Annotated in this window: 110 protein-coding genes, 2 tRNA genes, 1 other RNA gene and 1 pseudogene (2 of these 114 cut by a window edge); 38 read left to right on the top strand and 76 right to left on the bottom strand. The window is 55.6% G+C overall.

Annotated features, from left to right (window positions below; translation table 11 throughout):
- The 8 genes from HX778_RS07155 to xerD all read right to left on the bottom strand — a co-directional run.
- Nucleotides 1-213 carry the beginning of a tyrosine-type recombinase/integrase gene (locus HX778_RS07155; protein ID WP_176981603.1) on the bottom strand. 1,002 nt of this gene lie to the left of the window's left edge, so 213 of the gene's 1,215 nt are visible here — the first part of the coding sequence; it begins with the start codon at nt 211-213; the stop codon falls past the left edge of the window.
- A gap of 164 nt (nt 214-377) precedes the next feature.
- Nucleotides 378-451, bottom strand: a tRNA-Gly gene (locus HX778_RS07150).
- A gap of 88 nt (nt 452-539) precedes the next feature.
- On the bottom strand, nt 540-1,292 hold the full coding sequence (gene actS, locus HX778_RS07145; RefSeq protein WP_081948194.1) for an amidase activator ActS: 753 nt from the start codon (nt 1,290-1,292) through the stop codon (nt 540-542).
- A gap of 66 nt (nt 1,293-1,358) precedes the next feature.
- Nucleotides 1,359-2,876, bottom strand: a complete 1,518-nt coding sequence (gene lysS / locus HX778_RS07140; RefSeq protein ID WP_038479176.1) for a lysine--tRNA ligase — start codon at nt 2,874-2,876, stop codon at nt 1,359-1,361.
- 9 nt (nt 2,877-2,885) lie between these two features.
- Nucleotides 2,886-3,984, bottom strand: a protein-coding gene (gene prfB / locus HX778_RS07135) for a peptide chain release factor 2 (RefSeq protein WP_144244051.1) whose coding sequence is annotated in 2 segments (ribosomal slippage) — nt 2,886-3,908 and nt 3,910-3,984 — 1,098 coding nt in all. Because the reading frame shifts where the segments join, the coding sequence is not laid out codon by codon here.
- Between the two features lie 139 nt (nt 3,985-4,123).
- Nucleotides 4,124-5,857, bottom strand: coding sequence for a single-stranded-DNA-specific exonuclease RecJ (gene recJ / locus HX778_RS07130; RefSeq protein ID WP_176981602.1), 1,734 nt, complete (start codon nt 5,855-5,857; stop codon nt 4,124-4,126).
- Between the two features lie 6 nt (nt 5,858-5,863).
- Entirely contained in the window at nt 5,864-6,580 is a 717-nt protein-coding gene (gene dsbC, locus HX778_RS07125; RefSeq protein WP_176981601.1) for a bifunctional protein-disulfide isomerase/oxidoreductase DsbC, read from the bottom strand.
- 26 nt (nt 6,581-6,606) lie between these two features.
- Nucleotides 6,607-7,503, bottom strand: coding sequence for a site-specific tyrosine recombinase XerD (xerD, locus tag HX778_RS07120; RefSeq protein ID WP_038479160.1), 897 nt, complete (start codon nt 7,501-7,503; stop codon nt 6,607-6,609).
- 102 nt (nt 7,504-7,605) lie between these two features.
- Here xerD and fldB point away from each other — a divergent pair, with 102 nt between their 5' ends.
- The gene (gene fldB / locus HX778_RS07115) at nt 7,606-8,127 is read left to right on the top strand and encodes a flavodoxin FldB (RefSeq protein WP_038479157.1); all 522 of its coding nucleotides are present in this window, start codon (nt 7,606-7,608) and stop codon (nt 8,125-8,127) included.
- Here fldB and HX778_RS07110 read toward each other — a convergent pair.
- Both HX778_RS07110 and sdhE read right to left on the bottom strand, forming a co-directional pair.
- Nucleotides 8,124-8,546, bottom strand: coding sequence for a protein YgfX (locus HX778_RS07110; protein ID WP_038479154.1), 423 nt, complete (start codon nt 8,544-8,546; stop codon nt 8,124-8,126). The genes fldB and HX778_RS07110 overlap by 4 nt on opposite strands.
- Entirely contained in the window at nt 8,527-8,793 is a 267-nt protein-coding gene (gene sdhE, locus HX778_RS07105; protein WP_176981600.1) for an FAD assembly factor SdhE, read from the bottom strand. Before sdhE ends, HX778_RS07110 begins: the two co-directional genes overlap by 20 nt.
- Before the next feature lie 246 nt (nt 8,794-9,039).
- Here sdhE and ygfZ point away from each other — a divergent pair, with 246 nt between their 5' ends.
- Complete coding sequence (gene ygfZ, locus HX778_RS07100; RefSeq protein ID WP_176981599.1) at nt 9,040-10,026, top strand: tRNA-modifying protein YgfZ; 987 nt, start codon at nt 9,040-9,042, stop codon at nt 10,024-10,026.
- Between the two features lie 54 nt (nt 10,027-10,080).
- On the opposite strand, the gene HX778_RS07095 is transcribed toward ygfZ, so the two are convergent.
- Nucleotides 10,081-10,734 (bottom strand): hemolysin III family protein, encoded by a 654-nt coding sequence (locus HX778_RS07095; RefSeq protein ID WP_038479145.1) that lies wholly within the window; start codon nt 10,732-10,734, stop codon nt 10,081-10,083.
- A 178-nt stretch (nt 10,735-10,912) separates the two neighbouring features.
- On the opposite strand from HX778_RS07095, the gene HX778_RS07090 reads away from it, so the two are divergent.
- The 3 genes from HX778_RS07090 (at nt 10,913) to HX778_RS07080 (ending at nt 13,875) form a co-directional block, all read left to right on the top strand.
- Complete coding sequence (locus tag HX778_RS07090) at nt 10,913-11,506, top strand: HD family hydrolase (RefSeq protein ID WP_038479142.1); 594 nt, start codon at nt 10,913-10,915, stop codon at nt 11,504-11,506.
- A 42-nt stretch (nt 11,507-11,548) separates the two neighbouring features.
- Entirely contained in the window at nt 11,549-12,277 is a 729-nt protein-coding gene (locus tag HX778_RS07085; protein ID WP_038479136.1) for a MurR/RpiR family transcriptional regulator, read from the top strand.
- A gap of 164 nt (nt 12,278-12,441) precedes the next feature.
- The gene (locus HX778_RS07080; protein WP_176981598.1) at nt 12,442-13,875 is read left to right on the top strand and encodes a 6-phospho-beta-glucosidase; all 1,434 of its coding nucleotides are present in this window, start codon (nt 12,442-12,444) and stop codon (nt 13,873-13,875) included.
- 31 nt (nt 13,876-13,906) lie between these two features.
- Here HX778_RS07080 and HX778_RS07075 read toward each other — a convergent pair whose 3' ends face one another.
- Both HX778_RS07075 and HX778_RS07070 read right to left on the bottom strand, forming a co-directional pair.
- Complete coding sequence (locus tag HX778_RS07075; protein WP_038479130.1) at nt 13,907-15,373, bottom strand: ATP-binding protein; 1,467 nt, start codon at nt 15,371-15,373, stop codon at nt 13,907-13,909.
- Nucleotides 15,374-15,377: 4 nt separating this feature from the next.
- A complete protein-coding gene (locus tag HX778_RS07070) occupies nt 15,378-16,091 on the bottom strand; it encodes a response regulator transcription factor (RefSeq protein ID WP_038483201.1) in 714 nt (237 codons plus the stop codon).
- 147 nt (nt 16,092-16,238) lie between these two features.
- On the opposite strand from HX778_RS07070, the gene HX778_RS07065 reads away from it, so the two are divergent.
- From HX778_RS07065 to HX778_RS07055, 3 genes are read left to right on the top strand one after another with little or no spacing between them, the layout of a single operon-like run.
- Entirely contained in the window at nt 16,239-16,850 is a 612-nt protein-coding gene (locus HX778_RS07065; RefSeq protein ID WP_176981597.1) for a cytochrome b/b6 domain-containing protein, read from the top strand.
- 9 nt (nt 16,851-16,859) lie between these two features.
- Nucleotides 16,860-17,621, top strand: coding sequence for a molybdopterin-dependent oxidoreductase (locus tag HX778_RS07060; protein ID WP_038479124.1), 762 nt, complete (start codon nt 16,860-16,862; stop codon nt 17,619-17,621).
- Nucleotides 17,622-17,658: 37 nt separating this feature from the next.
- A complete protein-coding gene (locus HX778_RS07055; RefSeq protein WP_176981596.1) occupies nt 17,659-17,931 on the top strand; it encodes a pentapeptide MXKDX repeat protein in 273 nt (90 codons plus the stop codon).
- A gap of 43 nt (nt 17,932-17,974) precedes the next feature.
- Here the strand turns inward: HX778_RS07055 and HX778_RS07050 are convergent, their stop codons facing one another.
- From HX778_RS07050 to HX778_RS07015, 8 genes are all read right to left on the bottom strand, one after another.
- The gene (locus tag HX778_RS07050; RefSeq protein WP_176981595.1) at nt 17,975-18,718 is read right to left on the bottom strand and encodes an SDR family oxidoreductase; all 744 of its coding nucleotides are present in this window, start codon (nt 18,716-18,718) and stop codon (nt 17,975-17,977) included.
- A gap of 56 nt (nt 18,719-18,774) precedes the next feature.
- Nucleotides 18,775-21,648, bottom strand: a complete 2,874-nt coding sequence (gene gcvP / locus HX778_RS07045; RefSeq protein ID WP_038479114.1) for an aminomethyl-transferring glycine dehydrogenase — start codon at nt 21,646-21,648, stop codon at nt 18,775-18,777.
- A 54-nt stretch (nt 21,649-21,702) separates the two neighbouring features.
- Nucleotides 21,703-22,092 carry a glycine cleavage system protein GcvH gene (gene gcvH / locus HX778_RS07040; protein ID WP_008461608.1) on the bottom strand — a complete coding sequence of 130 codons (390 nt, stop codon included), beginning with the start codon at nt 22,090-22,092 and terminating at the stop codon, nt 21,703-21,705.
- Nucleotides 22,093-22,121: 29 nt separating this feature from the next.
- Nucleotides 22,122-23,219, bottom strand: a complete 1,098-nt coding sequence (gene gcvT, locus HX778_RS07035; RefSeq protein WP_038479111.1) for a glycine cleavage system aminomethyltransferase GcvT — start codon at nt 23,217-23,219, stop codon at nt 22,122-22,124.
- A 437-nt stretch (nt 23,220-23,656) separates the two neighbouring features.
- Nucleotides 23,657-24,856, bottom strand: coding sequence for an FAD-dependent 2-octaprenylphenol hydroxylase (gene ubiI / locus HX778_RS07030; RefSeq protein WP_038479108.1), 1,200 nt, complete (start codon nt 24,854-24,856; stop codon nt 23,657-23,659).
- Nucleotides 24,857-24,868: 12 nt separating this feature from the next.
- On the bottom strand, nt 24,869-26,047 hold the full coding sequence (gene ubiH, locus HX778_RS07025) for a 2-octaprenyl-6-methoxyphenyl hydroxylase (RefSeq protein ID WP_176981594.1): 1,179 nt from the start codon (nt 26,045-26,047) through the stop codon (nt 24,869-24,871).
- A complete protein-coding gene (gene pepP / locus HX778_RS07020; protein ID WP_176981593.1) occupies nt 26,044-27,360 on the bottom strand; it encodes a Xaa-Pro aminopeptidase in 1,317 nt (438 codons plus the stop codon). The genes ubiH and pepP overlap by 4 nt, the downstream gene beginning before the upstream one ends.
- Before the next feature lie 23 nt (nt 27,361-27,383).
- A complete protein-coding gene (locus HX778_RS07015) occupies nt 27,384-27,962 on the bottom strand; it encodes a YecA family protein (protein ID WP_144244050.1) in 579 nt (192 codons plus the stop codon).
- A gap of 168 nt (nt 27,963-28,130) precedes the next feature.
- Here HX778_RS07015 and zapA point away from each other — a divergent pair, with 168 nt between their 5' ends.
- The 3 genes from zapA to HX778_RS07000 all read left to right on the top strand — a co-directional run bounded on the left by zapA (nt 28,131) and on the right by HX778_RS07000 (nt 29,302).
- Complete coding sequence (zapA, locus tag HX778_RS07010) at nt 28,131-28,460, top strand: cell division protein ZapA (RefSeq protein WP_038483197.1); 330 nt, start codon at nt 28,131-28,133, stop codon at nt 28,458-28,460.
- 41 nt (nt 28,461-28,501) lie between these two features.
- Nucleotides 28,502-28,685: non-coding RNA, 6S RNA (ssrS, locus tag HX778_RS07005), on the top strand.
- 20 nt (nt 28,686-28,705) lie between these two features.
- The gene (locus HX778_RS07000) at nt 28,706-29,302 is read left to right on the top strand and encodes a 5-formyltetrahydrofolate cyclo-ligase (protein WP_176981592.1); all 597 of its coding nucleotides are present in this window, start codon (nt 28,706-28,708) and stop codon (nt 29,300-29,302) included.
- A gap of 38 nt (nt 29,303-29,340) precedes the next feature.
- Here HX778_RS07000 and serA read toward each other — a convergent pair whose 3' ends face one another.
- Together serA and rpiA are read right to left on the bottom strand one after the other, a co-directional pair.
- A complete protein-coding gene (gene serA, locus HX778_RS06995; RefSeq protein ID WP_038479096.1) occupies nt 29,341-30,579 on the bottom strand; it encodes a phosphoglycerate dehydrogenase in 1,239 nt (412 codons plus the stop codon).
- 303 nt (nt 30,580-30,882) lie between these two features.
- Nucleotides 30,883-31,542 (bottom strand): ribose-5-phosphate isomerase RpiA, encoded by a 660-nt coding sequence (gene rpiA / locus HX778_RS06990; protein ID WP_038479093.1) that lies wholly within the window; start codon nt 31,540-31,542, stop codon nt 30,883-30,885.
- A 188-nt stretch (nt 31,543-31,730) separates the two neighbouring features.
- On the opposite strand from rpiA, the gene argP reads away from it, so the two are divergent.
- Complete coding sequence (argP, locus tag HX778_RS06985; protein ID WP_008461592.1) at nt 31,731-32,630, top strand: DNA-binding transcriptional regulator ArgP; 900 nt, start codon at nt 31,731-31,733, stop codon at nt 32,628-32,630.
- A gap of 53 nt (nt 32,631-32,683) precedes the next feature.
- Here argP and HX778_RS06980 read toward each other — a convergent pair whose 3' ends face one another.
- The 12 genes from HX778_RS06980 to tkt all read right to left on the bottom strand — a co-directional run bounded on the left by HX778_RS06980 (nt 32,684) and on the right by tkt (nt 48,424).
- Nucleotides 32,684-33,421 carry an oxidative stress defense protein gene (locus HX778_RS06980; protein ID WP_038479089.1) on the bottom strand — a complete coding sequence of 246 codons (738 nt, stop codon included), beginning with the start codon at nt 33,419-33,421 and terminating at the stop codon, nt 32,684-32,686.
- 110 nt (nt 33,422-33,531) lie between these two features.
- Nucleotides 33,532-34,167, bottom strand: a complete 636-nt coding sequence (argO, locus tag HX778_RS06975) for an arginine exporter ArgO (RefSeq protein WP_176981591.1) — start codon at nt 34,165-34,167, stop codon at nt 33,532-33,534.
- A gap of 142 nt (nt 34,168-34,309) precedes the next feature.
- A complete protein-coding gene (gene mscS, locus HX778_RS06970) occupies nt 34,310-35,170 on the bottom strand; it encodes a small-conductance mechanosensitive channel MscS (RefSeq protein ID WP_038479082.1) in 861 nt (286 codons plus the stop codon).
- 171 nt (nt 35,171-35,341) lie between these two features.
- Entirely contained in the window at nt 35,342-37,636 is a 2,295-nt protein-coding gene (pflB, locus tag HX778_RS06965) for a formate C-acetyltransferase (RefSeq protein ID WP_176981590.1), read from the bottom strand.
- Between the two features lie 29 nt (nt 37,637-37,665).
- Nucleotides 37,666-38,874 (bottom strand): propionate kinase, encoded by a 1,209-nt coding sequence (tdcD, locus tag HX778_RS06960; protein WP_176981625.1) that lies wholly within the window; start codon nt 38,872-38,874, stop codon nt 37,666-37,668.
- Nucleotides 38,875-38,910: 36 nt separating this feature from the next.
- Complete coding sequence (tdcC, locus tag HX778_RS06955) at nt 38,911-40,242, bottom strand: threonine/serine transporter TdcC (protein ID WP_038479072.1); 1,332 nt, start codon at nt 40,240-40,242, stop codon at nt 38,911-38,913.
- Nucleotides 40,243-40,257: 15 nt separating this feature from the next.
- Nucleotides 40,258-41,256, bottom strand: coding sequence for a bifunctional threonine ammonia-lyase/L-serine ammonia-lyase TdcB (tdcB, locus tag HX778_RS06950; protein ID WP_038479069.1), 999 nt, complete (start codon nt 41,254-41,256; stop codon nt 40,258-40,260).
- Nucleotides 41,257-41,355: 99 nt separating this feature from the next.
- Nucleotides 41,356-42,294: a transcriptional regulator TdcA gene (gene tdcA / locus HX778_RS06945; protein WP_176981589.1), complete on the bottom strand. Its 939-nt coding sequence runs from the start codon at nt 42,292-42,294 to the stop codon at nt 41,356-41,358.
- Between the two features lie 402 nt (nt 42,295-42,696).
- Nucleotides 42,697-43,776, bottom strand: a complete 1,080-nt coding sequence (gene fbaA / locus HX778_RS06940) for a class II fructose-bisphosphate aldolase (RefSeq protein WP_038479063.1) — start codon at nt 43,774-43,776, stop codon at nt 42,697-42,699.
- 97 nt (nt 43,777-43,873) lie between these two features.
- Nucleotides 43,874-45,037, bottom strand: coding sequence for a phosphoglycerate kinase (gene pgk, locus HX778_RS06935; protein ID WP_038479059.1), 1,164 nt, complete (start codon nt 45,035-45,037; stop codon nt 43,874-43,876).
- A gap of 21 nt (nt 45,038-45,058) precedes the next feature.
- Entirely contained in the window at nt 45,059-46,105 is a 1,047-nt protein-coding gene (gene epd, locus HX778_RS06930; protein ID WP_038479056.1) for an erythrose-4-phosphate dehydrogenase, read from the bottom strand.
- Nucleotides 46,106-46,432: 327 nt separating this feature from the next.
- Entirely contained in the window at nt 46,433-48,424 is a 1,992-nt protein-coding gene (tkt, locus tag HX778_RS06925) for a transketolase (protein WP_176981588.1), read from the bottom strand.
- A 269-nt stretch (nt 48,425-48,693) separates the two neighbouring features.
- Here tkt and HX778_RS06920 point away from each other — a divergent pair, with 269 nt between their 5' ends.
- A complete protein-coding gene (locus HX778_RS06920) occupies nt 48,694-49,452 on the top strand; it encodes a M48 family metallopeptidase (RefSeq protein ID WP_176981587.1) in 759 nt (252 codons plus the stop codon).
- A gap of 124 nt (nt 49,453-49,576) precedes the next feature.
- Here the strand turns inward: HX778_RS06920 and HX778_RS06915 are convergent, their stop codons facing one another.
- The 14 genes from HX778_RS06915 to HX778_RS06850 all read right to left on the bottom strand — a co-directional run bounded on the left by HX778_RS06915 (nt 49,577) and on the right by HX778_RS06850 (nt 62,274).
- Nucleotides 49,577-51,217 (bottom strand): thiamine pyrophosphate-binding protein, encoded by a 1,641-nt coding sequence (locus HX778_RS06915; protein ID WP_176981586.1) that lies wholly within the window; start codon nt 51,215-51,217, stop codon nt 49,577-49,579.
- A 14-nt stretch (nt 51,218-51,231) separates the two neighbouring features.
- On the bottom strand, nt 51,232-52,701 hold the full coding sequence (locus HX778_RS06910) for an aldehyde dehydrogenase (protein ID WP_176981624.1): 1,470 nt from the start codon (nt 52,699-52,701) through the stop codon (nt 51,232-51,234).
- A gap of 9 nt (nt 52,702-52,710) precedes the next feature.
- Nucleotides 52,711-53,481, bottom strand: coding sequence for an aspartate dehydrogenase (locus HX778_RS06905; protein ID WP_176981585.1), 771 nt, complete (start codon nt 53,479-53,481; stop codon nt 52,711-52,713).
- A gap of 9 nt (nt 53,482-53,490) precedes the next feature.
- Nucleotides 53,491-54,285 (bottom strand): SDR family oxidoreductase, encoded by a 795-nt coding sequence (locus HX778_RS06900; RefSeq protein ID WP_038479038.1) that lies wholly within the window; start codon nt 54,283-54,285, stop codon nt 53,491-53,493.
- A complete protein-coding gene (locus HX778_RS06895) occupies nt 54,269-55,039 on the bottom strand; it encodes an alpha/beta fold hydrolase (protein ID WP_176981584.1) in 771 nt (256 codons plus the stop codon). Before HX778_RS06895 ends, HX778_RS06900 begins: the two co-directional genes overlap by 17 nt.
- 9 nt (nt 55,040-55,048) lie before the next feature.
- Nucleotides 55,049-55,579, bottom strand: coding sequence for a cupin domain-containing protein (locus tag HX778_RS06890; RefSeq protein WP_038479032.1), 531 nt, complete (start codon nt 55,577-55,579; stop codon nt 55,049-55,051).
- A 10-nt stretch (nt 55,580-55,589) separates the two neighbouring features.
- Nucleotides 55,590-56,846: an MFS transporter gene (locus tag HX778_RS06885; protein ID WP_038479029.1), complete on the bottom strand. Its 1,257-nt coding sequence runs from the start codon at nt 56,844-56,846 to the stop codon at nt 55,590-55,592.
- A 25-nt stretch (nt 56,847-56,871) separates the two neighbouring features.
- Nucleotides 56,872-58,059: an NAD(P)/FAD-dependent oxidoreductase gene (locus HX778_RS06880; RefSeq protein ID WP_176981583.1), complete on the bottom strand. Its 1,188-nt coding sequence runs from the start codon at nt 58,057-58,059 to the stop codon at nt 56,872-56,874.
- Nucleotides 58,056-58,982, bottom strand: coding sequence for a VOC family protein (locus tag HX778_RS06875; protein WP_038479023.1), 927 nt, complete (start codon nt 58,980-58,982; stop codon nt 58,056-58,058). The genes HX778_RS06880 and HX778_RS06875 overlap by 4 nt, the downstream gene beginning before the upstream one ends.
- Before the next feature lie 78 nt (nt 58,983-59,060).
- Entirely contained in the window at nt 59,061-59,849 is a 789-nt protein-coding gene (locus tag HX778_RS06870; RefSeq protein WP_038479020.1) for an IclR family transcriptional regulator, read from the bottom strand.
- Nucleotides 59,850-59,863: 14 nt separating this feature from the next.
- A complete protein-coding gene (locus HX778_RS06865) occupies nt 59,864-60,613 on the bottom strand; it encodes an SDR family oxidoreductase (protein WP_176981582.1) in 750 nt (249 codons plus the stop codon).
- Nucleotides 60,613-61,635, bottom strand: coding sequence for an aromatic ring-hydroxylating dioxygenase subunit alpha (locus tag HX778_RS06860; protein WP_176981581.1), 1,023 nt, complete (start codon nt 61,633-61,635; stop codon nt 60,613-60,615). The genes HX778_RS06865 and HX778_RS06860 overlap by 1 nt, the downstream gene beginning before the upstream one ends.
- A 10-nt stretch (nt 61,636-61,645) precedes the next feature.
- Nucleotides 61,646-61,954: a recombinase-like helix-turn-helix domain-containing protein gene (locus HX778_RS06855; protein ID WP_176981580.1), complete on the bottom strand. Its 309-nt coding sequence runs from the start codon at nt 61,952-61,954 to the stop codon at nt 61,646-61,648.
- The gene (locus HX778_RS06850) at nt 61,951-62,274 is read right to left on the bottom strand and encodes a non-heme iron oxygenase ferredoxin subunit (protein WP_038479008.1); all 324 of its coding nucleotides are present in this window, start codon (nt 62,272-62,274) and stop codon (nt 61,951-61,953) included. Before HX778_RS06850 ends, HX778_RS06855 begins: the two co-directional genes overlap by 4 nt.
- A 414-nt stretch (nt 62,275-62,688) precedes the next feature.
- Between HX778_RS06850 and HX778_RS06845 the strand changes: the two genes are divergently transcribed.
- Entirely contained in the window at nt 62,689-63,900 is a 1,212-nt protein-coding gene (locus HX778_RS06845; RefSeq protein WP_038479005.1) for an MFS transporter, read from the top strand.
- Between the two features lie 3 nt (nt 63,901-63,903).
- On the opposite strand, the gene speB is transcribed toward HX778_RS06845, so the two are convergent.
- The 3 genes from speB to yqgB form a co-directional block, all read right to left on the bottom strand.
- Nucleotides 63,904-64,824: an agmatinase gene (gene speB / locus HX778_RS06840; RefSeq protein ID WP_038479002.1), complete on the bottom strand. Its 921-nt coding sequence runs from the start codon at nt 64,822-64,824 to the stop codon at nt 63,904-63,906.
- Nucleotides 64,825-65,030: 206 nt separating this feature from the next.
- Nucleotides 65,031-67,007: a biosynthetic arginine decarboxylase gene (gene speA / locus HX778_RS06835; protein ID WP_176981579.1), complete on the bottom strand. Its 1,977-nt coding sequence runs from the start codon at nt 67,005-67,007 to the stop codon at nt 65,031-65,033.
- Entirely contained in the window at nt 67,000-67,140 is a 141-nt protein-coding gene (yqgB, locus tag HX778_RS06830) for an acid stress response protein YqgB (RefSeq protein ID WP_370527354.1), read from the bottom strand. Before yqgB ends, speA begins: the two co-directional genes overlap by 8 nt.
- Before the next feature lie 691 nt (nt 67,141-67,831).
- On the opposite strand from yqgB, the gene metK reads away from it, so the two are divergent.
- From metK to ruvX, 8 genes are all read left to right on the top strand, one after another.
- Nucleotides 67,832-68,986: a methionine adenosyltransferase gene (gene metK / locus HX778_RS06825; protein ID WP_038478995.1), complete on the top strand. Its 1,155-nt coding sequence runs from the start codon at nt 67,832-67,834 to the stop codon at nt 68,984-68,986.
- A 391-nt stretch (nt 68,987-69,377) separates the two neighbouring features.
- Nucleotides 69,378-70,772: a sugar porter family MFS transporter gene (locus HX778_RS06820; RefSeq protein ID WP_038478992.1), complete on the top strand. Its 1,395-nt coding sequence runs from the start codon at nt 69,378-69,380 to the stop codon at nt 70,770-70,772.
- Nucleotides 70,773-70,842: 70 nt separating this feature from the next.
- A complete protein-coding gene (locus tag HX778_RS06815; protein ID WP_061275600.1) occupies nt 70,843-71,358 on the top strand; it encodes a SprT family zinc-dependent metalloprotease in 516 nt (171 codons plus the stop codon).
- Between the two features lie 92 nt (nt 71,359-71,450).
- Nucleotides 71,451-72,158: a deoxyribonuclease I gene (endA, locus tag HX778_RS06810; protein WP_176981578.1), complete on the top strand. Its 708-nt coding sequence runs from the start codon at nt 71,451-71,453 to the stop codon at nt 72,156-72,158.
- Nucleotides 72,159-72,305: 147 nt separating this feature from the next.
- Nucleotides 72,306-73,037, top strand: a complete 732-nt coding sequence (gene rsmE / locus HX778_RS06805; RefSeq protein ID WP_038478983.1) for a 16S rRNA (uracil(1498)-N(3))-methyltransferase — start codon at nt 72,306-72,308, stop codon at nt 73,035-73,037.
- Nucleotides 73,038-73,049: 12 nt separating this feature from the next.
- The gene (gshB, locus tag HX778_RS06800; protein ID WP_045783932.1) at nt 73,050-73,997 is read left to right on the top strand and encodes a glutathione synthase; all 948 of its coding nucleotides are present in this window, start codon (nt 73,050-73,052) and stop codon (nt 73,995-73,997) included.
- Between the two features lie 147 nt (nt 73,998-74,144).
- A complete protein-coding gene (locus HX778_RS06795) occupies nt 74,145-74,708 on the top strand; it encodes a YqgE/AlgH family protein (protein WP_038478977.1) in 564 nt (187 codons plus the stop codon).
- On the top strand, nt 74,708-75,127 hold the full coding sequence (gene ruvX / locus HX778_RS06790) for a Holliday junction resolvase RuvX (RefSeq protein ID WP_008461550.1): 420 nt from the start codon (nt 74,708-74,710) through the stop codon (nt 75,125-75,127). Before HX778_RS06795 ends, ruvX begins: the two co-directional genes overlap by 1 nt.
- A gap of 5 nt (nt 75,128-75,132) precedes the next feature.
- Here the strand turns inward: ruvX and HX778_RS06785 are convergent, their stop codons facing one another.
- The 3 genes from HX778_RS06785 to HX778_RS06775 all read right to left on the bottom strand — a co-directional run bounded on the left by HX778_RS06785 (nt 75,133) and on the right by HX778_RS06775 (nt 76,880).
- Entirely contained in the window at nt 75,133-75,588 is a 456-nt protein-coding gene (locus HX778_RS06785) for a type II toxin-antitoxin system HicB family antitoxin (RefSeq protein ID WP_176981577.1), read from the bottom strand.
- Nucleotides 75,589-75,610: 22 nt separating this feature from the next.
- The gene (locus HX778_RS06780) at nt 75,611-75,793 is read right to left on the bottom strand and encodes a type II toxin-antitoxin system HicA family toxin (RefSeq protein WP_071843019.1); all 183 of its coding nucleotides are present in this window, start codon (nt 75,791-75,793) and stop codon (nt 75,611-75,613) included.
- A 61-nt stretch (nt 75,794-75,854) separates the two neighbouring features.
- Nucleotides 75,855-76,880 (bottom strand): type IV pilus twitching motility protein PilT, encoded by a 1,026-nt coding sequence (locus HX778_RS06775; protein WP_176981576.1) that lies wholly within the window; start codon nt 76,878-76,880, stop codon nt 75,855-75,857.
- A gap of 16 nt (nt 76,881-76,896) precedes the next feature.
- On the opposite strand from HX778_RS06775, the gene HX778_RS06770 reads away from it, so the two are divergent.
- The 5 genes from HX778_RS06770 to hemW are packed head-to-tail and all read left to right on the top strand — an operon-like array spanning nt 76,897 to nt 80,213.
- Nucleotides 76,897-77,601 carry a YggS family pyridoxal phosphate-dependent enzyme gene (locus tag HX778_RS06770; protein WP_038478969.1) on the top strand — a complete coding sequence of 235 codons (705 nt, stop codon included), beginning with the start codon at nt 76,897-76,899 and terminating at the stop codon, nt 77,599-77,601.
- 24 nt (nt 77,602-77,625) lie between these two features.
- Nucleotides 77,626-78,180: a YggT family protein gene (locus HX778_RS06765; protein WP_038478964.1), complete on the top strand. Its 555-nt coding sequence runs from the start codon at nt 77,626-77,628 to the stop codon at nt 78,178-78,180.
- Nucleotides 78,177-78,476: a DUF167 family protein YggU gene (gene yggU / locus HX778_RS06760; protein ID WP_038478961.1), complete on the top strand. Its 300-nt coding sequence runs from the start codon at nt 78,177-78,179 to the stop codon at nt 78,474-78,476. The genes HX778_RS06765 and yggU overlap by 4 nt, the downstream gene beginning before the upstream one ends.
- A gap of 14 nt (nt 78,477-78,490) precedes the next feature.
- Entirely contained in the window at nt 78,491-79,084 is a 594-nt protein-coding gene (locus HX778_RS06755) for an XTP/dITP diphosphatase (protein ID WP_038478959.1), read from the top strand.
- On the top strand, nt 79,077-80,213 hold the full coding sequence (gene hemW / locus HX778_RS06750) for a radical SAM family heme chaperone HemW (RefSeq protein WP_176981575.1): 1,137 nt from the start codon (nt 79,077-79,079) through the stop codon (nt 80,211-80,213). Before HX778_RS06755 ends, hemW begins: the two co-directional genes overlap by 8 nt.
- Nucleotides 80,214-80,260: 47 nt before the next feature.
- On the opposite strand, the gene ansB is transcribed toward hemW, so the two are convergent.
- From ansB to trmB, 4 genes are all read right to left on the bottom strand, one after another.
- Nucleotides 80,261-81,307 (bottom strand): L-asparaginase 2, encoded by a 1,047-nt coding sequence (gene ansB / locus HX778_RS06745; protein ID WP_176981574.1) that lies wholly within the window; start codon nt 81,305-81,307, stop codon nt 80,261-80,263.
- Nucleotides 81,308-81,487: 180 nt separating this feature from the next.
- Entirely contained in the window at nt 81,488-82,204 is a 717-nt protein-coding gene (locus HX778_RS06740) for a DUF2884 domain-containing protein (RefSeq protein ID WP_038478950.1), read from the bottom strand.
- A gap of 69 nt (nt 82,205-82,273) precedes the next feature.
- Entirely contained in the window at nt 82,274-82,600 is a 327-nt protein-coding gene (locus tag HX778_RS06735; RefSeq protein ID WP_008461534.1) for a YggL family protein, read from the bottom strand.
- Nucleotides 82,600-83,319 (bottom strand): tRNA (guanosine(46)-N7)-methyltransferase TrmB, encoded by a 720-nt coding sequence (gene trmB, locus HX778_RS06730; RefSeq protein WP_038478947.1) that lies wholly within the window; start codon nt 83,317-83,319, stop codon nt 82,600-82,602. Before trmB ends, HX778_RS06735 begins: the two co-directional genes overlap by 1 nt.
- Nucleotides 83,320-83,474: 155 nt before the next feature.
- On the opposite strand from trmB, the gene mutY reads away from it, so the two are divergent.
- Genes mutY through mltC form a run of 3 tightly spaced genes read left to right on the top strand, consistent with a single transcriptional unit; the run spans nt 83,475 to nt 85,958 of the window.
- A complete protein-coding gene (gene mutY / locus HX778_RS06725) occupies nt 83,475-84,557 on the top strand; it encodes an A/G-specific adenine glycosylase (protein ID WP_176981623.1) in 1,083 nt (360 codons plus the stop codon).
- Nucleotides 84,558-84,559: 2 nt separating this feature from the next.
- The gene (locus HX778_RS06720; protein WP_008461529.1) at nt 84,560-84,835 is read left to right on the top strand and encodes an oxidative damage protection protein; all 276 of its coding nucleotides are present in this window, start codon (nt 84,560-84,562) and stop codon (nt 84,833-84,835) included.
- A gap of 43 nt (nt 84,836-84,878) precedes the next feature.
- Nucleotides 84,879-85,958, top strand: a complete 1,080-nt coding sequence (mltC, locus tag HX778_RS06715) for a membrane-bound lytic murein transglycosylase MltC (protein ID WP_176981622.1) — start codon at nt 84,879-84,881, stop codon at nt 85,956-85,958.
- Between the two features lie 76 nt (nt 85,959-86,034).
- Here mltC and HX778_RS06710 read toward each other — a convergent pair whose 3' ends face one another.
- A complete protein-coding gene (locus HX778_RS06710) occupies nt 86,035-88,170 on the bottom strand; it encodes an ornithine decarboxylase (RefSeq protein WP_176981573.1) in 2,136 nt (711 codons plus the stop codon).
- Nucleotides 88,171-88,602: 432 nt separating this feature from the next.
- Between HX778_RS06710 and HX778_RS06705 the strand changes: the two genes are divergently transcribed.
- Nucleotides 88,603-88,678, top strand: a tRNA-Phe gene (locus HX778_RS06705).
- A gap of 300 nt (nt 88,679-88,978) precedes the next feature.
- Here the strand turns inward: HX778_RS06705 and HX778_RS06700 are convergent.
- From HX778_RS06700 to HX778_RS06645, 12 genes are all read right to left on the bottom strand, one after another.
- Nucleotides 88,979-89,377 (bottom strand): hypothetical protein, encoded by a 399-nt coding sequence (locus HX778_RS06700; RefSeq protein WP_176981572.1) that lies wholly within the window; start codon nt 89,375-89,377, stop codon nt 88,979-88,981.
- 97 nt (nt 89,378-89,474) lie between these two features.
- Entirely contained in the window at nt 89,475-91,337 is a 1,863-nt protein-coding gene (gss, locus tag HX778_RS06695; RefSeq protein WP_176981571.1) for a bifunctional glutathionylspermidine amidase/synthase, read from the bottom strand.
- A 205-nt stretch (nt 91,338-91,542) separates the two neighbouring features.
- Nucleotides 91,543-92,367 carry a 5-deoxy-glucuronate isomerase gene (gene iolB, locus HX778_RS06690; RefSeq protein ID WP_038478931.1) on the bottom strand — a complete coding sequence of 275 codons (825 nt, stop codon included), beginning with the start codon at nt 92,365-92,367 and terminating at the stop codon, nt 91,543-91,545.
- 9 nt (nt 92,368-92,376) lie between these two features.
- Nucleotides 92,377-93,267, bottom strand: coding sequence for a myo-inosose-2 dehydratase (iolE, locus tag HX778_RS06685; RefSeq protein ID WP_176981570.1), 891 nt, complete (start codon nt 93,265-93,267; stop codon nt 92,377-92,379).
- A gap of 22 nt (nt 93,268-93,289) precedes the next feature.
- On the bottom strand, nt 93,290-95,191 hold the full coding sequence (gene iolC / locus HX778_RS06680) for a 5-dehydro-2-deoxygluconokinase (protein ID WP_176981569.1): 1,902 nt from the start codon (nt 95,189-95,191) through the stop codon (nt 93,290-93,292).
- 9 nt (nt 95,192-95,200) lie between these two features.
- Complete coding sequence (locus HX778_RS06675; RefSeq protein WP_038478922.1) at nt 95,201-96,334, bottom strand: Gfo/Idh/MocA family protein; 1,134 nt, start codon at nt 96,332-96,334, stop codon at nt 95,201-95,203.
- A 194-nt stretch (nt 96,335-96,528) separates the two neighbouring features.
- Entirely contained in the window at nt 96,529-97,557 is a 1,029-nt protein-coding gene (locus HX778_RS06670) for an ABC transporter permease (protein ID WP_038478919.1), read from the bottom strand.
- 11 nt (nt 97,558-97,568) lie between these two features.
- Entirely contained in the window at nt 97,569-99,116 is a 1,548-nt protein-coding gene (locus HX778_RS06665) for a sugar ABC transporter ATP-binding protein (RefSeq protein WP_038478916.1), read from the bottom strand.
- A 51-nt stretch (nt 99,117-99,167) separates the two neighbouring features.
- Nucleotides 99,168-100,097 (bottom strand): sugar ABC transporter substrate-binding protein, encoded by a 930-nt coding sequence (locus tag HX778_RS06660; protein WP_038478913.1) that lies wholly within the window; start codon nt 100,095-100,097, stop codon nt 99,168-99,170.
- 35 nt (nt 100,098-100,132) lie between these two features.
- Nucleotides 100,133-101,119, bottom strand: coding sequence for an inositol 2-dehydrogenase (iolG, locus tag HX778_RS06655; RefSeq protein ID WP_038478910.1), 987 nt, complete (start codon nt 101,117-101,119; stop codon nt 100,133-100,135).
- Between the two features lie 318 nt (nt 101,120-101,437).
- Nucleotides 101,438-103,366: a 3D-(3,5/4)-trihydroxycyclohexane-1,2-dione acylhydrolase (decyclizing) gene (gene iolD, locus HX778_RS06650; protein ID WP_176981568.1), complete on the bottom strand. Its 1,929-nt coding sequence runs from the start codon at nt 103,364-103,366 to the stop codon at nt 101,438-101,440.
- 11 nt (nt 103,367-103,377) lie between these two features.
- Nucleotides 103,378-104,883, bottom strand: coding sequence for a CoA-acylating methylmalonate-semialdehyde dehydrogenase (locus tag HX778_RS06645; RefSeq protein ID WP_038478903.1), 1,506 nt, complete (start codon nt 104,881-104,883; stop codon nt 103,378-103,380).
- Nucleotides 104,884-105,132: 249 nt separating this feature from the next.
- On the opposite strand from HX778_RS06645, the gene HX778_RS06640 reads away from it, so the two are divergent.
- Together HX778_RS06640 and HX778_RS25290 are read left to right on the top strand one after the other, a co-directional pair.
- Nucleotides 105,133-105,984 carry a MurR/RpiR family transcriptional regulator gene (locus HX778_RS06640; RefSeq protein WP_038478900.1) on the top strand — a complete coding sequence of 284 codons (852 nt, stop codon included), beginning with the start codon at nt 105,133-105,135 and terminating at the stop codon, nt 105,982-105,984.
- A gap of 133 nt (nt 105,985-106,117) precedes the next feature.
- A pseudogene (locus HX778_RS25290) lies at nt 106,118-106,249 on the top strand (L-glyceraldehyde 3-phosphate reductase); the annotation flags it as partial.
- A gap of 102 nt (nt 106,250-106,351) precedes the next feature.
- Here HX778_RS25290 and HX778_RS06630 read toward each other — a convergent pair.
- Entirely contained in the window at nt 106,352-106,843 is a 492-nt protein-coding gene (locus HX778_RS06630) for an ESA_00282 family adhesion-associated protein (RefSeq protein ID WP_038478895.1), read from the bottom strand.
- Between the two features lie 93 nt (nt 106,844-106,936).
- On the opposite strand from HX778_RS06630, the gene HX778_RS06625 reads away from it, so the two are divergent.
- Both HX778_RS06625 and HX778_RS06620 read left to right on the top strand, forming a co-directional pair.
- Nucleotides 106,937-107,338 carry a hypothetical protein gene (locus HX778_RS06625; RefSeq protein ID WP_038478892.1) on the top strand — a complete coding sequence of 134 codons (402 nt, stop codon included), beginning with the start codon at nt 106,937-106,939 and terminating at the stop codon, nt 107,336-107,338.
- Nucleotides 107,339-107,342: 4 nt separating this feature from the next.
- Complete coding sequence (locus HX778_RS06620) at nt 107,343-107,726, top strand: hypothetical protein (RefSeq protein WP_052049006.1); 384 nt, start codon at nt 107,343-107,345, stop codon at nt 107,724-107,726.
- Between the two features lie 357 nt (nt 107,727-108,083).
- On the opposite strand, the gene exbD is transcribed toward HX778_RS06620, so the two are convergent.
- Together exbD and exbB are read right to left on the bottom strand one after the other, a co-directional pair.
- A complete protein-coding gene (gene exbD / locus HX778_RS06615) occupies nt 108,084-108,509 on the bottom strand; it encodes a TonB system transport protein ExbD (protein ID WP_038478889.1) in 426 nt (141 codons plus the stop codon).
- A gap of 6 nt (nt 108,510-108,515) precedes the next feature.
- Nucleotides 108,516-109,250: a tol-pal system-associated acyl-CoA thioesterase gene (gene exbB, locus HX778_RS06610; protein ID WP_071842970.1), complete on the bottom strand. Its 735-nt coding sequence runs from the start codon at nt 109,248-109,250 to the stop codon at nt 108,516-108,518.
- Nucleotides 109,251-109,506: 256 nt separating this feature from the next.
- Here exbB and metC point away from each other — a divergent pair, with 256 nt between their 5' ends.
- Nucleotides 109,507-110,694, top strand: coding sequence for a cystathionine beta-lyase (gene metC / locus HX778_RS06605; RefSeq protein ID WP_176981567.1), 1,188 nt, complete (start codon nt 109,507-109,509; stop codon nt 110,692-110,694).
- A 175-nt stretch (nt 110,695-110,869) separates the two neighbouring features.
- Complete coding sequence (gene yghB, locus HX778_RS06600; RefSeq protein WP_038478881.1) at nt 110,870-111,529, top strand: DedA family general envelope maintenance protein YghB; 660 nt, start codon at nt 110,870-110,872, stop codon at nt 111,527-111,529.
- Between the two features lie 60 nt (nt 111,530-111,589).
- Here yghB and HX778_RS06595 read toward each other — a convergent pair whose 3' ends face one another.
- Nucleotides 111,590-112,477 (bottom strand): AraC family transcriptional regulator, encoded by an 888-nt coding sequence (locus tag HX778_RS06595; protein ID WP_176981566.1) that lies wholly within the window; start codon nt 112,475-112,477, stop codon nt 111,590-111,592.
- Nucleotides 112,478-112,662: 185 nt separating this feature from the next.
- Here HX778_RS06595 and yqhD point away from each other — a divergent pair, with 185 nt between their 5' ends.
- Nucleotides 112,663-113,675, top strand: the 5' portion of a protein-coding gene (yqhD, locus tag HX778_RS06590; RefSeq protein WP_176981565.1) for an alcohol dehydrogenase. The gene runs 151 nt beyond the window's last position; the window shows 1,013 of its 1,164 coding nt (coding positions 1-1,013); the start codon lies at nt 112,663-112,665; its stop codon lies beyond the right edge, outside the window.

Here is a 113,675-nt window from a genome sequence, read left to right as displayed (position 1 = left end):
AGCCTCATCGCGTTTCAACCTAGCTTCGGTCAAAGGAATGTCAGGATATGTACCAAGTGACAGCATTTTTGGCTTTCCGTCAAAACGATACCGGAAACGCCACCCCTTTGATCCGTTCGGCTCAATGAGTAGAGACAGGCCGCTACCATCATTAAGTGTATAGGACTTCTCGCGTGGCTTAGAGCGCCTGATTTCAAGGTCTGTAAGTGGCATTGTGTATAGTTCCAGAGTGTAGAGCGCGGGCTATACGCATTACTATACACATAGATGTATAGATTTCGGTAGATAAAAGTAGACGTAGAAATAACGAGAATTAGCGCTAAGTCTTGTAGTTGGTGGGTTTTGTGGACTTGGGTAGACGTTGAGAAATGTTTGTTTGGAGCGGGCGAAGGGAATCGAACCCTCGTATAGAGCTTGGGAAGCTCTCGTTCTACCATTGAACTACGCCCGCTTTGAGGTGCGTGAGGCATTATAGACTTTCAGCTCTCGCTGGCAAGTGCCTTTGTGTCCAGGTGATGGTTTTTCAAGCACTTTTTAGACTAACAAGAGGGTTTAAGGTAGCGCTGCGGGTCGATCGCCGTAGCGCGATAGCGAATCTGGAAGTGCAAACGCACAGAATCTGCCCCCGTGTTGCCCATCGTGGCAATTTTCTGCCCGGCCTTCACTTTCTCACCCGTATTCACCAGCATCGTGTCGTTATGGGCATAAGCGGTGATGTACTCTTCGCTGTGTTTGATCATCACCAGATTGCCATAGCCGCGCAGCTGGTTACCGACGTAAACCACCGTACCTGCGCCGGAAGCATAAATGGGCTGCCCGCGAGAACCGGAGATATCAATGCCTTTATTGCCGCCGTCGCTGCTGGAGAACGGCTCAACGATGTTGCCCTTCGTCGGCCAAAGCCAACAGCGTGCTCCCACCGGCGGCGGTGCTACTTTGGCAATGGACGAGTTTTGTGTGCGAGAAGGCGCAGGGGTGTTTTTTGCCGTGGCGGTATTTTTCGGCCGGCTTGCAGAGCCTGAGCCTTTGATCCGAATACGCTGGCCCACCTGGATGGTGTAAGGCGCAGGTATCCCGTTCAGCCGGGCGAGATCGCCCACGCTGCTGCCGGTCATTCTGGAGATTTTAGAGAGCGTGTCGCCGCGTTTAACGGTGTAAACCGCGCCGCTGAAGGTGCCTTCGTTTCGGGTGCTTTTGGCTGATTTCGAGGAGGAGCAGGCCGTCAGCATCAGGCTCGTCATGATAATGAAAGCGGTGATGTGCCAGCGTTTAAAAATGCTTTCCTTGCGCAAACCAGTCCCCGGTAACGTTGATGAACTTGAGGGAAATCCCTCCCCTTACGGAGAGGGAGAAAGATGTTACTTAGTCGGACGCAGAGCCGGGAACAGGATAACGTCGCGGATGGTGTGGCTGTTGGTGAACAGCATAACCATACGGTCGATACCAATGCCCAGACCCGCCGTTGGCGGCAGACCGTGCTCCAGGGCGGTGACGTAGTCTTCGTCGAAGAACATTGCTTCGTCGTCGCCTGCCGCTTTCGCATCAACCTGATCCTGGAAGCGCTGCGCCTGGTCTTCCGCATCGTTCAGCTCGGAGAAGCCGTTCCCGATTTCACGGCCGCCGATGAAGAACTCAAAGCGGTCGGTGATTTCAGGGTTTTCGTCGTTACGGCGCGCCAGCGGAGAAACTTCAGCCGGGTATTCGGTGATGAAGGTCGGCTGAATCAGGTGGCTTTCCGCAACCTCTTCGAAGATCTCGGTCACGATACGGCCCAGACCCCAGCTCTTCTCGATTTTGATGCCGATGCTTTCCGCGATAGCTTTCGCAGAGTCGAAATTATCCAGATCGGCCAGGTTGGTTTCAGGCCGGTGCTTTTTGATAGCTTCACGCATGGTGAGCTTTTCAAACGGCTTACCGAAGTCGAAGGTTTCTTCACCGTACTGCACTTCGGTGGTGCCCAGAACATCCTGCGCCAGGGTGCGGAACAGGGATTCGGTAAGCTCAATCAGGTCTTTGTAGTCCGCGTAGGCCATATAGAGTTCCATCATGGTGAACTCTGGGTTATGACGCGGAGAAATGCCTTCGTTACGGAAGTTACGGTTGATCTCGAAGACGCGGTCGAAACCACCCACCACCAGGCGCTTCAGGTACAGCTCAGGCGCGATACGCAGGTACATGTCGATGTCCAGTGCGTTGTGGTGCGTGATGAACGGCCGGGCAGACGCGCCGCCAGGAATCACCTGCATCATCGGGGTTTCAACTTCCATAAAGTCGCGACCCACCATGAACTGGCGAATACCGGCCATGATCTGCGAACGCACTTTGAAAGTGTTACGAGAGTCATCGTTAGCGATGAGATCCAGGTAACGCTGACGGTAGCGGGTTTCCTGATCGGCCAGGCCGTGGAATTTGTCCGGCAGCGGACGCAGCGCCTTGGTCAGCAGACGCAGTTCGCTACAGTGAATGGACAGCTCGCCGGTTTTGGTTTTGAACAGCTTGCCGCGCGCGCCCAGGATATCGCCCAGGTCCCATTTCTTGAACTGCTCGTTGTAGATGCCTTCCGCCAGGTCGTCGCGGGACACATACAGCTGAATACGGCCACCAACGTCCTGCAGCGTCACGAAGGAGGCTTTCCCCATGATACGGCGGGTCATCATACGGCCAGCCACGCTTACCTCAACGCCCAGGTCTTCCAGCTCTTCGTTCTCTTTCGCATCGAAGTCAGCGTGCAGTTGGTCTGAGGTGTGGTCACGACGGAAATCGTTCGGGAATGGGATACCCTGCTCACGCAGAGCCACCAGCTTCTCACGGCGCGCTTTCAGTTCATTGTTAAGATCGGCTGCTGCGTCAACGCCCTGTGCTTGTTGTTCAGACATGTTGGTTCCTCATAACCCTGCTTTCAAACTTGCTTCGATAAATTTGTCCAGATCGCCGTCCAGCACCGCCTGCGTATTACGGGTTTCAACCCCGGTACGCAGATCTTTAATGCGGGAGTCGTCGAGGACGTAAGAACGAATCTGGCTGCCCCAGCCGATATCCGATTTGTTGTCTTCCAGCGCCTGCTTCTCAGCATTCTTTTTCTGCATTTCCAGCTCGTACAGCTTCGCCTTCATCTGCTTCATCGCCTGGTCTTTGTTCTTATGCTGAGAACGGTCATTCTGACACTGGGTCACGGTACCGGTTGGAATGTGGGTAATACGTACCGCGGATTCCGTACGGTTAACGTGCTGACCACCCGCACCGGATGCGCGATATACGTCAATGCGCAGGTCCGCCGGGTTGATGTCGATATCAATGTCGTCGTCCACTTCCGGGTAAACAAACGCGGAGCTGAACGAGGTATGGCGGCGGCCACCGGAGTCAAACGGACTCTTACGCACCAGGCGGTGAACGCCGGTTTCGGTACGCAGCCAGCCAAAGGCATAGTCGCCCTGAATGCGGATGGTCACGGACTTGATGCCCGCCACTTCGCCTTCGGACTCTTCAATAATTTCGGTTTTGAAACCGCGAGCTTCTGCCCAGCGCAGGTACATACGCTCCAGCATGCTTGCCCAGTCCTGCGCTTCCGTACCGCCGGAGCCTGCCTGGATGTCGATATAGCAGTCGGCGCTGTCGTACTCGCCAGAGAACATGCGGCGGAATTCAAGCTGCGCCAGCTTGGCGTCCAGCCCGTCCAGCTCGGCAACGGCCTCGTTAAAGGTCTCTTCGTCGTCGGCTTCTACCGCCAGTTCGAGCAGGCCGGAAACGTCTTCCAGGCCCTGGGCCATCTGGTCTAAAGTCTCGACAATCGCTTCCAGCGAGGAACGTTCTTTCCCCAGCGCCTGTGCGCGTTCAGGTTCGTTCCAGACATCGGGCTGTTCCAGCTCGGCGTTTACTTCTTCGAGGCGCTCTTTCTTGGCATCGTAGTCAAAGATACCCCCTAAGAACGTCGCTGCGCTCTGTGAGGTCCTGGATGCGGCTTTTTACCGGGTTAATTTCAAACATGCGTAATTTCTTATGTTGATTTCAGAAGACGAAATGCAGTCGTAAACCGGAAAGTTTACCGGATTTACGCCGCATTTTGTAGCTTTGTCCTTGACATATAGCCAAGTAATTAACGCTGCGGCAGCGTTAAGAACGCGGGCTATATCGGCCAGAGATGATCGATCAAAAGCTGCACGCTTCGGTTGCCGCGAAACTCGTTCACGTCCAGCTTGTAGGCCAGCTCAACTTCGCGCACGCCGTTGTCCGGCCAGCGGGTGGTATCCACGTTGAAGGCGATACCGTCCAGCAGCGGGCCGCCACCGACAGGCTCCACCATCACCTTCAGGTGGCGCTCGCCTACCAGACGTTGCTGGAGGATGCGGAATTTGCCGTCAAACAGCGGCTCCGGAAACATTTGCCCCCACGGCCCGGCATCGCGCAGCATCTCCGCCACTTCCAGCGTCATCTCCTGAGCAGACAGCGGGCCATCTGACCAGATTTCACCCTGTAGCAGCGCCGGATCCAGCCATTCACCGATCAGGTCACCAAAGCGCTGGCGGAACTCCTCAAAGCGAACTTCTTCCAACGACAGGCCGGCGGCCATTGCGTGACCGCCAAATTTCAGCATCATGCCAGGGTAAAGCGTATCCAGACGCTCTAAGGCATCGCGCATATGCAGCCCCTGAACCGAGCGACCAGAGCCTTTCAGCGTGCCGTCTCCCGCAGGTGCAAACGCGATTACCGGGCGGTGGAACCGCTCTTTGATGCGCGAGGCCAGAATGCCGACCACGCCCTGATGCCACTCCGGGTGATACATCGCCAGGCCATAAGGCAGTTCTTCGCTGCTGCGCTCCAGCTGTTCGCACAGCGTCAGCGCTTCAACCTGCATGCCCTGTTCAATCTCTTTACGCGTTTGGTTCAGCGCGTCCAGTTCGTTGGCCAGCATCCGTGCTTCGCCAATGTTCTCACTGAGCAGCAGCGCCACGCCAACCGACATATCATCCAGTCGTCCAGCGGCGTTCAGGCGCGGCCCCAGCGCAAAACCTAAATCGCTGGCGGCGATTTTGTGCGGCTCACGGTTAGCCACTTCAAGCAGTGCGCGAATACCGGGACGGCATTTACCTGCCCGAATACGGCTCAGGCCTTGCCAGGTCAGAATGCGGTTGTTGGTATCCAGCGGAACCACGTCCGCCACGGTGCCCAGCGCCACTAAATCGAGCAGTTCCGCAAGGTTTGGAATGGCCAGCCCACGCTGTTCAAACCAGCCGTTATCACGCAGATGCGTGCGCAGCGCCAGCATCAGATAAAACGCGACGCCGACACCGGCCAAAGATTTAGACGGAAACGCGCAGTCTGCAAGATTAGGGTTAATGATAGCTTCAGCGGCGGGAAGCGTTTCCCCCGGCAGGTGGTGATCGGTCACCAGCACAGGGATCCCCAGCGCATGGGCTCGATCAACGCCCGAATGGGAAGAGATCCCATTGTCGACGGTCACTATCATCTGCGCGCCGCGGGCGTGAGCCTGATCGACTACTTCCGGGCTAAGCCCGTAGCCATCTTCAAAGCGATTGGGCACCAGGTAGCCAACATTTTCAGCGCCCATACTGCGTAGTGCCAGAACGCTCAGTGCGGTGCTGGTCGCGCCATCGGCATCAAAATCGCCCACCACGATGATGCGCAGGCCTTCGCGAAAGGCGTTGTGAAGCATCACGACGGCCTGATCGACTCCGCTGAGCTGCTGCCACGGCAGCATTGCTTTTACGCCCCGTTCCAGATCCTGCTCACCACGCACGCCCCGGCTGGCATACAGCCGCTGGAGCAAAGAAGGCAGCGTAGCCGGAAGCGCCACCGAGCTGTCAACGGCCCGGCGGCGGAGTTGCGTTTGCTGTTTCACCCGAAATTAACCACCCGCTTTCATCAGTTGCTTGTGGGCGTCCAGCATTTGCTTCATCTCTTTTGGCCCCTGATAACCCGGGATCATGCTGCCGTTGCTCAGGACAATCGCCGGCGTCCCCTGCACGCCAAACTGCACGCCCAGGTTGTAGTGGTTAGCCAGGTTGATGTCGCAGCTTGCCGGAGCCACATCGCCGCCCTTCATTGCGGCATCGAACGCTTTGTTACGGTCTTTGGCGCACCAGATGGACTTCATATCGCTTTCAGCCTGGCTCTGCAGTCCCTGACGCGGGAACGCCAGGTAACGCACGGTGATCCCCAGCGCGTTGTAGTCGCTGATCTCTTCGTGCAGCTTGTGGCAGTAGCCGCAAGTGATGTCGGTGAAGACCGTAATCACGTGCTGCTCCTTCGGCGCTTTGTAGACGATCATCTCTTTTTCAAGCGCGTTCAGCTTGCCGATCAGCAGTTGGTTAGTCACGTTCACCGGCTGGGCGCCGCTCACGTCGTAAAGCGGCCCCTGAATCACATGTTTGCCGTCTTCGGTGACGTAGAGCACGCCGCTGTCGGTCAGCACGGTTTTCATTCCGGCAACCGGAGCAGATTGAATGTCTGCGCCCTGCACGCCGAGCTTCGCCAGGGATTGTTTAATGGCGGCGTCATCCGCGTGGGCAAAACCGGAAACAGAAGCGGCCAGCAGCGAAAGCAGCCAAAAACCTTTTTTCATGAGGATTCCTTTTTCTCTTGTGGCACTCACGCTCGAGGGTGGTGCTGTTGATGCAGCTGACGTAAACGCGCAGTCGCTACATGTGTATAAATTTGTGTGGTGGACAAATCGCTATGGCCCAGCAGCATCTGTACGACACGGAGATCCGCACCATGGTTCAGCAAGTGTGTGGCAAAAGCGTGGCGCAGCACGTGCGGAGACAGTTTTTCGCTGTCGATGCCCGCCAAAACAGCATAGTGCTTAATGCGGTGCCAGAAGGTTTGCCGCGTCATCTGCTGTGCGCGATTACTGGGGAACAGCACGTCCAGCGACTGCCCGTTCAACAAGTCCGGGCGGCCATACTTCAGGTACTCTTCAATCCAGTACACGGCTTCTTCGCCAAGCGGCACCAGACGTTCTTTATTGCCTTTACCGATGACTCGCACCACGCCCTGCCGCAGGCTGATATCGCTCATGGTGAGCCCGACCAGCTCCGACACGCGAAGCCCGGTCGCGTACAAAACTTCAAGCATCGCTTTATCGCGTAGCTCAATAGGCTGGTCGGTACAGGGCGACTGTAACAGCCGTTCAACCTGCGCCTCGCTTAAATCTTTCGGCAAACGCTGCGGCAGTTTGGGCGATGAAAGCAACGCGCTAGGGTCGTCTTCGCGCATTTTTTCACGATACAGATACTGAAATAACCGCCGCATGGCGCTAAGCAACCGCGCAGAACTGGTGGCTTTATAACCGCCCTCAATACGCTCCGCAAGCAATCCCTGTAGGTCCGAAGCCTGAACGGTCAAAAAACTGAGCTGATGACGCTCCAGCCACTCTGCCACCATCGTGAGATCGCGGCGATAAGAACTGAGCGTATTTTCAGCCAGGTTTCTCTCCAGCCACAGCGCATCCAGAAATTGTTCTATACGGGCCTTATCCTGTTCCACGCGTCACTCCCGGTTTGGCGAATTGTGTCCATTATGCATGATGGCGAGTGGGATCTGGTACACTTGGCCCTCTGCACGCTATTAAAATGAGTTTTTATTGTTATGAACATTGGTCTTTTTTACGGCTCCAGCACCTGCTACACCGAAATGGCGGCCGAAAAAATTCGCGACATTATTGGCCCAGAATTGGTGACGCTGCATAACCTGAAAGACGATGCCCCGGCCTTGATGGAACAGTATGACGTTCTGATCCTCGGCATCCCGACCTGGGATTTTGGCGAGCTGCAGGAAGACTGGGAAACCGTCTGGCCGCAGTTAGATGAGCTGAATCTGGAAGGCAAACTCGTGGCGCTGTACGGCATGGGCGACCAGTTGGGCTACGGTGAGTGGTTCCTGGATGCGCTAGGTATGCTGCACGACAAGTTAGGCCCGCGTGGGGCGCAGTTCATTGGCTACTGGCCAACCGAAGGCTATGAATTTACCAGCCCAAAACCAGTGATTGCCGACGGGCAGCTGTTTGTCGGCCTCGCGCTGGATGAAACCAATCAGTACGACCTGAGCGACGAACGGATTGAAACCTGGTGCGAGCAAATCCTTGGCGAAATGGCCGAGCGTTTCGCCTAAATCTGCCCGCTTCCGCTCGCCTGTTGTTGCATCAGCAGGCGACGTAAATCACGCCATTCGCCGATGTCCATGCTGTCAGCGGCCAGCCAAAGATGCTGGCAACGCTGTTTACCGGGCCGACGCAGTCTTAGCATCGCACCGCTGTCAATCATCCACGGATTCCCGACGATGTCCCAGTCACGCCCCTGCCAGCGCAGGCGAAAGTCCGTCAGCAGCTTGATTTCGCCCTGACGTGCGTGAATGCGGCGCTGGCTACGCACGCTGTCGAAAACCACCAGGGAAAGCAGCAGCATCCAGACGAGCGTATAGCTCATCGGCCACGGCGTCAGCAGCACAAGCAGTGCCACCAGACCGTGGAGAAGCAATGAAAGCCACTGCGCGCGCCAGGAAACCCGGAGATCAGATTGCCACAGGACCACGTTCTTTATTCCGTGTCTGAATCAGGCTAACCATACGCTGAAGTTCCGTATCCGCAGGTTTACCGTGGTTCATCAACCAGTTAAACAGGTCAGGATCGTCAGACTCCAGCAGGCGGACAAACAGCAGCTTGTCGCTGTCGCTAAGCGTTTCATATTCATGTTCGAAGAACGGCATAATCGAAATATCGAGCTCGCGCATTCCACGGCGGCATGCCCAGTGAATTCGGGCTTTATTATTGATATCCATGTGCTCTTTCCTGCTTAACCATCAAGTTGGGTACCGAGTTAGTGTAACGTGTTTTCGTCAGCGGGATTACCGGAATGTTTTATTGTGCGCACTTTCCCGGCACAAAGCGCTGTAACAGCATCGATTGCACCAGATTCTCCGAGGCTGCTCGTAAACGCACGAATGGCGTTATCAAACTGCTTGCATTGCCCTCAGGCTCTTTTACCATTGAGAAATTAAACCGTTGGATAACCCGGGATCTTTGTTATGGCTTTTAATCCGTTTCCTCCTCGCCAGCCCAGTGCCGCCGCCCGTCTGCCGCTGACGCTGATGACGCTTGATGACTGGGCTCTTATCACCGCCGTGGGCGCAGACGCTGAGAAATATCTTCAGGGTCAGGTCACCGCTGACGTGGCTAAGCTTGATGCAGGCCAGCATCTGCTGTGCGCTCATTGCGATGCCAAAGGCAAGATGTGGAGCAACCTGCGCCTGTTCCATCGCGGTGAAGGCTTTGCCTTTATTGAGCGCCGCAACCTGCGTGACGCACAGCTAACGGAGCTAAAGAAATATTCCGTCTTTTCCAAAGTCACCTTCAATGCGGATGATGCCAGCGTCCTGCTTGGCCTGGCTGGCTTCCAGGCACGTTCTGCGCTTGCTGCCGTCTTCGAAACGCTGCCGGATGAACAAACCCAGGTTGTACAGCAGGGTGCAACAACATTGCTGTGGCTGAACCTGCCTGCGGAACGCTTCCTGATTGTTACCGATGAAGAAACGGCGCAGCGCCTGACGGAGAAACTGCGCGGAGAAGCACAGCTCAACGACAGCCAGCAGTGGCTGACGCTGGATATCGAAGGCGGTTTGCCGGTTATAGATAGCGTGAACAGCGCGCAATTTATTCCTCAGGCGACCAACCTTCAGGCACTGGACGGGATCAGCTTTAAAAAAGGCTGCTACACCGGGCAGGAAATGGTCGCCCGAGCCAAGTTCCGCGGGGCGAACAAACGAGCCCTCTGGCTGCTGGCCGGTACCGCAAGCCGCGTGCCTGAAGCAGGCGAAGATCTCGAGCTGCAGATGGGTGAGAACTGGCGTCGTACCGGCACCATATTAGCCGCCGGGCTGCTAGAAAATGGCCGTCTTGTGGTGCAGGCCGTAATGAATAACGATCTTGAGCCGGACAGCGTTTTACGCGTGCGTGACGATGCCAGCAGCAGGCTGGCGCTTGAGCCACTGCCTTATTCTCTGGAAGAAAAATAATCAAACGCTGAGCCCCCTATATAGGGGGCTTTGTTTTATCGCGGGTTAAGCGTTTTAGCGGATATAGAGATAAATCGCGAGGAAGTGGCAAACGCTGCCGCCCAGCACAAACCCGTGCCAGATAGCATGGTTGTAAGGAATGCGTTTGCAGACGTAGAAAATAACCCCAAGCGAATAAACGATGCCGCCAATCGCCAGTAGCGTCACGCTGCCCGGCGCCAGTTTGACCACCATCTGGTAGATAACCACCAGCGACAGCCAGCCCATCAGCAGATAGGTCACCAGCGACAGCACCTTAAACCGGTGGGCGATAGTGAGCTTGAACAGGATCCCGGCCAGCGCCAGGCTCCAGATAACAATCATCAGCCCTTTTGACAGCGGCGAGTTGAGCCCCACCAGTAAAAAAGGCGTATAGGTACCGGCAATAAGCAGGTAGATGGCGCAATGGTCGAACTTTTTCAGCCATCGTTTAGCCCGCTCGTGCGGGATGGCGTGGTAGAGCGTTGAGGCAAGAAACAGCAGGATCATGCTGCCGCCGTAAAGGCTGTAGCTGGTAATCGCCGTCACGCTGGCGTTGGCGTCAACCGCCTGCACCAGCAGCAATACCAGGCCAACGATGCCGAACACCAGCCCAATACCGTGGCTGATGCTGTTGGCTACTTCCTCAGCCAGAGAATATCCATGCGCGATAAGTGGTTTGCGAGCCATCTGGCTCCTCCCGGAGATATAGAAGAATAAAGCAGCACCACTAGCCTAACTGAGAATGATTCCAGTGAACACATGTAAGCTAAAATAAATGTGTGAGCGCCTGTGACGACCTCGGTTCGTCAGTCTGGATGATTTCTTTTACAATCAAACGACAGCGTAAAAAACAGGAAAAAACACGATGCAACAGGCATTTGGCGAGATGAGTGAGGTCATCCATTTTTTGATGGAGATCGATAAGCTCAAGCTGGTTCAGCGCCGTACCAAAATCATCGGCCATGAACGCCATGAGAATTCCGCGGAGCACAGCTGGCATTTTGCCCTGGCGGCGATGAGCCTTGCGCCCTGGGCCAGGGAAGACGTGAATATTCAGCGAGTGATTCAGATGGCGCTGCTGCATGACATCGTGGAGATCGACGTTGGCGATGTGCTGGTTTACGACATTGCCGCCCGTGAAGCCATAGCCGACAAAGAAGCCGCGGCCGCTAGCCGCCTGTTTGGTTTATTACCCGCGCCACAGGGGCCACAATTCCTTGCGCTGTGGGAAGAATATGAGTCGGGCACCAGCCCTGATGCTCGTTTTGCCGGAGCGCTGGATCGTATTTTGCCTATCCTGCTGAATCTGCATAACGAAGGGCAAAGCTGGCGGGAGAATAATATTTCCCTGCAGCAGGTATTAACCCGTAACGCACAGGTGGGAGAAAGCTGGCCGGAATTATGGCAACATGTCGAGCGCCAATTATATCTGGCACACGAGAAAGGCTGGCTGCGTTAGCCCTGGCCGTTAGCAAAAGTCGACTCAGCAGGAAGAGAGAGTATGTTTACCCACGCGGCAATCGCCAACCTGAACGGTCTGGAAATGATGGTCTACAACTTTGTCATTAAAAACAAAGACAAAGTGATGTACATGACCATCCGTGAGCTGGCAGATGCCGCAGGCGTCTCCACCACCACCGTGCTGCGTTTTTGCCGCAAGCTCAACTGTGAGGGGTATTCCGAGTTTCGCGTTCGCTTTAAATTATATCTGGAGCAAACGGAATCTCAGCCAGCTAATTTCGGCAGCAGCGAAATCATCAGCTTTTTTAAAAGCACCAATAACGAAGAATTTGATACTCTCATCGACCACGCGGTAGATATTATATGTTCATCTGAGCGTATTATTTTTGTCGGTGCGGGAACTTCAGGTGCATTAGCAAAATACGGCGCACGCTTCTTTTCTAACGTCGGTAAATTCAGTAACCATATCGACGATCCTTATTTTCCGGTTACCAACGATATGGCACGTAACGCGCTGGCTATTGTACTTTCGGTTTCCGGCGAGACGGAAGAGATCTTACGCTTTGCCAGCCAGTTCAGCCTTCACCACTGTAAAGTGATGTCTATCACCAGCCATGAGAACTCGTCGCTGGCTAAGTTAGCCGACTTTAATATTTCCTGGCATATTCCACCGGTACGTATTGCCGGGGTTTATGACATCACTACACAAATTCCCGTTATTTATATTCTTGAAACCATTGGCCGCCGTCTGGCAAAAAGAATGCTATAAAAAACACCCTGTTTTTTATTTGTGACAAATCACAATTCACGCTATTTGTTATATCGTGACAATCCCATTTCATTTGTTAGACTCGAAAACAGAAATAATACATTCAGCGCCACAGTGTGATTCAACGCACATTATTTCCTGCGCTAACGATGAGATGAAATAATATGAAACAACTGAAGTTACCGAAGGACTTTTTATGGGGCGGCGCGGTTGCCGCTCACCAGGTAGAAGGCGGCTGGAACAAAGACGGTAAAGGCCCAAGCATTTGTGACGTACTGACGGGAGGCGCCCACGGCGTGCCTCGTGAGATTACTCAGCAGGTTGTACCCGGTAAATATTATCCGAACCATGAAGCAATTGATTTTCATGGCCGCTACAAAGAAGACATCAAGCTTTTCGCCGAAATGGGCTTCAAGTGCTTCCGCACCTCGATTGCCTGGACCCGTATTTTCCCTAATGGCGACGAACTGCAGCCTAATGAAGCCGGCCTGAAGTTCTACGATGACATGTTCGATGAGCTGCTGAAGTACAACATCGAGCCGGTTATCACCCTCTCCCACTTCGAAATGCCGCACCATCTGGTCACCGAATACGGCGGCTGGACCAGCCGTAAAGTGGTCGATTTCTTTGTTCGTTTCGCCGAGGTCGTGTTCGAGCGCTACAAGAGCAAAGTGAAGTACTGGATGACGTTTAACGAAATCAACAACCAGCGTAACTGGCGCGCGCCGCTGTTCGGCTACTGCTGCTCTGGCGTGGTTTACACCGAGCACGACAACCCGGAAGAGGTGATGTACCAGGTGCTGCACCACCAGTTTGTGGCGAGCGCAATGGCGGTGAAAATCGGCCACCGCATCAACCCGGAAATGAAGATTGGCTGCATGCTGGCGATGGTGCCGCTTTATGCCTTCTCCTGTAAGCCAGAAGATCAGATGTACGCCCAGGAGTCGATGCGCGAGCGTTACGTGTTTACCGACGTGCAGCTGCGTGGCTATTACCCTTCTTACGTGCTGAACGAGTGGGAACGCCGCGAATTCAACATCAAAATGGAAGCAGGCGACGAGCAAATCCTGCGCGAGGGTGTTTGCGATTACCTCGGGTTTAGCTACTACATGACTAATGCCGTTCAGGCCGAGGGCGGCAGCGGCGATGCACTTTCCGGCTTCCAGGGTAGCGTGCCGAACCCGCATGTCAAAGCCTCCGACTGGGGCTGGCAGATTGACCCGGTTGGCCTGCGCTATGCGCTGTGCGAACTGTATGAGCGTTATCAGAAGCCGCTGTTCATCGTAGAAAACGGCTTTGGCGCTTACGACAAGGTCGAGGCCGACGGCTCCATCAACGATGACTACCGTATTGATTACCTGCGTGCTCACGTTGAAGAATTGAAAAAAGCCGTGACCTACGATGGAGTGGACCTGATGGGCTATACGCCATGGGGCTGCATCGACTGTGTGTCATTTACCACCGGCCAGTACAGCAAGCGCTACGGCTTTATCTACGTGAACAAACACGACGACGGCACCGGCGATATGTCTCGCTCCCGTAAAAAGAGCTTCAACTGGTACAAAGAAGTGATAGCCAGCAACGGCGAGAATCTTTAAGTAAAAGGCGCCGTTATGGCGCCTTTGTTGTTTAAACGGGCAGGCCAAACCGGAAGCAGGCTCCGCGCTGCGGCAGGTCGACCAGGGAAATATCGCTGCCGTGAAGCTGCAGCATCTGTCGGACGATCATCAGGCCAAGCCCGCCAACCCTGAGCCGGGACTGATGCACAATCGAAGGCCTTACAAAAAGTCCTTCTTTGAGCTCCTGCGGAATACCCGGCCCGCTGTCGCTGACCTGCACCATCACTTTATCCAGCTCCTTCCATAGCCGGACCGAAATCACGCCTTTGTCCGGCGTATGGCGGATCGCGTTGTCCAACAGATTGGTCAACACTCGCTCAATCATGCTGACGTCGGCTTCAATCAGCGGCAATCCAGGCTGAATGTCAGCCAAAAGCTCAAGCTGGCGAGTCTGCGCCGGCAGCTCAAATTTCTGGAAAACATCCTGCAGCAGTTCGCTGATAGAGAAGCTCTCCTTATGCGGCTTCACCACGCCATATTCCAGGCGGGCCAGCTCAAACAGCGACTGCGCCAGCGCGCCCACCTTCTGACTTTGCGCGAGGGCGATATCCAGATAACGTTTTTTATCGGCCTCGCTCAGGGTGGCAGACATCACCGACAGGCTTTCAAGATAGCCATGCAGCGACGTCAGCGGAGTGCGCAGGTCATGAGATATATTGGCGATAAACTCGCGCCGCAGCTGATCCTGCTGCGTCAGGCTGTGCCACTGCTCGGAGATTCTCCCCGCCATAGCAATCACCCCGTGACGGAGTTGGGCAAGCTCATCCCCGTCCTGCTGTGGATTTTGCGGGAGCGCCGCCATCGCCTGCATTTCTGCCATACCACCCGATTCCAGGGCCTTAACGTGCTGCGAAAGTTCGCGTAGCGGGCGCGTGATCCAACGGAACGCCAGGCCGCCAACCACCAGCCCCAGCACGCAGATCAGGCTCAACAACAGCAGGCTGAGCTTCAGGACAGCATCAAACTGGGCGCTGTTGGCGAGCTGATTATAGGTTTCCCCCAGCAATACCACGTACAAATAGCCTTCCAGCTTGCCGTCGCGCAGCATCGGCGCCACGCTAAATACCTTTTGCCCATCAAGGCTGCGTGGGTCATCGCCGTAAAGCGGGAACTTATCGCCTTTCAGCGCGGCCTGAAGCGGCGCGAGATCGACCTGATGACGCTTTATATGCCCATCCGGAGCCGCATCACCAATAATGTTGCCTTGCTTATCCAGCAGGTAAACCTCCACGCTGGGATTCACCGCCATCAGGTGATCGAACAGCGTTCGCACCGAGTCTTTGTTCAGCCCATCCTGCCCAAGCAGCGGGTAGCTTTGGTTGATGTGCTGAGCCAGGTCACCGGAAAGTTGCTGGATAACGGCCTGGCTGTACTGCGTACTGGTACGGACCTGCAGCCAGCCCAAAAAGGCGCAGGCGGTCAGCAGCAGCACGGCAAAAACCAGCGTCAGGCGCCGGGAAAGCGTAAGAATTCGCATAGGGTTACTCACGTATCAGGGCGGTAAATTTGTAGCCTTTACCCCACACGGTGCGGATGAAATTCGGCTCCGCCGGGTTGTCTTCAATCTTAATGCGCAGCCGGTTGATATGGGTGTTAACGGTGTGCTCGTAGCCTTCGTGCTGATAGCCCCAGACCTGGTTGAGCAGATTCAGCCGCGAAAACACTTTGTCTGGATTGCGGGCGAAGAAATAGAGCAGGTCGAACTCACGCGGAGTTAGCTCTACCGGCAGTTGGTTAAGGCGAACGTCTCTGGCCAGAGGGTCAATAGAAAGCGGGCCAAAGGTCAAAGTCCCGGCATCTATCTTAAGGTTCTGGCTCATGGCCTCCTGGCGGCGGAACAGCGCCTTCACGCGGGCCACCAGCTCAAGCATTGAAAACGGTTTTGCCAGATAATCGTCCGCGCCCAGCTCAAGCCCAAGCACGCGGTGCGTTTCGCTGGAGCGGGCGCTGATCATGATAATCGGCGTGTAGCGCGTCATGCTTCTGGCAAAACGGCAAATCTCGAGGCCATCGACGCCGGGCAGCATCAAATCGAGGATTAGTGCATCCCAGCCGCCCTGTCTCAGCTTTTCCAGCCCGACATTGCCGTCGGCGGCATGAACGATTTCAAAGCCTTCTTCCCGCAGATGCAGTTGCAAAAGCTCGGCGATATTCTCGTCGTCTTCCACTATTAAGATTTTTTTTGCCTGATTCACTTTTTGTACGTCCCCACACGCCTGGCATAGCCAAAGTTTACACAACTCGCGTCGGTTAAGTTGTCACATTTAATTTAACTTTGCGTGAGGCAATCGGGAACAAATCCGGCCAATACTCGCTGCATCAAATCACGAGGAAGCCGGACGATGGAAAGCTCAACGCTGCATACCGCCCCACCGCTCATTCACCCTCTATGGCTGAGGCTCTGCCACTGGCTGAATGCGCTGGCGATGCTGATTATGGTCACCAGCGGCTGGCGCATTTATAACGCCTCTCCGCTGTTTAATTTTCAGTTTGCCAATGAACTTACCCTCGGCGGCTGGCTGGGCGGCGCGCTGCAGTGGCACTTCGCCGGGATGTGGCTGTTTGCGGTCAACGGCATGATTTACCTGCTGTGCAATCTCTTCAGCGGCCGCTTCAGGCAGAAATACTGGCCTCTTTCACCTCGTGAATTCTTCCAGGATGCCTTTGCGGCGCTGCGGGGGAAATTAGCCCACGCCGACCTCAGCCATTACAACATGGTGCAAAAGGCGGCCTATCTGTTCGTTATCGCCGACAGCCTGCTGCTGGTTGTTTCCGGCCTTGTCGTGTGGAAATCCGTGCAGTTTGCCCTGCTGCGAGAATTGCTTGGCGGCTACGACACGGCGAGGTTTATCCACTTTTATGCCATGTCCGCGATGGTCGGTTTCGTGGTGGTTCATCTACTGATGGTGGCGCTGGTACCCCGCACGTTGCTCGCCATGCTCCGTGGCCGTTGAGGAAGCAACATGAGCGATAAAAACGAGATCATTAAAGAAGCGACACAGCTGATTAATAAGCAGCTCACCCAGGAAGGCCGCCGTCGTTTTTTAAAGCAGGGCTTAACGCTCGGCGGCATCGCGATGCTAACCGGCTGCGATATCAGCGATAACGCCACGATTGAAAGCTCGCTCGGCAAGATTTCACGTTTTAACGACCGCATTCAGGCCTGGCTGTTTAACGGCAGCCAGCTGGCACCGGTTTACCCGGAAAGCATGATCGACCTTAACTTCCCGTTTAACGCTTTCTACGGCGAGGATGAAGCGCCGGATATCAACGGCGACAGCTATCGCCTTGAGCTTGCCGGACTGATTACCGACAAGCGCCCCTGGACCCTGGCGCAGCTTCACCAGATGGCGCAGGTGAGCCAAGTGACTCGCCACATCTGCGTTGAAGGCTGGAGCGCCATCGGCAAGTGGGGCGGCGTGCCCTTTGCCCTGTTCCTGAAAGGTATTGGCGCGGATCTGCGGGCTAAATACGTCAGCTTTAAATGTGCGGATGATTACTACACCAGCATCGATATGGCCACTGCGCTGCACCCGCAAACGCTGATTGCTTTAACCTGGGATGGCAAAGTCCTGCCGCGCAAATACGGCTACCCGATGAAACTGCGCATCCCAACCAAACTCGGCTACAAGAACCCGAAACATATTCAGGTTATTGAAGTCACTAATCGCTACCCCGGCGGCTACTGGGAAGACCAGGGCTATAACTGGTTCGGCGGTAGTTAATTCTCTGTATCTCACTGTGAACGTAAGGAATCAAAAAATGAAAAAGATCTACGCTGCCCTGCTGTGCTCCACCATGCTGTTCGGGATTGCCGGTGCCAACGCGGCCGACTCGATGAGCAAAGATTCTATGGCCAAAGACGGCATGGGCAAAATGACCCACACCTGTAAAGATGGCATGAACAAGGACGGCATGAAGAAAGACTGCATGTCCAAAGATGGGATGAAGAAAGACGGCATGAGCAAAGACCATATGGGCAAAGGCAGCATGGCCAAAGACGGTATGGCTAAAGACAGCATGAGCAAGCAATAAGCCTTACGCTACGCCAGTCTCACCCTCTTCTGGCGTAGCGATCTTATTTCCCACCTGCCGCATCAATAAACGTACCGGTCACGTAAGAAGCCTTCTCGCTCAGCAGCCAAACAATGGTTTCTGCTATTTCTTCCGGCTGGCCGCCGCGCTGCATCGGCAATGCCGTTTTCACCCGATCGACTCGCCCCGCTTCTCCGCCGGAGGCATGCATTTCGGTATAAATAAAGCCAGGCCGCACGCCGTTCACGCGGATGCCCTGCGCGGCAACTTCAACCGCCAGCCCGGTGGTCAACGTATCAACCGCCCCTTTAGACGCTGCATAATCAACATATTCCCCAGCAGCCCCTAAACGGGCCGCGGCAGAAGAAACGTTAACAATCGCCCCGCCTTCCCCGCCGTGTCGATATGCCATGCGTTTCACCGCTTCCCGGCAGCAGAGAAAATATCCGGTAACGTTAGTCGCCAGCACGCGGTTAATACGCTCCGCCGTCAGATTTTCAATCGTCGATTGTTGAAACAGGATCCCGGCATTGTTCACCAGCGCGGTCACCGGCCCAAACGCGTTATCGATTTCAGCAAACATCGCCATCACCTGAAGCTCATCGGCGATATCCGCCCGCAGCGCCAGCGCTTCGCCGCCGCTGGCGACAATCGTACTCACCACTTCGTCCGCAGCCTGCTTATTGCGAAGGTAGTTAACCACAACTTTATAGCCATGCCGGGCCAGTAAAAGCGAGGTGGCTTTGCCGATTCCCCGGCTGCCGCCGGTGACCAGAGCTATCTTCATGTGTCTTCTCCAGAAACAAGAAAGGGCACCGAAGTGCCCTCATCAAGTTGTTAAAACTATTCGTACTCGCTCATCGGCACGCAGGAGCAGAACAGGTTACGGTCGCCGTAAACGTCATCGAGGCGCTTCACGGTTGGCCAGTATTTGTTGCCGTGGCCTGCCGGGAACACAGCCAGCTCGCGGGTGTACGGATGCGCCCACTCGGCAACGATTTCGTCCTGAGTGTGCGGCGCGTTCACCAGCGGGTTGTCTTCCAGCGTCCATTCGCCGGCTACCACGCGGTCAATTTCGCTGCGGATAGAGAGCATGGCTTCGATGAAGCGGTCCAGCTCCACTTTACCTTCGGATTCGGTCGGCTCAACCATCAGCGTGCCCGCCACCGGGAACGACATGGTTGGCGCATGGAAGCCGAAGTCGATCAGGCGCTTGGCGATGTCCAGCTCGCTGATACCGGTTTCTTCTTTCAGCGGACGAATATCCAGAATACATTCGTGAGCCACGCGGCCGTTCGCGCCGGTGTACAGCACCGGGTAAGCGGACTTGAGGCGAGTCGCGATGTAGTTGGCGTTCAGAATCGCCACGGAGCTGGCTTTCTTCAGGCCATCCGCGCCCATCATGCGGATGTACATCCAGCTGATTGGCAGGATAGAGGCGCTGCCGAACGGAGCCGCGGAAACCGCGCCCTGCTGGGTCAGCATCTCTTCAATCTGCACCACGCTGTGGCCCGGTACAAACGGAGCCAGATGTGCTTTCACGCCGATTGGGCCCATGCCCGGGCCGCCACCGCCGTGTGGAATACAGAAGGTTTTGTGCAGGTTGAGGTGCGAAACATCTGCGCCAATGTAGCCCGGCGTGGTGATCCCGACCTGGGCATTCATGTTCGCCCCGTCCAGGTACACCTGGCCGCCGAACTGGTGAACAATCTGGCAAACTTCGCGGATGGTTTCTTCATACACGCCGTGGGTCGACGGGTAGGTCACCATGATGCAGGAGAGCGCTTCGCCAGCCTGTTCGGCTTTAGCACGCAGATCCTGCAGATCGATGTTGCCTTGTTTATCACAGGCCACAACGATCACTTCCATGCCCGCCATCTGCGCGGAGGCCGGGTTGGTACCGTGCGCGGAGCTTGGGATCAGGCAGATATTACGACTGCCTTCGTTGCGGCTTTCGTGGTAGCGGCGGATAGCCAGCAGGCCTGCATATTCGCCCTGCGCGCCGGAGTTCGGCTGCATGCAAAGCGCGTCATAACCGGTCAGCTTCACCAGCCAGTCGGACAGCTGGGCAATCATCTGATGATAACCTTCAGCCTGGTTTGCCGGGCAGAACGGATGCAGTTCAGCAAATTCCGGCCAGGTGATCGGGATCATTTCGGCGGCGGCGTTCAGCTTCATGGTGCAGGAACCGAGCGGGATCATCGCCTGGTTGAGCGCCAGGTCTTTGCGTTCCAGAGAGTGCATGTAGCGCATCATCTCGGTTTCGCTGTGATAACGGTTAAAGACCGGGTGAGTCAGAATTTCGTCGTCGCGCAGCATCGGCGCTGGAATGGATTTGCTGTCGTTGGCAACGTCGCGATCCAGCTTGTCGATGTCCAGGCCGTGAGCATCGCCCAGCAGCACGTCGAACAGGGCCACAACGTCTTCACGGGTGGTGGCTTCATCAAGGGTGATGCCCACCGCGTTCAGGATGTCGCTGCGCAGGTTGATTTCACGCGCTTCGGCACGCGCCAGCACGGCGGCTTTATCGGCAACTTCAACACAAAGGGTGTCGAACCAGTGCTTGTGGCGCAGGACCAGGCCTTTCTGCTGCAGGCCAGCGGCCAGAATGTCGGTCAGGCGGTGAATGCGGCCTGCAATGCGCTTCAGCCCGGCCGGGCCGTGGAAGACCGCATACAGGCTGGCAATGTTCGCCAGCAGAACCTGAGAAGTACAGATGTTGGAGTTCGCTTTCTCGCGGCGGATATGCTGCTCACGGGTTTGCATCGCCATGCGCAGTGCGGTGCGGCCAGCGGCATCGCGGGAGACGCCGATAATACGGCCAGGCATGGAACGCTTAAATTCGTCACGTGCGCCGAAGAACGCCGCGTGCGGGCCGCCGTAACCCATCGGTACGCCAAAGCGCTGTGCGGAACCGAACACGATGTCCGCGCTTTGTTTGCCCGGTGCGGTCAGCATGACCAGCGACATAAAGTCTGCGGCAACGCTCACGACCACTTTGCGCTGTTTCAGCTCGGCAATCAGCGCGGTGTAATCATGCACTTCACCGGTAGTGCCAACCTGCTGCAGGAGCACGCCAAACACATCCTGGTGATCCAGCACTTTCGCTGCGTCATCAACAATGACGTCAAAACCGAAGGTTTCCGCACGGGTGCGCACAACGTCCAGCGTTTGCGGGTGAACGTCAGATGCCACGAAGAAGCGGTTAGCGTTTTTCAGCTTGCTGACGCGTTTGGCCATCGCCATAGCTTCTGCCGCCGCGGTGGCTTCATCAAGCAGCGAAGCAGAAGCGATGTCCATGCCGGTCAGGTCAAGCGTGACCTGCTGGAAGTTCAGCAACGCTTCAAGACGGCCCTGGGAAACTTCCGGCTGATAAGGCGTGTAGGCGGTGTACCAGCCCGGGTTTTCCAGCATGTTACGCAGAATCACCGGCGGCGTTTGTACCGCGGTGTAACCCATGCCAATGTAAGTTTTGAAGCGTTTATTGCGGCTGGCGATGGCTTTTAATTCAGCCAGCGCGGCAAATTCGGTCGCAGCGGCGCCAATCTGAGGCGGCTCGGCAAGCTGAATGTCCTGCGGAACGATGCTGGTGATCAGGTCGTTGAGCGTCTTCGCCCCGACGGTGTCCAGCATTTCTTGCTGCTGCTGCGCGTTCGGGCCAATGTGACGGTCGATAAACGCTTCGTGATTCTCTAACTGACGTAAAGACTGGGTCATGAGCGGTGATTCCTGAAATGTTTTCCCCTCTCGCCGGGGAGAGGGGTTTAAAAATTACTCGTCTTCTAACAGCGCTTCATAGGCAGAAGCATCCAGCAGCGCGGCAACCTGTGCTTCGTCGCTGGCTTTAATTTTGAAGATCCAGCCTTCTCCGTAAGGCTCGCTGTTGACCAGCTCCGGGCTGTCGCTCAGCGCGTCGTTAACCGCAACGATTTCACCGCTGATTGGGGCGTAGATGTCAGAAGCCGCTTTCACGGATTCGGCAACGGCACAATCATCGCCGGCAGAAACGGTGGCACCCACTTCAGGCAGATCCACAAACACCATGTCGCCCAGCAGTTCCTGCGCGTGTTCGGTGATGCCCACGGTGTAGCTGCCGTCAGCTTCTTTACGCAGCCATTCGTGCTCTTTGCTGTATTTCAGTTCGTTCGGCACATTGCTCATTGTTTTCTCCTGATACCTGATTTCAAAATTTAAAGCGCAACCGGCTTACCGGCGCGAACAAAAATAGGTTTGGTGACTTTGACCGGCATTTCGCGGTTGCGGATCTGCACAATCGCCGTTTCACCGATGCCGGCCGGTACGCGGGCCAGCGCAATGCTATAACCGAGCGTAGGCGAGAAGGTGCCGCTGGTGATCGCCCCTTCATGGATATTGCCCTGCGCGTCGGTAAACCGTACCGGCAGCTCATTACGTAATACGCCTTTTTCGGTCATGATCAAGCCAACCAGCTGCTCAGTGCCGCTGGCGCGCTGCGCTTCCAGCGCTTCACGGCCGATGAAATCACGATCTTCCGGCTGCCAGGCGATAGTCCAGCCCATATTGGCAGCCAGCGGAGAAACACCTTCATCCATATCCTGGCCGTAGAGGTTCATACCCGCCTCAAGCCGCAGCGTGTCGCGAGCGCCCAGCCCGCAAGGCTTAACGCCGGCTTCAACCAGCTGCGCCCAGAACTCTGCGGCCTTTTCGTTAGGCATCGCAATTTCATAGCCCGCTTCGCCGGTGTAGCCGGTCGTGGCGATGAACAAATCGCCGGACTGCACGCCAAAGAACGGCTTCATGCCTTCAACGGCTTTACGTTGTTCTTCGCTAAACAGCGTGGCGGCTTTAGCCTTCGCGTTCGGGCCCTGAACGGCAATCAGCGACAGGTCATCGCGCACGGTAACGGACACGCCATACGTCTCGGCATGCTGGTTAATCCAGGCAAGGTCTTTTTCACGAGTGGCGGAGTTAACAACGAGGCGGAAGCTGTCTTCGGTGAAGAAGTAGATAATCAGGTCATCAATTACGCCGCCGGAAGCATTAAGCATGGCGGTGTAAAGCGCTTTGCCTGGCTGAGTCAGTTTGGCGACGTCATTGGCGACCAAATAACGCAGGAATTCGCGGGTACGGCTGCCCTGCAGGTCGACGATGGTCATGTGGGAAACGTCGAACATACCGGCGTCGGTGCGTACCGCGTGGTGTTCATCAATTTGTGAGCCGTAGTGCAGCGGCATCATCCAGCCGTGGAAATCAACCATGCGGGCGCCACAAAGCGTGTGCTGTTCAAATAAGGGGGTCTGTTGAGTCATCTTTTCCTCTTTAACCATCTGGTTGCAAAGCGGATTTGGCTTTGCCAACCGTCAGACGAAACCCGGCACCGCCACCGTTCCCCGATAGCGACGCAAACGTTACCTTTGACCTGAACTTACCACCGAACGGGGGCGTAAACCATAAGCGAAAAACGGTCATTGCATTAGCTTATGACCAAAATGGGAGAGGAAGTGTGCAGAGTAATTCACTGAAAAAATGCGATACACCCCACATTAACAGCAGGTATTTAATGTCGAATTTAGCACTAGCTAACATTTACGACCATTTCAGAAACAAATTAACTACATCGCTAAAATTGTAAGATTAGAAAATGTAATCCGAGATTTGTCCTGAGATTAGAATATTTCAAACGAGGGCGAAGGTGCCCTTCCCGGTCATCGGGAAGGGAAATGTGACGGGGTTATCACTTAGAGATTCAACGTAGCCAGGACGGCAGATCTTGCAGCCCCATCGCCTGACGGATCAGTTGGGGCTTCACGCCCGGCAGCGTGTCGGCAAGCTTCAGGCCGATATCCCGCAGCAGCTTTTTCGCCGGGTTGCTGCCGGCAAACAGGTCGCGGAACCCCTGCATGCTGGCAAGCATGACCGCCGCACTGTGCTTGCGGCTGCGCTCATAGCGACGCAGGTAGAGATGCTGCCCGAAGTCTTTGCCCTCAAGATTCAGGCGACGGATTTCGGCAATCAATTCTGCGGCATCCATAAAGCCCAGGTTGACGCCCTGCCCGGCCAGCGGATGAATGGTATGGGCGGCATCGCCCACCAGCGCCAGGCGATGACCGGCAAAGCTGCGGGCATAACGCCCCGTCAGCGGGAAGACGCGGCGCTCGCTTTCCACGGTGCACAGCCCGAGGCGCATATTAAAGGCTACGGAAAGCGCCTGATTAAAGGCTTCATCGTCCACCTGCTGCATACGCGCCGCTTCTTCCGGCGGCAGCGACCAGACAATCGAGCACAGATGCGGGTCAGAGAGCGGCAGAAACGCCAGAATACCTTCTCCGTGAAACGCCTGCCTGGCGACAGCCTGATGCGGTTCGGCGGTGCGAATCGTTGCCACCAGCGCGTGGTGATTGTAGTCCCAGAACGTCAGCGGAATGTCTGCTTTATCGCGCAGCCAGGAGTTGGCACCATCAGCGCCGACGACCAGCCGTGCGGTCAGCATCGCGCCGTCTTTGAGGGTCAGAAACGCTTCGTTTTCGCCCCAGGCAACCTGGTTAATTTCCGCCGGTGCCATCAGGGTGATGTCGCTGCATTGCTCCGCCCGCTGCCAAAGCGCCTGGTGGATCACCGAGTTTTCAATGATGTGCCCAAGATGGCTAAAACCAAAGCTCTTGTCGTCAAAGGCGATTTGCCCGAAGCTGTCTCGCTCCCAGACTTCCATCCCGTGATAGCAGCTGGCCCGCTCGCTAATTTTTGGCCACACGCCAAGGTGCGTCAGCAGTTTTTCACTGGCCGCATTGATCGCCGAAACACGCAGTTCAGGCGCGGCATCAGGCGCAAGCGGCTGAGGAAGGTGGCTTTCAATGACCGCAACGCGCAGGCCGCTGCCCTGGAGCCCACAGGCTACCGCCAGCCCCACCATGCCGCCGCCGACAATCGCCACATCTACGCTTTGCAAATTGACTCTCCTTTAACGCGCCACCCAACCCAGGGTGCGCTGAGCCAGCACGTCTCGTGCCGGGGTAAAATGTTCCATCGCCATCAGGCCAAGATTACGGCCCGCCACCAGCGGTGCCCAGCGGTTAGCAAACAGCTGAACCAGCCCGTCGGTAACGCCAATGGTCGCGGCTTTATCTGCGGCACGACGCTGCTGCCAGGCCGCAAGCACCGGGAAGCTGCCGACATCGGTGCCTGTGGCGTGCGCCTGTGCTAATCCTTCGGCCAAAGACATGACGTCACGCAGGCCGAGGTTAAAGCCCTGACCGGCTATTGGATGCAGCGTTTGCGCGGCATTACCGACCAGCGCCAGGCGATGAGAAACTGTCTGCGAGGCCGTCGTCAGCGCCAGCGGATAGTGATGGCGCACGCCCGCATGGGTAATTTTCCCGAGCCGCCAGCCAAAGGCACGCTGCAGCTGCTGGCAAAACTCGGCTTCGCTCCAGCGTTCAACTTCTGCACGAGCCTCCAGCGCGTGGCACCACACCAGCGAACAGCGCCCGTCAGACATCGGCAGCATGGCAATCGGCCCGTGCTCGGTAAAGCGCTCAAACGCCCGCCCGTTATGGGGCTCGGAGGTGGTGACGTTGGCGATGACTGCAACCTGATGATAGCTTTGCGGCTGCCAGGTCACGCCGCACTGCGCGGCAAGCTTAGAGCGAGTGCCATCCGCCGCGACCAGCACGTTACCCTGCAGCTCGACGCCATTATCCAGCACAACGTTTACGCGATGTTCATTCCGGGAGAAAGACGCCACACGTTGTGGACAATGCAGCGTTACGCCCGGCGCCTTACGCAGCAGGCCAAACAGGCGCAGCCCGATGTCATGCAGCTCCACCACATGCCCGAGCGCATCAATCTGATAATCTTCCGCTTCAAGCGTGACAAACCCGGCGTGGCCCCGATCGCTAACGTGCACGGTTTTAATCGCCGTTGCACAGTCGGCAATAGCAGGCCAGATACCAATGCGGTCAAGCTGTTGGCAGGTGCCTTTTGCTAACGCAATCGCGCGAGCATCAAACCCCGGATGCGCGGTGGAATCCGGCGCTACGGCTTCAATCAGGCTAACCGGTAGCTTGCCGCGAGTGAGCGTTGAGATAGCCAGCGCAAGCGTCGCCCCGGCCATCCCGCCGCCAACAATGATTACGCTCATTGCTGACGCGCCGCAGCCATCAGCGCTTCGATATCGTCTGCCGATTTCACCACGCTGGCGGTCAGATTTTCATTGCCGTCTTTGGTGATAACGATGTCGTCCTCAATGCGGATGCCAATGCCACGGTACTGCGCAGGCACGTCCGCATCCGGCGCGATATAAAGCCCCGGCTCAACGGTAATAACCATGCCCGGCTCGAGCACGCGCGACTTGTCCTGGCCGTAAGAGCCAACGTCATGAACGTCGAGCCCCAGCCAGTGGCTCAGGCCATGCATAAAGAAGGCGCGGTGAGCATTGCTGGCAATAAGCTGATCGACATCGCCTTTGAGAATGCCCAGTTTCACCAGCCCTTTAACCATGATGCGTACGACTTCCGCCGTCACTTCCTGCATGGAGGTGCCTGGACGGTAGAGTTTTAGCGAAGTTTCGAGGGATTCCAGGACAATGTCGTAAATCTCACGCTGTGCCGTGCTGAACTTCCCATTGACCGGGAAGGTACGCGTGATGTCTCCGGCATAGCTTTGGTATTCACATCCGGCGTCAATCAGCACCAGATCGCCGTCGCGCAGCTCACTTTCGTTTTCGGTGTAATGCAGAATACAGCCGTTTTCACCGCCGCCGACGATGGTGGTGTACGAAGGATAACGCGCGCCATGGCGAGTAAATTCGTGATGAATTTCCCCTTCGAGCTGATATTCAAACATTCCCGGACGGCAGGCCTGCATGGCACGAGTATGCGCCAGCGCGGTGATTTCCCCGGCGCGGCGCATAACTGCAATTTCCTCTTCTGATTTGAAGAGGCGCAGTTCGTGCACCGTCGGGCGCCAGTCCGTCAGCGTTGCTGGCGCGGCCAGGTTTTGACGCGAACCGCGACGTAGCTTATCCAGCGCGGCAAACACGATGCTGTCTGCGTATTCGTACTCGCCCTGTGCGTGGTAAACCACGTCCAGACCGTTTAACAGGAGGTGTAGCTGTTCGTCGATTTCCGTAAAGGCCAGCGCGCGATCCACACCCAGCTTCTGCGGTGCAGCTTCCTGGCCAAGTCGACGACCAGACCAGATCTCAGCGCTTTTATCCCGCACGCGGTTAAACAGCACGCTGTGGTTATGTGATGTGTCACTTTTAATGAGCACCAGCACCGCTTCCGGCTCGTTAAAACCGGTGAAGTACCAAAAATCGCTGCTCTGCCGATAGGCATACTCGCTATCCGCATTACGGATAACTTCGGGCGCGGTAAAGATAAGCGCAGCGCTGCCGGGGGCCATTTTAGCCAGTAACGCCTGACGGCGACGGAGAAATTCCTGCTGATTCATCACACCTCCTGACATTTTTATCGTTAGTGGAGCGTTGGCTTGCGTACCTCTGGTGCGGTCGGTGCCGCATGAGTAAAGGTGTCGTGGCACAGCAGTGCAGCAACACGTACATACTCAATAATCTCTTCGAGGGACATTTCCAGCTCTTCCTGATCTTCGTCCTCGTCATAGCCCAACTGGGCAATATTACGCAGATCGTCAATCGCTTCGCCGGTTTCGCCGGTGACTTTATCCAGCTTGCTCTGCATCACGCCGAGGCCCAACAGGAAGTGGTTTACCCAGCCGGAAAGCGCATCGGCACGATCGAAGACGGAGACATCATCCCCATCCGGCAGGTAAAGCTGGAACAGGAAGCCTTCGTCTTCCAGCGCGTCGCCAATGGCACCGTGCATATTACGCAACGGGTCCGCCAGATTCTGGCTAAAGGCGAGGCCTTCGTTAGTCAGGTCATGCAGCAGCGTTTGCCAGCTGGTATCGTTGTTACCGCCGCACAGCATGCCGCTGATTAAGCCGTGCATTTCTGCAGGCGTCAGGCCCACACCCTGTTGGTTCAAAAGTTGACCGACTAAGTCGTAGTCAGGCATTGCGTTCTGTATTGACATGCGCATTCGTCATCGTTGGCAGGAATAGTGTGTGTTATGCTACCACCAGGACCCCCGCAGATACCAGAAAAGGGCTTGTATCTTGATATCGGGATAGCTATAGTGGCGCCCCTTCCGCTACCGGGGCCGGTAGCGTTAAGGCAGGCGAGTAAACAGCAGGAAGGTAGCATGTCTGCACAACCAGTCGATATTCAAATTTTCGGTCGTTCATTGCGCGTGAATTGTCCGCCTGAACAACAGGATGCGCTGAATCAGGCTGCGGAAGAGCTGAATCAGCGGTTGCAAGATTTAAAAGTTCGCACTAGAGTCACAAATACCGAGCAGCTGGTCTTTATCGCAGCACTGAACATTTGCTACGAGCTGACTCAGGAAAAGTCGAAAACCCGTGACTACGCCGCCAACATGGAAGAGCGTATTCGGATGCTACAGCAGACCATCGAACAAGCATTGCTTGAGCAAGGTCGCATCGCAGACCGACAGGGTCCAAAGTTTGAATAACACTTCGCAGTTGACTATGGTAGAGTAACTTCGAAGACAAAATTTCTCTGAGATGTTTGCAAGCGGGCCAGTCCCCTGAGCCGATATTTCATACCACAAGAGTGTGGCGCTCCGCGGTTGGTGAGCATGCTCGGTCCGTCCGAGAAGCCTGAAAACCATGACGACACACTCACCTTGAACCAAGGGTTCAAGGGTTACAGCCTGCGGCGGCATCTCGGAGATTCCCTCTTTACTACCCAGCCATCATGACGCATATCCCGTTAACCTCAACGCTTCGTCAGAACATTCGCCAGACAATCCGGCAGCGACGTCGGTCACTCACTCCCGCTGAACAACAAACTTTTGCCCTACAGGCCGCTGAACGCATGCTGGCGTTTGAGCCGGTTCTTGACGCGAAAACCGTGGCACTGTTTCTTTCCTTCGACGGCGAGCTTGATACCACGCCGCTGATTGAAGCACTGTGGCAGGCGGGAAAAGAGGTTTACCTTCCGGTTCTTCACCCTTTTAGCGCCGGTAACCTGCTTTTTTTGCGCTATACGCCGCAAAGCAATCTGGTCACTAATCGCCTGAAAATTCTAGAACCTAAGCTGGACGTTCGCGACGTGTTGCCGCTGAATAGGCTGGACGTGCTGGTTACGCCTCTGGTTGCCTTTGATGAAACCGGACAGCGTTTGGGGATGGGCGGCGGGTTTTACGACAGAACGCTACAGAATTGGCAGCAGTACGGCCTTTACCCGGTTGGCCTGGCTCACGATTGCCAGCAGGTGGATGCATTGCCAGTCGAGCAGTGGGATATCCCTTTACCAGCCGTAATCACACCGTCGCGCCTCTGGCAGTGGTAATGCCCCTTCCCCATCAGAGGAAGAGGCAGCCTCGTCTATCAGTACAGCAGGCGGGCGCGGATGGTGCCCGGAATTGCTTTCATTGATTTCAGCGCTTTCTCCGCAACATCTTCCGGCGCATCAATATCAATCACGACGTAGCCCATGTGCGGCGTAGTCTGCAGGAACTGAGCGGCAATGTTGATGCCCTGCTCGGCAAAGATCTGGTTAAGCGCGGTCAGGATCCCCGGACGGTTCTCATGAATATGCAGCAGACGGCTGGTTGTACCCCCGTGCAGCGGCAGAGAAACTTCAGGGAAGTTAACCGCAGACAGCGTAGAGCCGTTATCAGAGTATTTCGCCAGCTTGCCCGCCACTTCCAGGCCAATGTTTTCCTGCGCTTCCTGAGTCGAGCCGCCGATGTGTGGCGTCAGGATAACGTTGTCGAACTCGCACAGAGGTGAGTTAAACGGATCGCTGTTAGTCGCAGGTTCGGTCGGGAAGACGTCGATGGCCGCACCGGACAGGTGTTTGCTGGACAGCGCGCCGCACAGAGCAGGAATATCCACCACCGTGCCGCGAGAAGCGTTGATCAGCAGCGAACCCGGCTTCATCAGCGCCAGTTCGTTAGTGCCAATCATGTTTTTGGTCGAGGCGTTTTCAGGCACGTGGAGACTCACCACATCGCTCATATTCAGCAGGTCGGAAAGATGCTGAACCTGAGTGGCGTTACCCAGCGGCAGCTTGTTCTCGATGTCGTAGAAGTAAACGTGCATTCCCAAAGATTCAGCCAGGATCCCCAGCTGCGTGCCGATGTGGCCGTAACCGATAATGCCCAGCTTTTTACCACGAGCCTCGTAAGAACCCACGGCCAGCTTGTTCCACACGCCACGGTGCGCTTTGGCGTTAGCCTCTGGAATACCGCGCAGCAGCAGCAGCAGTTCGCCAATGACCAGCTCAGCAACGGAACGGGTGTTAGAGAACGGGGCGTTGAACACCGGAACCCCACGCTTCGCGGCGGCGTCCAGGTCAACCTGGTTTGTCCCAATGCAGAAACAGCCCACCGCCACCAGCTTCTCGGCTGCGGCAAAGATCTCTTCGGTCAAATGGGTGCGGGAACGCAGGCCAATGAAGTGAGCATCACGGATCGACTCTTTCAGCGCTTCGGAATCCAGCGCGCCTTTATGAAACTCAATGTTGGTGTATCCCGCCGCGCGAAGATTATCCACCGCTTTTTGGTGCACGCCTTCGACAAGCAGGAATTTAATTCTGTCTTTATCCAGTGATACTTTTGCCATTTCCCCGACCCTATTTCTGTGCTGTTGTGTTCGTTTCTGGGCGGTGATGCGCCACCGCCTATAAGTTACCCTTCTGTCAAAATATCAAAATCTACGTTTGGGGCAATATGAACGATTGCGTCGCCGTCTCGTCAGGAGGGAATAAGGCGGCAGGTGTCAGAATAAAATGCTGGGAGGGAGGAAGAACCAGGAATGAATCACAGGACTGTTACCAAAATGTGATATATGTCACCAAATATGCCGTTAAAATAATTTGTCATTTTTTATACGGATTTTTGGGGCGCGGGATGCGCCCCGGTCAGATCATTTCACGATGGTTTTCACGCCGTCTGCGGTGCCGATCAGCGCCACATCCGCGCCGCGGTTCGCAAACAGACCCACGGTCACCACGCCAGGCATACCGTTGATGGTATTTTCCAGCTTCATCGGCTCCATGATGCTTAGACCATGCACATCCAGAATGATGTTACCGTTGTCCGTTACCACGCCCTGGCGATATTCCGGGCGGCCGCCCAGCTTCACCAGCTCACGCGCTACGGCGCTGCGCGCCATCGGGATAACCTCAACCGGCAGCGGGAAGTTACCAAGAATATCGACCTGCTTGGACGAGTCCGCGATGCAGACAAACTTCTCTGCTACCGAAGCGATGATTTTCTCGCGGGTCAGGGCCGCACCGCCGCCTTTGATCATCTGCATCTGGTTGTTAATCTCATCGGCACCGTCAACATAAACGCCTAATGAGTCCACCTCATTGAGATCGAAAACGGTAATCCCAAGGCTTTTCAGTTTCGCGGTGGAAGCGTCGGAGCTGGAAACAGCGCCTTCAATCTGGTGTTTGATGGTGCCCAAAGCATCAATAAAGTGTGCGGCAGTTGAGCCCGTGCCCACGCCCACAATGGTGCCCGGCTGCACGTACTGGAGTGCTGCCCATCCGACTGCTTTTTTCAGTTCATCCTGCGTCATAATTTTATGCCTGTGATGTGGAAACTGACGCGCATTATAGAGCATGCATCGGAAAAATGTCCCCGGCTTTGCCGCAATGCCAACGTCATCACGTTCGAACGAAATCACCGCTCGCCGATTTGGTCTGAATCAACGGCAAATTTATGTCATAGTGATTGCCCGACAAAATCAGGAGCAAAAGAACAACAATGAAACGCCCGGACTACAGAACGCTGCAGGCGCTGGATGCGGTAATTCGTGAACGAGGATTTGAGCGTGCGGCGCAGAAGCTGTGCATTACTCAGTCGGCCGTCTCACAACGTATTAAGCAACTGGAAACGATGTTCGGCCAGCCATTGTTGGTGCGCACCGTGCCGCCTCGTCCTACCGAGCAGGGCCAAAAACTGCTGGCGCTTTTACGCCAGGTTGAGCTGCTGGAAGAAGAGTGGCTGGGCGACGAGCAAACCGGCTCCACGCCGCTGCTGCTTTCCCTGGCGGTCAACGCCGACAGCCTGGCAACCTGGCTGCTGCCGGCTCTGGCGCCGGTATTAGCCGACTCGCCTATTCGCCTGAATCTTCAGGTTGAAGATGAAACCCGGACTCAGGAACGCCTGCGCCGTGGTGAAGTGGTCGGGGCGGTTTCCATTCAGCCTCAGCCGCTGCCGAGCTGCCTGGTGGATCGCCTGGGCGCGCTGGACTACCTGTTTGTTGGGTCGAAAGATTTTGCCGAACGCTATTTCCCTAACGGCGTCACGCGTTCAGCCCTGCTTAAAGCCCCCGCCGTTGCGTTCGATCATCTCGACGACATGCATCAGGCGTTTTTACAGCAGAACTTTGACCTGTCGCCGGGCAGCGTGCCATGTCATATCGTTAACTCTTCGGAAGCCTTTGTGCAGCTGGCTCGCCAGGGCACAACCTGCTGTATGATCCCGCATCTGCAAATTGAGCGCGAGTTGAATAGCGGCGAATTAATCGACCTGACGCCGGGCCTGCTGCAGCGACGCATGCTTTACTGGCACCGCTTTGCGCCTGAAAGCCGCATGATGCGTAACGTGACGGATGCTTTGCTGGAGTACGGGCATAAGGTATTGAGGCAGGATACGGAATAACGCTTTGATTAACCCTCGCCTGGAACGGCGAGGGTTAAGGTGAAGATCAAATCTTACTGAGCAGGAGCAGCCGGAGTCTGTGCGCCCTGCAGTTCAAACACCACATCAACCTGGTCGTCAAACTGAATAGTCTGCTGATCGTAGGTATCCTGAGCGGAAGCCGGCGCTGCTGCGTTCGCTTTCATCATGCGAACCATCGGCGCTGGCTGGTAGTTAGAAACGTGGTAACGCACGCTGTATACCGGCCCCAGCTTGCTGTTAAAGCCTTCTGCCAACAGCTTCGCCTGACGGGTCGCATCGGTAATCGCTTCTTTACGTGCTTTATCCTTGTATTCTTCCGGATGTGCAACGCCCAGGGACACGGAACGGATTTCGTTCAGGCCGGACTTCAGCGCACCATCAAGCAGTTCGTTCATTTTATCCAGCTGACGCAGAGTGACTTCCACCTGGCGTACCGCACGGTAGCCCTTCAACTGGGTTTTACCGTCTTTCAGGTAATCATATTCTGGCTGTGTGCGCAGGTTGGCGGCATTGATGTCCTTCTTCTCTACGCCATTTTTCTGCAGGAAGGTCAGATATTGCGCCACGCGATCGTCAGCCTGTTTTTTGGCGGAAGCTGCGTCCTTAGCGGTCACATTGACTTCGATGGCGAGCGTGGCGATATCAGGTACTGCATCGACGCTGGCTGTCCCGGAGGTGACCACGTGCGGCCCGTTTGGCAACTCGCCTGCCTGTACAGAAACAGAACCTAATCCCATTAACGCGGCTAATGCTAAAATTTTAAACTTCACTGTAACTCCTCCGTGCTACGTTCCACTGTGATTACGCCGATCGAGAAACTCCCGGCGTCTGCCAGCAAGCTTAGCCTGTAATAGTAACTTGTCTATCAGATTATGGCGAATTAGCCCACGAGCGCCGCGATATGCTGCACGCCATCTCTGGCCAGCTGAGCCGCGATAACCCACATCACAACGCCAACGACGCCATTAATAATACGCTGGGCTTTCGCCGTGCGCAGACGTGGCGCAAGCCAGGCGGCAAGCATTGCCAGACCGTAAAACCAGAGAATAGAGGCGCTGATGGTGCCCAAAGCAAACCAGCGTTTCGCTTCATCAGCAAGCTGGCCACCCAGGCTACCAAGCACCACAAATGTATCCAGATAAACGTGCGGGTTGAGCCAGGTGACAGCCAGCATAGTGACGACGATTTTCCAGCGCCCCTGCTTGAGTACCTCTGCCGAGGCTAGTTCCACATTGCTGCTCATCGCCGTGCGCAGCGCGCCCCAACCGTACCACAGCAGAAACGCCACTCCGCCCCACGTGACCAGCGCCAGCAGCCAGGGAGACTGCATCAGGATGGCACTGCCGCCAAAAATCCCGCCGCATATGAGAATGATGTCGCTCAGCGCGCACAGCGAGGCGATCATCAAATGATACTGACGACGAATGCCCTGATTCATCACGAAAGCATTTTGCGGCCCCAGCGGAAGAATCAGCGCCGCCCCCAATGCAATACCTTGAAAATAATAAGCTAACACGCTGCACACCCTTCAAATATTCATCATTTGGCGTGAGTGTAATGCGCAAAAATTATTAGAGGAAATGGATATTATTAATCACTAATAAGAATTACTAATCACCAGAGGCAAAAATAAGGCCAGCGGAAGCTGGCCTTGAGGATTATGCGTTTTCAGCGTCGTTCGTTTTACGAACGTGAACGTCCATTTGCGGGTAAGGAATGCCGATGCCGTTGGCATCCAGCCCCTTCTTAATTTGCTCCAGCACGTCCCAGTAAACGTTTTGCAGGTCGCCGCTCTTACTCCAGGCACGCACCACAAAGTTTACCGAAGAAGGCCCAAGTTCATTAACACGCACCGTGATATCTCTATCTTTTAGCACGCGCTCGTCGCGGCTCACGATATCGGTGAGGATCTGCTTAACCTGGTCGATATCAGCCTCGTAAGAGACGCCAATGATAAATTCATTACGGCGCACCGGCTCGCGGGAGAAGTTGATGATATTGCCGGCGATGATTTTACCGTTTGGCACCACCACGATTTTGCCGTCAACCGTGCGCATCGTGGTGGAGAAGATCTGCACGTTAAGCACGGTGCCTGCAATGCCGCCGAGGTCAACATACTCGCCGGTACGGAACGGACGGAAGGTCACCAGCAGCACGCCTGCGGCGAGGTTGGACAACGAGCCCTGTAGCGCCAGACCAACGGCCAAACCGGCGGCACCGAGAACGGCAATCACGGAAGCGGTTTGCACCCCAACCCGGCTCAGGGCCGCAATCAGCGTGAAGGCAATAATGCCGTAGCGTACCAGCGCGGAGAGGAAATCAGCCACGGTGCTGTCTATGCCACGAGCCAGCATCAGGCGATTCACCGTGCTGGAAATCAGGCGGGCAACGATCATCCCGACAATCAGGATGGCAACTGCGGCAACGATGTTCACCACATAACTGAGCAGGAGCTCCTGATTTCTCGCCAGCCAGCCTCCTGCATTGTGAATACTGTCTACTACGTTGAGATCTTCCATTTACTGTTCCTTGTCCGAAAAGTTTCTACGCCTGGAGAGGCAGCTCAGACCGTAAAGGGTAAACAAAAACGCATGAATGTGCCAAGCAGGTCACAAAATTGTTCACGAATTGCGTGTTAATACGGCAAAAGAAGGGAAAAACCCGGACATCTGTCCGGGCTTATTAGCGGCTTACAGCGCCTGGGTGAAGGTTCTGGAAATCACGTCCTGCTGCTGCTCGCGGGTAAGCGCGTTAAAACGCACCGCGTAGCCGGAAACTCGAATGGTTAGCGTCGGGTAATTTTCCGGATGTTCAATGGCATCCATCAGCATCTCACGATTCATTACGTTGACGTTCAGGTGCTGGCCGCCTTCCGTTTTAACATCGTGATGGAAATAACCGTCAAGCAGCCCCACCAGGTTATGGCGACGAACGGAGTCATCTTTACCCAGCGCGGCCGGAACGATGGAAAACGTATAGGAAATGCCGTCTTTCGCGTAGCTAAACGGCAGCTTCGCCACGGAAGTCAGCGAGGCCACGGCCCCCTTAGTGTCACGCCCGTGCATCGGGTTAGCACCGGGAGCGAACGGCGTTCCGCCCCTGCGCCCATCGGGCGTATTGCCCGTTTTCTGCCCGTAAACCACATTGGAGGTAATCGTCAGGATCGATTGCGTCGGCACCGCGTCGCGGTAGGTGGGCAGCGCCTGAATTTTCTTCATAAAACGCTCAACCAGGTCACAGGCAATGGCGTCCACGCGGTCGTCATTATTGCCGTACTGCGGATAGTCGCCCTCAATCACAAAATCTACCGCCAATCCGGTGTGGTCACGCACTGGCTTAACCACCGCGTGTTTGATAGCCGAAAGCGAGTCCACCGCCACCGAAAGCCCGGCAATTCCGCACGCCATCGTGCGGTAAACATCCCTGTCATGCAGCGCCATCAGCGACGCTTCGTAGCTGTATTTATCGTGCATATAGTGGATGAGATTAAGCGCCGTCACGTACTGCACCGCCAGCCAGTCCATAAAGCTATCAAGGCTGGCCATCACCTTGTCATAGTCCAGCACGTCGTCGAGCAACATCGGGGTTTTAGGCCCGACCTGAATCTTCAGCTTTTCATCCACCCCACCGTTAATGCAGTACAGCAGGGTTTTCGCCAGGTTGGCGCGAGCACCAAAGAACTGCATCTGTTTGCCAATGATCATCGGGCTTACGCAGCAGGCAATAGCGTAATCGTCACTGTCGAAATCGCTGCGCATCAGATCATCATTTTCATACTGCAATGACGAGGTTTCGATAGACACTCTGGCAGCATAGACTTTGAACGCGCCCGGCAGCGCTTCTGACCATAGAATGGTCAGGTTAGGCTCTGGCGCAGGCCCCATGGTGTGCAGCGTATTCAGGTAGCGGAAGGTACTTTTCGTCACCAGCGTACGACCGTCCAGCCCCATTCCGCCCAACACTTCGGTGGCCCAAATAGGATCTCCGGAGAACAGCGAATCAAACTCCGGCGTGCGCAGGAAGCGCACCATGCGGATTTTCATAATGAAATGGTCAATTAATTCCTGCGCCTGCTGCTCGTTGAGCAGGCCAGATTTAATATCGCGCTCAATGTAAATATCGATAAAGGTCGCGGTACGCCCAAGCGACATCGCCCCGCCGTTTTGCGACTTCACCGCCGCCAGATAGGCAAAATACAGCCACTGAATCGCCTCCTGAGCGTTGCCTGCAGGTCGCGAGATATCAAAGCCGTAGCCTGCGGCCATTTCCTGAATTTGCAGTAACGCGTGGCGATGTTCCGCCAGCTCTTCACGCAGGCGAATCGTCGCTTCAAGATCCTCCCCACGCTCCAGCTTCTGCTGCAGATCGGCAAACTGTAGCTCGCGCTCGCGGACCAGATAGCCGATACCATACAGCGCCACGCGGCGATAATCCCCGATGATTCGGCCACGCCCGTAGCCGTCCGGTAATCCCGTTAAAACGCCGGACTTGCGGCAGCGCAGAATATCCGGCGAATAAACGTCGAACACGCCCTGATTATGGGTTTTGCGTAATTCGGTAAACTGGTATTCGAACTCGCGATCCATTTTTCGACCATAAGCTTCAAACGAGCTTTTGATCATATTGATGCCGCCAAAAGGATGCAGCGCGCGCTTCAATGGTTTATCCGTCTGCAGGCCAACGATCTTTTCACGTTCCTGAATAATGTAGCCGGGGGCGTGAGCGGTAATTGAAGTAGCGACGTTGCTGTCAAAGTCTACCGGCGCATGGGTGGCGTTTTCGACACGAATGCCTTCCATCACCTTTTCCCACAGCGCCGTAGTAGCCGCCGTCGCTCCCGTCAGAAATGCATCATCCCCTTCATACGGCGTATAGTTTTGCTGGATAAAATCCCGAACGTTAATTTCATGCTGCCAGCTTTCTCCACGGAACTGCTGCCAGGCATGAGCATAATTATCATGGGAGATATCAATATCCATTTTCATTAATTCAATCCTCTGTACAACAAATGAGATTAAGCGAATTCCGCTAAATGAGAGGCTTTCCCCAGCCGTCGGGCATCAAAAGCAATCATTTTTTCTTCATTGGTAGGAATTACCGCGCACAGCACCGCAGAACTTTCGGATGAAATAATTCGCTCGCCGTCAGAATTAGGCCGCGCGTTTTTTTCTTCATCCATATCAATGCCGAATACGCGTAAATGTTTAATGACCAGCCTGCGAATAAGCACGGAATTTTCGCCAATGCCGCCGGTAAAAATTAAACCGTCAAAACGGGGGAGCGAAGTAGCATGCCCGCCTATGGCTCTGGCGATACGGTGCACAAAAGTGTTTATCGCCAGTTCGGCACGAGCGTCACCTTCCCGCCAGGCTTTCTCCAGCGTCCTCAGGTCGGAAGAGATACCCGAAAGCCCCAGCAGGCCTGATTCGGTGTTTGCCACCTGCTCAAGGTCATCCAGCGATTGCCCGGTTTGCCTTGCCAGCCACACCATCGCCCCGAAGTCCACGTCGCCACACCGCGTGCCCATGATGAGCCCTTCCAGCGGCGTCATTCCCATAGAGGTATCGACGCTTTGCCCTCCTGCAACCGCACAAACCGACGCGCCGTTACCCAGATGAGCAATCACCAGCCCTGATGAGACGCCTTTCAGTTCAGGCAACTCAGCAGCCTGCATTGAAACGTAGCGGTGAGAGGTGCCGTGGAACCCATAGCGCCTGACGCCGTGCTCTTTGAAGTAGCTGTACGGCAGGCCATAAAGGTAGGCTTCCGGGCTAATCGTCTGATGAAAACTGGTATCAAATACCGCGACCTGCGGCACGCCAGGAAAGCGCAGCCGGGCAGAGGCGACGCCGCTAAGGTTGGCATAATTGTGCAGCGGAGCGAGCGGTGAAACGGCACGAATTTGCTCCACAACCTCATCCGTGAGCAATACCGATTCGCCAAAAATAGCCCCGCCGTGCGCAATGCGGTGGCCTATATAGGCCACGCATTCAATCAGGTTGCGCTTTTCAAGTTCGAGAGCAATTGCCGCCAGCGCATCTTCATAATTGGAATGAGCCAACTTCACCGGCTCGCCGCTATTAACAATCAGCGTGGTCGCCTTGGTATTAATCCCCTCGCAAATCCCCGTTAAAAGTGGCTCCATGGAAATTTCATCCAGCACGGAAAACTTAACTGAAGATGAACCGCAATTTATGGTTAATATTACCGGATATTCATTCATATTAACGTTCACTCATCCTGAGCCTATGACGATTAATTACAAGATTTTGTATACGATATTCAGGATCGTCAGCAGGCCGATCGCGGTAACGAAGATGTTTTCGGTTCTGCCTCTATATTTGCTCAGCGCCGGGACTTTACGAATAGCGTACATCGGCAGCAGGCACAGCAGAGAGGCAATAATCGGGGCCCCCATTGCTTCAATCAGGTCAAGAATGTTGGGGTTAGCGTAGGCCACAACCCAGGTTGACCCCATGATAAACGCCATGCTGATCAGATTAAGTTTGCTCTGAGAAATCTTCGTTTTGTCGCTCTTATAGCCAAACTTCAGGACCAGGCCATTCAGCCCTTCCAGCGTACCCAGGTAGTGACCAAAGAAGGATTTGAAAATGGCCACCAGGGCGATAATCGACGCGCCGTATTCCAGCACCGTGGCAAAAGTAGACTTAGAACCGGACAGCGAAGAGAAATGGTTAGCGAGGTAGGACAGCACCGGAATGTTCTGCGCTTTCGCTTCAGCCATGTTCTGCGGCGACAGCGTGAACAGGCAGCTGAAGGCGAAGAACATCACCACGCCGACCATCAACATGCTGGCACGTGAGATGATTTTTGAGCACTTATCTTCGGTATAGGCTTTTCCGAAATCCGCTTCGTACTCTTCGCGCTTCGACACTACAAAAGAAGAGACAATCGGCGAGAAGTTAAAGGAGAACACCATGATGGAGATACCGAGCCACACCGTCACCAGAATGCCGTCATGCCCGGTCAAGGCGATTTCACTCAGATTCACCTGCTCGATAACCGCCGAATTCCAGTAAGGGATCAGCGACAGGGAAATAATAATCAGGCTCGCGATGAACGGGAAAACGAGATAGCTCATCACCTTCACCATCAGATCCTTGCCGAAGAAGATGACAAAGGCCATCAACATCAGCAGCAACAGCGCGACCAGCCCACGATTTAGCGGCATAAGCTGAAGCTGGTTTTCCCAGAAGGTCATGAAGGTGTTAGTGATGGTGACGCCGTAAATCCACAGCAGCGGGCAAATAGCAAAGAAGTACAGGAAGGTGATAACCACCCCGCCGGTTTTACCAAAATGCTCCTCTACGGTTTCGGTGATATTTCCCGATGGGTTACTGCCGGAAAGGCACAGCCGCGCCAGCGCCCGGTGGCAGAAGAAAGCGATTGGGTAGGCCAGAACCAGCATGATCAGTATTGGGATCAGGCCGCCATAGCCCGCGCGAATCGGGAAAAACAGTACTCCCGCGCCGATGGCGGTGCCAAACAGGCCGAGAGTCCAGGTGGTATCGGACTTACGCCACAGGGAGGATTCTTTTTGACCAACAAGGGTTGTTTCTGCATTACTCATAATGAAGATCCTTATTTAACTCAGGCAGGCTTCCGCGGTGCCAGTAATTTCAGAGACGCGAGACAAATCAATATTTCCGCCAGAAATAATACTCACGGTTTTCCGGCCTTTAATATAATGGTCAAGCTTGCCGCTTAATAAAGCAGCACAGGCAAGCGCACCGGCCCCCTCGGTGACAATTTTGTTTCTCTGAATAAGTGCCACCATGCTATTTCTGATCTCTTCTTCGCTGACCAAAATAATATCGGTGACTAATTTTTTAACGATTTCGAAGGTTAACGCCCCTGGGCGAGCGACGTCACAACCGTCAGCCAACGTGCTGCTTGCTCGATACGCGGTAATTTCGCCAGTACGGAAAGAAGAGGCCATGCCGTGAACGTTTTCTGCCTGCACGCCAATAATATTAATCGTTGGGTTAATGGATTTAATCGCTACCGCAATCCCGGCAATCAGGCCACCGCCGCCAATAGGCACAATCACATTATCGACGTCGTATAGATCTTCAAGGATCTCCAGGCCAATCGTGCCCTGCCCGGCAATCACTTTTTCATCATCAAAAGGTGGGATAAAGATGCGCCCTTCGGTTTCAACAATCTCGCTAACCTTAGCGATGGTTTCGTTAAAATTGTCGCCGTGGATAATGACCTGAGCCGAATAATCTGTGGTGGCGGCGACCTTCGACTTTGGTGCCCCTTTTGGCATCACCACCTTGCCGTTGATACCGAGAAGCGCACAGGACAATGAAACGCCCTGGGCATGATTCCCCGCTGAGCAGGCCACGACGCCCCGGGCTCTTTCCTCTTCGCTCAGCGAGCTAAGCTTGTTGAATGCGCCGCGCATTTTAAACGAGCCGGTGCGCTGCATATTTTCAAATTTTAAATAGATGTCACCTTTACAGCATTCGCTAAGATAATTAGAGCGAGGCATCCCGGTTTTATACACAAATCCAGATATTCTTTTTTTCGCTTCGAGAACATCGTTAAAAGTGACAGGAAGTTCGTTGTCGATATGCATGTTGACCTCTGCATTAAAAATGCAATATTAGAGATGGCAAATAGATGCAATTCGCCGCCCTTGGTTAATTAATAATAAAAAGCGAGTTGGTTAGTTTTGCTAAGCCACCACCGTTAATTTATTAAATTGATATTGATTACGTACTGAATGCACTCTGGCTAATTCGACCAACGTGGCGGCTGATTTTTTTATTCGGCAATTTTTTGACCATACCGCGGCATAGCGTGCTACAGGCAGTTCATCCGTTAAGGGAACCTGAATAAACTCCTGAGAACCAAAGGGGGCGATCATTTCACGGGGAATAATCGTCAGGAAACCGGCGGTCAGCACCATGTTATAGATGGTGACTACGGAGTCAGTTTTGATGATTTTATCGCTGGTGATGTGGTTCTTTTGCAGGATGGTCAGGAGTTCGCTGTAGTAGCCCATTTCGGTGTGAGGCAACACCCACTGCTCATGGCTTAATGAGCGAAGCGTCATCGCGCCTCCGCGCGTTCGTGTTCGGCTGGCAACCAGAATAAACTCTGATTCGAACAGCGGCTCAATATGTAAATCCTGAAGCAGCATTTCGTCGCTGAGCGTGCCGATAGCAAAGTCCAGCCTGCCGTCGCGTATTGCCGGTAAGAAGGAACAAAGCTGCGCTTCAAACATCGAGACTTCGGCATGAGGGTACAGCTCTTTGAAGGCTTTCATCATGCCCGGCAGGAAAGTAAAGCCGATAAGTGAAGGATAGCCGAACGAAACATCCACCGCCTCGCTGCCGACCAGGCTGCTCATTTCGTTGCACATATTGCGCATTTCGCGGGTAATAGACTCGGCGTAGCCGAGCAGCACTTTACCTGCCACGGTGAGCTGAACGCCGGTATTTTTGCGAATGATAAGCTCCAGTCCGAACAGAGCCTCCATGTCGCTGATAATTTTACTGACCGCTGGCTGAGTCAAACCCATCTGCTTCGCCGCAGAGCCAAATGAACCACTTCTTACCACTTCCTGAAATACGACCAGGTGCTGTGTTTTAGGTAATGTCGTATTATCCATAAAGCGCCATGCCTAATAAGTTGCCGATGGCAGCGATCTTACGAATTCCCCGTTAAAGGTTATGTGCTGCGACTCACAACTGCTCAACCATGATTTGTTCAATAAGCACTCGAATACAATAAAATACAAAAATAACAATGAGTTATGATTTTGCGATCTGCCATTTATATGATTAAGGTCAACCTAAATATCCTGAATAAAATAAAGTTATGGTGATAATAAATTCATATAAATGTCAGTAAGCTGTTATCAGAAATGAGAATTTATACAGATTGCCGTTAATTCATCCAGCCAGGTAAAAATATGATTTAATATTAAAAACACCTGCAAATATTACACTTTTATTTGAATATAAAAAAACCCGCCGAAGCGGGTTTTCACTAAAGCAAGGCTAAACTCAAATTACAGAACGTCTACCGCGTTCAGCTCTTTGAATGCCTGCTCCAGGCGAACGATCATGGAGCTCTGAGCTGAACGCAGCCAGACGCGTGGATCGTAGTATTTTTTGTTCGGCTGGTCAGCGCCTTTCGGGTTACCCAGCTGACCCTGCAGGTAAGCTTCGTTTTCTTTGTAGTAGTTCAGAATACCTTCCCAGGTCGCCCATTGGGTGTCGGTATCGATGTTCATTTTGATAACGCCGTAGCTTACGGAGTCTTTGATTTCCTGAGCGGAAGAACCGGAACCGCCGTGGAAGACGAAGTTCAGGCTGTTGTGCGGCAGGTTATGTTTCTTAGAAACATAGTCCTGAGAGTCGCGCAGGATGGTTGGGGTCAGAACCACGTTACCTGGTTTGTACACGCCGTGCACGTTACCGAAGGAAGCCGCGATGGTGAAGCGTGGGCTGATTTTGCTCAGCTCGGTGTAAGCGTAATCAACGTCTTCTGGCTGGGTATACAGAGCAGAAGCGTCCATGTGGCTGTTGTCCACGCCGTCTTCTTCACCGCCGGTGCAGCCCAGTTCGATTTCCAGGGTCATGCCCAGTTTGGACATGCGAGCCAGGTATTTTGAGCTGATTTCGATGTTTTCTTCCAGAGACTCTTCGGACAGGTCAATCATGTGGGAAGAGAACAGTGGTTTACCGGTAGCGGCAAAGTGTTTTTCACCCGCGTCCAGCAGGCCATCGATCCACGGCAGCAGTTTCTTAGCGCAGTGGTCAGTGTGCAGGATAACCGGAACACCGTAATGTTCAGCCATCTGGTGAACGTGGTGCGCGCCAGAGATTGCACCCAGGATAGCAGCACCCTGTGGAACATCAGTTTTCACGCCTTTACCAGCGATGAAAGCAGCACCGCCGTTGGAGAACTGAACGATAACCGGAGATTTTACTTTCGCAGCGGTTTCCAGAACGGCGTTAATAGAGTCGGTACCGACGCAGTTAACGGCTGGCAGAGCAAAGTTGTTCTCTTTTGCTACCTGGAAGATTTTCTGTACGTCGTCGCCAGTTACAACACCTGGTTTTACGAAATCAAAAATTTTAGACATGTTGATGTGTCCTGTAGGCCTTGGAAAAATCGAATCACCGTCCTGAATCTTGCCGGGCGGCAATAAATCAACGGGCAGGATACCCTGCCCGTAGGAATTACTTCTTAGCGCGCTCTTCGAGCATCGCTACAGCTGGCAGTACTTTGCCTTCCACGAACTCGAGGAATGCGCCGCCGCCGGTAGAGATGTAGGAAATTTTGTCTGCGATACCGAACAGGTCGATAGCCGCCAGAGTGTCGCCGCCGCCTGCGATAGAGAAGGCTTCGCTGTCTGCGATAGCGCGAGCAACGATTTCGGTCCCTTTACGGAAGTTAGGGAATTCGAACACGCCGACCGGGCCGTTCCACAGAATGGTTTTCGCGTTTTTCAGGATTTCAGCCAGTTTCTCAGCGGAAACATCGCCCATATCCAGAATCTGCTCTTCGTCTTTGATGTCGTTCACGGACTTCAGGGTTGCAGTCGCGGTTTCGGAGAACTCGGTCGCAACGCGAACGTCGGTTGGTACCGGGATATCGCAGCGGGTCAGCAGTTCTTTCGCGGTATCAACCAGGTCTGCTTCGTACAGGGATTTACCGACGTTGTGGCCTTGAGCTGCCACGAAGGTGTTCGCGATGCCGCCGCCAACGATCAGCTGGTCAGCAATTTTGGACAGGGAGTCCAGCACGGTCAGTTTGGTAGAAACTTTAGAACCGCCAACGATAGCAACCATTGGACGAGCAGGTTCTTTCAGGGCTTTACCCAGCGCTTCCAGTTCGTCTGCCAGCAGCGGGCCTGCACAGGCAACGTCAGCAAATTTAGCGATACCGTGAGTAGAAGCCTGCGCACGGTGTGCAGTACCGAATGCGTCCATCACGAACACGTCGCACAGTGCGGCGTATTTTTTGGACAGCGCTTCGTCGTCTTTTTTCTCGCCTTTGTTGAAGCGAACGTTTTCCAGCACAACCAGTTCACCCGCGGCAACTTCTACGCCGTCCAGGTAATCTTTTACCAGACGAACCGGGTTAGACAGTTTGTCTTTCAGGTAGTTAACAACTGGCAGCAGAGAGAATTCTTCGTTGTACTCGCCTTCGGTCGGACGACCCAGGTGAGAAGTAACCATGACTTTAGCGCCCTGTTTCAGAGCCAGTTCAATGGTCGGCAGAGAAGCACGGATACGTGCATCGCTGGTGACTTTCCCGTCTTTAACCGGCACGTTCAGATCGGCACGGATGAAAACGCGTTTGCCCGCCAGATCCAGATCGGTCATCTTAATTACAGACATGGTGAATCCTCTCGTTGATTCTTAAAGTTTTGCAGACGCAACGTGCGCCTTACCTGAAATCCATTGAGCCATAACCAACGTGGTATCGAGCATCCTGTTGGCAAAGCCCCATTCGTTATCACACCAGACTAGAGTTTTAATCAGATGTTGCCCACTGACCCGCGTTTGCGTGCCGTCGACGATTGCACTGTGCGGATCGTGGTTAAAATCAGTAGAGACCAACGGTAATTCCGTATAGTCAACTATACCATGAAATGCTTCCTGTGCCGCTTTTTGCAGCAAGTGGTTGACTTCACATGCATTTACCGAATTTTTGACCGTGACGCTTAAATCAATTGCCGTGACGTTTATCGTCGGTACACGCACCGCAATGGCCTCAAAACGGTCATTGAACTGTGGGAAAATACGCGTGATACCGGCTGCAAGACGCGTATCCACCGGAATGATCGACTGACTCGCCGCGCGGGTGCGTCGTAAATCGGGGTGATAGGCGTCAATAACCTGCTGATCGTGCATCGCCGAGTGGATGGTCGTGACCGTCCCGGACTCAATGCCAAACGCTTCATCCAGCAGTTTAATAATCGGAATAATACAGTTTGTGGTGCAGGAGGCGTTGGAGACGATGCGGTGGCTGTCTTCGACCAGTTCATGGTTAACGCCATAAACGACGGTAGCATCGAGATCGTTGCCGCCAGGGTGCGAGAACAGCACTTTTTTCGCCCCTGCCGCGAGGTGGGCTTCACCGTCAGCGCGGGAGCCGAATACGCCGGTACAGTCCAGCACGATATCAACGCCAAGCTCGCGCCATGGCAGCGCCTCAATGGTCGGTTCGTGCAGCAGGCGAATGCTGTCATCGCCCACAAACAGGACTTCGCGCTCCTGGCGCACATCCCAGGCAAAGCGGCCGTGGCTGGTATCGTACTTCAACAGATGCGCGATACCCGCAGCGTCTGCCAGTTCGTTGATTGCTACCACGGTAATTTCCGCACGGCGACCAGATTCGTACAAAGCACGTACCACGTTGCGCCCAATGCGACCGAAGCCATTAATAGCGATGCGTACGGTCATATCTCTCCTGCCAGAATCCCTGGGATTTAGTGGCTGACAGAGTAATCCAGCAACCGCCCGAGGGGAATCCTCGCACTCATGAAACTGCACTTGTTTGCTTAATTGTCGAACATTTATTCGACTGAAACGCTTCAGCTATGTTAAGCGAAAGCGGGAATAAAAGGAACGATACCCCAATATGCTCAGCTCAACTTCTGACGCACATCACAGTTTTGGTGGAATAACTGCAACTCAACGCCGCAGTGGTGGAATAAAGAACAGGGCATTAGTGGAATAATCGGCATAAAAAAAGGCCGCCGAAGCGACCCTCATATTTAGCGAGACGGATTACAGAATCGCTTTAGCCTGTTTCACCACGTTTTCCACGGTGAAGCCAAACTCTTCGAACAGCAGTTCCGCTGGAGCAGACTCACCGAAGGTGGTCATGCCAACGATAGCGCCGTTCAGGCCAACGTATTTGTACCAGTAGTCAGCGATGCCGGCTTCGATAGCCACGCGAGCAGGAACGGCTTTCGGCAGCACTGATTCACGGTAAGCGGCATCCTGCTTGTCGAACGCGTCGGTAGACGGCATGGAAACCACGCGCGCCTTCACGCCTTCGGCAGTCAGCTTGTCCCATGCCGCAACGGCCAGCTCAACTTCGGAACCGGTAGCGATGAAGATAAGCTCAGGCTGACCCGCGCAGTCTTTCAGCACGTAGCCACCGCGAGCGATGTCTTTCAGCTGCTGCTCGGTACGATCCTGCTGAGCCAGGTTCTGACGGGAAAGGATCAGTGCGGTCGGGCCGTCGTGACGCTCAACGCCGTATTTCCACGCCACCGCGGACTCAACCTGGTCACATGGGCGCCAGGTGCTCATGTTCGGGGTCACGCGCAGGGAAGCAACCTGCTCAACCGGCTGGTGAGTCGGGCCATCTTCGCCCAGGCCGATGGAGTCGTGGGTATAAACCATCACCTGACGCTGTTTCATCAGCGCAGCCATACGCACCGCGTTACGGGCATATTCTACGAACATCAGGAAGGTAGAGGTGTACGGCAGGAAACCACCGTGCAGGGAGATACCGTTGGCAATCGCGGTCATACCGAATTCGCGCACGCCGTAGTGGATGTAGTTCCCGGCGGTATCTTCGTTAATCGCTTTAGAACCGGACCAGATAGTCAGGTTAGAAGGCGCCAGGTCAGCGGAGCCGCCCAGGAATTCTGGCAACAGCGGGCCGAACGCTTCGATAGCATTCTGAGACGCTTTACGGCTGGCAATTTTGGATGGATTTGCCTGCAGCTTAGCGATGAATTCGTTTGCTTTTGCATCGAAGTCAGCCGGCATTTCGCCTTTCACGCGGCGAGTATACTCAGCGGCTTCCTGCGGGAAGGCTTTGGCGTAGGCAGCGAACTTCTCGTTCCAGGCCGCTTCTTTAACCTGACCTGCTTCTTTCGCATCCCACTGCGCATAGATGTCAGAAGGGATTTCGAACGGCGCGTGGTTCCAGCCCAGCGCTTCACGAGTCAGTGCGATCTCTGCATCACCCAGCGGTGCGCCGTGGGAGTCGTGAGTACCGGCTTTGTTCGGGGAACCGAAACCGATGATGGTTTTGCACATCAGCAGGGAAGGTTTGTCGGTAACAGCGCGCGCTTCTTCTACCGCACGTTTGATAGCCGCCGCGTCGTGACCGTCTACGCCGCGCACTACGTGCCAGCCGTAGGCTTCAAAGCGTTTCGCGGTATCGTCGGTAAACCAGCCTTCAACGTGGCCGTCGATGGAGATGCCGTTGTCGTCATAGAAAGCAACCAGTTTACCCAGCTTCAGGGTACCGGCCAGAGAGCAAACCTCGTGAGAGATGCCTTCCATCATGCAGCCATCACCCATGAATGCATAGGTGAAGTGGTCCACGATGTCGTGTCCTGGGCGGTTGAACTGCGCCGCCAGCGTTTTCTCCGCGATAGCCATACCGACCGCGTTCGCGATGCCCTGACCCAGAGGGCCAGTCGTGGTTTCAACACCTGCGGTGTAGCCCACTTCCGGGTGGCCCGGAGTCTGAGAATGCAGCTGACGGAAGTTTTTCAGCTGTTCAATCGGCAGGTCATAACCGCTGAGGTGCAGCAGGCTGTAAATCAGCATAGAACCGTGGCCGTTGGACAGCACGAAGCGGTCGCGGTCAGCCCATAACGGGTTCTGTGGGTTATGGTTCAGGAAATCACGCCACAGGACTTCGGCAATGTCGGCCATGCCCATAGGGGCACCCGGGTGACCGGATTTGGCTTTTTGTACTGCGTCCATGCTGAGCGCACGAATAGCATTGGCAAGCTCTTTACGAGAGGACATTTTGACTCCAGATCGGATGGTTGAAGATCGCGCCTTGACTACGATGCGTTATGGGCTACGCCCGAAAATGTGACAACAATGTACACCAGGGGAATGGTCATGTACATGCGGCGCGCCGTTGACAGGGTAAGAAATCTCTGGATAACGCTCGCAAGTTGCGCAACCTGATGCGCAGGCCATTTATTCTTCTTTATACTGAGTGTGGAGCCGCCTCGCCTGCGGTAAATCCGATTCTGTTTTTACCTATTATAAAGAAAGGAAAAATGGCCATGAAGATGCGCCCAATATTATTGAGCCTGAGCGTCGCGGCCCTGCTGAGCGGCTGCCAGGGAATGGACTCCAACGGGCTACTTACCTCCGGAGCCGAAGCTTTCCAGGCCTACACGCTAAGCGATGCCCAGGTCAAAACCCTGAGCGATGACGCCTGCAAGCAGCAGGACAGCAAAGCCACGATTGCCCCGGCAGACAGCCCCTACACCCAGCGGCTGAACAAAATTGCCTCCGCGCTGGGCGATAACATCAACGGCCTGCCGGTCAACTACAAGGTGTACGTCACCAAGGACGTCAACGCCTTCGCCATGGCGAACGGCTGTATCCGCGTCTACAGCGGCCTGATGGACATCATGGATGACAACGAAGTCGAAGCGGTGATTGGCCACGAAATGGGGCACGTCGCGCTCGGCCACGTGAAAAAAGGTATGCAGGTCGCGCTCGGGGCTAACGCAGCACGTGTTGCAGCGGCATCTGCGGGCGGCGTGATTGGCAACCTGTCGCAGTCTCAGCTTGGGGATTTAGGCGAAAAACTGGTCAACGCTCAGTTCTCCCAGCGCCAGGAGTCCGAGGCTGACGACTACTCTTACGATCTGTTGCGCAAACGTGGTATCAACCCGACCGGCCTTGCCACCAGCTTTGAGAAACTGGCTAAGCTCGACGAAGGCCGTCAAAGCTCCATGCTGGACGACCACCCGGCGTCTGCCGCGCGTGCCCAGCACATCCGCGACCGTATGGCGGCGGACGGGATTAAATAAATATGTGGCAACGATCGGCCTGAATAACAGGTCGATCGTTATAGGGCTAAGCGTGTTAACCCTGCCCAGAACATCTGCCTAAGCTCTCCCCGAACAGTTCAAGAAGAGCGCCACAGCCAATACCTTAGTAAAGCGTCTTCTGCGGTGGCCCGGCGAACTTCAGGGCACCTATCAGCCCCATTCGCACTTCTACGACCGAAGGCCCCGGCATCGCCAGAGCTTCAGTCATCACCGAGTCAAAATCCTCAGCCCGTTCCACGCTCCAGGCCTGCAGGCCAATCGCCTGAGCAAGCTGGGTGAAATCCGGCGTATGCAGCTCGTTATAATACTGACGCCCGCCGAAATACTTATCCTGAATGCCACGCATCACGCCGTAACCGCCATCGTTCATCACCAGCAGCGTGACGTTAGCTTTCTCCTGCGCCAGTGTCGCCAGTTCTCCCATGTTCAGGCTCAAGCCGCCATCGCCGACCAGCCCCACTACCTTACGCTGTGGATTAGCAATCGCGGTGCCGATGGCCATCGGCAGACCCATACCGATCGCCCCTGCGAGGGAGTGGATGTTCATCAGCGGCCCGTGCGCGCGGAACAAACGGCTGCCCCACAGGCTGCCGGAAACGGTAATATCGCGTACCAGCAGGCCATCTTTCGGTAACGCTTTCTCGATAGCATCATTGAGCTTCGCATAGGCCCCGCACTGCTCCCGTAGCCCCTGATCCGCTTTGGCTACCGCCTCCTGCACCTGAGCATCCCAATGGGCATCGCCCCATTCACGCCCCTGCGCTTTATCGGCCAGGGCGGCCATCAGCGAAGCACAGTCAGCCACGAGGGTGTTGTCCATCAGGTAGTTACGGCTCGCCGCCGCCGGATCGATATCAACCTGCACGCGCGGATGCGGTAGTTCAAGCGTCCACGAGCGGGTTTCGTTACTGCGCAGGCGTGAACCGGCCACCAGCGTAAAGTCGCACTGCGCGATGAGAGCCTCAACCGACGGCGAGTTATGGAACGCTCGCAGGCTGGCACGGTGGCTGTCCGCCAGCACGCCGCGCGCATGGGTGCTGGAGATAACGGTAATCCCCGCATCCGCCAGTTTTTTCACTGCTTCTGAGCAGCCCAGAGCCCCGCCGCCCAGCCACAGTAGCGGCTGTTTCGCCTGTTTTAGCTGCGCCCACAGCGTATCGACAACCGTGGCATCTACGGTTGAAGCCGAAGCCGCTTTTACCGGTGCCGTCACCAGCGACAGCGGGATCTTCGCCCCCTGAATATCGATCGGGATTTCGACAGAGACTGGTCCACACGGCGGGGTCTGCGCCTCCTGAATGGCTTTATGCAGAATCGCCATCGCCTGGTTGGCATTGCTGATGCGATACGCCCGTTTTGAGCTGGCCTTCAGGAAGGTCAGCTGATCGCGGGTTTCATGGATAAACCCGGTGTCGGCATCCAGCCAGGCTTTCTCCACCTGACCGGTCAGATGCAATAGCGGCGTGCAGGCATTCATCGCTTCAACCAGCGCGCCCACCGCGTTACCTGCGCCCGCACCGGTGCTGGTTAGCGCCACGCCAAGGCCGGAAAAACGCCCGTGGGCGTCGGCCATAGTGACAGAACCCGCTTCACCGCGCGCCGGGACAAAGCGGATATTCCCGCGCTGCCCCACCGCATCCGCGATAGGTAAGTTATGAATAGAGATGACGCCATAAATGGCCTCAACCTTATACTGTTCCAGCGTTCTGGCGATGGCGTCGCCGACGGTTATCATTTCACTCATTGCTCACCCTTTTCTCAGTCGCACCAGTGGTTGACGCCGTTGCCCGTCGCCAGATAAATGCTCTTTTGCTGCATCCAGGCTTTCAGCCCCTGAATGCCCTTTTCGCGGCCCAGACCGCTCTCTTTAAAGCCCCCAAACGGGGTCGAAATAGCAAAAACTTTGTAGGTGTTGATCCACACCGTGCCCGCTTCCAACTGCTCACTCAGGCGCAGGGCACGGCCTGTATCGCGCGTCCAGATCCCTGCCGCAAGGCCATAAACCGAGTCATTAGCCTCGCGAATCAGCGCCGCCTCATCGCTAAACGGCATGACGACCAGCACCGGGCCGAAGATCTCTTCCTGGCAAGCGCGAGCGCTATTGGTCAGTCCTTCAACGATCGTAGGCAGGAAGAAACTGCCGTTTGCCAACTGTGGATCGGCCGGGATCTCCCCGCCGCACAGCAAGCGCCCGCCTTCACGCTTCGCCAGCTCGACGTAGTCCTGCACGCTCTGACGGTGCCTGTCGTTAATTAACGGCCCCATGTGCACGCCGTCAGTGAAGGGATTACCGATGCGCAGCCCGCGCGTGAGTTCCAGCAGTCGCGCCATCAGCTGCGGATAAACGCTTTCATGCACGAACAGGCGCGAACCCGCGATGCACGCCTGCCCCGCCGAGCTGAAAATGCCGTAGCAGATCCCACGCGCGGCCTGCTCAATGTTGGCATCTTCCAAAACGATGGTCGGGGATTTACCGCCCAGTTCCAGTGAAGCAGGAATAAGCTTTTCAGCCGCCACGTGCGCCAAATGGCGGCCCGTGGTGGTTCCTCCGGTAAAGGAGATCTTCCGCACCTTGGGGTGACGCGCCAGCGCATCGCCAATCACTGAACCTTTGCCCGGTAATACGCTGAGCAGCCCGGCGGGTAGCCCGGCCTGCTCAAAAATTCGCGCCAGCTCCAGCGCCATCAGCGGCGTGGCTTCCGCGGGTTTGAGGATAACTGCGTTACCGGCCGCAATAGCAGGGGCGACTTTCTGCATTTCGCTGGCAATAGGCGAATTCCACGGCGTAATGGCTGCCACCACACCCAGCGGTTCATAGCGGCTCAGCGTCAGTAAGTCAGCCTGCCGTGGCGTGGGCAATTCGCCCTCCAGCAGCTCACAGGCAGCAGCAAAATAGCGCGCAGTTCCCGCCGCACTCATCACCAGCCCACGCGCTTCCGCCAGCGGCTTACCGTTATCGCGGCTCTGCAGGCGTGCCAGCTCATCTAGCCGAGATTCGATCAGATCCGCCACCCTGTGCAGGATCTTTGCACGGCTGTGAGGCAGACTGTTTCGCCATGCAGGATCCCGCCACGCGCGCTCGCCGGCCTCAATCGCGTCCTGCAGATCGTCGAGACTGGCGGCGTTCAGCGTGGCGTTCAGCGAACCGTCAGCGGGAAAATGACTCTGCATCAGGGTGCCGCCGCCGCGTCGCCACTGGCCGCCGATGAAAATATTCAACTCTTCCATCATGGTTCCTCAGCGCCGGGCCAGTTCGCGGCAGGCGCGTACCGCGCTGAGTGCCGCCAGAGTGGAGGTTTTTGGATTACCGGCAAGCGGTAGGCCGCTCAGCTCCAGATGAAACTCGCCAAACACGCCTTCAACGTGCAGCGTGTGGGTGTTGCGCTTCGTGGCCGGGTCAACCATCAGCCGCACGCGGGTGTCATCCATCCCTATGCCGCCGAGCGCCACGGTAGCAGCAACGTTGGCATTGGCCGGAAACAGACGCGCCGCCTCGCGGGCGCTGCCTTCAAAGAAGACCTGCGCTTCTGATACTGCATTAAGATCGATAAGCTGCTCTGCGTAGCTGCCGCGCCAGCTGGCCGGGCTTTTACGAGACTGATAGGTCACCCGTTCAAGCCCGCCCTCTTTTGCCGCAGACAGGCCGTCAATGCCTGCCACTGCACCGGAGAGCAGGGTCAGCTTGCCGCCCGCGTGAAGCAGGCGCTGTTCCAGCGCGCTGTCCGCCAGCGCCCCGGTAGAAATCACCGCCAGATGCCAGCCCCTCCGCAAAATCTCTTCGCCATACTGCGCCACGGCCTGCTGACTGGCACACTCCAGCACCAGATCGGGCGTGTCCGTGCACGCCATCGGCGAGGTCAGTGCCAGCACCGCATCACCAAACTGAGCCCGAATAGCGGCATGGTGAGATTCACGTGCCACAATCCAGCCGATGGCAACCTGAGCAGGCAGACGCTCAATCACCGCCTGCGCCATTGCCCCATAGCCAATTAACATGATCTTTTTCATGATGTGTCCTTACAGATGACGGCAAAAACCGCCGGAAACGTCCAGCGCGGCACCGGTGGTAAACGAGGCCAGCGGCGAGGCAAGGAACAGCAGCGCCTGGGCAGGTTCCTGCGGCTTGCCGAGACGAGCCATCGGAATGCCGCGTTTACGAGCAATTCCCGCCGTCCACTCCGGCCAGCTCTGGCTTTTATCCGCGCGCTCTTCAAAGCGGCGTTGCCACTGCCCGGATTCCACCATGCCAAGAAGAATCGAGTTCACCCGAATACCTTTACTCACCAGTTCTTTTGAGAGCGTAAGGGTCATGTTCAACAGCGCCGCACGGGCCGCAGAGGTGGCGATCATGTGCTCCTCCGGCTGGAGCGCCAGCAGGGAGTTCACGCAGGTAATAGAAGCGATATCCGATTGCTCCAGCTGCGGCTGAAACGCCTGAACGGGGTTGATGACGCCGAACAGTTTGAGCCCGGCTTCGTGCAGCCACGCCTCACGCGGAGTGTCATGGAAATGCGCCACATAACCCTGCCCGGCGTTGTTGATCAGCATATCCGTTGCGCCAAAGCGGGATTTCACCGCATCCGCAAACGCCAGGACTTCATCGGCATTCAACACGTCACAGCGGTAAGAGAAAATCTCCCCATCGGGATATTCGTTTTGCAGCGCCGCATGCGCGCTGGCGAGGCGGTCCTGGTCGCGGCCACAGAAGGCCACTTTTGCCCCTTCGCCCAGCAGCAGGCGCAGCGTTTCAAAGCCAATGCCGGAAGAACCGCCGGTGACTACCGCTATACGCCCGTCAATTTGTGCATTCATCGCGCACCTCTTCGTTAATGCGTAAAAGCTGTTGGTTAAAAAATGCGTCGTTATCGAGATAGCTGGCATGCCCGGCCTGCGGGATGCTAATAAAAGGCATGCCATAGCGAAGAGCCAGCCCTTGCACCAGCTCCGGCTGGGTAATGGCATCTTGCTCCCCGCACCAGACTTCAAACGCGCCGGAATAACGCTTTAGCCAGCCGTGGATATCGTCATGTACCAGCATCCAGGCCGCGGCCAGATAGCCATCGACACACAGCCTGCGCATCCCCGCCGCTACCGTGCCAATATCTTCGGCCCGCGCGCCCGGGCGCAGCAGCTTCGCGGCCCGGGTTTGCGCCAGAATTTCGCCGCCGAGCGCTATCTGTTGCTCCCGGCTGCGCCACACCTGCTCGCGCTGTTCCGCTGCGGCCTGGCCATAGCCTTGCGCAGCATCCGCCAGCACTAAATGCAGCACGCGCTCCGGGTATTTCGCGGCAAATGCGCTGGCGACCAGCGCCCCCAAAGAGTGGCCAACCAGCACCGTCCGCCAGACGCCTGCGCGGTCGAGCATCGCCGCCAGCGCGTCGGCATAATCCCCCGCATTCGCACGCTCGGTCGCCAGTATTGGGTTTTCGCCATAACCGGGCATGTCCCACGCCAGCACGCGAAAACCGTTTAGCGACATCTGCTTATGCCAGGAAGCTGCGCCGGAACTGATGCCATGCAGCAGCATCAGCGGGATACCGCTTCCCTGTTCACGAAAGCCCGTCATAGCGCCCCCTTAGCCCCGCTTCACTTTTGAGAGCGGGTGGTCTTCCGGGTAGGTCGGGATTTCCGGCTTGTTGGTCCCCAGCATGACGCACATCAGCGCCTCTTCTTCGCCGTGGTTAAACAGCCCGCGATAGATTCCCGGCGGCACGGAGATCAAATCGCGCTCGCGCAGCACGGTTTCGGTGTAGTTATCACCGTCCTGGATCATCAGGGTGATTTGTCCTTTGAGCATGAAAAACACCTCCTCCACATCATCGTGCAGGTGCAGAGGCCCTTCACATTTAGACGGCAGCACCATGGTGGAGAAGGTAAAGTGTTCTGCCTGAACCGTGTTGGTATCGCTGGCGACGCCCGTTGCCCCCGTGCCGATGTAGCGCATCTGCGCGCGGCGGTATTTCGGGTCGAAATCAGCCTGGAACTTCAACGCGTTCCAGTCGTATTTACGGCCTTCGAAGCGCGCAATACGCGACTCGATCCACTCTTCCATCGTCAGGTTTTCAGGTTTAACGCCCGGTTTTGAAGCTATGGTTGAATCAGTCATGACACTCTCCTCAGTAACGTCTCAGCAGCGGCAGTAACAGGACGCAGCCCACCGCCGCCATCACCGCCAGAAAAATCAGTCCGGAATCCATGCTGTGGGTGAAGGCAATCAATGCCCCCATCACCGCCGGCGACAGCGCGCCCGCAAAGTTTCCCAGCCCGTTGAAGATGCCGCCCGCCGTAGCGCTTACGCGCGGGTGAGTGGCCTTCGCCAGCAGGGCGAAAATGTTGGGGGCGCCAGTGCCCCACATAAAAGTGCTAAAGCTCATCGCCGCAATAATGGCTAGCGGTGTATCGAGGTGCATCACCGCCACCAGCCCAAGAGCAGCCCCTGCCATCGAAATAAAACAGGCCGCGGCACGTTTATCGACCCGGTCCGAAAGCCATGCGCCAATCACCTCACCGGCCAGCATGGCGATAAATGGCATCGACGACAGCCAGCCCGCATGCTCCAGGTGAATGCCCTTACCTTTAATCAGGTAGCCCGGCAGCCAGCCGTTGATGCCCCACAGGTAGGTGAGAAACGCGATGTTAAAGATGCAGATGATCCAGAAGTGCGTGCTGACAAACAGCTCGCGCCGTGCGGCACGTCGCTCATCCTGAGAAGCCTGTGATGTGGCAGGTTTCGCGTCCAGACGGATCCCGCGCAGGCCGATACGCACGAAGATAAGCACCGGCACAGTAAGCAGCGCCATCACGAAGAAAGTGCTCTGCCAGCCGAAGGTGTTGAGCAACCAGAGGGAAAGCGGAAAACCAATCGCCGCCCCCACGGGCGTACCCAACAGCCACAGCATGGTGGCGCGAGCCTGCAGGTGCTGCGGGAAGCTATGACGCACAATGGCGAACGCCAGCGGGAACAGTGGCCCTTCCGCCACGCCGAGCAGGATGCGCAGCACGATCATTAGCGTATAGTTATGGGTAAAGCCCATCGCCACCATCAGCACACACCACACCGCCATCATGCCGGTGAGCAGGCGCAGTGGCGCAATTTTGTCTCCCAGACCGCTTAAAAAGACCGACGAAAAGCCGTAGCTCAGCAGGAAGGCGCTCATCAGAATGCCGAGCCGCGTGGTATCAAAATCAATGCCCATCGCCTGCTGGAAATGGCTATCGGAAAAAAGCGCCGCAATACTGATTTTGTCGAAAAATGCCAGCAGTACGCAGGCCAGCAGCGACAACGGAATAGCCCAGCGCACCGCTTTTTCAGGCGTGCGGGTCCCCTCACCGCCTGCCTCAACGGGCGCGGTGTTGGTCTCAAAAGTGGTCATGTCTCCCCCTACGGGTGCGGATTAGCTATCGCAGTGACATCAGTGAAAACGTCGGGTCGGTAAGCGGCACGGCCGATAAATCCCGCCCCGCCGCCATCCAGCGTTTCGCCAGCTTGACGGTGCGCGCATCGTTAAACGCCACCAGTTGGGTCAGCCGTCCGTGTTCATCCAGCGAGAAGAACAGCGAATCTTCACGCACTGTGGTTGTGCTGCCAGGCTGCGGAATACCGAGGATCTGGATATTGTGCTGGTATTGATCCGACCACAGCCACGGCGCGTCATCGTAGCCCAGCGCATCAGGGTTAAGCATCGCTTTGGCCGTTGCCACCGCCTGGTTCTGGGCAAATGCCCACGACTGAATGCACAGTCCGAAGTGATGGTGCTGCGCCACGTCACCCGCGGCAAAGACGGACGGATCCGACGTGCGCCCCTGTGAATCCACCACGATCCCACGCTCGATGTTAAGCCCGGCGTCACGGGCCAGCTCCAGGTTGAGATCGACGCCGATCCCGACAACAACAGCGTCGAAGCTTTCACGTTTACCCTCGCAGTGAATAACCGGCCGACCGTTATCATCCTCAAGCTCCAGCGCGCCAACGCCGGTACGGATATCCACGCCCTGCTCGCGATGGAGTGCGGCTAATCGCTGAGAAACCTCGCCGCTGACAGAACGCATGCACAGGGCAGGCTGCTGCTCGAACAGTGTGACCGCCACGCCGCTTTTACGCGCGGAGGCGGCAATTTCAAGGCCTATCCAGCCGCCGCCGACAATCGCCAGCGTTTTGCTTCCCGCCAGGCGCGCTTTCAGACGCTGCGCATCCTGCCAGTGACGCAGGGTGTAGACCTGAGGATGGTTGGCCCATGCCTTACCGGGCAAGCGCGCACGCCCCCCGGTAGCGATTAAAAGGGTGCTGTAGCTCAGGTGCTCGCCATTGCTTAAACGTACCGTTTTTGTATCGCAATCAAGGGACTCAGCGCGCAGCGGACGATACCAGGTCAGGTTCAGCGCCTGCTGCACTTCCTCGGGAAACAGGCGCGGCAGCACGGCATCCGGCTCCAGCAGAGAGGCTTTGGAGAGCGGCGGACGCTCGTAGAAATCCCACTCTTCTTCCGCCACAACGCAAATCTCGCCGTCAAAGCCCTCATCACGCAGCGTTTTTGCCGCCCAGCCACCGGCCTGACCGCCGCCAATTATGACAATGCGCGACGTCATACCGACTCCAGCTTTTTCTGCTGGCGGCGGGTGTCATGGTCGATGCCGCCTTCCACCGCCCATTCGGTAAAGGAGACCAGAGAGTGTTCAAGCTCGCGCGGCTGCCAGTTTTCGGTCAGGTAATCATCGTTGGTGTAATACTCAAACGCGCCGCCCGTAGGGCTGTTGACGTACCAGAAATAGGCTGACGAAACCGGATGGCGGCCAGGCCCGATAAAGGTGCTCCAGTTATTTTTGTTCATCGCGATCCCACCGCCGATCACCTCGTGGATATCACGCACGGTAAAGGCCACATGGTTAAGTCCGCGCTTGCGGTTAGGGAGCTGTAACAGGAAGAGGTTGTGATGGCCCCCGCGCACGCCGCAGCGCAGGAATACGGCGCGGTTGATGTAACGGTCTGAAACCTGGAAACCGAGCACCTCACGATAGAACTTCTCCACCTCCGCCAGCGCTTCGACAAAAAATACTACGTGACCAACGTTGATTGGCTGGGCGCGATCGTAAACCGGGCTTGGCGTATCAACGCGGCGCACGTCGCCCCACTGGTTAATCGGCTCGACGTTAAGATCGACCGGCTTCTGCTGGCTTACCTGCACGCGCAGGGTCATACCGTTAGGATCGAGGCACTCCAGCGCACCATCCACTTCACGAAAACCGGGCTGCCGCTGCAGTTTCGGACGCAACGCATCCAGGTCAGCCTTCGTGGCGACCGCCCAGGTCATGCGACGAAGGGTGTTACCCGCTTCAAACGCAGGGGGCAGCTCCTGGCTATCAATGGGGCTAAGCTCCACGCGAGCGCCGCTCAAGGTAGTGAAAGACCGGCCGTCTGCATCGCCCGTCAAGCCAAAATCATGCATAAATTTGGCGCAGTGCGTCAGGTTCTCAACGCCAAATTCAAGCTTTTCAATTCCGGTTATACTCATCGTTCGTTGCCTCATCTGGCCCAAATTGGGCGTAAAACATGCCCGACGCACTTAAGCGCCTGACGTTAACTCGCTGATTTAGCTGGCCTGTGACAAATAGCCTAAGAAGCCAGAAATTTTATCTGCCGCCAGACGGACGTCGTTTTGTAGACGCTCGCGGTCGGTTTGTGGGATCTCTTCCGACGGCACCAGAATGCTCACTACCGCGGCCACACGCCCGCTGCGGTCATACACCGGATACACAATGGAAGAGATGCCGTGGCGGAAGAAGGATTCGCCAATCACGTAGCCGCGGGCTTTGTCCTGCTGCACCATCTGCCACAGGGCTTCGCGGTCGTGAAGCTGCCCCGGCGTGTTGCCCGGCAGGCGCTCATGTGGGAACAGCAGTTCAAAATCAGTTCGGGAAATATCGGTCAACAGCATGCGTCCCAGCGACGTGCAGTGCACTGGTAAACGAGTGCCAATACTGACCTGATTGATACGTGAACCGGCGGCGCTGACGCGAGCGATGTAGATAATGTCGCGCCCGTCACGGATCGCCAGATGGCTGCTGCACTGGCTGACGTCACGCAGCTGTTCAATCACCGGCTGGCCGACCTGCGCCACATCCAGCGAGGCAATGTACTCAAACCCCAGGCGCAGCACGTTCATGCCCAGCGAGAAGGTATTGGTGCGCGTGTTACGCTCCAGAAAGCCCATGTATTCCAGGGTTTGCACCACGCGATAGGCGGTTGCTTTCGGCATGTCCACCAGCCGGTGCAGCTCGGCAAAGGTCAGTTCGCGATGCTGCTCGCCGAAGGCCAGCAGTAACTGCAGGCCGCGCTCAAGTCCCGGCACCAGATACTTCACTTCCTGATCGTTTGCCATACTCGCTTCACCCTTTAGTTAAAGACAAAACCACCGTTGACCGGAATCAATTGTCCGGTAATAAACCGCGACAGGTCGCTTAACAACCAGACCACGCTGCCGGTGACGTCCTCAGGCAGCTGCGCGCCGGTTAACGCCCGCCCATTTTCATACAGCTGATGGCGCTCGGCGGGGACATATTCTGTCGCCTCAACGCGAGTTAACCCCGGCGCAATGGCGTTAATACGAATGCGTTTCTCACCCAGCTCGCGAGCCATCGAGCGCGTCATGGCAATCACTGCCCCTTTGCTGGCAACATAGGCCATCAGGCGTGGCGCGCCCCACAGCGCGGTGTCGGAGGCCACATTCACTATCCCGGCCCCTTCACGCATCAGCGGTACCGCGGCGCGCGTCACAAGCCAGGTGCCTTTAACGTTCACACTCATCACGCGATCCCATAGATCGGGATCGTAATCGAGCATATTCACGCCGCCAACGCCGGTCGCCATTGCCGCATTGTTCACCAGGCCGTCAATCTGCCCTTCGGCACCAATGGCGTTGAAGACCTGTTCAATAGAGTGCGGATCGGCCAGATCGATAACGTGGGAGGCAATCGAATACCCCAGAGCGCTTAGCCCGTGTGCACTCTCAGCCAGTTCACCTGCCAGGATATCGCACATCACTACCGCCGCGCCCTGCTCCGCGCAGGCTTTGGCGAAGTGATAGCCCAGCCCGCGGGCTGCGCCAGTCACGACGACACGCTTGCCGTTCAACAGCCCGTTCATCAGGCCGCGCCCTGCGCTGCTTCGAGGGTTGCCAGCTGTTCCCTGGCCGCTTTTTGCATCATGCGGCGCAGGCGTGAGAGGCCGACGTCATGCTGATAGAGATATTCGTGTTCGCGGGCATTTGGCGCCATGCTTTCCAGCACCACACGATCCTGCTCCAGGACTTCCCAATGCAGTTTTTCCAGACGGTTGCGATACATAAAGCGCCACATATCGCGCTGCCAGCCCTGCACGCGGCGGATACGCCAGAAGAAGACGCGGCAGTTGTCGTTATCTTCCGGCACCACCATGCCGACGATAAAGAAGTGCCCACCCGGCCCAAAGCGCTTGCGGTAAGGAATAGACAGACGCATCCATAGCGCCCCGGTGTTGCCCAGCTCAACCCAATCGAAGTTGACGCCGGTCTGGCCTTTTTTCTCAAAGATAAAGCCGGTTTTGGTCGGCTGGAGTACCATGTCGGCCTTGCGGTCGCCTTCCGCCATTGAGTGCGAGGCCGAGTGCAGATAGGTGCCGTGCATCGGGTCCATGACGTTTTCCAGCGCATACTGGTAATTGCATTGCCATGCGGCGGTACACAAGAAGTTGCTGTAGGCTTCGCCGTCGGCCAGCTCCTCCGGAAAGGTCAGTTCATCGGGCTGCTGCTCCGCCGTTACGCCAAACCACAGGAAAATGGCGCCGTGCACCTCCTGCACGCTGTAGCTGCGCACGCACTGCTGGCCGACCAGAGGACATTTTTCCACGGCAGGCACATCCTTCACTTCACCGTTGCCCGCCACTTCCAGCCCGTGATACCAGCAGGCGATACGATCGCCGAGGTTCCAGCCCATCGACAGGCGCGCGCCACGGTGCGGGCAGCGGTCTTCCAGGGCCTGCACCTGGCCATCCTTATTACGCCAGACCACAATCTGCTCGCCGAGGCGGGTAATCCCCACCGGAGCAGACTGCACCTCCCAGCTTGCCAGTACGGGGTACCAGAGGCCACGCAGACCTTTATCAAGATAATTTTGTACGGTAGTCGTCATCGCGTTGCCCTCAGTAGCCGTGAACCCGTAAGAATGCCTGGAAGCTGGCGTCGCTCCATGGCTCGCCCTGCATATCGTGCATCCGTACCGCATTCAGCCCATTAACCAGCTCCGGCAAGGTTTCAACGCCCTGCTCAAAGAAATCTTCCAGCGTAGCGATAAGGCTCACTTCCCAGTTTTCCGGTACGCGGCTGCGGGTCTGCCAGATCAAGTTCTGGTAATCACCCGGCTTATGGATGGCGCCGTTCCCGCCCTCTGCGGGAGGGGTAAACTGACGACTTTCCGGCAGCGCCGGGTTGAAGTTCAGGGAATCACTCATGCCACGGTCTCCTCGATGAAGGTAATCTGGATCTGGTTTTCAATGACCCGAACCGGGTAGCTGTTGAGGTTGCGCCCACCGGGGCCGTGCAGGCACTGGCCGGTTTTGACGTCGAAAATAGCCTCATGCAGCGGGCATTCCACCTTACCGTCTTCGACGAAGCCCTGGCTCAGCAGCGCATAGGCATGCGGGCATACGTCTTCCAGCGCGTAATATTCACCGTCAATCAAATAAATGCCGATCTCTTTACCTTCGACGTTGCCGCTAAAAGGGAAATCTTCCTGTACTTGTTCTGCGTCACATACGCCTATCCAGCTCATCACGATCCTCCAGGCTTTCGTCTCATATATGAAACTTTGTTTCTTATTTAATACGGTCAATATAAAAGCGGGGACGTTTTCGTCAAGCCTGTTTGTGACGTATTTGTTAATGGAAAGGGTTTTAATTATCTATCTGTGCAAGCGATCACGAAAAAATGCAGAGATATGAAACATTCATTCTTCAGGTGTGAATAAATAGGCTTTATTGATTCTCTTAAATCTGGATAAAAGGTATTGACTTTTCTTCTCGCCCACTCATAAAAATAAATAAATGTGGCTGGGACGTTGTTTCACCCGTGAAACACATTTAAATATTTATCTTTATAAACAATGAGTTTCACAGGTGAATCATTTTAGCCCCGTGACAATCACACTGATAAAAATATTAATAAATTAAAATATAAGGCGGGCGTAATGACGGCAAGATGGCAAGGCACAATAGCACTTTTGTTGCTTATTATTATTTCCTACATCGACCGGGTGAATATCTCAGTAATGATTTTAAATCCGGAATTTGCCGAACACTTTCAGCTAAATGAAAACAGAATGTTACAGGGAATGCTGATGACCTGCTTTCTCCTGGGTTATGGTTTTTCGGCTTTATTATTAACGCCGGTTATAGAAAGCAAATTAAATTATCGACAGGGATTATTAAGCAGTATTGCGATTTGGGCTGCGGTTTGCGCTATTTCTCCACTTCTGGGATCGCTAATGGGCATGCTCATTGCCCGCGTGATTCTGGGCGTTGCCGAAGGGCCGCTGTTTTCGCTAAAAACGCGCTTTATTAGCGATAGCTTCCGGGCCGAAGAGATCGGAAAGCCCAATGCCGTTACCGCGCTGGGCGTCTCTCTCGGGCTGGCCGTCGGCTTTCCGCTGGTGACATGGTTGATGGCCCATCTGGGATGGGCCGGTTCTTTTTACGCACTGGCGGTCATGAATCTGGTGCTGGGTGGAGGGTTAATCTGGCGCTTCCTGCCTGCACCGCCCCGCACGGCAAAGATAAAAAAATCGGGATTTGTGCAGACCTTTACGCTTGCCTGGCAAACGCCGCTGCTGGGCTGGATCCTTCTGGTGGAAGTCGCCACGCTTAGCTATCTCTGGGGCAGCAGCGCATGGCTGCCCGCATGGCTTCGTGATGAGCATCACTTCTCGCTGCACGCGACGGGCATGTTAGCGGCTATTCCCTTCCTGCTAAGCCTGGGATCTAAATTTCTTGGCGGGGTACTGCTCGACAGGATGCGCCCGGAACAGGCGCCGGTGCTATTTGTGGTGGGCGGTTTGCTGACGGCGATGTCCGTTGTCGCACTGATGCTGAGCCACCAGCCAGCATGGCTTGCGCTGTTTATGCTCTCGGCCAATATCTTCTGGGGACTGCAGGGGGCGGCCATTCCTGCGGTCGTTCAGCATCATGCCGCGCGGGAAGCTGTTGGCAGCGCGTATGGGATAATCAACGGCATCGGCAATATCTGCGCGGCCTTTATTCCGCTGCTGATGGGAATGGTGATGAAATCGGAGGGATCGGTCAGTTCAGGCTTTTCGGTGCTGGTTGTGTCGCAGGTTATTACCCTGCTGGCGGGAGGAATGTTGCTGCTGCGCATGCGTCGCGCAGCAGCAATCAGCGCCTAAGGCTTATTCGCCTTTTTTCGCTGCCTGGATGTAGAGCATTTCCAGCGCCAGGGTCGCCGCGGCCAGCGCGGTGATTTCTGACTGGTCGTAGGCCGGAGCCACTTCCACCACGTCCATCCCCACGATATTCAGATCTTTCAGGCCACGTACCAGCTTGATAGCGCGGTCAGACGTCAGGCCGCCAATCACCGGCGTACCGGTACCCGGCGCGAACGCTGGATCCAGGCAGTCGATGTCAAAGGTCAGGTACACCGGCATATCACCGACGATCTGCTTAACCTGAGCGATGATGTCGTCCACGCCGCGGTCATTCACCTGGCAGGCATCCAGCACGGTGAAGCCGTTGTCTTTGTCGAACTCGGTACGGATACCGATCTGCACTGAGTGGTTCGGATCGATCAGGCCTTCGTTTGGCGCGGTGTAGAACATAGTGCCGTGGTCGAACTCGCAGCCGTTCGCGTAGGTATCGGTGTGGGCATCGAAGTGAACCAGCGCCATTTTACCGAAGTGCTTAGCGTGGGCGCGCAGCAGCGGCAAAGTCACAAAGTGGTCACCGCCGAAGGAGAGCATACGCTTGCCGGCAGCCAGCAGACGCTCGGCGTGAGCCTGAAGATTCTCGCTCATTTCGCGGGCATCACCGAAGGCGTATACCAGGTCGCCGCAGTCCACAACGTTCAGACGCTCGCGCATGTCGAAGTTCCACGGGAAGCGGTTTCCTTCCCATGCCAGGTTGGTGGACACCTGACGGATCGCTGCCGGGCCGTGGCGGCCGCCCGCACGACCGGAAGTTGCCGCATCAAACGGAACGCCGGTGATAACCCAGTCCGCATCGCTATCGTACGGCTGGAAGTTCAGCGGGAAACGCAAAAAACCAAAGGCATTAGATACCAGGGAGTTATCGTATTTGTGGCCTAAGGTGCTCATTGTCTGACCTCTCGGTTGGGGTTAAAAAAAGCCTAAAAAAAATCCCCTCCGCGTCGTTAAACCCGACGAGGAAGGGATTGGATTGGGGTACTGCCTTTTATTGAGCGGATTATCGCCGCTAATTCATACGGGTTCAAGAGAGTATAGGCGATGATGCTGCCTTTGCCCCTGACCCTGCCCTCTCGCACAGAAAGAGGGCGATTGAATTACTCGTCTTCCAGATACGTGTAACCGTAAAGACCGGCTTCAAACTCTTCGAGGAACTGCTGTTGCAGCGCCTCGTCAAGGCCGGTGTTCTTCACCTGGTCGCGGAACTGGGTCAGCAGCTTGTTCGGGTCGAGCTGCACGTACTGCAGCATATCCGCCACGGTGTCGCCTTCATCAGACAGCTCAACTTCCACGGAGCCGTCAGGGAAGACGAAGACGTCTACCGCTTCGGTGTCACCGAACAGGTTGTGCATGTTGCCGAGGATTTCCTGATACGCGCCAACCATAAAGAAGCCCAGCATCGGCGGGTTCTCCGGGTCGTATTCCGGCATTGGCATGGTCGTTGCGATACCGTCGCCGTCCACGTAGTGGTCGATTGCGCCATCGGAGTCACAGGTGATATCCAGCAGTACGGCACGGCGCTCAGGCGCGTGGTTCAGCCCTTCCAGCGGCATCACCGGGAACAGCTGGTCGATACCCCACGCATCCGGCATCGACTGGAACAGCGAGAAGTTGACGTACATTTTGTCCGCCATGCGCTCCTGCAGCTCGTCGATGATTGGACGGTGCGCGCGGTTGCTCGGATCGAGCTGCTTCTGCACGTCGTGGCACATGTTCAGGTAGAGCTGTTCGGCCCAGGCACGTTCCTGCAGGCTGTAGGCGCCGGAGGAGTAGCCGACGTGGATATCGTGCAGGTCCATCTGACTATCGTGCAGCCATTCGCGCAGCGAACGACGCGTGCCCGGCTGGTGCATTTCAAGCCAGGTTTCCCACATGCTTTGCAGCGCGCGCGGCGCGTCATCGGCCGGTGGGGTCGCTGCGGTGTATTCGTTACGCTCAACGCCGATGATGTTGGAAACCAGCACGGTGTGGTGCGCGGTTACGGCGCGGCCAGACTCGGTAATCACCGTCGGGTGCGGCAGGCCGTTTTCTTCACAGGCATCGCCGATTGCCCAGATGATGTTGTTCGCGTACTCATTCAGGCCGTAGTTAACCGAACAGTCGGACTGGGAACGCGTCCCTTCGTAGTCCACGCCCAGGCCACCGCCAACGTCGAAGCATTGGATATTCACGCCTAGCTTGTGCAGCTCAACGTAGAAGCGGGCGGATTCACGCACGCCGGTCGCGATGTCACGAATGTTTGCCATCTGCGAGCCAAGGTGGAAGTGCAGAAGCTGAATGCTGTCCAGGCGACCGCGTTCACGCAGGATTTCCACCAGCTGCAGAACCTGGTTTGCCGCCAGGCCGAATTTGGATTTTTCACCACCGGAGGACTGCCACTTACCGGAGCCCTGGGAAGCCAGACGGGCGCGAACGCCCAGGCGAGGAATCACGTTCAGGCGCTCGGCTTCTTCCAGCACGATGCTAATCTCGGACATCTTCTCGATAACCAGATAGACCTTGTGGCCCATCTTCTCGCCGATCAGCGCCAGGCGGATGTATTCGCGGTCTTTATAGCCGTTACAAACGATAACAGAACGGGTCATGCCCGCGTGCGCCAGCACGGCCATCAGCTCGGCTTTAGAGCCAGCTTCCAGACCCAGCGGCTCGCCGGAATGGATCAGCGACTCAATCACGCGACGATGCTGGTTTACTTTGATCGGATAAACCAGGAAGTAGTCGCCTTTATAGCCGTAAGATTCACGGGCGCGCTTAAAGGCGGCGTTAATTGAACGCAGGCGGTGCTGCAGGATCTGCGGGAAGCAGAACAGTGCAGGCAGGCGTTGGCCCTGGGCTTCGCGAGCTTTAACCAGCTCGGCGAGATCGACCCGAGCCTCCGGAACGTCCGGATCCGGGCAAACGCTGATGTGGCCCAGTTCGTTGACGTCGTAATAGTTATTGCCCCACCAGGCAATATTGTATGTACGCAGCATCTTGCTGGCTTCCTCGGAGCTCATGGCAACCTCCTGAATGGAACGATGTACATCCTGCCCGCCCACTGACGAACCCGAAACAGAAGTAATTTTGTCAGTCATGGCGAACCTCAAATTTTGTCGATTGTGCAAAACAGTTGACTACTATCGCAGGGGTATCCTGCAATAACAACCCATTAACAGCGCGTATTGACAGCACAAGACGCTGACAGCCAGGCTGTGCGACCGGTTTCATTTTCATATCATTGTAAAACACGTATCCGAACCCTGTATGACAGGACGGCGAAACCACGAGAAAACTCTTGTATTACAAGAGCGCCCTTGTTCAGTGACCACGGCGGATTACAGACCGGCCCGGGGATCCTGAGAAGCGCCGAGATGGGTAAAACATCGGCAAGTTTGAAAACATGAGATGCAGGCTGCGAGGAGCATATGCGCGCCAGGACGGCGTGCCAGATTAATTGAATGACGGCGGTTCATTACTCGTATCACCTCCACGCATACGTTGACTATGTATGCGACAAGCCAAAGCTGCGAGCACTGTAGCTGACAGGCTCTAAATAATTGCTCAACCCGGCTGGAAGTGGGCAACACAAACTGTGTGCTTTTGATTAAGCCGCGCGCGCCGCTTTATACCCATATCAGGGGTAAAAAGCAAAACAAAAATGCGTAAATTGCCAGCAGTGTCAGCCATGCTTTCCACTAAAGATTTCTCACATATTGCCGTTACCCTAAAAAATTCTGGCTATCTGCCGATTGTGTAATCTAAAATAGCCGTCCAGATGTTAATCCATCTATACTGATTAACTGTTAGACTGCCTGTTTTTCAATCTGTGGCAATAAGTTCCCAGGTTGGTCTATCTCACCGCACCTGCGGCGTAGAGCAGCAGCCTGAACTAAACAAATCCTTTTAGGGTGAAGAAAATATGGCTAAACACCTTTTTACGTCCGAGTCTGTATCTGAAGGGCATCCTGATAAAATCGCTGACCAAATCTCCGACGCCGTCCTTGATGCTATCCTCGAGCAGGATCCGAAAGCACGCGTAGCCTGTGAGACCTACGTTAAAACCGGCATGGTTCTGGTTGGCGGCGAAATCACCACCAGCGCGTGGGTTGATATCGAAGAAATCACCCGCAACACCGTGCGTGAAATCGGCTATGTGCATTCAGATATGGGCTTTGATGCCAACTCCTGTGCCGTTCTGAGCGCGATTGGTAAGCAATCCCCGGACATCAACCAGGGCGTTGACCGTACCGATCCGCTGGAGCAGGGCGCGGGCGACCAGGGCCTGATGTTTGGCTACGCGACTAACGAAACCGACGTGCTGATGCCAGCGCCAATCACCTACGCCCACCGTCTGGTGCAGCGTCAGGCTGAAGTGCGTAAAAACGGCTCCCTGCCTTGGCTGCGTCCGGATGCGAAAAGCCAGATCACCTTCCAATATGACGATGGTAAAATCGTCGGTATCGATGCGGTGGTGCTGTCTACTCAGCATTCCGAAGACGTCGAGCTGAAAGTCCTGCAGGAAGCGGTGATGGAAGAGATCATCAAACCTGTTCTGCCGGGCGAGTGGCTGAACGCGTCGACCAAATACCACATCAACCCAACCGGCCGTTTCGTCATCGGTGGCCCGATGGGTGACTGCGGTCTGACCGGTCGTAAAATCATCGTTGATACCTACGGCGGCATGGCTCGTCACGGTGGCGGCGCATTCTCCGGTAAAGATCCGTCTAAAGTTGACCGTTCTGCCGCCTACGCTGCGCGTTATGTTGCGAAAAACATCGTGGCTGCAGGCCTGGCCGACCGCTGTGAAATTCAGGTTTCTTACGCTATCGGCGTGGCAGAACCTACTTCCATCATGGTGGAAACCTTCGGTACCGAGAAAATCTCTACCGAGCAGCTGACCCTGCTGGTGCGTGAGTTCTTCGACCTGCGTCCATACGGCCTGATCCAGATGCTGGATCTGCTGCACCCGATTTACAAAGAGACCGCCGCTTACGGTCACTTTGGTCGCGAACATTTCCCTTGGGAAAAAACCGACAAAGCAGCACTGCTGCGCGAAGCTGCTGGCCTGAAATAACTCTCCAGCCTTCCATCTTTAAAGGCCAGCTTATGCTGGCCTTTTGCTTTCTGCCGCTGCGCCAGCACGCCTCTTTTTTCCTATTCCCCGAGCCGTTCGCCGTCATCGTGAAACCGATTACATCCGTAAATAAAGACTTCTGTTATCGCTTTTTATCATCCCTCAGTTAAAACACATCATTTGTTACATAACGCTTCAGATTAAGCTGATTTTTTCCCGCGGCGTGGACTTTAGTCACTATTAATCTCATGTTTTATCATAATGAAGTCTCTTTTTAATCTGCACCGTTAGTGTAACCGATTACATAGCTGTGATTATCATCACACACTTTTGCCCTTCGCTGACCTACCCTTAATGCCGTCAAATCCGAAAAACCCACGTGGAGGGCGTTATGCCTGACAATAAAAAATCCGGGCGTTCAAACAAAAGCATGACCTTTTTCGTCTGCTTCCTCGCCGCACTCGCCGGCCTGCTGTTTGGCCTGGATATCGGCGTAATTGCCGGTGCGCTGCCTTTTATCGCTAAAGACTTCGCCATCACTTCCCACACCCAGGAATGGGTGGTGAGCTCAATGATGTTCGGTGCCGCCGTCGGGGCCATCGGCAGCGGCTGGCTCTCCTTCAAGCTGGGCCGAAAATACAGCCTGATGATCGGCGCCGTGCTGTTTGTGCTCGGCTCCCTTTGCTCGGCCTTTGCGCCTAACGTTGAAGTGTTGATTGTTTCCCGCGTCCTGCTGGGCCTTGCCGTCGGCGTAGCTTCCTACACCGCGCCGCTGTACCTGTCAGAGATTGCGCCGGAGAAGATTCGCGGCAGCATGATCTCCATGTACCAGCTCATGATAACCATCGGTATTCTGGGCGCTTATCTCTCTGATACCGCCTTCAGCTACACCGAATCCTGGCGCTGGATGCTTGGGGTTATTACCCTGCCTGCCCTGCTGCTGCTGGTTGGCGTATTTTTCCTGCCGGACAGCCCGCGCTGGTTTGCCGCCAAGCGCCGTTTCCACGATGCTGAGCGCGTTCTGCTGCGCCTGCGTGATACCAGCGCAGAAGCGAAACGTGAGCTGGAAGAGATCCGCGAAAGCCTGAAGGTAAAACAGAGCGGCTGGTCGCTGTTTAAGGACAACTCTAACTTCCGTCGCGCGGTCTTTCTTGGCGTACTGCTGCAGGTTATGCAGCAGTTCACCGGCATGAACGTCATCATGTACTACGCACCGAAAATCTTCGAAATTGCCGGATTTGCCAACACCACGCAGCAAATGTGGGGTACCGTGATCGTCGGCCTGATTAACGTGCTGGCGACCTTCATCGCCATCGGCCTGGTGGATCGCTGGGGACGTAAGCCTACGCTGGTGCTTGGCTTCATGGTCATGGCCGTTGGGATGGGCGTGCTGGGCACCATGCTGCACATCGGTATCCACTCTCAGGGCGCGCAGTACTTCGCGATTGCCATGCTGCTGATGTTCATCGTTGGCTTCGCCATGAGCGCAGGCCCGCTGATTTGGGTGCTGTGTTCTGAAATCCAGCCGCTCAAAGGGCGTGATTTCGGTATCACCTGCTCCACCGCCACCAACTGGATTGCCAATATGATCGTTGGCGCCACCTTCCTGACCATGCTGAACACGCTGGGCAACGCCAACACCTTCTGGGTTTATGCGGCGCTGAACCTGTTCTTCATCGTCCTGACGCTGTGGCTTATTCCTGAGACAAAACACGTCTCGCTGGAACACATCGAACGTAACCTGATGAAAGGCCGTAAATTACGCGAAATCGGCGCGCACGACTAAGCTCTAACGGTCCCTCCCGGTGACGGGAGGGGCTTGCACCGCGCTTCCGGCCCCATTATTCTCTGCCGTTATGAAAGCCCCTCGACTCCCTATCGCCATCCAGCAAGCCGTGATGCGCTGCCTGCGTGAAAAGCTTCAGCAGGCCAACTCACATTTAGGCACGCATTATCCTGAGCCCAAAATGGTCTATCAGCAGCGCGGCACCGCTGCCGGAACCGCCTGGCTGGAAAGCTACGAAATTCGCCTCAATCCGGTGCTACTGATGGAAAATCAGCAGGCTTTTGTGGACGAAGTCGTCCCCCATGAGCTGGCTCACCTGCTGGTCTGGAAGCATTTTGGCCGCGTAGCTCCTCACGGCAGAGAGTGGAAATGGATGATGGAAACCGTGCTTGGCGTGCCCGCTCGCCGCACCCATCGGTTTGAAGTAGATTCGGTACGCAAAAATACCTTCCCCTACCGCTGCCCCTGCCAGCAGCATCAGCTCACCGTGCGCCGCCACAATCGGGTTCTGCGCGGTGAAGCAGAATACCGCTGCACTCATTGCGGGCAGCTATTAAAACCCGACGTTACAACCCCATGTAATTAATCATTTATTTCTGGAATTTTTACACCATCGCCGATTGAAACTGGATATCCGATCAGTTAGGGTGCGGGCACGTTTTAGTAAGGATTCTAGAAATGTCTCGCAAAATTTCTTGGGCTGTTGCATTCGTTGCAGCTCTCAGCTCGCTTCCCGCATTTAGCTCCGGCATCAACAGCTTCGCCCAGGCCAAAACCGCAGGCGTAAAAATCAATGCCGATGTCCCGGGCGACTTCTACTGCGGCTGCAAGATCAGCTGGCAGGGCAAAAAGGGCATCCCGGACCTTGAGTCCTGTGGCTATAAAGTGCGGAAAAACGAGAACCGGGCTACCCGCATTGAGTGGGAACACGTCATGCCAGCCTGGCAGTTCGGCCACCTGCTGCAATGCTGGCAGGACGGCGGGCGTAAAAACTGCGCCAAAGACCCCGTTTACCGCAAAATCGAAAGCGATATGCATAACCTGCAGCCTGCCGTCGGCGAGGTTAACGCCGACAGAAATAACTTCATGTACAGCCAGTGGAACGGCGGTGAAGGGCAATATGGCCAGTGCGCAATGAAGGTTGATTTCAAAGATAAAGTGGCCGAACCGCCGGAGCGTGCGCGAGGCGCAATTGCCCGTACCTATTTCTACATGCGCGACCAGTACCAGCTTTCGCTTTCACGCCAGCAAACCCAGCTTTTCCAGGTCTGGGACAAGCGCTATCCGGTCAACGACTGGGAGTGCGAGCGGGATGAACGTATTGCGAGAGTCCAGGGCAACCATAACCCATATGTGCTACGGGCTTGCAAGGCGCGAAACAGCTAACCTACACTAGCGGCAATTCTTTATTTGCTGTGACGAAATATCGCCCTTTCGCCAACAAAGGCCGGGGCTGAAAAATCCCTTCTCCCTTTTGGGAGAAGGTCAGGATGAGGGTCAAGTCCTGCAGCGCAACTAATCGGAAACTATTTCATGCGTATACCCCGCATTCACCACCCTGAAAATCTCTCCGTTGGCCAGGACGTACTTCTGAGCGAAGATGCGGCAAACCACGTAGGACGGGTGCTGCGTATGGGCGCAGGCCAGGCCATTCAGCTGTTCGACGGCAGCAATCAGGTGTTCGACGCGGAAATTGTGCAGGCGGATAAAAAAAGCGTGCGCGTAAAAGTGCTGGCAGCCAGCCAGGACGATCGTGAATCACCTCTCTGGCTGCATCTCGGCCAGGTCATGTCACGCGGCGAAAAAATGGAATTTACCATTCAAAAGGCCGTGGAGCTGGGCGTGAACGTTATCACCCCATTGTTTTCCGAACGCTGCGGGGTAAAACTGGACGCTGAAAGGCTGAGCAAAAAGCTCCAGCAGTGGCAGAAGATTGCCGTCGCCGCCTGCGAACAATGCGGCCGTAACCGGGTGCCAGAAGTTCGCCCGGCGATGGAGCTGGAAGCCTGGTGCGCCGAGCAGGATGCAGCTCTAAAACTTAATCTACACCCTCGCGCCAGCGCCAGCATCAACACCTTACCGCAGCCGGTCGAGCGCGTGCGCCTGCTGATTGGCCCGGAAGGGGGCCTGACGGCGGATGAGATCGCCATGACCGCTGAACACCAATTTACTGATATTCTGTTGGGACCGCGCGTTCTGCGTACTGAGACCACCGCGCTCACCGCCATTACCGCACTGCAGGTGCGCTTTGGCGATCTGGGCTAAAGGAGAACAACAATGATCAAGCTCGGCATCGTGATGGACCCCATCGCACACATCAACATCAAAAAAGACTCCAGCTTTGCCATGTTGCTGGAAGCGCAGCGTCGTGGTTACGAACTGCACTACATGGAAATGGCCGATTTGTATCTGAACAACGGCGAGGCACGCGCACGCACTCGCCTGCTCAGCGTCGAGCAGAATTACGATAAGTGGTATGAGTTTGGCTCCGAGCAGGATATCGCCCTGGCAGACCTGAACGTCGTACTGATGCGAAAAGACCCGCCGTTCGACACCGAATTTATCTACGCGACCTACATTCTTGAGCGCGCAGAAGAGAAAGGCACGCTGATCGTTAACAAGCCGCAAAGCCTGCGCGACTGTAACGAAAAGCTGTTCACCGCATGGTTTGCCGACCTGACGCCGGAAACGCTGGTGACCCGCAACAAAGCGCAGTTGAAAGCCTTCTGGCAGCAGCACGGCGATATCATTATGAAACCGCTGGACGGCATGGGCGGCGCGTCTATCTTCCGCGTGAAGCAGGATGACCCAAACATCGGCGTTATCGCAGAAACCCTTACCGAACTGGGCACCCGCTACTGCATGGCGCAGAACTACCTGCCGGCCATTAAAGACGGCGACAAGCGCGTGCTGGTGGTAGATGGTGAGCCGGTGCCTTACTGCCTGGCACGTATTCCGCAGGGCGGCGAGACTCGCGGCAACCTGGCGGCCGGTGGCCGTGGTGAACCTCGTCCACTGACCGAAAGCGACTGGGAAATTGCCCGCCGCGTTGGGCCAACGCTTAAGGCTAAAGGCCTGATTTTTGTTGGCCTGGATATCATCGGCGATCGCCTGACTGAGATTAACGTCACCAGCCCAACCTGCATCCGTGAAATCGAAGCCGAATTCCCTGTGTCGATTACCGGCATGCTGTTCGATGCCATCGAAAAACGCCTCGCACACTAAGCGCATCCGGGCGGGTAACGGTTACCCGCCCATTCCTTCAAAGGCGCGATACAGGCCGGGTAGCCGCTCTTCCTTCATTAGTGGTAAGCTGGCCACTCTTCGCGCAGCCACTGCCGCTTTTATCAACCGGGATCAGAACCTCTGACAATGAATTTACAGCATCACTTTCTTATTGCCATGCCGGCTCTTCAGGACCCCTTATTTAAGCGCTCTGTAGTCTATATTTGCGAATACAACGATGAAGGCGCGATGGGGATTATCATCAATAAACCGCTGGAAAATCTGCAGGTTGATGGCGTTCTCGAAAAGCTAAAAATTGAACCAGAACCGCGTGATACCGCGATTCGCCTGGATAAGCCCGTTTTCATCGGCGGCCCTCTGGCGGAAGACCGCGGCTTCATCCTGCACTCGCCGCCGGGCAACTTCGGTTCGAGCATCCGCATTTCCGACGACACGGTGATCACCACCTCGCGGGACGTGCTGGAAACTTTAGGCACCGAAAAGCAGCCGAAAGAGGTGATTGTTGCCCTAGGTTACTCCTCCTGGGAAAAGGGCCAGCTTGAGCAAGAAATCATGGAAAACTCATGGCTGACGGCGCCTGCCTCTCCTGAGATCCTGTTCCATACGCCGATTGCAGACCGCTGGCGCGAAGCCGCCCGCCTGATAGGCATCGACATCCACACTATGCCAAGCGAAGCGGGGCACGCCTGATGAGCAGCGGAACCTTAATGGCCTTTGACTTCGGGACCAAAAGCATCGGTGTCGCTATCGGCCAGCGAATTACCGGCACAGCCCGGCCTTTAACCGCGCTTAAAGCGCAGGACGGTACCCCGGACTGGAACGCGGTAGAAAAAATCCTGAAAGAGTGGCAGCCGGAAGAAGTGGTGGTTGGTTTACCGCTGAATATGGACGGCACCGAGCAACCTCTGACGGCACGCGCCCGCAAGTTCGCCAACCGCCTGCATGGCCGCTTTGGGGTGAAGGTCTCTCTGCAGGACGAGCGCCTGAGCACCGTCGAAGCCCGCGCAGGGCTGTTCGAACACGGTGGCTTCCGCGCCCTGAACAAAGGCAGCATTGACTCCGCTTCGGCCGTTATCATCCTCGAGAGCTGGTTCGAATATCACCCGTGAAGGGATTAGCTGTTGGGTGCTTCGCTTCCTGCGTTCAGCAGCTCATGCCTCGCGGCAATCGCCAGAAAATGGCTGCGGTCCCGGTAGCCTGATGAAGGCTGCTTTACACGGGAATCAATACGGCGCAGCAGCGCGTCCGGCAGCGTGATATTTAACCGCTGCTGTTTTCCTTCCAGCGCTGATAAATCTACATCAACCAGCAGCCATTGCTGACAGTAGGCGTACTCCGGGTCGGCGGCATAAGCAAAAGGCCCTGCATCACGAAGCTGCGTAATATCTTTTCCGCTTTCTACCATTAAATCGACAATCGACAGCACCGCGTCCTGCACCATCGGTGCGATATCAGCCTGGCTATCCGCCGCGGATACGCAGCCAAAGTCATCGTTGCATAGCGCGGGGACGACCAGGCCAAACGCTTCGTTTTCAGTTGCCGGTAACTCTACACCAACAGAAAAAAACATCTTTAACCTCCGGCTGTGCAGGCTAAATCCCTGCCATTTTGCGTATGGATTTGACGGTACCGATGGGCAAATCCTTTTTGGGATGCGGAATGGGGAAAGTTTTTCCGGTTTCAGGCGACCACCAGATCCAGTGACTCCCCCCGGAACGTCTGACGGATTCACACCCTGCAGCCCTCAATTCCTTAATTAGCTCGGCTGAGGTCATCATGATCTCCCTGGCTGATAAGGAATATACACACCAATACACACAGAAGCAACAAAAGCGTTCAAAGCGGCACCTCCCATGGCTCACTGACTGCCAGGTCGCCCTCGCCAATGCTGCCCTCACGCAGCCGCTGTGCCTCGCTTTGAGCAAAACTTTGCATACCTTGCTGCTGACCGGTTTGTAACACACCAGGCAGTTGATGCGTTTTCCCTTCACGAATCAGGTTTGCCACCGCTGAGGTGTTAACCAGCAGTTCGTAAAGCGCCACCCGACCACCGTCACGCGACGGTACCAGCTTCTGCGCCAGCACCGCTTTAAGGCTACCTGCAAGCTGGGTGCGAATCAGGTTTTTCTCCTGGGCGGGGAATACATCCACCAGCCGCTCTACGGCCTGTGCAGCGCCACGCGTATGCAACGTCGCCAGCACTAAATGCCCGGTCTCTGCGGCGGTCAGCGCGAGGCCTATCGTTTCGCTATCACGCAGCTCCCCCAGCAGAATGACATCGGGGTCCTCCCTCAGAGCGGCTTTTAAAGCCGAGGCATAGCTTTCACAATGCCGACCTGGCTCACGCTGCTGAATCAGGCAGCGGCCGGAGGAATGAATAAATTCAATGGGGTCTTCCAGCGTCAGCACGTGGCCATCAAGATGCTGGTTGAGATGCTGGATCATCGCTGCAAGCGTTGTAGATTTCCCGCTACCGGTGGCCCCGGTAACCAGTATCAACCCCTCGCTTTCACGCAAAAGTTCGTTAATGTGAGCCGGCGTTTTCAATGCCTTCAGCGTCAGGCAGGATGATGCCAGCAATCTCAGCGCCAACGAGTGCCCTTCCTGGTGTAAAAAAGCATTTCCCCTTAGCCTGACGCCGCTCTCAAGCGTGAGAGAAAAATCCAGCTGCCCGGCACGTTTGAGCTGTGACGTCTGCTCTTCATTAAGCCAGGCACCCAAAACCTCTTCAACCTCCGGTGCGGCCTCCGGGCACAGCTCCAGCCTGCCGCGCTTTCGCCAACGCGCCGGTTGACGTGCGCACAGGTGTAGATCGGAGACATTATGCTTTACACTAAGGGCCACAATTTCTTCGATATCCATATCACTTCCAACGATCATGAATGAGATAGCGCACAATCTGGCACAGGTTCACGGGAAAATATCAGCCGCCGCTGCACGCTGCGGCAGAAGCCCTGAAGAAGTTACACTGCTTGCAGTCAGCAAAACTAAACCTGCGAGCGCCATCGCAGAAGCGGTCGCCGCGGGGCAACGTGCCTTTGGCGAAAACTATGTGCAGGAAGGCGTGGATAAGATTCACCACTTCGCTGAACAGGGCGTGGAAGGGTTGGAATGGCACTTTATCGGGCCGCTGCAGTCGAACAAAAGTCGCCTGGTGGCGGAGAATTTTGACTGGTGCCATACCGTCGACAGACTACGTATTGCCAGCCGATTAAGCGAGCAGCGCCCGTCAACGCTGCCGCCGCTGAACGTGCTGATTCAAATTAATATCAGCGACGAAAACAGTAAATCCGGCATCGCGTTAACCGAGCTGGAGCAGTTGGCTGCGGAAGTGGTGGCCTTACCGGGATTGACGCTGCGGGGATTAATGGCCATTCCTGCGCCGGAACCGGACTACGAGCGCCAGCTTGCCGTTTGCCGCAAAATGGCAGAAGCCTGCCATGCACTCAAAGACCGTTATGCAACGGTCGATACGTTATCTTTGGGCATGACCGATGACATGGAAGCCGCGATTGCCGCAGGCAGCACCATGGTGCGCATTGGAACCGCTATTTTCGGCGCGCGGGATTATTCCGCTCGTTAATCACCATCATTTTTGAGGAAAACCATGCTAACGTTGACTTTCCTGGTCAAAACCCTGATTGAGCTGTACGTAATGGTGCTGCTTATCCGTATCTGGATGCAGTGGGCACGCTGTGATTTCTATAACCCTTTTGCCCAGTTCATTGTCAAGGTCACCCAGCCTGTCGTCGGGCCGCTTCGCCGCGTGCTCCCGTCCATTGGGCCGATTGATACTTCATCCCTGCTGGTGGCATTTATCCTCACCACGCTGAAGTTTCCTATTTTGCTGTTGATTCAGTCCGGCGGGCTGTCGCTCGATCCGTTCAATTTAGTCATTGGCGTCCTGTCGCTATTGAAATCAGCCGGTACGATGGTGTTCTGGGTGATCATTATCCGCTCGCTGATGAGCTGGATAAGCCAGGGCCGTAGCCCGATTGAATATGTACTGATGCAAATGACCGAGCCAATGATGGCGCCGATTCGCCGCATTTTACCGGCCATGGGCGGGCTTGATTTCTCCGCTATGGTGGTGATTCTGATCCTTTATGCGCTGAACTATCTCGGTATGGATCTGTTCCCTGGCCTCTGGTACGCCATTTGAGTGCTGTCACTCAACTGCCTGACGGGCTGGTTTTGCGGCTGTATATTCAGCCCAAAGCCAGCCGCGACAGCCTGGTCGGTGTGCATGGCGACGAGCTAAAAGTCGCCATCACCGCGCCGCCGGTCGACGGGCAGGCCAACGCTCACCTGGTAAAATACCTGGCCAAACAGTTCCGGGTCGCGAAAAGCCAGGTGGTGATTGAGAAAGGCGACCTTGGCCGCCATAAACAAGTTAAAATTATCGGCCCGCAGCAAATCCCGACGGAAGTCGCGGCATTGATTGAAACCCTCGAATAACGACAGGACTGGCTATGCAAAAAGTCGTATTAGCTACCGGTAACGCCGGTAAAGTGCGTGAACTCGCCGATTTACTGGCGGATTTCGGCCTCGATGTGGTCGCGCAAACTGAACTGAACGTGGAGTCGGTAGAAGAGACCGGCCTGACCTTTATAGAGAACGCCATTCTCAAGGCCCGCCATGCGGCTAAAGTAACCGGGCTTCCGGCGCTGGCCGACGACTCTGGCCTTGCGGTGGATGCTCTGGGCGGGGCTCCGGGTATCTATTCCGCGCGCTATGCGGGCGAAGATGCCAGCGACCAGCAGAATCTCGAAAAACTTCTGGAAGCGCTGAAAGATGTGCCGGACGATAAACGCCAGGCTCAGTTCCACTGCGTGCTGGTCTATATGCGTCACGCGGAAGACCCAACGCCGCTGGTGTTCCACGGCAGCTGGCCGGGAGTGATTACCCACGCACCTGCCGGGCAAGGTGGCTTTGGCTACGATCCTATTTTCTATGTTCCGTCCGAGGGGAAAACCGCGGCCGAGCTGACCCGCGATGAAAAGAGCGCCATTTCCCATCGTGGGCAAGCGCTGAAACTGTTACTGGAAGCAATGCGTAATGGCTAATTTGCCACCTCTGAGTCTCTACATTCACATCCCCTGGTGCGTACAGAAGTGCCCATACTGTGACTTCAACTCCCACGCGCTGAAAGGCGACGTGCCGCACGACGAATACGTGAGCCATTTACTGCGCGATCTCGACCGCGACGTGCCGTTGGCTCAAGGGCGTGAGGTAAAGACTATTTTCATCGGGGGCGGCACCCCAAGCCTGCTGTCCAGCGAAGCCATGCAAACGCTGCTGGACGGCGTGCGCTCGCGCATAAAGCTGGCAGATGACGCAGAAATCACGATGGAAGCCAACCCCGGTACGGTTGAAGCCGACCGCTTTGTTGGCTACCAAAAAGCGGGCGTGAACCGCATTTCTATCGGCGTGCAGAGCTTTAGCGAACCTAAGCTAAAACGCCTGGGCCGTATTCATGATGCGGGCGAGGCCAAACGTGCGGCTAATCTGGCAAGCGGCCTGGGCCTGCGTAGCTTTAACCTTGACCTGATGCACGGCCTGCCTGACCAGTCGATTGAAGAGGCGCTGGACGACCTGCGCCAGGCCATTGAACTGAACCCACCGCATCTTTCCTGGTATCAGCTGACCATCGAGCCAAATACGCTGTTTGCTTCACGCCCGCCGAAGCTACCGGATGACGACGCGCTGTGGGATATCTTCGAGCAGGGCGACAAGCTGCTCACCGCCGCAGGGTACCAGCAATATGAAACCTCCGCCTATGCGAAGCCGGGCTACCAGTGTCAGCACAACCTGAACTACTGGCGCTTTGGCGACTATCTTGGCATTGGCTGCGGCGCGCACGGTAAAGTCACCTTCCCGGATGGGCGTATTACTCGCACGGCGAAAACGCGTCACCCGCGCGGCTACATGGAAGGAAAATATCTCGACCGCCAGCATGACGTAGAACAGGCTGATAAGCCGTTCGAGTTCTTTATGAACCGCTTCCGCCTGCTGGAAGCCGCGCCACGCAGCGAGTTCAAGCTCTATACCGGTTTAGATGAAGCAACCATTCGCCCGCAGCTGGATGAGGCGATGGCGAAAAACTATATGACTGAAACGGATGAGTACTGGCAGATAACCGAGCACGGGAAGCTGTTTTTAAACTCCCTGCTTGAACTGTTCCTTGCCGGGTAACCTCTTCCTGTGATGCCCTGGCTGGACGGCCAGGGCGGGCGTACGGATCAGTACTGGTTAAACATTTCCTGAATTTGCTTCGGATCTTTGGTTTTAGTCAGCGCCAGCTGCAACAGCACGCGGGCTTTTTGCGGGTTCAGCGAACCAGAGGCGACAAAACCATACTTCCCATCATCCACTTCCGCATCACGGGTGGTGTAACCTGTCGGCACGCGCGATGAGCGAACCACAACGGTCCCCTCGTGCGCGGCGGTCGCAAGAGTATCGAACACGGTCTTATACAGGTTACCGTTGCCCACACCGGCGCTAACGATCCCTTCATAGCCGGCGTCCACCAGCGCTTTCACCGGCAGGTCAGAGGCATTAGCATAGTTATAGATAATACCCACCTTCGGCAGCTCGCTCAGCGTCGACACGTCAAACGGCGTGGACGTTGTGTGCTTACGCGCCGGGGTGCGTTGATAGTCAATTTTGCCATTATGGATATAGCCCAGCGGGCCAAAGTTGACGGACTTGAACGTCGCAACATCCGTAGTACTGGTTTTGGTGACGTCACGCCCATCCAGCACGGTATCATTCATTACCACCATCACCCCACGGTTGGCAGACTGCGGGTCAACGGCCGCGACCACCGCGTTATAGAGGTTAAATGGGCCATCGGCGCTCATCGAGGTCGACGGACGCATCGCGCCTACCAGAACCACCGGCTTATTACATTTCACCGTGAGATCGAGGAAATAGGCGGTTTCCTCCATCGTGTCCGTGCCGTGGGTAATAACAAACCCATCGGTTTTATCGCAGTCGGCGTTAATTTTCTTCGCCAGCGTCAGCCAGACCCGATCGTTCATATCCTGCGAACCGATATTAACGACCTGCTCGCCCTTCACCACCGCCAGATCTTTTAGCTGCGGTACCGCGTTAACCAAATTCTCTACGCCGACTTTACCGGCGGTGTAATTAGATTTCGTTGCCGAATCACCGCCTCCGGCAATAGTGCCGCCGGTTGCCAAAATAGTGACATGAGGCAAAGCAAGGGCCGCACCGCTGAACCCCATAACTACTGTGAGAAGCGCCATTTTTCCAAAAAACTTCATTTTAATTCTCCAGTTATGTGAATTTGCCGCATTATCCCAGCATCGAAGATGAATAATGTGACTACAGCCCATTAACCAGATAAACGCTCTCTAATAATCACGATTATTAGATACAGAAACCAATGAACAGAAAATAATAATAAATCGGAGGAAGCGGCCGGGAAAAAGCCGGCCTCTGGATTACTTAAGCCCGCTCACCAGCGCCTTGCGGCTCTGCTCAAGGGTGATCACGCGGTCACACACATCTTTACCGAACTTCTGAAAATCCGCTTCCTGATTATTCCACTCGTTCTGAACCGCCGTTTGCAGGCCGCCGAGGTTACCCAGCACATTCTGCAGCGGGTTGCCGCCGCCTTTCAGCACCGCCTGCGCGCCCATTTCATTAATGCTGTCCTGCAGAATGCCGCCCATCGCCTGGTTCACCAGCTGCTGGCCATCGGCCCTTACCTGATCGACGGCTTTATAGTGGAACGTCAGCCCGTCCTGGCGGCGCTCGATAATACGGTTCATCTGCTCTTTTAGCTGGGCATCCAGCTTGGTCAGGCGGCTGCGCATGCTGCTGCTCTCTCCGACCTGCTTCGCAATAATGCCGTCCAGCGCTATGCGGCTTTTCTCTACGCGAGAACGGGCACCGTTATCAATCCACGGTAAATCCGTGCGCAGAGCTTTTTGGTAGTTCAACGCCTGCTGGCGCTGTGCCGCGCTCAGCGTCTTCTGAACGCCGTTGTATTTGACGCTGCCGTCAGGCGCAATCACCAGGTTACCGTTCTCACCCACGACCTGAACGGACTGCGGGCTAATGACCACGTCATCGCGTGGATTTACGCTGCACTGATAGTCAGCGTGCGCCGAAGCGGCGGTGACCAGCAGCGCGCCTAAAAGAACCTTACGGATCATATTCTCTCCTGAAAAATCAGCTCCTGAAAAAAAGGCTGGTTAATTAACCAGCCTGTTTTTTGCTAACGCTTAGTCCCACCAGACGTCGAACAGATCGCTAATGCGAACATCTTCGAGCTTGCGGTCTTCTAACCATTTGCGCACCAGCGCCTGATGCTCTTCGGTGCATTTGCCAATCTCTTCCATGCACACCAGACCTTCCCAGACCAGGTAACCACTGCCGTCAAAGGCCAGCTTGTTCGGCGCAATCACTTCAGCGATCAGCTCGTCCACGGTTTTATCGATTTGCTCTTCGGAAGTGCCCTCCGGGAAGCGCCAGGCAATCGAGAACCCCAGTTCCTGGAACTCTTCGATGTGCATTTTCTTACGCAGACGACGGCTACGATTCTTTGCCATTATTTCACCCTCTCGAACATTAAGTCCCATACGCCGTGGCCAAGACGATGGCCACGTTGTTCAAATTTGGTCACTGGACGTGAGTCCGGACGCGGTACGTAGTCGTGACTCTCCGACTGGTTTTTATACCCTTCGATAGAGGACATCACTTCGAGCATATGTTCAGCATAAGGTTCCCAGTCGGTTGCCATATGGAACACGCCGCCCAGCTTCAGCTTACGCTTCACAAGGTCAGCAAACGGTACCTGAACGATACGGCGTTTATTATGACGCGCTTTATGCCATGGATCAGGGAAAAACAGCTGAACCATGTTCAAAGAATTGTCAGGAATCATGTTTTCCAGCACTTCCACCGCGTCGTGGCACATCACGCGGAGGTTCTCCACGCCGGCTTCATGCGCGGTGCTCAGGCAGGCGCCCACGCCCGGTGAATGCACTTCAATACCGAGGTAGTTGTGCTGCGGATTGGTTTGCGCCATGGCCACCAGCGACGTGCCCATACCGAAACCGATTTCCAGCGTGACCGGCGCTTCGCGGCCAAAAATCTCGCTAAAGTCGGCAGGCTCGGCCTGGAACTCAACGCCCATCACCGGCCAGTAGTTATCCAGCGCGTGCTGCTGGCCTTTTGTCAGACGCCCCTGGCGACGGACAAAGCTGCGGATGCGGCGCAGTACACGGCCTTCTTCATTAAATTCCGGTGAAATGACGTCATTCTTCATGGTTTTCTTAACGCTTCGCTTAGTGTTCGGGAAACGGGCATTATCCAAAGTTAAGGATGAGAAGCAAGTGGCAGAAAGTTCCGGTTTACAGCTTTACGCCTCTGTGCTGGAATCGGCACCTTTATTACACCTTTGCCGGATATCCCGCGTTGACGATGCAAGCTCCTCAATTCTCCCAACAAGTCCTCGACTGGTACCACAAGTATGGGCGCAAAACCCTGCCGTGGCAGCAGGAGAAAACGCCTTATAAAGTATGGCTCTCTGAGGTGATGTTGCAACAAACCCAGGTCGCGACGGTTATCCCTTATTTTGAGCGCTTTATGGCGCGCTTCCCCACCGTGACCGATCTGGCAAAAGCGCCGCTGGATGAAGTGCTGCATCTGTGGACCGGCCTGGGCTACTACGCCCGCGCCCGTAATCTGCATAAAGCCGCGCAACAGGTTGCCGATAAACACGGTGGCGTTTTCCCACAAACGTATGAAGAAGTCGCGGATTTGCCGGGCGTTGGACGCTCAACCGCAGGCGCGATTCTGTCTCTTTCGTTGGGCAAACACTTCCCTATTCTCGACGGCAACGTTAAGCGCGTGCTCGCGCGTTGCTATGCCGTTTCCGGCTGGCCGGGTAAAAAAGAGGTCGAAAACCGCCTCTGGGAAATAAGCGAACGAGTCACTCCGGCGCAAGGTGTAAGCCAGTTTAATCAGGCGATGATGGATCTTGGCGCGATGGTCTGCACGCGCTCAAAACCCAAGTGCGAACTTTGCCCGCTGAGCAACGGCTGCGTGTCTTATGCTAATCACAGCTGGGCTAATTATCCCGGCAAGAAGCCTAAAGTGACGCTACCGGAACGCACCGGCTATATGCTGATGATGCAGCATGGCGATGAAGTATTTCTGGCACAGCGCCCGGCCGTTGGACTATGGGGCGGATTATTCTGCTTCCCACAGTTTTCTGACGAACAGGAACTGCATAACTGGCTGGAACAGCGCGGAATTCCGGCCGATAATCTCACGCAGTTAACGGCTTTCCGCCATACCTTTAGCCATTTCCATTTGGATATTGTGCCAATGTGGCTTCCGGTGTCGTCTACGGGCGGCTGCATGGATGAAGGCCCCGCTCTCTGGTATAACTTAGGCCAGCCACAATCCGTCGGGCTGGCGGCTCCAGTAGAGCGCCTGCTACAACAATTGCGTGCCGAACCGGTTGCCTTAGCGCCCGTTCGCGCCGAAGAAGAGGAATAATCATGAGCAGAACGATTTTTTGTACTTACCTGCAGCGCGACGCTGAAGGCCAGGATTTCCAGCTGTACCCGGGCGAGCTGGGCAAGCGAATCTACAACGAAATCTCCAAAGAAGCATGGGCGCAGTGGCAGTCCAAGCAAACCATGCTTATCAATGAAAGAAAGATGAGCATGATGAACCCGGAGCACCGAAAAGAGCTGGAAAACGAGATGGTCAATTTCCTGTTTGAAGGGAAAGAAGTCCATATCGAAGGCTTCACCCCGCCAGAAAAACAGTAATCGTCGGCACCTTTTTGCAAACACAACACGCATACACGGAATGATGAAAAAACTTCTCGCGCTGGCTCTTGTGGCCCCGTTGCTGATCTCCTGTTCGAGCAAAAAAAACGACGACGCCTACAACGACGCGTTTATCAAGGACACCAACGGGTTCGATATTTTAATGGGGCAATTTGCCAACAACATTGAAAATATCTGGGGGATGAAAGAGGTACTGATTGCAGGCCCGAAAGATTACGTCAAATACACCGACCAATATCTGACGCGTAGCCACATTAACTTCGACGAAGGTACCATCACCGTTGAGACCATCGCGGGAACCGATCCTGCCGCGCACCTGCGCCAGGCGATCGTTACCACCCTGCTGATGGGCGACGATCCGGGTTCGATCGATCTTTATTCTGACGCCAACGACGTCCAGATTTCCAAAGAACCGTTCCTTTACGGACAGGTGGTGGATAACACCGGCCAGCCGATCCGCTGGGAAGGGCGCGCCACGAAGTTTGCCGATTATCTACTGCAAACGCGCCTGCAAAAGCGCAGTACCGGGCTGAAAATAGTCTATAGCGTGACCATCAACCTTGTGCCTAACCACCTCGACAAGCGTGCCCATAAGTACCTTGGCATGGTGCGTAAAGCCTCGAAGAAATACGGCGTAGAAGAGTCACTGATCCTGGCTATCATGCAGACGGAATCGAGCTTTAACCCGTATGCGGTAAGCCACGCGGATGCGCTGGGCCTGATGCAGGTTGTGCAGCACAGCGCCGGAGTTGACGTGTTCAAGGCTCAGGGGAAATGGGGTAAACCAAGCCGCAGCTTCCTGTTCGATCCGGAAAGCAATATCGATACCGGCACGGCTTATCTGGCGATTCTGCAAAACAGCTATCTGGGGCAGATTGATAACCCAACGTCACGTCGCTATGCGGTTATCACCGCTTATAACGGCGGCGCGGGCAGCGTGCTGAGAGTGTTCTCCAACGACAAAACTCAGGCATTCAGCCTGATTAACAGCATGGGGCCGGGCGACGTCTACCAGACGCTGACAACGCGCCACCCTTCCGCTGAGTCTCGTCACTATCTGTATAAGGTGAACACCGCGCAGAAGAGTTACCGCCGGCGGTAGTTTAGACGGATACCCTCACCCTTGTTTGCTCCCTCGCCCCCCTGGGGAGAGGGCCGGGGTGAGGGGCCATTCCCTCTTACTTCAACATATAACCGTACAACCGCTTAATACCGTCCGCATCCGTCTCGCTATACACGCCCTGAAGCTCAGGCGAGAAGCCCGGCAGCATGTTCACGCCCTCTTCCAGCGCCAGGAAATAGCGCAGCGCCGCCCCGCCCCAAACTTCACCCGGTACCACGCATAGCACGCCAGGCGGGTAAGGCAACGCGCCTTCCGCCGCGATACGCCCTTCGGCTTCACTCAGACGCACCAGCTCCACGTTGCCACGAATAAACTCGATGTTGGCGTCCTGCGGGTTCACCGCCACGGCGGGCAGGCTTTGCTTGCGGAACATCGCCTTCTGTAGCTCTTTAACTTCAAAGCTCACGTACAGGTCGTGCATCTCCTGGCAAAGCTGACGCAGCGTGTAGCCTTTGTAACGCACCGGGTATTTCTGATAAATCGTTGGCAGCACGTCCGCCAGCGGCGTGTCGTCCTCGATGTGCTGTTCAAACTGCGCCAGCATCGCCACCAGCTGAGCCAGCTTATCGTGGCTTTCCGCAGGGGTAAGCAGGAACAGGATCGAGTTAAGATCCGACTTCTCCGGCACAATGCCGTTTTCGCGAAGATAGTTAGCGAGGATCGCCGCAGGCACGCCGAACCCGGTATAGCTGCCGGTTTGCGGATCAATACCCGGCGTGGTTAACAGCAGCTTGCAGGGATCGACAAAATATTCGTCCTTCGCGTAGCCTTCAAAGCCGTGCCAGCTTTCACCCGGCTCAAAGCTGAAGAAGCGGCGTTCCTGCGCGATCTTCTCCGTGGGATGATCCTGCCACGGGCGCCCTGCGACCTCCGGCGGAATAAACGGTTTGATCATCTTACAGTTGGCGATAATCGCCTTGCGGGCCTCAATGCCCATTGCCACGCATTCCGCCCACAGGCGACGACCGCTTTCACCCTCATGAATCTTGGCGTTTATGTCCAGCGCGGCAAACAGCGGATAGAACGGGCTGGTTGAGGCATGGAGCATGAAAGCATTGTTCAGCCGCTTGTGCGGGCAGAAGCGTGCCTGGCCCCGAAGATGGTTGTCTTTCTTATGGATCTGCGAAGTCTGGGAGAAACCGGCCTGCTGCTTGTGAACCGACTGGGTAACAAAGATCCCCGGATCGTTTTCGTTCAGATCCAGCAGCAGCGGCGAACAGTCCGCCATCATCGGAATAAACTGCTCGTAGCCGACCCATGCCGAGTCGAAGAGGATGTAATCGCACAGATGGCCGATGTTATCCACCACCTGCCGGGCGTTATAAATCGTACCGTCATAGGTGCCCAGTTGGATAACCGCCAGGCGGAACGGCCTTGCTTCCTGAGCACGCTCAGGTGCCACTTCCGCAATCAGCTCCCGCAGGTATTTCTCATCAAAACAGTGCGCGTCAATGCCGCCGATAAAACCGAATGGGTTACGGGAAGCCTCAAGATAAACCGGCGTCGCCCCGGCCTGGATAAGTGCGCCGTGATGGTTAGATTTGTGGTTGTTACGGTCAAACAGGACCAGGTCACCGCGCGTCAGCAGCGCGTTGGTCACCACTTTGTTGGCGGCGGAGGTGCCGTTAAGCACGAAATAGGTTTTGTCAGCATGAAAAACTTTCGCGGCAAACTTCTGCGCGTGCTTGGCAGAGCCTTCGTGGATCAGCAAATCCCCAAGTTTGACGTCTGCGTTGCACATATCGGCCCGAAACACGTTCTCACCGAAGAAATCATAAAACTGGCGGCCTGCAGGATGCTTTTTGAAGAACTCGCCGTGCTGGTGGCCTGGGCAGGCAAAAGTGCTGTTGTCCATCGCCACGTACTTAGTCAGCGTGTTGAAGAACGGCGGCAGCAGGTCTTCCTCGTAATCACTGGCCGCGGTTTCCAGCTCCAGATAATCCTGCGCTTTCCCGGTTATCACGCCGGTTACCGCAGGCAAGCCGTCAACGGCGGCCTCGCTGAAAATGAATACCGGTAAATTAAAACCCGTGCGCTTGAGCAAGGCCAGAATACCGCTGCGGCTATCCGCAACGGAAATGACAACTGCCGCCACATCGGTGAAGTCTGTATCGTCAAGCGTGACCACTTCGCGATGCGTTGAGAGTAATGCAGCCACATCGTGGCTGGCGGCAATTTTCAATGATTTCATAAGCACAAATCCCCGTCTGCAAGGATGAGTGAGTGCCAACCGGCACGGCAAAGGGAAAATTCCCCGGTGAAGGCGTTCTGAGGGTCTTAGGTGTGAATCCACTTCGACCGCCAGACATCAGTAAAACCAGACGGAGTCTGATTTTACTGATGTCCTGCAGCGAGCATACATTGCCCTCACCGCATGGTGAGCAAGGGACTTCGGAAGGTAATAGCAGCACGGACGAGCGCCATCCCGAAAGATGCATGGGAATTGAGAGTGAACATCAAGGCGCCCCGTAGTGAATAACAAAATTGGCGCAATCATGGCACCTTCTGCCAGGGGGTTCAATATGAAGTCTGTAACAGCCCGCACATAAATCATGCAAACGCACCGCGCTGTACAACAAAGCCATTGACGCGGAACGGGGTTTACGGTTTAATGCGCCCCGTTGCCCGGATAGCTCAGTCGGTAGAGCAGGGGATTGAAAATCCCCGTGTCCTTGGTTCGATTCCGAGTCCGGGCACCACTATTCAAAGAAACCAGCCTACGGGCTGGTTTTTTGCTTTCTGGCGTCTGGACTCTTCATCGAACAAGTCCGATTACTCGTATCATCCTGATACTCGCCCTACGGGCCAGCGCAAGCGCTGTTCAAACGCCTTCGGCGTTAGTCCGAGTCCGGGCAGCACTATTCAAAGAAACCAGCCTACGGGCTGGTTTTTTGCTTTCTGGCGTCTGGACTCTTCATCGAACAAGTTCGATTACTCGTATCATCCTGATACTCGCCCTACGGGCCAGCGCAAGCGCTGTTCAAAACGTTCCCGACGTTTTAGTATTCGCCGCATCTTGAACCACTAATTATTCGTTCTTTATCACCGTTTTTTATCGCCAGCTGAATAGCCGACATCTTGTTACTTTCCTTGATCGTTATTATCTCAGCACCAAACTCTCCGGTATCAATTAATCCAGTGCGCATCTGCATTTTGGCATTTTTCTTCCACTTATCGTTGTAAACAGGCGTGGTTTGAAAATTTAAATCAGTGCCATTAATGCTGACAGATAATAAATTGCCTCTTTCAGCATAGTTAAGTGGGTATCTGGATACACCACCCGCTACGACTTCCCCAGTGCTAATCTGTGTGTCCCGAATCAGAACACCAGTACATTGATCGGCCAATGCTGCACCAGAGATAATAAATCCTATAAAAACAGACAGTATTTTTTTCATCGAAAAACCACATCACACCAGAGTAAATAACAAACACATCAAAAAGATAAAGAGCCCCCCATCAATAACAGGGGACTCTATTGTTCATTTAAATAATCTATTTGTCTTTGACCACAATCAGAGGTTCGATATCGCTCTCTTTTTTAATCACCAGCGAATCATCCCCCCGCAGGCAGGTGCCACCGTAGCTGCCGCCAACCGTAAAGGTACAAACCTGGATGTATTTGCCGTCCACTTTCGGCAGACACCACAGCTGCTGATAGATATTCTTGCGGGCAACAAACTTGCCGCTGGTTTTATCCAGCAGCTCATCGTGGTGGCTTATCAAGTCGATGTTACTGCCGCACCGGCCTGCAATAGGCTTCACCGCATAGCCGGTTTTTGCCAACAACTCGTTCACCTCAAAATCCGTATCCAGCAGATAACGGTGATTCGGGAATAGCTGCCAGAGCACCGGCAGAATGGCTTTGTTACCGGGAATCACCGTCCATAGCGGCTCAAACACCAGCACTTCAGGGCGAAGCAAGACGTCGATCAGCCTGATCTCGTTTTGAGGGTGACCGGTACGGATAGGTACGGCGGCATATTCGGTTTCGCTGACCTCGCGAATTTGCTCAATCGCCGTTTCCCACGCCCAGGTCTTCCAGACGCAGTTCACCGCCCTGCCATCGCTATCAATAAGCTGCCCGGCGCTGTCCCAGCTTAGCTCGCCCAGGCCGTGCAATATTTTGGTGTCGAACCCGGCCTGCATCAGCGACCGCTGCATGAATAAGGCGTGATAATCCTCTTCCGAGTCGTTGTCCTGCATGATGTGGACAAACGGCCGGGCGCTGCTGTGCTTCCACGCGCCGGTAAGTTCCTCGAGCAGACCTTCGGCCGGATTATGCCCGGTGCCCCGGTAACCTGTCTTAACCCACTCTTCAAGAATCAGCCCACTCTCAGTGTGGCAGGAGGCAGAATCGGCGTTGTATTCGTACACTTTCAGCCCGCGTTCATCCATACAAAAATCCATGCGGCCGCTGACCATCTGGTGGCGACGCCACTGCCAGGAAAGCCGCAGGCGAGGCCAGAGAATTTTGGGGATATCAAAAAGTGCCAGCAAATTGTCGTCTTTCAGCACTTTATCCGTAGCATGCAGGTACATCAGATGCAGCTCGTTGGTGGCCTTAATCAGCTCCTGCTCGGCGCTTTCGGTAATGGTGAAATACTGACAGGGATCTTTATTAATAATGTGGCCATTGGCCTGTATATAGGCCCGCTGGAGTTCATCTTTTTCATTCAGCCATTTGCCGTCGAACTGGCGCTTGTTGGCCAGGCGAGCCCCGCCAATTTTTAACGCTTCACCGCCGATTTCTGGCTGTGGCTCACTGTGGGCCGTATCCTCAGTCTGAATCATCCAGCCGAGGATTGAGGTGTCGGTAAAGGTATCCTGCAGCGTGTAGCTCCCATCATGCTCAACCAGGGTTAACTCACGCGTCCATTGTTGCCCGGCGGGTAACGGCGCATGAATCACGTTCTGCTCGGCGATGCGCACTTTATTGCCGATAAGCTGAGTGATCACCGCGACATGGCCTGTTTCATGAAACTCACCGCCCTTCTGCCAGATAAGCAGCGCACCCGCTTCAGGCGCCCGTTTTGAGCCATTAGCAAAGGCCTGCAGCGGCAGAATATTGTCGTTCACCACCTGACGTAAAAAGCGCAGAGAAAATATTTCCCACGCCATATGGACATCGGTGAACACAAAGCCGTAATTGAGGAAGAGGAAACGGCGAGCAAATTCAACGCACTGCCATTTGTGGCCCATGTATTCGTTGCCGATGTAGCTGCGAAACTCGGCTTCTTCGGGGTAATTTTTTGGGTCGAGGCTGCCGTAATTAGAAGAGTAAATCGCTACGCCACCCGGCGCATAGCCCAGAAGTGTACCGAAGGGCGAATCGTGGTCTGGTGTTCCTGTATGCATGTTTCCAACCTAAATCAGGCAGGCGGCAAAGGTCACGCGGATTGTCGTCTGCACGTTAAAATTAACCTGACAGAGAAGGCGTCATCATACACCTCTGCCCACGGTTTTGTGCAGTCGCGCTTCGTTTAAACAAAACGTATTTCGGTAAGGTTTTACCCAAAGAAAAGGCCACCTCATCGGGCAGCCTTGATTAGCCTATTGTCAGCTACTCCTGCTGAGCGCCGTACTCGTTGCTGTTGATCCAGGCGTGATCTTTCTCCCAGGTAAACATCCACTTTCGTACCGGCCCCGCCATTACGTTCAGGTAGTAACTGTCGTACCCGGCCATCGTCGCCACCGGGTGGTAGCCTTTCGGCACTTTCACCACGTCTTTGTCGTACACCGCCATACACTCATCCAGAGCGCGATCGTCGGTGTAAACGCGCTGCATGCAGAAGCCCTGCGGCGGGTTGAGCCGGTGATAATAGGTCTCTTCGAGATAGGTCTCATGAGGCGGATTATCGACGTCGTGCTTGTGGCTTGGGTACGAGCTGGTGCAGCCCTCATTGGTATATACCTCCACCACCAGCAGGCTGTCGGCGGGCTTATCCTCGGGCAGAATATTGTGGACATAGCGCTGGTTGTGGCCTTTGCCACGCGCTTCGGCATCAATATCCTGCGGGGCGATAAGGCGAGTGGCATAGGTCCCTTTTCCAGGCGCGGAGCAAACGGCCAGCTCGAGCGCGGTAAGCGCCTGAACCTTAACCGGCTCGCCGGAAGTCACGTACACGGCCCAGGGTTTACGGCGTTCAAACGGGCTCATGCGGTCGCCGATTTCAGGGAAGCGGGCGAGCGGCGTATCTACCGTAGCTCGCCCCGCGACCAGCACCAGGCAACGCTCATCTTCCACGGCAGGCAGCTCCAGAATCTGCCCTTCCTGAAGCTGGTAAGCAGCAAATCCCACGTAGTCCCAGCCCGCGTTTTCCGGCGTGACGTCCTGCGTCTGCCCCTGCGCATCTGGCTGCTGCCAGCGGGAAAGTAATTCAGCCATTTACCCTCCTTAAATCAACCCAGCTTCACGAGCGAAGCGGCTCAGGTTAGCGTAGCCCAGCCGCGCGTAGGTCATCGGGTGCGCCACAGCAGGATCCTGCTCAGCTTCAACAACCAGCCAGCCCTGATAGCCCTGCTTTTTCAGCAGCGTCATGATCGGCGGATAGTTCACACAGCCGTCGCCCGGTACGGTAAACACGCCGCTTAGCACCGCATCCAGGAAGCTGGTTTTACGGTTTTTCACGTCAGCCAGCACGCCAGCGCGCACGTCTTTGCAGTGCACATGATTAATGCGTGAAATCCAGCGCTCGGCCACGGCCAGAGGATCGGCTCCCGCAAAGGTCAAGTGCCCGGTGTCCAGCAACAGCCCAACTTCCTGCCCGGTGTGAAGCATCAAATTATTAACGTCGTCTGCGCTCTCGATAACCGTGCCCATATGGTGATGATAGGCAATTTGCACGCCCTGCTGCTGCGTATACCGGGCAAACGCGGTGAGCTTCTCGCCGTACTCTTGCCAGCGTTCTGCCGGGAAACGAGGACGTAAATGCACCGGGGTTTGCTGTTCACCGTGAATACAATGAGTTACCTCGGCAAAGACCAGCACCTTCGCACCCAGCTCGCGGAGCAACGTCAGATGCGGCTGCACGGCTTCAATTTCCTCCTCCACGGAACGTTCCAGTAGCCGCCCGGAATACCAGCCGGAAACCAGCTTTAACGCATGCTTGTCGAGAATCGGCCCCAGCACGCCGGCCTCTCGCGGGAATTTATTCCCCAGCTCAAAACCTTCAAACCCGGCCTCTTTGCCCTCGCTCAGGCAGGTATCCAGCGGCGTGTCTGCGCCCAAAGAAGGCAAATCGTCATTGGTCCAGGTCAGGGGGTTAATGCCTAAATGCACGGTCATAATGCTCTCCTTAGTGTTTATGCTAGCCGCGCTCGCGCCACAGGGCGATCAGCCGCAGGTAATTGTCACGGATGCGTGCCACCAGCTGCGCATCGTCGATATCGCGTTTTAGCCAGGCCTGCGAGGCTTCGCCAAACAGCGTGCGCCCTACCGCAAAGCCTTTCACAATCGGGTAATTGGCTGCCGCGTTGAAACCGTCGCGCAGCACGTCGACCGGGGCATCCAGCCCGAGGATCACCACGCCGCGGCAGTGGGGATCGCGCTTCTCAACCAGCTCGCTCAGTGCGGCCCAGCCAGCGCTGGTCAGCGGCGGAAGCTTCCACCAGTCAGGGTAAATACCAAGGTTGTAGAAGCGGGAAACGGCTCTGAGATAAAGCTCGTCGCTGCGCGGCATATTCGCCGGCAGGATAACTTCCAGTAGCAGCTCGTGACCCGACTGGCAGCAGGCGCTGTACACTTCCGCAATCTTCTGCTCCTGCTCGAGGCGCAGGGCATGGGCGTCTTCCGGGTGGAAAAAGACCAGGCATTTAACGATGTGTTCCTGCGGCCAGCTAATCAGCTGCGAGCCTATGTTGCCGTGCTCCATTTCCAGCGGACGCGAGCCCGGCAGTTCAATCGGACGGCCAATCCACCAGCCTTCACCGGTGATCGAATTCAGCGCGTCTTGCCCGAAGGTGCCGTCGCACAGCAGACCGGCCTTGCCCTCCAGTTCGGCACGCTGAGCGGCATCACGGCTGGCCTGCAAAATCAGCTGTTTCAAAACCGGAATACGACGTAAATCCGCCCCGCTTTTGAGCGCCATCTCTTCCAGTTGGCTACGATGGTCGAAAGCCATCACGCAGAGTTCCGGCCACTGGCGGCGGCGAGTGGTGACGCGGTGCAGGTGGTTCAGACGAGCGTCGAGATCCGGGCGAGGCACCAGGTGCTCGCGCGAAAGATAGTCATCCAGTTCGATTTTGCTCGGCATCGCCGGAGCGCAGCCGTGGCGTGAAACTACCAGCGCGCCGCAGGCATTGGCATAGCGGCAGGCCTGCTCCCAGCCTTCATCATTAAGGTAGCCGCGCAGCAGCCCGGACATAAACGCGTCCCCTGCGCCCAGCACGTTGAGAACTTCCACACGCACGCCGCTGACGTTGATCCCGCCGTCCAGCGAATCAGGAATCAGCCCGAGGAATACCGAGCAGCCCTGCGCCCCGCGCTTACAGACCATCGCTGCATCCGTCGTCTGACGTACTTTTTTCAACGCCGCCAGCGTGTCGGTTGAGCCCCCGGCAATATGAAACTCCTCTTCGGTGCCGACGATGACGTCAAAAAGATGCAGAACGGATTGCAGCTGTTTTGTCACCTGCTCAGCTTCAACAAAGCGCGTCTCGCCGTCGCCAAGAGAGGCCAGCCCCCACAACACCGGGCGGTAATCGATATCCAGCACGGTGCGCACATCGTTCCGGCGGGCATAGTTCAGCGCTGTCAGCACCGCCTCACGGGTACGCGGATTAGAAAGATGTGTGCCGGTGATCGCCAGGCAGCGGGCGGAGGCAATGTACTCTTCGCTGAAATCATCCGCCGTAATTGCCATATCGGCACAGTTGTCGCGGTAAAAAATCAGCGGAAAAGTGTCGCGATCTTTGATGCCCAGCAGCACCAGCGCCGTCAGCCGATCTTTATCGGTGATTAAATAGCTGGTATCACAGCCGACCTGGCTAAGCTCTTCACGCAAAAAGCGCCCCATGTGCTCGTCGCCAACGCGCGCCAGCATGGAAGATTTCAGCCCCTGGCGTGCGGTGCCGTAGGCCACATTGCCGGACGAACCGCCAAGATAGCGGGCGAAGCTGCTGGCATCTTCCAGCCGCGCGCCAATCTGTTGGCTGTAGAGATCTACCGCGACCCGCCCCATGCAAATCAGATCCAACTGCTTTTCTTTCATGCTTCGTCCTCAGACAATGTCAGATACGTTGACCCAGCGCCCCTGCTGGTGAGACAGGGCGATAGCATCGAGAATGCGCGATACCTTCCAGCCCTCTTCAAAATCCGGCCACATCGGCTTATCAGCGGCAATGCCGTCGATCAGATCGCGCACCTCTACCGTTTTTTGATCGTTAAAACCGATGCCGTGTCCCGCCCCCATGCAGAACGAGCCGTAGTCCGGATGGGCCGGGCCAACCAGCAGCGTACGGAACCCCTGGCGGCCTTCCGGATCGCTTTGCAGATAAAGCTTCAGCTCCGCCATTCGCTCCTGGGTAAAGCTCAGTGCGCCTTTCGTGCCGGTGATAGTCCAGGTCAGCCCCATTTTTCTGCCGCTGGCAACGCGTGACGTTTCGATCACCCCCTGAGCACCGCCTTCAAAACGCACCATCGCGTGCGCCTGATCTTCGTTTTCCACGGCAACCATTTCGCTACTGCCCGCCGAAGCCGGGCGCTGCGGAACCACTATTTTCAAATCGCCGCAGACTTCGCGAATGTCGCCCACCAGGTACTGCGCCATATTGACGATGTGCGCCGCCAGATCCCCCAGCGCGCCAAGCCCTGCGGTTTCTTTGAAGCAGTGCCAGTGGATCGGCGAAAGCGGATCGGCCATATAGTCTTCGTTATGGGTGCCGTAGAAGTGAATCACTTCGCCAATCTCTCCGCGTTCAATAATCTGCTTTGCCAGCTGCGCGGTCGGGTTCTTCATGTAGTTGAAGCCGACCAATGTCTTCACGCCAGCCAGATCGGCGGCATCCACCATCAGCCGGGCATCGCGGGCGTTGAGCGCCAGCGGCTTCTCCGAATAGACGTGCTTGCCGTGGCGAATCGCCTCCAGCGCCATCTCTTTATGCAGATGATTTGGGGAGCAGATGTCCACCACATCGATGTTTGGATCTGCTACCAGCTCGCGCCAGTCGCCGGTGGAGCGATTAAAGCCAAACGCCGTAGCGCGTTTGGCCGCCAGCTCAGGCGTGACTTCCGCCACCATTTCACGGACCAGTTCGCCCTGCAGATCAAAAACCGTCGGCGCCTGCGCGTAGGCTATTGCGTGCGCTTTGCCGATGTAGCCGGTGCCGATTAAACCAATTCTGACCTTTTTCATGTGTTGTTCCTGAAGTCGTTACCTGTCCTTTACCCTCACCCCGGCCCTCTCCCTGAAAGGGAGAGGGGAAAACAGAGGCAGCGTTGAAAATATCCCCGCGCTTATCCCCTCTTCCCTCTGGGGAGAGCTGTAATGGTGTCCCCTCTTTTTTCCCCTCTCCCCTCTGGGGAGAGGGTTAGGGTGAGGGGCAATCCTTACAGCGCGCCACGGCGGTTCTTGGCGTAGGTATCAAACGCCACCGCCAGCACGATAATCAGCCCGGTAATGATCTGCTGGTAATAGGCCGAGACGTTCATCAACACCAGGCCGTTAATCAGGATCCCCATGATGATGGCGCCGATGATCGTGCCGCTGATCCGCCCGTAGCCGCCCATCAGGGACGTGCCGCCGATCACCACCGAGGCGATCACCCGCAGCTCAAAGGAGATCCCCGCCACCGCTTCGGCGCTGCCGAGGCGGGCGCTGAGCACAAAGCCCGCCAGCCCTGCGAGGCAGCCGATAACGACATACACGCTGACCAGCACGCGCTTAACGTCGACCCCGGCGAGACGAGCCGCTTCGGGGTTGCCGCCGATGGCATAGACGAAGCGTCCCCAGCGGGTTTTATGCAGCGCCAGATAGCCCAGAATCGAGACAATGGCGAAGATCCAGATAGGAATGGAGATGCCGAGCATTTCGCCGCGTCCCCACCAGCGGTAGCCCGCATCGAAACCGGCAATAGGCGCACCATCGTTAATCACCAGCGTCAGGCCGCGCCAGATAGTCATCCCGCCCAGCGTGACGATGAACGGCGGCAGGCGCAGGCGAGTGACGCCCAGTCCGTGCAGGAAGCCTATTAGCGTGCCAATAGCCAGGCAGATCCCAAGCCCCAACAGCCAGCTAAAACCGCCCCAGGCGTTGGGATCGACGGTAGTAAAGTTGTCACCCTTGATCACATAAGCCGCGGTCATTGCGCAGACCGCAAGGATCGAACCAACCGAGAGATCGATACCCGCCGTAAGAATGACAAAGGTCATACCCACCGCAATGATCCCGTAAATGGAAACCTCGGTCAGGATGTTGAAAATATTACGTTCGGACAGGAAGTTACTGTTCTGCGACTGGAAGAAAATCAGCAGCAGGAACATGAAGATCAGCACCCCGAAGCGCTCAAAGAAAGCGATCGGATCGAAGCGCGAAGCGCTTTTTGCCGGCGTCTGGCTTTTGGTAATCATCTGCGTCATGGGCTCCCCCGTTATGCGGCGCTTAAGGCGCTATGGTTGATGGCCATCAGGGTCATCAGCCGCTCTTCGTTGGCTTCATCGCCGTGCAGTTCGCCGGTCACCCGCCCTTCGCTGAGGGTGATTATCCGGTCAGACACCGCGAGGATTTCCGGCAGATCGGAAGAGATAACGATCACCGCCACGCCCCGCTTTGCCATCTCGAACAGTACCTGGTGCACTTCAGACTTGGTGCCAACATCAATGCCGCGGGTCGGCTCATCAACGATCAGCACCCGTGGATTAAGCGCCATACAGCGCGCAAGGATCACTTTTTGCTGATTACCGCCGGAGAGCTTGCGCACCTCCTGCTCGGCGTTAACCATTTTGATTTGCAGCGCCTGCCGATAGGACTCGATCAGCGCGTCCTCTTTACGTGGGCTAACGAAATAGCGCCAGGTCAGCAGCGACGAGAGGCTGGACAAAGACAGGTTGTCGCGGATCGACAGGCCAAGAACCGCGCCCTCTTTTTTACGATCCTCCGGCACCAGCGCGATCCCCTGCTCCAGAGCATGCATCGGGTTTTGCGGCTGATAGGGTTTACCGTCCAGCTCGAAGATGCCGGTGGTGAATTTGTCGGCGCCAAACAGGCAGCGGGCGACTTCGGTGCGCCCGGCGCCTACCAGCCCGGCGATGCCCAGCACTTCACCGGCATGCACGTGGAAACTTATATCTTTTAATGCGATACCGTGAGGATCGAGCGGCGGTTTTTCACGGCTGAGCCCCTTCACCGCCAGGCGAATGGGCTTGTCTTCATGGTGCGTGAGGCTGGCATCGCGGCGGTTAAACACCACGTCGCGACCGACCATCAGGCGAATAATTTGCTCCACGTTGGTGCCCGCCACGTCGCCGGAACCGGTATAGCGGCCATCCTGGAACACGGTGAAACGGTCGCAAAGCTGGAAGACTTCGTGCAGGCGATGGGTGACATAAATAATGCTAACGCCGCGACCTTTAAGCTCCCGCACCACGCGGTGCAGGCTTTCGACTTCGCTGTCGCTCAACGCGGCAGAAGGCTCATCCATAATGATCAATCGGGCATTCAGCGTCAGCGCTCTGGCAATCTCCACCATTTGCTGCTGGGCAACGCTCAGGCGGGCAACGGCGGTCGTCGGCGCTACGTTGAGCTGTAAATAGTCCAGAATGACCTGCGCTTCCTGGTTCACCGCTTTGCTGTCGACGATAAGATTCCGGCGGCGCGGCTCACGGCCAAGAAACATGTTTTCCGCCACCGTCATATTAGGCAGCAGGTTAAACTCTTGATAAATGGTAATAATGCCTTTGTTCTGGCGCTCCACCGGCGAGTCATCAACGGGCAGCGTTTCACCGTTAAACCAGATCTCGCCGCGCGTTTGCGGCTGTGCTCCGGCCAGCGCCTTTAGCAGCGTGGATTTTCCCGCGCCGTTCTCCCCCAGCAGGGCGTGAATTTCCCCCTGCCCGACGCTGAGCTGAGCGCTGCTCAGCGCCCACACGCCGGAGAAACTTTTCGCCAGGTCGGTCACTTTCAGTAAAGGTTGCGACATCAGACTGCTCCTCTGTTGCGCCCGTCCGCATCGGGACGGGCACTGTCAGATCTACTTGCCGGCTTCGCCGATACGCTCTGCTTGATCCAGGTTTTCTTTGGTTATCATCGTTGGCGCGTAATCTGCCCCGGTGATCGCCTTCTTCTCACGGATATTGGCCACCAGTTGGCTCATCGCCGTCTTCACCGCAAAACCTGGACGTTGATCGGCGGTTGCCGCCAGCCAGCCATCGCGCACGCGGGCCAGCGCTTCCGGCACGGCGTCAAAGCCTGTCACCAGCACTTCACCCGGCTTCATGCCCTGCCCCTGCAGCGCTTCAATGGCTCCCAGCGCCATATCGTCGTTGGCAGAAAGAATGACCTGAGGTTTTTTCGGCAGCGACGGCAGCACGCTTTCAACGATGCGCATACCTTCAGAACGCATCCAGTTTCCGGTCTGATCGGCGACGATCTTGTATTTATCGCCTCCGGCTTTCAGGCCATCACGGATCCCTTTAGTGCGCTCTATGTTGGAGGAAGAACCCGGCTGGCCGGTCAGCAGCACGATGTCCGCGCCGTCAGGGAATTTGGCTTTCACAAAGTCAGCCACCGCCTGGCCGCCTTTGTAGTTGTTGGCGCCGAAATGCAGCACCGGCTTTTCGCTGGCTACCGAGCGGTCGAGCGTGACCACCGGCAGATTAGCGTCCTGAATTTCTCCTACCGCGCTCGACACGGCGTTAACGTCATTCGGCGAAACGATAAATCCCTGCGCGCCACGGGTAATGGCGTTTTCCAGGTCGGCAGCCTGCTTAGGAGAGCTGCCCTGGCTGTCGAGCACCTGCAGCTTAACGCCCATCTCTTTGGCGGCCTGCACGGCGGTGCGCTGCATATGCACTTCAAACGGCATAGCGAGGTTTGGGGTGCTAAAAACAATCTGTTCGTTTTCGGCCAGCGCCGGAGCCGTGGTCAGGGCGATGAGGGCGGCGAGGATCAGCTTTTTCATTGTTATCTCTCTTCTATGTGTAGGGTCTTCGGAGGTTACAAAGCAACTTCGCGCTGGCTACGCAGTGACTCCAGCGCCTTGTCGGCCAGGTACAGGGCGCGTTCACCGTCATCGCCGCTGCACTCGGGTTTGGCCTCACCGCGCAGGACGGCAACAAAGTGCTGCCATTCGGCGGCGTAGGCATCTTTGTAGCGCTGGAGGAAGAAGTGTTCTGGCAACGCGCTGTTGTGACCGCCGTCGCCGAAGAACTGAACCTGATTTTCCAGAATATTGCCGGCGGTCAGCAGGCCCTTAGAACCGTGTAGCTCGAGGCGCTGGTCGTATCCGTAGGCCGAACGACGGCTGTTAACGATGGTGGCCAGCGCGCCAGAAGCGTATTTCAGGACGATAAACGCGGTATCGATGTCTCCCGCCGCGCCAATCGCCGGGTCAACCAGGTTGCTGCCCTGGGCGTACACCGAAACGGGCTCTTCACCCATGATGAAGCGAGCCATATCAAAGTCATGAATGGTCATGTCGCGGAACATCCCGCCGGAGACACGCACATATTCAGCAGGCGGTGGCGACGGGTCGCGAGAGATAATCACCAGCGATTCCGGCGTCCCGATGCGCCCCTGCAGCACTTCGTTTTTCACTTTACGGAACTGCGGATCGAAGCGGCGGTTAAAGCCAATGAACAGCGGAACATCACGCTCTTTAACGACTTTCAGGCAGTCACGCACGCGAGCCAGATCCAGGTGTACCGGCTTTTCACAGAAAATAGCCTTGCCGTGTTTGGCGGCAAGCTCAATCAGGTCCGCATGGGTATCGGTCGCCGAGGCGATCAGCACGGCATGCACCTCCGGGTCACTCATCGCCTGTTCAACGCTTTGCTGGCGAGCCTGGTATTTTTCGGCAATGCGCGCGGCGTTTTCTGCATTAGGGTCGACAACGGACCAGAGGGTGGAATGCGGATGGGCAGCAATATTGGCGGCGTGGATCTGGCCGATACGGCCTGCTCCTAGTAAAGCAATGTTAAACATGGCGGCTCCCGAAAGTGGTGTTGCAGTAGGGTCATGAGCCGGGCAGGCCGGCCTTCACGTGCAGCTGAATAACGACGCCTTAAATAAAACATTTATTTCATTTTAATGCAGAGTGAAAGTTTCATTTTTGCGCAGAGGTTAACATTTTGATGATTTATCGACTTCATTTTGCTAGCAAAATCACAACAACGGGTGAATTAACGCCTGCACAGAGAAGGGATTTGAGAGAGGGAGCGCGTTCATAGATCGACAAAGAACACAGATGAAGTGAAAATGAAATGAACATTCCGCCAAATGGTCTGGCGGAATGCTAAAGGACTAGTACTGACGGGCTTTTTTGAGCTTACCAGCGGTTTGTTCCGCGGCATCGGTCACGGCGCTCGAGCGCGAAACCTGGGCATCTCCGGTACGCCACCAGGCTTCGTAATCGTGCGTCATGGTTTTAGGCAGCACTTTGATATCCAGCAGCGTCGGTCCCGGCTCCCGGCGGGAGGCTTCCAGGGCAGCAAGCAGCTCAGACTCGCCGTTGACCCGCCAGGCTTTGCAGCCATAGCTTTCGGCATTTTGGGCAAAGTCCACCTTCACCAGCGGGCCATCAAGCCTGCCGCTTTGCGGGTTACGGGAACGATTTTCGGTGCCAAAACTGCCCATTCCGTGGCCCATTTGCAGGTTATTGATGCAGCCGAAACCGGCGTTATCAAACAGCAAAATGGTGATTTTTATCCCTTCCTGGACGGCGGTTTGCAGCTCAGAATGCAGCATCAGGTAAGATCCGTCCCCGACCATCGCATACACCGGCTGCTGCGGCTTCGCGAGCTTAGCCCCTACCGCGGCGGCTATCTCATAGCCCATGCACGAATAGCCGTATTCGAGGTGATAGCTGTCCGGCGTTTTTACCTGCCACAGGCGCTGTAAATCTCCCGGCAACGACCCGGCCGCGCCCACCACGATGGCGTCCTCTTCTATATGCTGATTCACCAGGCCCAGCACGCGGGTTTGCGTTAATGAGGTGCCTAGCTCGCGGCTGTATTCCTGCAACGTTTCATCCAGGTGGCCCGCCACTTCTGGAGGTTCTCCTGGTTGCCAGTTCCGCCTCCACAATCGTTGGCACTCGTCGCGCCAGGCCGCTTGAGCCAGAGCTGCTTCGTCCTGCCAGGCAGCGTGGTAGCCTGCCTGATGCAGACCGGCAGTCAGCCGTTCAAGCCCAATCTTTGCATCGGCTACCAGCGGCGTGGCGTCCAGCTTGAGGGCGTCGAACTCGGCCACGTTAAGCAGCAGGAAGTCGGCCTCAGGTGAAAATAGTGATTTAGAACCGGTGGTGAAGTCGGTCAAGCGGGTACCCACGCCAATAATCAGATCGGCCTGCGGCGCAAGCCGATTAGCCGCCAGGCCGCCCGTCACGCCGAGGCCGCCGAGATTAAGTGAGTGCTCGCTTACAATTGCACCTTTCCCGGCCTGCGTTTCGGCAAACGGCAGCCCGAAGCCCTCCACAAAATGCTGAAATGCCTGATGCGCGCCTGAATAGCGAACCCCTCCGCCGCAGATAACCAGCGGGCGACGCTTGCCGGCAATCAGCTTCAACGCAGCCTGCAGGCGGCTTTCATCCGGCGGGCGCCGTTCAATATGATGTACTCGCTTCTCGAAGAAGCTTTGCGGATAATCCCAGGCTTCCCCCTGCACGTCCTGCGGCAGGCAAATCGTTACCGCTCCCGTTTCCGCGGGGTTAGTAAGTACTCGCATGGCACTAATCATGGCGCTCATAAGCTGCTCCGGGCGGTTAATCCTGTCCCAGTAGCGGGACACAGGCCGGAAGCAGTCGTTGGTGCTGATGCTGAGATCGTGATACTGCTCGATTTGCTGGAGCACCGGGTCCGGCTGCCGACTGGCATAGATGTCGCCGGGCAGCAACAACAAAGGAATGCGGTTGGCGGTGGCCGTTGCGGCGGCAGTCACCATATTTGCCGCCCCTGGCCCCACGGATGAGCTCACGGCATAAATGCGCTGCCGACGGTGCTGTTTGGCGAAGCCAGTGGCGATATGCGCCATGCCCTGCTCGTTGCAGCCCTGATGTACCTTCAGGTGGCCGGGTTCCTCCTCCAGCGCCTGCCCAAGGCCGAGCACGTTGCCGTGCCCGAAAATGGTCATTACGCCCTCAACAAACGGCTGCTCGCGCCCGTCGATTTCAACGTACTGCTGGTTTAAAAACCTGACCAGCGCCTGCGCCATGGTCATGCGTTGTGTCGTCATCTTTCCTCCCCTTAGCCCAGCGTTGGCATCGAGAACGCAGAGCCTTGCTGATGGCTGGTGTCCGGCCAGCGGGCGGTGACGGTTTTCATGCGCGTATAGAAACGTACGCCGTCGCTGCCGTGGACGTTAAGTGGCCCAAAGATGGAACGCTTCCAGCCGCCGAAGCTGTGAAACGCCATTGGCACCGGGATGGGGACGTTCACGCCGACCATGCCCGTCTGGACTTCCTCGGTAAAACGCCTTGCGGTGCCGCCATCACGGGTAAAAATCGCCGTGCCGTTGCCGTATTCATGTTTGTTAATCAGCTCCAGAGCGCTGGCGTAATCCGGCATGCGCACCACGCACAGCACCGGGCCGAATATTTCTTCTTTATAGATGGTCATTTCAGGCGTGACGCGGTCAAACAGCGTTGGGCCAACAAAATAACCGCCTTCATTGCCCGCCAGCCTGAGACCACGGCCATCAACGCGCAGCGTCGCGCCCTGCTGCTCGCCGCTATCAATATAGCCCAGCACTTTTGCCCGGTGCGGGGCGGAAATCAGCGGCCCCATGTCATTTTCTGGCTCATGCCCCAGCCCAGGCCCAACTCGCAGCGTGTCGAGCTGTTTTTCCAGTCCCGCACAAAGCGCATCGGCGGTTTCATCGCCCACGGCAACCACAACCGACAGCGCCATGCAGCGCTCACCGGCGGCACCAAAAGCGGCTCCCATGATGGCGTTGGTTGCCATTTCCAGGTCAGCATCCGGCATTAAGATACAGTGGTTTTTCGCCCCGCCCAGCGCCTGGCAACGCTTGCCGTGGGCGGAAGCAGTCTGGTAGATGTACTCGGCAATCGGCGTCGAGCCGACAAAGCTGACGGCCTGAACTCTTGGGTCAGTCAGCAGAACGTCTACGGCTTCTTTATCGCCCTGAACTACGTTAAATACTCCGTCCGGCAGCCCGGCCTCTTGCAACAGTTGAGCTAGCCGCAGCGACAACGACGGATCTTTTTCCGACGGCTTGAGGACGAAGGTATTGCCGGTAACCAGCGCAATGGGGAACATCCACATCGGCACCATGGCCGGGAAGTTAAACGGCGTGATCCCCGCACAAACGCCAAGCGGCTGCATCAGCGAGTGGCTATCTACGCCCGTACCCACGTTGGCCGAATGCTCGCCCTTTTGCAGATGCGGTATGCCACAGGCAAACTCCACCACTTCGAGGCCGCGGGTCAGTTCGCCCACGGCATCAGAATACACTTTGCCGTGCTCTTCGCTGATGAGCCTCGCCAGGCCGTCCATATGTTCTTCAAGCAGGCTTTTAAAGCGGAACATCACGCGAGCGCGCTTGAGGGGAGACTGGCGAGCCCAGCCCGGAAACGCCTGCTGAGCGGCGGCGATGGCCTGCTCGGTCTGCCTGGCCGTGCTCATACCGACCTGGCGAATCTGCTCGCCGGTTGCCGGGTTGAAGATCGCCTGCACGCGCTGACCTTCGCCCGCGACGCATTCACCGTGAATAAAATTAGCTACCGTCTCCATCTCTGGCCTCTCGCTGTTAGGGTTGTCTCCCGAACACTGTATATGAAACAAACATTCCATTTTAAGTTGAAATAAAATAAATGTTGATTATTGTGATCAACACTCCGTTTTTATGTTAACACGGGGAAAGATGTGCAAAGACTGAGAGGCAAGAGACATTTCAGCCCCACCGGCTTTTGGTGCATCTGTTTCATTTTTCGCGGTACTGCGCTTAAATACGTTTCAGTGAATACTTTTGAGGATGGCAAATTGACCACGGCGACGACCCTAAGCGAACTCCAACAGCAGATCCGCGACCGCTACGACGGCCTGAGTAAGAGGCTGCAGCAGGTTTCCCGCTACGTGCTGGATAACACCAACAGCGTGGCATTTGATACCGTGGCCGCTATTGCCGAGCGGGCCGAAGTGCCGCCCTCGACGCTGATTCGCTTTGCCAATGCCTTTGATTTCAGCGGCTTCAACGAGATGAAACAGCTGTTCCGTATGAACCTGGTGGAAGAGACGGCCAGCTACACTGACCGGGCGAGGCTGTTCCGCGAGCTTGGCAGCGAAGTCGTCCCGGAAACGCCGCTGGATATTCTGCAAGAGTTCGCTCGTTCGAACGCTCAGGCGCTGCAGCAGCTGGCCGCACGTACCGATCCAGAGCAGCTACAACATGCGGTTGAGCTGCTCGCCGAAGCGGACACTATCTATGTTGTCGGCCTGCGCCGTTCTTTTAGCGTGGCGGCCTACCTGACCTATGCCCTGAGCCACCTTGATTGCCGCGCAGTGCTGCTGGACGGGCTTGGCGGCATGCTGCGCGAGCAAGTCAACCGCGTTAAAGCGAAAGATATCGTGGTGTCGATAAGCTTCTCGCCTTATGCCGAGGAAACGCTGATGGTGAGTGAAATCGCCGCGCAGGCCGGTGCCCGCCAGATTGTGATTACCGACAGCCAGATCAGCCCGTTCGCAACATTCAGCGATCTCTGTTTTGTGGTGAAAGAGGCGCAGGTCGACGCTTTCCGCTCGCAGTCGGCCACGCTTTGCCTGGTGCAGTCGCTGATGGTGGCGCTCGCGTATTACCAGGGCACGCCCCACAGCGCGCTTTCGCCGGAGGCCTGATTTTCGGATTGCCGAATGTCTCCGCAGGGTTAAGATGAAAACAGCGTTTCAAAAAATAACTCTTACCCTAAGGAGACACTATGCCGTACGAGGCCAGCCCGGCACGTTATCAATCCATGCAGTATCGCTCCTGCGGCCAGAGCAGCTAAAAGAAAACGTGAAAGCGCCGGATAATCTCAGCTTTACGGCAGAAGAGCTGGAGAGAATTGACCGCCACGTTACCGATGGCGAACTGAATTTGTGGCAGGCATCTTCGGATAAATAAAAGCAAAAGCCCCTGTTTAACAGGGGCAAGAAGCCAGCGCGAGGTCCGCATCACATTCTCAATAATAACGTTCCTATCCTGTCTGGAAATGCGTTTAACGTCTCACACGCTGTTCAGGTCTATCTCAGGGCGCTGGTACTGCGGCCAAACCAGCGCCACCAGCTCCGGGTAGGCTTCCCGGCTAAACTCGTTAAAACACTGACGCAGGTTGAGCACTTCAATATCCGACAACGGAACCTGCTCACCTTCGGCGCAGCGTTTTTTAATATTGTCGTAATATTTATATACCGCCGAATTTAAGTCGCTGCAGCGGCGCTGGGCGCTAAATAAAACCGGCTGCGAGGTCAACTCATCAATACGCATTTTTTTAATTGTGGCATGGGTGAAATCAATATACTCACTGTTGATACGCCAATAATAGCTGGGCGTGATTTTTGACATCAACATGCCAAAGTAATCTTCCCGCTCTTCGCTGGTGGTCAGCGGTTTTATTTCATCAGACTTATTATTTGACGCACCAAATTCCTTGCGCATAACCAACACGGCGCATAACAAAATCAAAATTGTGACAATAGAATAAAATATGCTGTGCATAAGAAACTCCTGTTTTTTTTATTTTTGAATTGAGGCATCATATCGCGAATCTCTGAACCTGAATATTGAACCGATATCAAAGGATCACATTCGATGCTGCCTGAACACTTCTTACCACGGCGCTATCCTGTTGTTGCACCCTCAACGCTCCCTGCAGAAGCTGAAAATAGTACCACGCCGGAAGTCGTTCAGGATAAGATTTTAACGCTGGAAAAAAACATCCTGAGCGGCAGTCATTACGCAGGCCAGGCCAAAAACCGCCTGCTTGAAGAAACCGATCGCCATATTAAAGAACGTCTGCTGTGCGCGGTCAGGATAGAAGCTCTACATGCCCTGATGGGCGAACTGGTTGAAAAAGAACTTATTAGCGCCGCCGACTTACAAATGCTTATCGAAGATAAAACCGCCTGGGTGAGTAGCAAAGAACAGGAAATTTGGGTTAATCAAATGACTCAAGAAAAACCCTGGCCATTATGCTATTCGATTGAGGAGTAGTGCCGTGGCAGAACCTATAAAAAAACAATCTGCGTTAATCAACGCCGACGAAAATAAAGACCATGAATTTACGTTAAGTAAAAACATAGCTATTCTTGTTCGGCTTAAAAATGAAAATATTACCCGCAATACACAGGAAGTGACGGATATTACTTCGGCACTGGTCGACCTGAAATGGATGAACCGCCGTGAGATTTACCCATGGCGAGCGAAGGAGGAAGTGTACGGCGCGGTGCTGGAAGAGATCCTCAGCCACCATCCGAAGCTTAAAGAGCAAATCCTCAAGCGACTGGAAGGACATTATCAGCGCCTGAAGGAGCAAGAAGCCCAGACGCTGTCGATAACCCGTGGCCTGGCGGAGAAGACATGGAAGAGTTCCACTCTGTGAGTGGGGTTTGCCTCTTCTACACATTTCCCTTTCCAATCTTCCGGGAGATATCTTTCGCTCCGCGGTTTTCCGTTCACCTTTAGATCTGCTTCCCCTGTACTTTCAGCGCACGGTGAACGTGTCCGGGGGCGATGAGAGCCGGGAACAAGGGCGTGGCTTTGGAACTGGCAGCAATTTTTATGTTCAGCGTGGCTATAAGTTTGAAGCGAGGCTCGGTNNAGTGACGGTGACTTCCCCGAATCGTTCACAAGTTCTGTGATGACATGTGAAGCAGGACTGGAAGTGAACGGAACCTTAGTCGAACCGTCATAGACTCCTCTCCCAAGAGGAAAAGGGCCGTGATGAGGGCCCCCCCTCTTACTTCGCTTTAGTGACTTCCTGGCCGACCAGGCCAATCTTCAGGTACCCTGCCTGGTGCAGCGTATCCATCACGTCCATCAGCGTTTCGTAGTCCACCGTTTTGTCCGCGCGGAAGAAAATGGTGGTGTCCTTTTTCCCTTCGGTCGCGGCAATCAATGAGCTAACCATCGACTCTTTGCTTACCGGATCGTTGCCGATAAACATCGAATGGTCTGCTTTTACCGACAGGTAAACCGGCTTTTCCGGGCGTGGCTGCGGTTCGCTGCTGGAGGCCGGAAGGTTAACCTTCACGTCCACCGTGGCCAGCGGCGCGGCCACCATGAAGATGATCAGCAGCACCAACATCACGTCGATAAACGGCGTAACGTTGATTTCGTGCATTTCACCATTGTCATCGAGGTTTTCGTTCAGACGCATTGCCATGGGGCATTAACCTACACGCAGTTGCTGAGTATTGCGTACCGGGCGCGGCTGGGCTGTACCCTCCAGGTCAAGGTCGCGGCTTTGCAGCAGCAGTACCTGAGCCGCCACGTCGCTAAGGCTTGCTTTGTAGCTGCCAATCATACGCGCGAAGATGTTATAGATAACCACCGCAGGGATTGCGGCGACCAGGCCAATGGCCGTTGCCAGCAGTGCTTCTGCGATACCCGGCGCAACAACCGCCAGGTTAGTGGTCTGGGACTGGGCGATACCGATGAAGCTGTTCATGATGCCCCAAACGGTGCCGAACAGGCCGACAAACGGCGAAATAGCGCCGATAGTGGCCAGGAAGCCGTTGCCACGCCCCATGTGACGCCCAACGGCGGCCACGCGGCGCTCAAGGCGAAAGCCGGTACGATCTTTGATGCCTTCGTTATCTTCAACGCCGGCGGAAAGTTCCAGCTCGTTTTGGGCTTCGTTGATTAACAGCGTGCTGAGGCTTTTGCTGTCAAACGCTTCGGCCGCGCTGCTCGCTTCATTCAGGGAGCGGACGTTAGCCAGCTGCTGCTGTTCGCGCTTGAGGCGACGTTTCTGGGTAATCAGCTCCACGCTCTTACTGAAAAAGATGGCCCAGGTGACTACAGAGGCCATAATCAGGCCAATCATCACGATCTTCACTACGATGTCAGCATGTTGATACATGCCCCAAACGGACAGATCCGTCTGCATCAAATTACTCGTCACGTCTTACGCTCCAGCGAGAAATAAATGTCAAAACTGAGACTAATATATCAAAAAACTATCGAATTGATAGTCGTTCTCATTAGTATTTGCAGACTGCCAGAAATTGTTGAGGCATTCCTTGCGCTTACGCAGGAAAAGGTCTGCCCCGGCGAAATGATGACTTTTTTGACCAACCTGAAAAAACGCCATGATGCCCTTTGCGCATTTTGTGTTAATTTACGTCCAGACATCCAGATGGTTAAACGGGGAAACGACAATGGCGGAAAAACACATCGAAACGACGCTGGTCAACGCCGGGCGCAGCAAGAGGTTTACTCAGGGTTCGGTTAACAGCGTCATTCAGCGCGCCTCCTCTTTGGTGTTTGAAAGCGTCGAGGCCAAAAAACAGGCCACCGCCAATCGCGCAAAAGGAGAGCTGTTCTACGGCCGCCGCGGCACGCTAACCCATTTCTCGTTACAGGAAGCGATGTGCGAACTTGAAGGCGGCGCCGGCTGCGCCCTCTTCCCCTGCGGCGCCGCTGCCGTTGCCAATACTATTCTGGCCTTTGTCGAGCAGGGCGATCATGTTCTGGTCACCGAAACCGCCTACGAACCCACCCAGGACTTCTGCACCAAAATTCTCTCGAAGCTCGGGGTCAGCACCAGTTGGTTCGCGCCGGATATCGGGGCCGGGATAGCCGACCTGATTCAGCCGAACACCAAAGTCGTTTTCCTCGAGTCCCCCGGCTCTATTACCATGGAAGTCCACGATATTCCGGCGATCGTCGCGGCGGTCAGGCGCGTTGCCCCTGACGCTATCATCATGATCGACAATACCTGGGCGGCTGGCGTGCTGTTTAAGGCGCTGGAGTTCGGTATCGATATTTCTATTCAGGCGGGCACCAAATACCTGATTGGCCATTCGGATGCGATGGTCGGCACCGCGGTATCCAATGCACGATGTTGGGATCGGCTGCGCGAGAATGCCTACCTGATGGGGCAAATGCTGGATGCGGATACCGCTTATATGACAAGCCGAGGTATTCGCACGCTGGGCGTTCGTCTGCGTCAGCACCATGAAAGCAGCCTACAAGTGGCCGAATGGCTGGCCGGGCATCCTCAGGTAGAAAGAGTGAATCATCCGGCACTTCCCGGAAGTAAAGGGCATGAATACTGGAAACGTGACTTTACAGGCAGCAGCGGGCTGTTCTCGTTTGTGCTGAAAAAACGGCTCAGCGATGAAGAGTATGCACGGTACCTCAATCATTTCGAGCATTTCAGCATGGCCTATTCCTGGGGCGGTTATGAATCGCTTATTCTCGCTAATCAGCCTGATGAACTGGCTGAGATCCGCCCCGCAGGCGGCGTCGACTTCAGCGGTACCCTGGTTCGCCTGCATATTGGCCTGGAAAACGTGGACGATCTGATTGCCGATCTGGAAGTAGGTTTCCAGCGCATTGCCTAAAATTTCCGTTTAGCGGTAACCGTGGAGCGTTTTTTTGCCATCATCGGCGTTTTGTTGAGCCTGGGATCAAGGTGTCGCCGGCATTTTAGCGGTACAATGTGTAGAAATTAAGGTGAGCCTAAGTTGCGGGAGCAATACTCAGGCAAGCTCAATAAGCGGTTCCACAGGAATACCCATGGCTGTTATAAAAAATATTGTCGAGGCGCTCTGGCATCACGATTTTGCCGCGCTGGCCGACCCCCACGTTATTGGTGTTGTTTATTGCGTTATGTTCGCAACGCTTTTTCTGGAAAATGGGCTGCTTCCCGCTTCGTTTTTGCCGGGAGATAGCCTGCTGCTGCTCGCGGGCGCGCTAATAGCGAAAGGGGTAATGGGATTTGTTCCAACGTTGGTTATTCTTACCGTTGCCGCAAGCCTCGGCTGCTGGCTGAGCTATTTACAAGGCCGCTGGCTCGGCAATACCCGTACCGTGAAAGGCTGGCTTGCACAACTGCCAACCCAGTACCACCAGCGCGCCACGCAGATGTTTGACCGCCACGGCCTGCTGGCGCTGCTCGCTGGCCGCTTCCTGGCCTTTGTTCGTACGCTGCTGCCAACCATGGCGGGCATTTCGGGCCTCAGCAACCGTCGTTTTCAGTTATTTAACTGGCTGAGCGGGCTGCTGTGGGTGGGCGTTGTTACCAGCCTGGGCTATGCGCTCAGCATGATCCCCTTTGTTAAGCGTCATGAAGATCAGGTCATGACCTTCCTGATGATCCTGCCCGTTGCCCTGCTGATTTTTGGCCTTGTCGGCACGCTGTTTGTGGTGTTGAAAAAAAAAGTTAGCGCCGCGTAATCGTCCTTGATTCAGCCAGAGCGGATAAGAATGGCTTATTCGCTCTTTGCAATCACCGCCTTAAATCACCCGCATCCGCGCCATGTCTTCCCCCGGCGTCACGCCAAAATAGCGCTTAAACTCCCGGCTAAACTGCGAAGCGCTTTCATAGCCGACGCGAATAGCCGCCGCGCTTGCCTTCATACCGTCATGCAGCATTAACATTCTTGCCTTATGCAGGCGATAGCTTTTCAGGTATTGCAGCGGCGAGGTGCTGGTCACCGACTTAAAGTTATGATGGAACGCCGACACGCTCATGTTAGCCTCGGCCGCCAGCTGGTCTACCGACAGGTTTTCGGTGTACTGGTTTTCAATCCGACGCAGCACCCGGCTGATGAGACTAAAATGAGTCTGGCGACTAACCAGCGCCAACAGCGCCCCGCCGCTTGGCCCCGTCAGCACGTGATAGAGGATCTCGCGGATAATTTGTTTGCCCAGCACCCGGGCATCAAGAGGCCTTTCTAAGACGTCCAACAGCCGCTCGGTGGCGCAAAGAATTTCTTCCGACAGTTCGGCTGAATTGATTCCATCGGTGCAGGACTGAGGCCGGAAAAGGTCGTCCTCGCCGATGTCCATCAGCAAATCCTGCAGCTGCTGAATATCCACCTTCACGCGCATCCCCGCGAGCGGCACGTCGGCTGTCGCAAAGGTTTCGCACTCAAAGGGCAAAGGCACCGTCAGGAGCAGGTATTCGTTGGCGTCATAGCGGAATACGCGGTCGTTGAGATAACCCGTTTTATGGCCTGAAAAGAGAAAAACAATGCCCGGATCGTACATTACCGGAGTACGTGCCATCGGTTTGGTGCCGTACATCAGCCTTACGCCATCAAAAAATACATCACTTTTTTCTTTTAAAATCAGCTGATTGATTTTATCCGTCAGCTGCTGGCAGATAGCCTGGCGGTTCATGTTTACGTCTCCACGGCACTTTTATCCGGCTTACAGTGTGCGATGAATCCTACGGTTTCTCCAGCCGTTTGGAGAAACAGGCAAGATAAAGGCAGGAATATGCATTGAGAGAGACAGGGTGGCGGACCACAATAAGCGCCATCAGATTTAGCAATGTAACTCATCTAACGAACGGGAAATCCATCATGAATAACTTCAATCTTCATACCCCAACCCGCATCCTGTTTGGTAAAGGCTCCCTGGCAGAACTGCGTGACCAGATCCCAGCGGACGCTCGCGTCCTGGTGACCTACGGCGGCGGCAGCGTGATTAAAACTGGCGTACTGGGCCAGGTTAAAGACGCGCTGAAAGGCCTCGACGTGCTGGAGTTTGGCGGCATCGAACCTAACCCGTCTTACGAAACGCTGATGAAAGCCGTGGAAATCGCGCGTAAAGAAAACGTGACTTTCCTGCTGGCAGTCGGTGGCGGCTCCGTGCTCGACGGCACTAAATTCATCGCGGCTGCGGCTCACTATCCACAGGATATCGATCCGTGGAATATTCTGCTGACCCGCGGTAACGACGTGAAAAGCGCGATCCCAATGGGCTCCGTGCTGACGCTGCCGGCCACCGGCTCCGAGTCCAACAAAGGCGCAGTGGTTTCCCGCCGTTCTACCGGCGACAAACAGGCGTTTATGTCTGACTTCGTACAGCCTGTCTTTGCGGTTCTGGATCCGGTTTACACCTACACCCTGCCGCCTAAACAGGTTGCTAACGGCGTGGTGGATGCCTTTGTTCACACCATCGAGCAGTACCTGACCTACCCGGTTAACGCCAAAGTGCAGGATCGTTTTGCCGAAGGCATTCTGCTGACGCTGGTTGAAGACGGCCCGAAAGCGCTGAAAGATCCGGAAAACTATGACGTTCGTGCGAACGTGATGTGGGCCGCGACGATGGCGCTGAACGGCCTGATTGGGGCCGGCGTGCCGCAGGACTGGGCAACCCATATGCTGGGCCACGAACTGACCGCAATGCACGGCCTGGATCACGCTCAGACCCTGGCGGTGGTTCTGCCTTCTCTGATGAATGAAAAACGTAACGAGAAGCACGCCAAACTGCTGCAATATGCAGAGCGCGTCTGGAACATCACTTCCGGCAGCGAAGACGAACGTATTGATGCCGCTATCGAAGCTACGCGCAATTTCTTCGAGAAAATGGG

The organism is Cedecea sp. P7760, assembly GCF_013386425.1.
GTDB classification, from domain to species: Bacteria; Pseudomonadota; Gammaproteobacteria; order Enterobacterales; family Enterobacteriaceae; genus Cedecea; species Cedecea selenatireducens.
The sequence above is the reverse complement of the archived record's forward strand: the minus strand, read 5'-3'. Positions and strand labels throughout refer to the sequence as shown.

Excerpts from the sequence above, each read along its gene's own strand:
- lysS (WP_038479176.1), bottom strand. The coding sequence starts at position 2,876 with ATGTCTGAACAACAAGCACAGGGCGTTGACGCAGCAGCCGATCTTAAC.
- dsbC (WP_176981601.1), bottom strand. The coding sequence starts at position 6,580 with ATGAAAAAAGGTTTTTGGCTGCTTTCGCTGCTGGCCGCTTCTGTTTCC.
- fldB (WP_038479157.1), top strand. The coding sequence starts at position 7,606 with ATGAACATTGGTCTTTTTTACGGCTCCAGCACCTGCTACACCGAAATG.
- sdhE (WP_176981600.1), bottom strand. The coding sequence starts at position 8,793 with ATGGATATCAATAATAAAGCCCGAATTCACTGGGCATGCCGCCGTGGA.
- ygfZ (WP_176981599.1), top strand. The coding sequence starts at position 9,040 with ATGGCTTTTAATCCGTTTCCTCCTCGCCAGCCCAGTGCCGCCGCCCGT.
- HX778_RS07095 (WP_038479145.1), bottom strand. The coding sequence starts at position 10,734 with ATGGCTCGCAAACCACTTATCGCGCATGGATATTCTCTGGCTGAGGAA.
- HX778_RS07090 (WP_038479142.1), top strand. The coding sequence starts at position 10,913 with ATGCAACAGGCATTTGGCGAGATGAGTGAGGTCATCCATTTTTTGATG.
- HX778_RS07085 (WP_038479136.1), top strand. The coding sequence starts at position 11,549 with ATGTTTACCCACGCGGCAATCGCCAACCTGAACGGTCTGGAAATGATG.
- HX778_RS07080 (WP_176981598.1), top strand. The coding sequence starts at position 12,442 with ATGAAACAACTGAAGTTACCGAAGGACTTTTTATGGGGCGGCGCGGTT.
- HX778_RS07075 (WP_038479130.1), bottom strand. The coding sequence starts at position 15,373 with ATGCGAATTCTTACGCTTTCCCGGCGCCTGACGCTGGTTTTTGCCGTG.
- HX778_RS07065 (WP_176981597.1), top strand. The coding sequence starts at position 16,239 with ATGGAAAGCTCAACGCTGCATACCGCCCCACCGCTCATTCACCCTCTA.
- HX778_RS07060 (WP_038479124.1), top strand. The coding sequence starts at position 16,860 with ATGAGCGATAAAAACGAGATCATTAAAGAAGCGACACAGCTGATTAAT.
- HX778_RS07055 (WP_176981596.1), top strand. The coding sequence starts at position 17,659 with ATGAAAAAGATCTACGCTGCCCTGCTGTGCTCCACCATGCTGTTCGGG.
- HX778_RS07050 (WP_176981595.1), bottom strand. The coding sequence starts at position 18,718 with ATGAAGATAGCTCTGGTCACCGGCGGCAGCCGGGGAATCGGCAAAGCC.
- gcvP (WP_038479114.1), bottom strand. The coding sequence starts at position 21,648 with ATGACCCAGTCTTTACGTCAGTTAGAGAATCACGAAGCGTTTATCGAC.
- gcvH (WP_008461608.1), bottom strand. The coding sequence starts at position 22,092 with ATGAGCAATGTGCCGAACGAACTGAAATACAGCAAAGAGCACGAATGG.
- gcvT (WP_038479111.1), bottom strand. The coding sequence starts at position 23,219 with ATGACTCAACAGACCCCCTTATTTGAACAGCACACGCTTTGTGGCGCC.
- ubiH (WP_176981594.1), bottom strand. The coding sequence starts at position 26,047 with ATGAGCGTAATCATTGTTGGCGGCGGGATGGCCGGGGCGACGCTTGCG.
- pepP (WP_176981593.1), bottom strand. The coding sequence starts at position 27,360 with ATGAATCAGCAGGAATTTCTCCGTCGCCGTCAGGCGTTACTGGCTAAA.
- HX778_RS07015 (WP_144244050.1), bottom strand. The coding sequence starts at position 27,962 with ATGTCAATACAGAACGCAATGCCTGACTACGACTTAGTCGGTCAACTT.
- zapA (WP_038483197.1), top strand. The coding sequence starts at position 28,131 with ATGTCTGCACAACCAGTCGATATTCAAATTTTCGGTCGTTCATTGCGC.
- HX778_RS07000 (WP_176981592.1), top strand. The coding sequence starts at position 28,706 with ATGACGCATATCCCGTTAACCTCAACGCTTCGTCAGAACATTCGCCAG.
- serA (WP_038479096.1), bottom strand. The coding sequence starts at position 30,579 with ATGGCAAAAGTATCACTGGATAAAGACAGAATTAAATTCCTGCTTGTC.
- rpiA (WP_038479093.1), bottom strand. The coding sequence starts at position 31,542 with ATGACGCAGGATGAACTGAAAAAAGCAGTCGGATGGGCAGCACTCCAG.
- argP (WP_008461592.1), top strand. The coding sequence starts at position 31,731 with ATGAAACGCCCGGACTACAGAACGCTGCAGGCGCTGGATGCGGTAATT.
- mscS (WP_038479082.1), bottom strand. The coding sequence starts at position 35,170 with ATGGAAGATCTCAACGTAGTAGACAGTATTCACAATGCAGGAGGCTGG.
- pflB (WP_176981590.1), bottom strand. The coding sequence starts at position 37,636 with ATGAAAATGGATATTGATATCTCCCATGATAATTATGCTCATGCCTGG.
- tdcD (WP_176981625.1), bottom strand. The coding sequence starts at position 38,874 with ATGAATGAATATCCGGTAATATTAACCATAAATTGCGGTTCATCTTCA.
- tdcC (WP_038479072.1), bottom strand. The coding sequence starts at position 40,242 with ATGAGTAATGCAGAAACAACCCTTGTTGGTCAAAAAGAATCCTCCCTG.
- tdcB (WP_038479069.1), bottom strand. The coding sequence starts at position 41,256 with ATGCATATCGACAACGAACTTCCTGTCACTTTTAACGATGTTCTCGAA.
- tdcA (WP_176981589.1), bottom strand. The coding sequence starts at position 42,294 with ATGGATAATACGACATTACCTAAAACACAGCACCTGGTCGTATTTCAG.
- fbaA (WP_038479063.1), bottom strand. The coding sequence starts at position 43,776 with ATGTCTAAAATTTTTGATTTCGTAAAACCAGGTGTTGTAACTGGCGAC.
- pgk (WP_038479059.1), bottom strand. The coding sequence starts at position 45,037 with ATGTCTGTAATTAAGATGACCGATCTGGATCTGGCGGGCAAACGCGTT.
- epd (WP_038479056.1), bottom strand. The coding sequence starts at position 46,105 with ATGACCGTACGCATCGCTATTAATGGCTTCGGTCGCATTGGGCGCAAC.
- tkt (WP_176981588.1), bottom strand. The coding sequence starts at position 48,424 with ATGTCCTCTCGTAAAGAGCTTGCCAATGCTATTCGTGCGCTCAGCATG.
- HX778_RS06920 (WP_176981587.1), top strand. The coding sequence starts at position 48,694 with ATGAAGATGCGCCCAATATTATTGAGCCTGAGCGTCGCGGCCCTGCTG.
- HX778_RS06915 (WP_176981586.1), bottom strand. The coding sequence starts at position 51,217 with ATGAGTGAAATGATAACCGTCGGCGACGCCATCGCCAGAACGCTGGAA.
- HX778_RS06910 (WP_176981624.1), bottom strand. The coding sequence starts at position 52,701 with ATGGAAGAGTTGAATATTTTCATCGGCGGCCAGTGGCGACGCGGCGGC.
- HX778_RS06905 (WP_176981585.1), bottom strand. The coding sequence starts at position 53,481 with ATGAAAAAGATCATGTTAATTGGCTATGGGGCAATGGCGCAGGCGGTG.
- HX778_RS06900 (WP_038479038.1), bottom strand. The coding sequence starts at position 54,285 with ATGAATGCACAAATTGACGGGCGTATAGCGGTAGTCACCGGCGGTTCT.
- HX778_RS06895 (WP_176981584.1), bottom strand. The coding sequence starts at position 55,039 with ATGACGGGCTTTCGTGAACAGGGAAGCGGTATCCCGCTGATGCTGCTG.
- HX778_RS06890 (WP_038479032.1), bottom strand. The coding sequence starts at position 55,579 with ATGACTGATTCAACCATAGCTTCAAAACCGGGCGTTAAACCTGAAAAC.
- HX778_RS06885 (WP_038479029.1), bottom strand. The coding sequence starts at position 56,846 with ATGACCACTTTTGAGACCAACACCGCGCCCGTTGAGGCAGGCGGTGAG.
- HX778_RS06880 (WP_176981583.1), bottom strand. The coding sequence starts at position 58,059 with ATGACGTCGCGCATTGTCATAATTGGCGGCGGTCAGGCCGGTGGCTGG.
- HX778_RS06875 (WP_038479023.1), bottom strand. The coding sequence starts at position 58,982 with ATGAGTATAACCGGAATTGAAAAGCTTGAATTTGGCGTTGAGAACCTG.
- HX778_RS06870 (WP_038479020.1), bottom strand. The coding sequence starts at position 59,849 with ATGGCAAACGATCAGGAAGTGAAGTATCTGGTGCCGGGACTTGAGCGC.
- HX778_RS06865 (WP_176981582.1), bottom strand. The coding sequence starts at position 60,613 with ATGAACGGGCTGTTGAACGGCAAGCGTGTCGTCGTGACTGGCGCAGCC.
- HX778_RS06860 (WP_176981581.1), bottom strand. The coding sequence starts at position 61,635 with ATGACGACTACCGTACAAAATTATCTTGATAAAGGTCTGCGTGGCCTC.
- HX778_RS06855 (WP_176981580.1), bottom strand. The coding sequence starts at position 61,954 with ATGAGTGATTCCCTGAACTTCAACCCGGCGCTGCCGGAAAGTCGTCAG.
- HX778_RS06850 (WP_038479008.1), bottom strand. The coding sequence starts at position 62,274 with ATGAGCTGGATAGGCGTATGTGACGCAGAACAAGTACAGGAAGATTTC.
- HX778_RS06845 (WP_038479005.1), top strand. The coding sequence starts at position 62,689 with ATGACGGCAAGATGGCAAGGCACAATAGCACTTTTGTTGCTTATTATT.
- speB (WP_038479002.1), bottom strand. The coding sequence starts at position 64,824 with ATGAGCACCTTAGGCCACAAATACGATAACTCCCTGGTATCTAATGCC.
- speA (WP_176981579.1), bottom strand. The coding sequence starts at position 67,007 with ATGACTGACAAAATTACTTCTGTTTCGGGTTCGTCAGTGGGCGGGCAG.
- yqgB (WP_370527354.1), bottom strand. The coding sequence starts at position 67,140 with ATGAAACCGGTCGCACAGCCTGGCTGTCAGCGTCTTGTGCTGTCAATA.
- metK (WP_038478995.1), top strand. The coding sequence starts at position 67,832 with ATGGCTAAACACCTTTTTACGTCCGAGTCTGTATCTGAAGGGCATCCT.
- HX778_RS06820 (WP_038478992.1), top strand. The coding sequence starts at position 69,378 with ATGCCTGACAATAAAAAATCCGGGCGTTCAAACAAAAGCATGACCTTT.
- HX778_RS06815 (WP_061275600.1), top strand. The coding sequence starts at position 70,843 with ATGAAAGCCCCTCGACTCCCTATCGCCATCCAGCAAGCCGTGATGCGC.
- endA (WP_176981578.1), top strand. The coding sequence starts at position 71,451 with ATGTCTCGCAAAATTTCTTGGGCTGTTGCATTCGTTGCAGCTCTCAGC.
- rsmE (WP_038478983.1), top strand. The coding sequence starts at position 72,306 with ATGCGTATACCCCGCATTCACCACCCTGAAAATCTCTCCGTTGGCCAG.
- gshB (WP_045783932.1), top strand. The coding sequence starts at position 73,050 with ATGATCAAGCTCGGCATCGTGATGGACCCCATCGCACACATCAACATC.
- HX778_RS06795 (WP_038478977.1), top strand. The coding sequence starts at position 74,145 with ATGAATTTACAGCATCACTTTCTTATTGCCATGCCGGCTCTTCAGGAC.
- ruvX (WP_008461550.1), top strand. The coding sequence starts at position 74,708 with ATGAGCAGCGGAACCTTAATGGCCTTTGACTTCGGGACCAAAAGCATC.
- HX778_RS06785 (WP_176981577.1), bottom strand. The coding sequence starts at position 75,588 with ATGTTTTTTTCTGTTGGTGTAGAGTTACCGGCAACTGAAAACGAAGCG.
- HX778_RS06780 (WP_071843019.1), bottom strand. The coding sequence starts at position 75,793 with ATGACCTCAGCCGAGCTAATTAAGGAATTGAGGGCTGCAGGGTGTGAA.
- HX778_RS06775 (WP_176981576.1), bottom strand. The coding sequence starts at position 76,880 with ATGGATATCGAAGAAATTGTGGCCCTTAGTGTAAAGCATAATGTCTCC.
- HX778_RS06770 (WP_038478969.1), top strand. The coding sequence starts at position 76,897 with ATGAATGAGATAGCGCACAATCTGGCACAGGTTCACGGGAAAATATCA.
- HX778_RS06765 (WP_038478964.1), top strand. The coding sequence starts at position 77,626 with ATGCTAACGTTGACTTTCCTGGTCAAAACCCTGATTGAGCTGTACGTA.
- HX778_RS06755 (WP_038478959.1), top strand. The coding sequence starts at position 78,491 with ATGCAAAAAGTCGTATTAGCTACCGGTAACGCCGGTAAAGTGCGTGAA.
- hemW (WP_176981575.1), top strand. The coding sequence starts at position 79,077 with ATGGCTAATTTGCCACCTCTGAGTCTCTACATTCACATCCCCTGGTGC.
- ansB (WP_176981574.1), bottom strand. The coding sequence starts at position 81,307 with ATGAAGTTTTTTGGAAAAATGGCGCTTCTCACAGTAGTTATGGGGTTC.
- HX778_RS06740 (WP_038478950.1), bottom strand. The coding sequence starts at position 82,204 with ATGATCCGTAAGGTTCTTTTAGGCGCGCTGCTGGTCACCGCCGCTTCG.
- HX778_RS06735 (WP_008461534.1), bottom strand. The coding sequence starts at position 82,600 with ATGGCAAAGAATCGTAGCCGTCGTCTGCGTAAGAAAATGCACATCGAA.
- trmB (WP_038478947.1), bottom strand. The coding sequence starts at position 83,319 with ATGAAGAATGACGTCATTTCACCGGAATTTAATGAAGAAGGCCGTGTA.
- mutY (WP_176981623.1), top strand. The coding sequence starts at position 83,475 with ATGCAAGCTCCTCAATTCTCCCAACAAGTCCTCGACTGGTACCACAAG.
- HX778_RS06720 (WP_008461529.1), top strand. The coding sequence starts at position 84,560 with ATGAGCAGAACGATTTTTTGTACTTACCTGCAGCGCGACGCTGAAGGC.
- mltC (WP_176981622.1), top strand. The coding sequence starts at position 84,879 with ATGAAAAAACTTCTCGCGCTGGCTCTTGTGGCCCCGTTGCTGATCTCC.
- HX778_RS06710 (WP_176981573.1), bottom strand. The coding sequence starts at position 88,170 with ATGAAATCATTGAAAATTGCCGCCAGCCACGATGTGGCTGCATTACTC.
- HX778_RS06700 (WP_176981572.1), bottom strand. The coding sequence starts at position 89,377 with ATGAAAAAAATACTGTCTGTTTTTATAGGATTTATTATCTCTGGTGCA.
- gss (WP_176981571.1), bottom strand. The coding sequence starts at position 91,337 with ATGCATACAGGAACACCAGACCACGATTCGCCCTTCGGTACACTTCTG.
- iolB (WP_038478931.1), bottom strand. The coding sequence starts at position 92,367 with ATGGCTGAATTACTTTCCCGCTGGCAGCAGCCAGATGCGCAGGGGCAG.
- iolE (WP_176981570.1), bottom strand. The coding sequence starts at position 93,267 with ATGACCGTGCATTTAGGCATTAACCCCCTGACCTGGACCAATGACGAT.
- iolC (WP_176981569.1), bottom strand. The coding sequence starts at position 95,191 with ATGAAAGAAAAGCAGTTGGATCTGATTTGCATGGGGCGGGTCGCGGTA.
- HX778_RS06675 (WP_038478922.1), bottom strand. The coding sequence starts at position 96,334 with ATGAAAAAGGTCAGAATTGGTTTAATCGGCACCGGCTACATCGGCAAA.
- HX778_RS06670 (WP_038478919.1), bottom strand. The coding sequence starts at position 97,557 with ATGACGCAGATGATTACCAAAAGCCAGACGCCGGCAAAAAGCGCTTCG.
- HX778_RS06665 (WP_038478916.1), bottom strand. The coding sequence starts at position 99,116 with ATGTCGCAACCTTTACTGAAAGTGACCGACCTGGCGAAAAGTTTCTCC.
- HX778_RS06660 (WP_038478913.1), bottom strand. The coding sequence starts at position 100,097 with ATGAAAAAGCTGATCCTCGCCGCCCTCATCGCCCTGACCACGGCTCCG.
- iolG (WP_038478910.1), bottom strand. The coding sequence starts at position 101,119 with ATGTTTAACATTGCTTTACTAGGAGCAGGCCGTATCGGCCAGATCCAC.
- iolD (WP_176981568.1), bottom strand. The coding sequence starts at position 103,366 with ATGACGACACAACGCATGACCATGGCGCAGGCGCTGGTCAGGTTTTTA.
- HX778_RS06645 (WP_038478903.1), bottom strand. The coding sequence starts at position 104,883 with ATGGAGACGGTAGCTAATTTTATTCACGGTGAATGCGTCGCGGGCGAA.
- HX778_RS06630 (WP_038478895.1), bottom strand. The coding sequence starts at position 106,843 with ATGCACAGCATATTTTATTCTATTGTCACAATTTTGATTTTGTTATGC.
- HX778_RS06625 (WP_038478892.1), top strand. The coding sequence starts at position 106,937 with ATGCTGCCTGAACACTTCTTACCACGGCGCTATCCTGTTGTTGCACCC.
- exbD (WP_038478889.1), bottom strand. The coding sequence starts at position 108,509 with ATGGCAATGCGTCTGAACGAAAACCTCGATGACAATGGTGAAATGCAC.
- metC (WP_176981567.1), top strand. The coding sequence starts at position 109,507 with ATGGCGGAAAAACACATCGAAACGACGCTGGTCAACGCCGGGCGCAGC.
- yghB (WP_038478881.1), top strand. The coding sequence starts at position 110,870 with ATGGCTGTTATAAAAAATATTGTCGAGGCGCTCTGGCATCACGATTTT.
- HX778_RS06595 (WP_176981566.1), bottom strand. The coding sequence starts at position 112,477 with ATGAACCGCCAGGCTATCTGCCAGCAGCTGACGGATAAAATCAATCAG.